Here is a 90677-nt window from a genome sequence, read left to right as displayed (position 1 = left end):
CCTTAGCTTCCGACTCCCTAACACTGCGTTTCGCTAGGCGCTGCGCCGTGTCAGTGGATGCGCATTATAGGGGGATTCGTTTTCGGCGCAAGGCTTTTTTGCAAAAAGATCGTTCTTTTTGTCTTTTTGATTCGAAACGCTCAAAAAGCAAACTAAAGTTCAGGAAAAAGCGCCTTTTTCACCTAGATCTTTTCTAACCGAGCATAAGATGTAACCAACCATTTACTGCCTTGGTTATCAAAGTGTACTTGGATCCGGCTATGATCACCGCTTCCTTCGTAGTTAAGCACGGTGCCTTCACCAAATTTGGCATGTTGCACACGCTGGCCTAAAGCGAAACCCGTGCTTTCAAACGATTCATTAACCGAACTGTTCGAAAAGCGACTAAATTGCGTCGGTCGACTAACTTGGGTTTTCAGCCTAACTTCGTTGATACAGTCATCTGGCAACTCTTTTAAAAAGCGCGAAGGACGGTGGAACTTCTCTTGACCATACAGACGTCGACTTTCGGCGTAGCATAAATAAAGCTTTTGCATCGCGCGGGTCATGCCTACATAACAAAGACGGCGCTCTTCTTCCAAACGCATCGGGTCTTCCGCCGATTGCTGGCTTGGAAACATGCCTTCCTCTACCCCAACAATAAACACTAAGGGGAATTCCAGACCTTTCGCTGAGTGCATGGTCATCATTTGCACCGCATCGTCAAATTCATCCGCTTGCTGCTCACCCGCCTCTAATGCGGCATGGGTTAAAAATGCCGTCAGATCCGACATCTCTTCGGCTTCTTCCGGCTTTTCAAATTGCTTGGTTGCCGTTACAAGTTCTTCTAAGTTTTCAATCCGTGCCTTACCCTTTTCACCCTTTTCAGCTAGATACATGGCTTGAAGACCAGAATGAAGAATGGTGAAATCCACTTGCTCATGTAGAGGAAGCGTGGTGGTGTCTTGCTCTAGCTGGTCGATTAACTGCACAAAATTAGTTAGAGCCGAAGCCGCTCTTCCCGCAAACACCTTTTCACTGAGTAACTGGGTTAAGGTTTGCCACAAGGTTTGGCCACGATCTCGCGCGGCTGTGCGTAAGATGCCTAATGTTTTATCACCTATGCCTCTTGCTGGCGTGTTGATAATCCGCTCTAACGCGGCATCGTCTAGGCGAGAATTCATGATGCGTAGATAGGCTAACGCATCTTTAATCTCTTGACGGTCGAAGAAACGATGGCCGCCATAAATGCGGTAAGGCAAGCTAGCTTGCATCAAAGCTTCTTCTAATACGCGTGATTGGGCGTTGTTACGATATAAAATGGCACAATCTTTTAAATCACCTTTTTCATCGCGCCACTCTTTAATTTGCCCGACCACAAAGCGCGCTTCATCCACTTCATTAAAACCTGCATATAGCGAGATCGGCTCACCAGCGTCACCTTCGGTCCACAGCTCCTTACCCATGCGTTCACTGTTATTGGCAATGAGCTTGTTTGAGGCTTTTAGAATAGTGGCGGTAGAACGGTAGTTTTGTTCTAGGCGAATGGTTTCTGCGCCCTTGTTATCGTCAAGAAAGCGCTGAATATTTTCAATACGCGCCCCACGCCAACCATAGATAGATTGGTCATCATCGCCGACTATCATTAGGTGGTTATTACTACTGGTCAGCAACCTTAACCAAGCGTATTGGATGTTGTTGGTATCTTGGAACTCATCCACCAAGACATTGCGGAATCGATTTTGGTAATGCTCAAGGATAAATGGGTTATTGAGGAATAACTCGTGAGCGCGCAGCAGGATTTCAGCAAAATCAATCAAACCCGCGCGATCACACGCTTCCTGGTAGGCTTGGTAAATTTTGATAAAGGTGCCTTCTATCACATCACCAAATGCGTCCAGATGCTTAGGGCGTAAGCCTTCGTCTTTATTGCCATTGATATACCATTGGGCTTGCTTGGGCGGGAAGGTTTTCTCATCTAGGTTCATGCCCTTGCAAATGCGCTTTAATAGTCGCAATTGATCATCTGAATCAAGCACCTGAAAATCTTGCGGCAATCCCACATCATTGTAATGCGCTCTTAATAAACGGTGGGCGATACCATGAAAGGTACCAATCCACATACCGCCAGCGCCATTGCCTAATAAACCCTCAACCCGAGCGCGCATTTCTTTAGCCGCTTTATTGGTAAAGGTCACCGCCATAATTGAAAACGGCGAGCTATGTTCAACTTGCAGTAGCCAAGCAATGCGATGCACTAACACCCGTGTTTTACCACTGCCCGCACCAGCGAGGACCAATTTACTGGATTGCGGCGCGGCAACCACCGCACGCTGTTTGTCGTTAAGACCATCAAGCAAGAGTTCAGGATTCATATAAGCACTGTTTATTTATTCAGTAATGAGAGGATTATACCCAAACTGGTGCGAGATGCTAATAATTAGCCCTCGACCCAGCTTGTTAGTCGCGATGATTAACTCGGGTTATAGCAGATGCAGTAGTTGGCTCAACTCAGAAATTTCTAGATCCGGTAGTAAGCGGCTGTGTTGATGGCGACGTAGTAAATGCCCTTGGTCATTAAACCAGACCGCCCCCGCGCCGTGTTGTTTGGCACCAAAAACATCCGTGGTTAAGTGATCACCAACATGTAATAGTTCGGTTACGTCAACACCTAAATGCGTTGCGGCCACATCAAACATATCCAGATGCGGTTTTGCCTTAAGCCCATCTCCTGCTTTGAGCACTAAACTAAACGCCGACGCTAAACCAATTTTGTCTAAATCAACATTACCATTAGTAATGGCGACAACTGGGTAATGCTCCGCCAGCTGTGCTAATACCTGTAAACTTGACTCCGGCACCGTAAAGTCACTGCGAACCGCGAGAAAATAATCAAACACTTGCTGTGCCTGTTGCTCGGGTGACGGATGGGCAAGCTCGGTAAAGATCAAATCAAGCGCGGCTAAACGCCAAGCGGTCACATCATCTTGTAGCTTAGGCTCAAGCGCCAAGGCTTGAAGCTTGTAGTCATGCCATTGCTCTTCAGTCAGCTCGGCCAGCTTAGGATCTTGTTGGCGTAAATAGGCTAGGCTTTGTTGCTCGGCATTTATGATGATCGGGCGGTTGTCATACAAGGTATCATCAAGATCAAAACTGATGGCCTTGAAGGGTTTTAAGCGACGGTAGAATTTCATTCTTTGCTCTCTTTACTGCGTTTTGATCTTGGATGAGCACTGTCATAAACCTTAGCAAGATGCTGAAAATCTAAGTGCGTATATACCTGAGTGGTGGAAATATTGGCATGGCCCAATAATTCTTGAACCGCGCGTAAATCTCCGCTGGATTCTAACATATGGGTAGCAAAAGAGTGGCGCAGCTTATGGGGATGAACTTGCGCTTGTAAGCTTTGCTTAAGCCCCCACTGCTCCATCCGTGTTTGCACACTGCGCACCGAGATACGCCGTTTTTGTTTCGAGAGAAACAGGGCGGGCTCATCTAGTAAGGCAAACTCACCGCGCACCTTTAGCCAAGCATTAATACTCTCAATGGCTTGGCGGCCAACCGGAAGCAGACGCTCTTTATTACCCTTACCTATCACGCGCACTTGGCGCTCATCTAACTTAACCGAGTTCAAATCTAGACTGACCAATTCTTGTAACCGCAGACCCGACGAATACATTAACTCCATCATGGCCTTATCACGTATCACTAGGGGATCGCTGGCGTCTAAATCCAACAGCTTTAAGATATCGTCAACATCGAGATTTTTCGGTAATGGTCGCCCTTGTTTAGGCGGGCTGACGCCGGTGCAAGGATTCAACTTAAGCCATTCTTGACGCAAGGCAAAAGCATAAAAACTGCGTAAAGCGGAAAGCTTAGTAGCAATGCTGGCGGCACTAATGCCTTTTTTGTGCAACTGAGCAATCAGCTGACGCACATGCTGCGAGTCAACATCGCGCCAGTGATCAATATGGCGCTTAGCCAACAAGGCCATAAATTGCTGCAAATGTTGCTGATAGTTGGCCAAGGTATGACCACTGAGTTGACGTTCGGATTTGAGGTGCTGTAAAAATGCATCAAGCCACTCTTGCATACCTTCATGCATACATCACCTCAATCACTGTATTACGCTTGTGGGTCTTTCACTTTCACCAATTTTGGTAACAAAATAGCGATGACGCGACAAAGTTGATCGAGCAACAAGGTATCCATTTCGGGTACAAAATGCTCGGCATTGGCGCTACCAACCGCGAGCAACCCTTGATTACCGTTTTCGCCCAGCTCAATTAAGGCTACCGAATTCACCAAGGCCTGCTCACCAAAAATAGCGTTTTTGTCCGCCTGATTAATCCGACCAAAGTAATGTTCATGGTTGCGTAAGCGCTGCGTGCGCAAGCCATCTAGGGTTGTTTTGTCTAACCCATAAGCGGCGTATTGCACAGGCAAATCAAAGAAATCATTGTCTAGCTTTAAGGCCAGAGCATTCAAGCGCAGCTGCTGCTTAAACACTTTAGTTAAGGTACGCACCAATTGATTTAAGGTTTGCGCCTGTAATAACTCAGGGTACAAATCGCCATAAGTGCGCGCTATACCTTCGTTTTCTGCCGCAATACTCATCAATTGAGTAATTTCTTCTTCGAGCTGAGCCACCTTTTGGCGCTGGCGCTGCATTTGCAATTGCACTAACGAAACCGTGCCATGCTCTTCATGGGGCAGCTTAAGTGAACGCAGCAGCTCAGGATGACGCAAGAAAAAATCAGGCGAGTTAGCCAAAAATTGAGCTACCTGCTCTTCATCAACCGCAATTTGATGGGGCTCTATTTGACGCTCACTCATAACTGAATTTGCCCATCAAAAACATGCTCTGCCGCGCCTGTCATCATCACCGAACCACCCGGTTGCCATTCAAAGCTGAGTTTGCCGCCGCGTAATTCAAGGGTACATTTAGGCCCAAGCTTGCCTTGTAATTGCCCCACCACGGCAGCGGCACAAGCACCAGAGCCACAGGCTAAGGTTTCACCCGCACCGCGCTCCCAAACCCGTAGTTTGCCATAGCCTTGATCAACTACCTGCAGAAAGCCGACGTTGACACGCTGTGGAAAACGCTCGTGGTTTTCAAGTAGCGGACCTAAAATTTCAACTGGAGCGGTATCAATATCATCGACCAAGACCACACAATGAGGATTCCCCATGGAAACCACGCCACACATAGTGGCACCTTCATCGGTGAGTACCAGATACGTTTTTTCTTCTTTTTGCGCTTTAAACGGGATCTTAGCCGGCTCAAAAATAGGCGGCCCCATGTCTACGGTGACATTACCGTCTTGCTGCACAATAAGTTCAATCTTGCCCTTAGCGGTACTGACGCCAATACGGTTTTTATTGGTTAGGCCTTTCATTCGCACAAAGCGAGCGAAGCAGCGCGCACCGTTACCACATTGCTCAACTTCACTGCCGTCAGCATTGAAGATGCGGTAATGAAAGTCGAGATCGGGGTTATAAGGCGGCTCAACCACTAACAGCTGGTCAAAGCCAATACCAAAGTTGCGATCCGCTAAACGGCGGATCACATCATTGGAAAAGAACACATTTTGGGTAACATTATCGACGACCATAAAGTCGTTACCCAAGCCGTGCATTTTCGAAAAGTTTACTAACATCTAGTCCAATTCCTCAGGAAGGTAATACGTTTTCACCTTTCCACAGGTCTTCATGGGTTTCACGGGCGCGAACCAAATAAGCTTGATCGCCGTCAACCATGATTTCAGCAGGACGACAACGGCTATTGTAGTTAGATGCCATGGTTGAGCCATAAGCACCCGCACTGCGAACGACCACATAATCCCCTTGCTCAATGGCAAGTTCACGATCTTTACCTAGGAAATCACCGGTTTCACAAATCGGTCCCACCACGTCATAAACGCGAGCTTGACGATCAGCTGACTTGTTAACCGGCTCAATACGTTGCCATGCACTGTAAAGTGAAGGGCGGATTAAATCGTTCATCGCGGCATCGACAATGGCGAAATTTTTATGCTCGGTTAGCTTCAAGAACTCAACTTTAGAAACCAGAATACCGGCATTTGCCATGATGGCGCGACCCGGCTCAAATAGTAGCTTCAATTTACGATCGCCAAGACGCTCTTTTAGCGCCTTAGTATATTCAGCTGGTTGCGGCGGTGTTTCACCGTTATACGGCACACCTAAACCACCACCCACATCGAGGTGGCTAATTTCAATGCCCTTCGCTGCTAAATCGTCGATCAACACAAGCAGTTTGTCGATGGCTTCAATGAAAGGTGAAATTTCCGTTAGCTGAGAGCCGATATGGCAATCCACACCTTTGATTTCTAAGTTATCTAGACCACTGGCAATTTGGTAAATGGCAGGCGCTTTTTCAATATCGATACCAAACTTGTTTTCTTTCAAGCCAGTAGAGATGTAAGGGTGAGTGCCCGCATCTATGTTTGGATTCACGCGAATCGAGATTGGCGCTTTTTTATTCATCAGGGCAGCGACTTCATTGATGCGCAGCAACTCGGCTTCCGATTCAACATTAAAGCAGTAGATGCCCGCTTCAAGGGCGGTGCGGATTTCAAGCTCGGTCTTACCGACACCCGAAAACACCACTTTTTGTGGATCGCCACCGGCTTTTAATACGCGCAATAGCTCGCCCACAGACACGATATCAAAGCCAGAGCCTAATCTTGCCATTAGGTTAAGCACACCTAAATTGGAATTGGCTTTCACCGCATAACAAATGAGATGAGGGTGGTCACCTGCGGCTTGATCAAACGCATGCCAATGACGCTCTATGGTCGCACGCGAATAAATATAAGCTGGCGTGCCGCTTTGCTTAATCACATCTTCGACTGCTAAATCTTCTGCAAAAAGACGTCCATCTTCCTGATAATTAAAATAATCCAAAGCTCCACCCCTAATTAGATTGTTCGATTTCGTTATTATTGGTTAATTCTGCTGTCGGCATCGGCGTCGGCTCCGATACCGCTTCTGGTTGCGGTTCAGGCGTAGGTAAATACAGCGGTCCCTTGACACCACACCCCGCAAGCAGTAAAACCAAGCCTAAACTGAAGGCAATTTGGTTTGCTCTGCTCATAATCACTCTGTATCAAAAACGGTTATGGGCACTATAATCGCATTCACCATGATAAAAGCAATAGGAATGACACAATGAATGACACTGAATTTCACCGTTTGGCCGATGAATTTTACCAACTGCTGACGGAAAAGGTCGAACCTTTTGAAGATGATATTGATTGGGAAATCAATGGTAGCGTGCTTGAACTCGAATTTGCCGATCGTTCGAAAATCGTGATTAACCGCCAAGAGCCGCTACATCAAATTTGGGTAGCGACCAAATTTAACGGTCATCATTTTGAATATAAAGACGGCCCTTGGATTGATAATCGCGAAGGCGGCGAGCTACTCAGCTTCTTAAGCGCGGCGATTGAAAAGCAATCAGGCATTAAGGTTGATCTAACCCATGCTTGAAGCCATTACCCTTGAACCGAGTCAAAGCGCGACCGCTTGTGTGATTTGGTTACATGGCTTGGGCGACTCAGGCGCGGGGTTTGCGCCTATCGTGCCTGAGCTTAAGTTACCCACAAGGCATAGTATTCGCTTTATTTTTCCTCACGCCCCAATCCGCGCTGTTACCCTAAATCAGGGACAGAGAATGCGCGCTTGGTATGATATCAAGACCATGGATTTAGCGAATCGCGCCGATGAAGCTGGCGTATTGGAATCGGTTGCGCAGGTTAACGAACTGATCGAGCAACAAATTCGCCAAGGCATCGCCCCTGAAAACATGGTTATTGCTGGATTTTCTCAAGGGGGAGTGATCGCGTTGCACTTAGCGTGTCGCAGTCAATATCGCTTTGCTGGCATCATGGCGTTGTCTACTTATCTATGCCAACCGAATAAGCTAGCTCAAGAGAAGACCAATGCGAATCAAGATACCCCTATTTTGATGCAACACGGTCAATATGACGAAGTGGTTCCGCTGCAAGCGGCCAAACAAGCTAAACAAGTTTTGGATCAACAGGGATTTACCACTCAATGGCAAACGTATGCCATGCCACACAGTGTGTGCGGCCAGCAAATTGCGGATATTCGCCAGTGGCTTAAACAAAGATTAGCTAAGGCTTGTTAGCGTTAGGCCTTAGACAGTTACTCCTGTTTGAGGCAACTTTAGATTAGGATACGTTACTCATCGGCTCATCAAGGGTATCGGCTAAGGTTGGTGAGCGATAGGGTTGCAGCTCTAATTCACCATTAGCATCGCTGATGATTTCGTAAAACTGAGGTAAGTTAAAGTTGATCACCCCTTGCCCTTCCTGACGCGAATGAGCCGAAGTGTAAAAACGATTCACCCCTTGTACTAACTCTTCTTTGTTACCACTAAAATGTTGGTAAGTTTCAACGCGGTTAACTTCATCAACAATATAGATATTGAAGCCAGTATCATGGTTTTCAAAAAAGAACTGAACCAAGCCTTCACTGGAATGAGAAGCTACAATTTCAGGGGTTTTTGTATGATGGGTTTTGTCCAAACGCAGTGGCATGCGCTGCAACTTGGTATCGGCAATTTGCGAGTAAAAATCGATGGCGTTTTCTAGCTTCTTCACCGACACACCACGACGCTCATAAAACACACCAAATTTTTGGCTACCCACTACTAAGGTTTTCACTGCTTGATCGCGCTCTGAATTTAAGCGAGTACCGATACTTTCCACCACTAACTGTTGGAATCGATTACGAATCAAACCTCTAAAATGCTGGGCATAACAGAACACATCGATGCGATCCGGCGAAGCCGCGTCGTTATGCATCTTACCTAAAATGGTACTCAGTGCTTCAATCACACTTTCTTCACCATCAAAATGCAAGGTACGAATTTCATTCCATGAGTTGCGATACACCAGATCAACGCTTCCCACTAGGCACTCTTTATTAGTACCAAACGAAAAGACATCACTGGCGTTAACGTCAAATTCAATCACCTTATTAGCCCAGTGACAGGTGGGGTCAGACTCTAAGTTAAGGAAAATACCTAAATGACGGATTTCACAAGGACGGCTTAAGGCTAAATTGGTCGCATTAGGCACTTTAACATTAAAGGTTTTTGCCAAATCTTGGCTAAACTGCAAGAAGTTTTCTTGCACCAGATCCGAGCCTTGATTGAATAAATGCAACTTTGTCGATTTAACCAATAGGCCATTGAAGTAGCTCCAAGCAATCAACTTAGAAAGATAGCTGCTGTGCTCTAATGGAGCACGGCCAATGATTTCTTTGCTCTCAAGACTGGAATTATAAAGATACCAACCTTCTGGGTTAGAACGTCCCTGCGGTACTTGCACCACACTTAAATGACGCTCAGATAAATCCGGTGAAATACTCGGGTTGATCAGCGCAACCTTACCCGGCAAGCTCTCAAACGCAGCGTAAAGTTTGCGCGATAAAATGCCGATGTCTTCCGGGTTAATGCATTCACCAATATTATTGCGTCTGGCAAAGCGAATCAGGTTGCGATAACTCACCATTAAGGCTTCGAGTAATTCACCGTGCGCACTGCGAACCTCTTGCACCTTCCAGTTTTCACGATTATCTAAATGGGCTAAGACTTGATCGCTCCATTGCCACTGCGACACAATTTCATGGAGGGCATTACGACGCCAAGCGGGTTCGTCGGGTTTTGCTATTTGCGACAAACGGTCACAGGTTTTTAAATAGAAACAACGACGTGCAAGATCCAAACGTTTATGGTCATTGGTTGCTTCTAGGTACTCGGTAACCTGATTGAGCATTAACCAGTAAGCATCGAGTTTTTTGTCATAAAAGCTTTGCTGTTGAAAGGTTTTCTTGGAACGCACCGAAATTAATTCGGTGTTGGGGTAAGCCCAAGAGTAGGCTTCCATTAATAAGGTTTTAATAACCGCTTTGTAAGGACTATCGATACCTTTGTAAAGCTGCCATAAACTCGAGCCAAAGTACTCCTCAGCAGGAATGCGGCCAAAACCACCTAAGTCTAGCCAATCATCTGGGTTTATTTGTCCGGTAGCGGCTAACTCGGCAACATACTGATCGTAATTCGCTTCATGTTCGGCAGGGATCATATACCAAAGCAAAGGCTTACCCGCGATACAAAGTGCACTGCGGTAAAACTCATCTAAAAGCAATAAATGGGAAGCGCTGCCGCAGCCTTCTTTACTCAGATGAGCGCAATTTTGGGTGCGGAATTTATTATCAGGAACAAGAAAGAAATTAACTTCGATACCGCGCGTTTCAGCCCATTGGGTAATAAGTAAGCACTTATTTTCAAGTAGTAAACGGCGTTCGCGGCTGAGCTCGTGGCAATGGCATATCCAAATGTCTAAATCACTATCACAGCACTGACCAATTGAAGACGTGCTGCCCATGGTGTATAAACCGAGAATAGTGGTTTCATTGACTTCGATATTAGCGTCACAATTAGCGGTTAATGACAGGTCGCGAACAAAATTACGTTGCTCTTCGGAAGGCTCAAACGCGGCAATCCCGTGGGGCACTTCACCATTAACATAACCAGGTAACAAAGGATTGTTATAGTGAAACAAAACTGGGATAAAATTAAAAACATAGCGACCTTGAGACGGCAAAGCATCCCTTGCGTACTGAATACGTAAGAGATTGAACTCATCAACCCTCTGCTGTAATGTTTCTAATTGCTGCAAAAAAACACCCTTCAAAAAATGTATGACCAGCTCACCAGCATTACGCCTTTTCTTATCGAGCATGCCTAAACCACACAGAAAGTGTGATCATGTTAACAGTATTGTGGCACTAGGTAAACACAACTGTTCATAAAACCATCGTCAGTGATGGTAAATTAAGCCAAGGACTCAATAACAAAACATTATTCGCGCTGCAACATAGCAAAACTCCTTAGGGATGAAAATATAATTTAACTACTTTTCCTGTGCCTAATTATTTTCCCTATGATATGAAACAATTTGTGTTTCAACCTTGGCTACCTTTTAAAGGTCAACAGACGCTAAGATTTTTGATAATATTTCACCAAACTCAATCGATTGGAAAGAAGATGGCGACAAAGACATTACGTATCGCGACGCGCAAAAGCCCTCTTGCAATGTGGCAAGCAGAGTTTGTTAAAGCCGCACTTGAAGCGGTTCACCCAGACCTCGATGTCAAACTGATTCCTTTTGTCACCAAGGGCGATATCATTTTAGATACACCTTTGGCAAAAGTAGGTGGTAAAGGCCTGTTTGTTAAGGAATTAGAAAACGCCATGCTGGCAGGTGAAGCAGACATCGCGGTACATTCAATGAAAGATGTACCGATGGAGTTTCCCGAGGGGCTTGGTTTAAGCACCATCTGTGAACGTGAAGATCCCCGTGACGCATTTGTCTCAAATCACTACCAACGCATTGAAGACCTACCCGCAGGTGCCGTGGTCGGTACCTCTAGCTTACGCCGTCAATGCCAATTACGCGCCAGCCGCCCTGACCTTATCGTCAAAGACCTGCGTGGTAATGTGAACACCCGACTCGCCAAGATGGATGCCGGCGAGTACGACGCCATTATCCTAGCCGCAGCAGGTCTATTGCGCCTAGAAATGCCAGAGCGGATCGCCAGCTATATCAGCCCAGAGCAAAGTTTACCCGCTGTTGGCCAAGGCGCTGTGGGTATCGAATGTCGCCTCGATGACAGCGAAACCATCGCTTTGCTAGCGCCTCTAGATCACGCCGCAACCCGTATTCGCGTGCTTGCCGAGCGTGCGGTTAACAATACCTTAGAAGGCGGTTGTCAGGTGCCCATTGGCAGCTACGCTGAACTTGATGGCGATAAAATTTACTTACGCGCTCTCGTTGGTAGCCCAGATGGCAGCACTATGCTGCATCGTGAAATTCGTGGCGCGAGCCAAGACGCTGAAAAACTAGGTGTTGAACTGGCACAAGCATTACTCGACGCTGGAGCGAAATCTATTCTAGAAGCGGTTTATCAAAACGCATGACAGCTCAACCTCGCATCTTAGTGACGCGACCTGAAAAACATCAACAATCGCTACTGGATGCGTTGCACCAACAGGGCTGGTTTGCTATTGGCCAGCCCTTGTTAACTATCACCACCAACCCAGACATCACTCGCCTCATTCAATATCAAACTCAGCTCGATGAGTTTGACATCATCATTGCCATTAGTGATAACGCCGTGGCCTATACTCATCAATGGCTGCAGCAACAACTACGACCTTGGCCAGCCCATAGCCACTATTACGCCATAGGAGCAAACACGGCGACTCAATGGCAACAACTCGCCAACATTGTAGCCCGCTATCCACTTCAAGCGGATTCCGAGGGGCTACTACAAATGCCTGAACTAAGTGCAGTGGCAGGGCATAAGGTATTATTACTCAAAGGCAACGGGGGGCGAGACCTGATCGCGTCCGAATTAAGCCAACGTGGTGCCAAGGTAATTGAAATAGGCACGTACCAGCGTCAACCTATCACCTTAAATGCAGCTGAAACGGTGGCAAAATGGCAACACGACGAGATAAATAGTGTTATCATCACCAGCGGAGAGATACTCTCTGCGCTGTTAAATATTGTGCCAAAAAGCGAGCGCAACTGGCTGTTTCAACTAAACTTGATAGTTATAAGCCAGCGCATTGCCAAGCTAGCCCAAGCAGCGGGTTTTACTCAAATACGGATCGCACAAGGTGCAAGCCCAACCGCCTTGATCCAATGCCTTCAAGAAATCAAATAACACAGGACAGGTGTCAATGACTGCTAAAAAGAGTAATTCAAAAAACGCCAACAGCACCCCGTCAACGCCGGCGCCAACAAATCAGTCTGAAACGCCGCCACAGACCCTAGCCAATACCGAGGCGAAAACGAAATCAGACGAGGTATCAGCGGCCAATACTGAGGCAAAAGGCAAGCCAATGCCAACTCCGCCAAAGGCGAAACCGGACACTAAAACCCCTCCTGCCACCCCAGCCAACAAGAGCGGAAACGGCAGTAAATTAGGCATTATCGCTATCGTAGTGAGTGTTGGCCTATCGGCTTTCATCTACTGGCATCACCAACAAAGCAACGCGGCTCAACAACTTGAAATTGACCAGTTAGAAAGCCAAATCAGCACGCGACTAGAAGCACAAATCAGCAGCGCGATTCAAAGCCAAACAAGTGAAATCAGCGCCCTTAAAGAGCTTCAGCGCGTTGCCACCGAGCGAGTTAAAACACTTGAAGCCAATTTGGTTGCCAGTGGCAAACAAACCCAGTTAGTTGAGCAAGATATTGCCAATCTACAACGCAATATTGCCGAGATGGATGTCAGACGACCTAACGACTGGATGCTAGCCGAAGCCGAATACCTGATGCGCATGGCCGCACGCAAGCTCTGGCTTGAGCACGATGTAGCATCTAGCATCGCGCTATTACTGGCCACCGACCAGCGCATAATGGAATTGTCAGACCCAAGCCTTAGCCCATTGAGACAGGCCATTATCAACGACATCACCACACTAGAAGCGCTACCGAAATTAGATAAAGACGGCCTAGTTTTGAAACTAACTAGTCTTGAGCAGCAGGTCGACAACCTCAATATCGCGGGTATTAAGCTACCAGAATCCTTAACCGAAACCGATACCACCTTGTCTTCCGATGTTAGTGATTGGCGCGAGAATCTAAAAAAATCTTGGCAGTCGTTCGCCGATAGTTTTATTACCATAGAGCGCCGAGATGGCCGTGTTGAAGCCTTATTAGCGCCGGATCAAGCTTGGTACCTAAAAGAAAATATCAAGAACCAAATCACTAAGGCGCAGTTAGCGGTTTATCGTGAACATCAAGCTATCTATAGCGACTCTCTGACGAAAGCAGCGAAGTGGATTAGCCAATATTATGATCAAAATAATCCAGCCACTCAGCACTTAGTCGACAACCTCACCGAGCTAAGTAAAAAAGCCGTGACGGTTCAATATCCTGACCAATTAAAATCCAAGCCCGTACTTGAAGAAGTGATCGAGCGCCGAGTGAAGAAGTCACTCTCAGCACCATTGCAACAGGAGTCTAGCCATGATTAAAGCAGCCATCCTCGTTGCCATCATAATTGCAGGCTTGATTTTTGGCCCTGAGGTCTCGGGTAGTAAAGGTTATGTATTGATTGCTATGGGTAATTACACCATAGAAACCAGTGTCACCAAGGCTATTATTCTCGGCATCTTGTTTTACCTACTGTTGTTAGGCATTGAATGGTTATTTCTTAAAACCATGGGCATTAGCCGCCGCTCTTTTGACTGGCTTCGCGGCCGTAACAGCCGCAAAGCGCGTAAAAATACCTACGCGGGCATGCTAGCCCTAGCCGAAGGGGATTACAAAAATGCCGAGCGCCTAACCGCAATCTCGGCAAGCCACAGTGATACACCTTTACTCAACTACCTTGCCGCCGCGGAAGCCGCGCAGGAGCAAGGTAATGAAGCCAAACGTGACAACTACCTTAAACAAGCCCAAGAAAACAGCAATAATGCCTTTGCCGTGGGGCTCACCCAAGCCAAGTTACAGATTAAACAGGGCCAATTAGAGCAAGCTCACGCTACCCTCACCCAGTTACACAATAAACAGCCTAAGCACAAGAAGGTGTTAGAGCTGTTATGCGAGGTTTACCAAACACTTGGCGAATGGCAAAAACTGATTGATATCTTACCTGTACTACGCAAAGCGCAATTGTTCAGTGTCGAGCAAGGTGATCAATTAGAGCTACGCGCTTATGCCGGTGTGTTTGGCCAAATTGCCAAGCAAGAAGGCAGTCATGGCTTGCAAGTTTACTGGAATAAATTGGCCAGAAAGTTAAAAGCAGAGCCTAGCTTGATTGATGCAATTGCCGCTCAGCTAATGAGCCTTAACGATCACCCTGCCGCCACTATCATCTTGCTAAACGCCATCAAAAAAGCCGCCCCTGAACGTTTACTAAACCGGATCAAGCTGCTTGAGCTGGATAACTATCAAGATGTTCTAAATAGCCTAGAGACAGCTCATAAAAAGCAGCCTAGCAGCGCGGCCATTGAATCAGCGTTAGCGCAGTGCTATCAAAAAATGCAACAGCCGCAACCAGCCATTGAAGCTTATCAGCGCGCTATTGCCATTCAGCCAAATGCTAATGATTACTACCAGCTAGGGTTATTACTTGAGCAGCAGGATAAAGCGAAGGCGCAAGATTGCTTTAAGCAAGGCTTGCAGCTTAGCCAAGCCTAAACAGCTAAGCTAAGACATCTAATCAAGCCGCGCTACTCAATCACAGTAAGCAAAAAGCCCAGTCATCAACTGGGCTTTTTTGGTTTCACTGCAAGCATGTCATTGCAAATAGATAAGCTAGGCCCTGCTTTCAAGCCAATCCATCAACACCTCACCCGCTTGCTCCATTTCATATTCATCAAGCAATGCATTGATTTGATTTGCCAGCGCCTCATCTTCGGCGCTAAGGCTCGGTTTAAGCTGCTGCCACAAGGCCATGGCTTCACCACTGGATTGGGCAAATAACTGCTGTAATGTAGCGAAATCTTGAGCCCCGTTACCTTCAGCGCTGCTTGGTTGGTTCATGGCATCTTCATGCTCTGCCAACCAGAGTTCCAACTCCGTTAAGGTTGTAACGAGTTGCTGACAAAAATCCTCATTGAGTTCAATTTCTGCTTTATCATCAACTATGGCTAGCTCTTGTTGTTGCACCGCTTGATGTAGCTGGGCTAAGCCAATATTGCCCGCCGCTCCTTTTAATCCATGCAGAATGCGTTTAACTTGCTGGTTATCGTTTAACAATAACGCCTGCTTCATCAGATCTAAATCGTTTTGATGCCCTTTTACAAACTCATCTAACAAGCTCATTAGCAACACCTTATTACCTGCAAGGCGCTTTAAGGCTTCTGCTAAATCGACGTTTGGCGGCGGCTTGCGCCATGGGCTATCCAGGTTAACTTCAACGTTAACGAACGGCTCATCGGTTAGGGGCTCATGTTGTTGGCTTGGCAACCACTTGACCAACAAACGCCTTAACTCATCGGGATCAATAGGCTTACTGATATAGTCATCCATGCCTTGTTGCAGGCATTTTTCTTTATCACCCGCAAGGGCATGAGCCGTCATAGCAATAATGGGCAGATCATGGTGCTGGCGAATTTGCTGGGTGGCTTGATAGCCATCCATTTCAGGCATTTGAATATCCATAAAAATCAGATCAAATGACTGGCGATTTACTAGCTCCACCGCCTCTAGGCCATTTGCCGCGATGGTAATATCTATGCCTAAGGCCTTAATCAATTCTCTTGCTACTTGCTGGTTGATAATATTATCTTCAGCGAGCAACACCTTACCTTGCAACAGCCCAGTTTTGACTGGCAGGGCCTTATCATCAGAGCGAGAAGAGCCATTTAACAAATCATGTAAGGTATTAAACAGTAATGACTGATTCACAGGTTTGGTGATCAGGTTCATGATACCTACCTGCTGAGCATGTGCAGAAGCTTCCTCTCGGCCATAAGCCGTCACCATGATGATGGTTGGCAAATTGGCAATTTCGCTAGCTTGTTGTAAGCGGCGGCAGGTTTCAATGCCATCAATACCGGGCATTTTCCAGTCCATCAGAATTAAATCATATGACTCCGCCGAATTATGAGGTGCAACCAGATGCTGAACAGCGGCCTCACCCGATGCCAAGGTTTTCACCCGCATACCAAATTGCGACAGCATGTCAGTTAGGATCAATCGTGCACTTTCATTATCATCGACCACCAGAACATGTTTGCCCGCTAATACACCATCAAGCCTTGCTTTTGAGCGTGTCTGACCCAGCGCAAGATCAACGTAAAAATAGAAATTACTGCCTTCATTTTGTTGGCTTGTAACCCAAATATCCCCACCCATTTTCAACACCAATTGCTTACTAATGGCCAAGCCTAACCCCGTTCCTCCGTATTTGCGCGTGGTTGACGTGTCCGCTTGGGTGAAAGATTCAAATAGCTGAGATATTTGAGATTCGCTTAGGCCTATGCCCGTATCCTTAACACTAAACAGGAGCCGAACAGCGCCTGATGCCAGTGACTTCGCACTGACCTTGATCACCACTTCACCGACTTCGGTAAATTTGACCGCATTACTGGTTAAGTTGGTAAGCACTTGCGCTAACCGTAAAGGATCGCCAATGAAGTTAAATGGCACATCGGGCTCTAAATGCACCAGCAACTCGATGCCTTTTTCCTCTGCTTTGGTGCTACATAGAGCGGTGACTTCTTCCAATACAGCACTAAGCTCAAATGGCACCGACTCTAACTCAAGTTTGCCCGCTTCAATCTTAGAAAAATCCAAAATATCATTAATAATGCCAAGCAAATTCCGCGATGAAGCTTGTATTTTATTGACATAATCGGCTTGCACCTCATCTAAATTGGTTCTCAGGGCAAGATGACTAAGGCCGATAATGGCATTCATAGGGGTGCGTATTTCATGGCTCATATTAGCCAAGAAATCACTCTTATACTGGTTAGCTTGCTCGGCTTCTAATTTCGCCACATTGAGCTCAACCATAGTTGCTTCGGCATGGCGTCTTGCTTGTTCTAATTCTTGCACCCGCTTTTCCAACTGCTGCTCGGCGGCTTTGCGGTCGCTAATGTCGTACAACCATAACAACACCCCTTGCTGATTGGATTGCACCAGACGCTCTAGCGACAAGATAGCCCAGAAGATTTTTCCTGAACGCCCTCGTAACTGTACCTCACGCGGGCGAACGCGTCCCGTTGCTTGGAATTCTGCTTGGCAAGCCACCCGCTGACCTTCATCGGCCCAGCCATATTGATATTGCCCCGGGGTGAGTAAGAAAGATAAATCCGATCCCAATAGCTCATAAAGTTGCGAGTTGGAATAAATTAAGCCGCCCCCTTCTTGCTGAACAATTCCTGCACCGATAGGGCTTAAATCTAATACGCTGCGTAATCTGGCTTCGTTATCCCTTAATGCCAGTTCCATACTTTTACGTTCAGTAATATCCGAAGCCGTACCACACACCCCGCTAACCGTATTAACTTCATCGAATAAGGCAAATCGGCTGCGTAAAAACGTCATTCGTTGGCCATTGTTGTCCAACTCAACTTCTAATTCATCACCTTGGGTTTGCGATAAGATGGCTTTATCACCAATAAAAAACAATCGCTTAGCAGCATCAGAAAAAACTTCTTCGGCCGTTTTGCCTATGACATCTTGGCTTTTTACGCCAAACAAGCGTTCAAAACTGCGGTTAACAAAAACAAACTTATTGTTGGTATCTTTAAGATAAAACAAGGCACTCGCATTGTTGAGGATGGCTTTGGTCCGAACTTCACCTTCACGGATACGTCGTTCATCAATTTCTCGCTGCACAATCATTTTATTATATGCAGCAATCACTTGCCCCAATTCATCCCGCGACGGCCAGCTCACCGTTTTCACGCCCGCGCCATCCGACATTTCATTGATCGACTCAAGCAAGCGGCGCAATGGAATACCTAGCATACGGTGGGTACTGAGTAGAGAAACTCCCGCAATGAGAAGAATAAACACCACTAGCATGACTACATCGGATTTGATCCTTTGATAGCTTTTCTCGCGAATATTGTCGTCGCGAAACACCACGCGTAACGCGCCCATCACCAAGGAATCATTACCATACTCATAACGAATGTGCTTCATAATGCTGATCTGACTCGACAACTCGGGAGCCGAATCACCGATTTCTAACAACACATTGTTTAACTCATCGGTCAACACAGCAGATACGAAAGCATCATCGGAGGCGATATAGCTCAACGCTAATTCAAGGGCTTGATTATCTAGATTCCACATGTGAGAACCTAAGGCTTCAGACTGTACCGAAACAAGCTGGTCGAGGTGATGATGCAGTGATTCACGCTCATTAACGTAATGACGGTATTCCAAGATGGCAAACAGCAAGGTTAAACCAACAGCAGCCGTGGCAATGAAAATGGCTAACATTTTTAATGCTAACGAACGCGTGAGTCTCATCATATGTGCTTGTTTTCATCCTGAAAGTCAGCCATTACAAATCTGTTCCTACCCTGTTCCTTGGCTTGATATAAGGCAACATCGGCATAATTAAACAACTGCTCAATACTTGTCTCTTGGCTAGGAAATAGTCCTGCACCACCAATACTGACGGTCACATAAGGTGCTATTAACGAATACCTGTGTTCGATGGGTTTTGTTTGCAACAACTGACAAATTTGAGTGGCCACTTTTTCAAGTGCCGTAAGCTCAGTTAAAGGCATTACAATAACAAACTCCTCGCCGCCAAAACGAGCGACCAGATCAACACTCCTAAGCGGCATAGATTTCAACATGGAAGCGACTAGGGATAAGCATTCATCGCCCTGTTGATGACCATAATGATCGTTATAAGCCTTAAAAAAATCAATATCTAACACCAACAGGCCCAGCATGCCGCCGGAGCGCAATAGTTGCTGCCATTGGGCGGCTAAATACTCATCTAAACGACGTCGATTAGCCAGCCCAGTAAGCGGGTCTAACGTACTCAAGGCTTTTAATAAATCGCCTCGGCGCTTTAACTCGAGGTGATTGTGAACGCGCGCCCGCACAATAGCACTACTAAAAGGCTTGGTCACATAGTCAATGGCCCCCACGCGCAAACCTTCCTCTTCATCTGTCTCAGAGTCTTTAGCAGTAATAAAAATAACCGGAATATCCGCAGTATCAGGATTAGCCTTAATCTTCTTACAGACCTCGTATCCATCCATCCCAGGCATCACTATGTCCAGTAAAATGAGGTCAGGTTTATGTTCAATAACGCGACGTAAGGCCTGTTCGCCATTCTTTGCTACTATGGTGTCATACTGATGTTTCAATAACTCAACCAAAATACCTATGTTAATGGTCTCATCATCGACAATAAGAATTCGATACCGCGTTTCAACTTGCAACCTTAGATTCCTTTTTGTTATTAGTTGCACCTAGGCACATCAGCCTAGTTTTAATGCTAACTCGCACTGCTAAATAGTCCACTATATAACCTCAATATCGGCTAAGGCTCACATTTAACGCAACTGAGCGGAACTAAATATAGACATGAATATCAAACAGCTAAAAAATACGTCACCCAATATATAAACGACGAATATAACGAGCACTCGCGCAAGCCAGTTACCCCTTTTTCATCTAATACACAAGGACTCAGTGTTGCTGAAAAAACCCCTGTCATTTCAAGCTAAAATTTGTTTTACATTACTGGGGCTATCTAGTGTTTTAGCGTGCTTATTTATTTATGTATTTTTAAATATTAGCCAAAGTATTGGCGATGAATTTAGTCGTAATGCCCAAAATCAGTTAGCCGACACCTTGATCAATAATGTGCGAGAACAAGGGCTTGTCACAAGCCAGTTATTGGTCTCACAACTGAGCCAAGCAAATGAAATAAATCAGCTTAATAGCCTTCAAAACTTAGCTGAACTTGTCGAAAAAAACCACCTTAGTTATGCCTTCATTTATGATCATCTCGGGCAACTAATTGGCCCCTATCAACAGCAACAAAGCGCTTGGCCAGCCAATTTGCCCAAATTGCAGTATCAAGCCGAGCTAGTAAGCAATGGCATAGTCAATATTTTTAGCCCAATTACTAATGCCAACAGCGATCCTCACACTATGTTATTGATTGGTTTTCCAATCAGTGCCGCTGAAGAAACCAGCGTATTACGCAGCAGCTTGAAACAAAGCCTAGCGGACAGCTCTTTACAATTCTTAATTCAAACCGGAGTAGGGTTGATCCTAGTGACCTTGCTAGCTCTGGCCGCCAACTATTTTTTCTCTAGTAACATCATCCACTCTATTCGATTACTCACCAATCGTGCCCAACGTCTCGATGAAGGGGATTTGGAAGTCAGTTTGGTACTCGATCGTCAAGATGAACTGGGTCAGCTCTCACTGTCCTTGCAGCAAATGCGCAACAACCTGATCGATAACTACAATGAAATGTCTCAACTCGCTTGGTATGACCCGCTTACCGGGCTGTTTAATCGCGAAGGCGGCTTTCATCATGCTCGCATCTTGCTCAATCAAGAAGGACATCAAACCGCGAGCTTAGCCGTCATCAACCTGGATGGATTTCAACGCATCAACGATAACATGGGATATAAAGAAGGCGATGAAACCCTACAAGCCTTTGCCCGACGCTTGTCGCAACTAGTCACCCAGCTCGCCCCCAAGCACTTACTGGCGCGAGTGGGGGGCGATGAGTTTATGTTAGTCGTTGCTCATCAACAAAGTGAGTTACTTTGCGGCCAAATCGCCACCGAGCTGTTGGCATTGACCAAGCAAGCGATTCAAACTGCAAAAAATGCACATGCCCTTACCTTAAGCATTGGCATCGCATCCACCCCTAAAGACGCCAATGACTTTGAAAGCTTGATAAAGGCGGCCTCTATTGCCCTGCATACGGCAAAAAGTGAAGGGAAAAACCGCTTTACCCATTATCAAGCCGATGCCAATCAGCACGAATGGCAACCCGAAATACTTAAAAAAGCCCTCAAGCAAGCCATCGAAAGCCAACAATTGTTCGTGCTTTATCAAGGCATTTTTACCGCAGACAATAGCTTAGCTGGAGTAGAAGCGTTAGTGCGTTGGAATCACCCTAAATTGGGCCCTATCGCGCCTTCGCAGTTTATTCCGATTGCCGAACAATCCGCACCGTTAATTGAAGATTTAACCTTATACGTACTCGAGCAAAGCTGCGCCGCCTTCGAGGATCTATTAACCAACGACAAAGAGCAATTTCGTATCTCGCTCAACATTGCCGCTTGTCTATTGAATAACCCTGAATTAGCCGAATTACTGCTTTATAGTTTGAGTGAATATCAAGTTAAGGCAGAGCGCATTATTTTAGAAATAACCGAAACGCAGCTATTGTCAGATATGGATTTCTGCTGTCAGCAATTGGACAAGTTGAAAGCCGCAGGGTTTACCCTTTGGATAGATGACTTTGGTACCGGCTACTCATCCCTAAGCTATTTGCATAAACTCCCTGTCGACGGGATCAAAATTGATCATAGCTTTATCGATCAACTAGAGCACTCTAATGCTAGCCAAGCATTTATTCATGCCATCGTCGAATTATCAAGGGCACTACAAGTAGAAACCCTAGCAGAAGGCATAGAGAATGCCGCTCAGCATGAAATACTGAAAAGCTATGGCTGCCATTGGTTCCAAGGTTTCTATCTACATAAGCCTGCAAATCAGCTTAATGTTCACGCTTTTCGCCAACATTGCAAACCACGCATCAAAAGCAACCAAAACGAAAGACGAGTCAAAGCGTATTCGGTCACCTAAGCAGAATATCGACGAATCAACGCACTAGCTTAATGACAATCGTGGGCGACGCTGTTTACGCAGATTACACCAAGCGAAAAATTGCAATATGGCAATCAACAATAAACCCAGTAGCAACCCAGCAATAGCAAACGCATAAAAATTGCTACCTGCATACACAAATGCGCGTGGTGTTTGTTCTCCCTGATAAGCCACCATCAAGGCTTGATCAGTCAGCTGGGCAAACCTGGTTGTCACCCTAAGGGAAACACTACTCGGTTGCTGCGCCTGTAATGCTTGACCAGCCACACGATAGTTAAACTGAAGTTGATCCGGCCCCATCTGCCAACTATCAATCGTGACCCTGGGCCAAGTTTTAATCTCATCTTCGACATCATTAACGGCATTAAAGTGCATTAAGCTGTATAGGGATAATGCCACCACAGCTAAAGCGACTAATTGGCCCAAACGAATCACTAAACGGTAAACCCGGCTGCGTCGAGATGATTGCTCTTGCACCTGCATAGCACGTACGCGCAGCGAGGCATCAACCACCCCTAAATCATAAGTTTCCATTAGGTACTTTTGGGCTTGTAGTGGCTGCCCCTGCCCAAGAAGCGCCAAAAACGTGGCATCTTTTCTTATTTTATCGTCCATGTGCTTTATCTAGCCAAACTGGCTAACTACCTTGTCGTTATTATTCTAGAAGCAAACCATCCCCTTAGCGGACACAGCTACAACTTATGAGAGGCGAATATTGAGCTACAGACTCAATTATTATTAAGTGCATTAGGATAGGACAAAAGGTTATTTCAAACAGGGAAGTGGTTAACAAAACAGCAAGTTAATGCTGGTTATTGCTCATTTGAAAAAATGTAATAAGCGGCGAACCACTTATTACATTGTATTAAATTGCTTGAAGCGATTATCTCATCTATCAGATAATGACTCGCTCAATGAATAGACTCATTTAAAAAGTAACGTTCGCCATTAAAATGAGCAAAGACATAATCCAGCATCGGATGACGAATATGTTCATGGTCATCACTAACAATCAGATTCGACTCGGCAATATAAGCTAACTTGTTTGAGTCATCGACCATCACTAAATACCAAGGTTGCATCATATCCGTTTCAGAGCTCAGTAAGTGTTGATACTGCTGCTCAGCGATATTAAAAGTGGCATCAACACCATAAATCACACCTCTATAGCCGTGGATCTGGTGTTTAACTAATTGGCCCATATTAAATTTGCAATGTGTCATCAGCTTCTCCTTGCGATCAGCACTCGTACTACCTTGCTATTACGTTGCTTATTATCTAATAGGTGCAATATATTAAATAATTAGGCTATTGCTTATTTGAGTCTCGCTGCTACCGCATTTAAACTAGCGAGCCAAAATAACCCAAGTTGGATGCACCATGCTTTTTTCCGTTCTCTTTAGTTTTAGTTTGCTTAGCCTGTCTTTGCTCGCTCCTCTTTTTGGTTTCACTTGGTTTGACTTTGCACCAGCCAGTGATGATATAGGTAACATACTGATTGGAATTAGCTTTACCGGTTCAATTCAAGGCATCTTGTTGCCAATCATATTTTTATCAATTCATTATTCGAAGACGGCAAAAGAGTGCTGGCGCACTTTCTATTGCCTTTTTCCGCTATTTATCTTGGCTCTATTGATTGGCTGGGGACTACAAGCCATCACTCAACAGCCCATGCCTAATGTTGTTAACTTAGTTCATGGTGGCCTACTTGAATCCAACTACTATCAGCTAACCAGCGCGGAACAACACCAAGCCATGATGGCCGCACTGGAGCAAAGCAATGGTCTGGCCAACTACATCAAATCTGAGTGGTTACAATGGACAGGCTATGCCATGCCTGCATTTCATGCCATCGCCAGCTTTACGGTTGCTTTGTACTTCGCAGGCCTTTTCTTCAACCGCCAACAACACATTACTGCTTTGTTAATCTTAGGCTGGGCCCACACCGCCGTATTTATTCGTTTGTTGTTAGATATGCAAAGACCACTGGATCTGTTCATTGGGTTGGTCATTGCTGCCTTGTGCGCCCAATTAGCGACGCTCTATCTCCGCAGCAATATCAAAAAAGACGATGCGATAAAAGCATTACGCGAGAAGAAACTCGCCGAGTCAAACCCAACTGACTAATGCTTTGATATCATTAAGTCGCTCCCATAAGCTAGCCATTAACTCATGCTTTAAGCTGAAAAAATGATCGCCGTAGCAAAACGAATGGCTAGTTAACAAATCTTGCAATCTGCTTCACTATTTCCGTAATAAATAATCAAAATGTTATAAACTTGATATATCTTAGCTCTATAAATTAACGATTTAGATATAAAGCCATGACATTCAAACGCAACTTCAGTTTACTGCAGTGCACTCATTATCTGACTATTTGGTTGTTATTTTGCTTCTCTCCCACACTGCTAGCTTCATCGTTAACTTACACCTCCCTTAATACTTATCTCAGTCAACACCCAAACCAGCAAGCCGTGAGTGAACGCTTCGCACTTCGAGTTAGAGGGTCAAGCCAAGCAATAGGTATCAAACAACAACGCCCTGTGCGCATTTTTGTCATTTATCCCGGCAAACAAATTTCCGATTATTGGCGACGCAGCATCGCTTCTTTCACCGCACGGTTAGATGAACTTAACATCCAATACGAAATTAAAACCCACTACACCCGCCCCGCGATGGCCCAAGAACAGCAAGAAAGGTTGCTAAATCGCGCAACCCGATATCGCGCTGACTACGTTATCTTCACCCTAGATACCCACAAACACAGTGAACTGATTGAACGCTTGCTTAAGGTCGGTATCAGTAAAATAATTCTGCAAAACATCACCACCCCAGTGGCACAATGGCAGGCTAACCCGCCCTTTTTATATGTCGGGTTTGACCACGAAGCAGGCAGCCGTCAACTTAGCCAATTTTTTAAGCAAGCCACACAAAATTCAGGTGATTACGGCGTGGTGTACTGGTCTCCAGGGCTAATCAGTGAAGCCCGAGGACAAAGTTTTATCGAGGAGTTAAAGCAAACTTCCGACCTCAATCTAACCCAAAGCTACTACACTCAAGCATCGCGCCAATCGGCCTATCGCAGCGCCTTATCCATACTCAAGCACAATCCTCAGGTTAAATTTATCTATGCGTGTGCGACCGATGTAGCTCTGGGCGTATTGGATGCCCTAAAAGAAACCGGTTTGAAAAACAAAATCATGGTCAATGGTTGGGGTGGCGGTGAACAAGAGCTTGCGGCCATTGAGCAAGGAGAGTTGGATGTCACCGTGATGCGAATGAATGATGATAACGGTGTAGCCATGGCGGAAGCGATCAGCTTAGATATTCAAGGCCTAGCCTCGCAAGTGCCGCAAGTTTACTCGGGTGACTTTGCTATTGTTAGCAAGCAAACACCATCAAGCAAACTTGAGCAATTAAAAGCCATCGCTTTTCGCTACTCCGGCATACCTCAAAACATCGCAACAAAGAAGCTTAGCCAAGGCAATACCGCAGCAATAAAAAGCGAAACTAGCCAAGTTAGCCAATAAGATAATTAGGCTGGACGGGCATTTTCACGCAGCCAAGCTACGGTTTCTGCCGCAATATTGAACGCATTTTCGCCCAAAGGAATAATCAGTTCTGTTTTTGGCGGTAAGGTTTGAATTAAATCGCCGCCTTGCACCTGGCTAATCTGATTACTCAGCTCGGCCACATCCACACCAAACTGTGATATCACCAAAGATTGCACGCCCGGGTTAACCTGAGAAGGCGCATAGGCAGGGGTGTATTGCTCACCTTGTGGGGTTTTAATGGCATTTAAAGGCACATAGAACACGGTATTTAAAAATACTGGCCACAAATCATTCTGATCTGTACTGCCGTGCTCCAATCCTTCAATCAACTTGATAAATTCGGTTTTTTCTCGTGCTGTCATCATGACGTCCTTGTTTACTATGACTAGCGCCATATTGCACCATCTGCCGACAACAAAGAAGGGTTAAAACCTTAACTGCCTCACACCTTAATAATAAAGGCAGCATAATTGATAGGAATTTGGCAAAATTGACCTACCGCGACTTTGAACCCGTCATCGCAGCAGGCAAGCATGAACATCACCTTAAAACAGCTCCGCATTTTTACTACGCTCGCCAAAAGTGCCAACATAGGCATCGCCGCACAAAGCCTATGTTTAACCAAACCCGCTGTCAGCATGGCTCTGAAAGAGCTCGAAAGTCAGCTCAATCAAACCTTGTTCGAACGCTTACCCAATCGACTACGCCTCAACAGCCAAGGCGAACTGCTATTACCACTGGCACACGAGCTACTGTCGCGCAGTGAAGAGATCAGTCATTTATTTGAGGACCAAGCGCTCACCGGAGAGTTGCACCTAGGTTGCAGTAAAACCATAGGTAATCAGTTAATGCCCGCTATATTAGCGCAATTTCGACAGCAAACTGGCCACCAAAGGCAAAGCCTGCAAATTATGAACAGCCGCGATGTGTGCCAGCAAATCGCCAATTACGAGCTGGATTTAGGCCTGATCGAAGCCAATGTCTGTTTACCCGGCCAAGTATTAGCGCCTTGGCATCAAGACACCATGTGCATTATCGCCCCACCCAATCACCCACTGGCGCAGCAAAAACAGCTGCCATTGGCCGCGTTAGAGCAACAAAATTGGGTGCTACGTGAAGACGGCTCAGGCAGTCGGGCTTGGTTTAATCGCGAAGTGGCGGCGCATTTGCAACATTGGCAGTTAACCCTTGAGCTTAACGAAGCCATGGGCATTATTAACTGTGTGGCCAATAACTTAGGCTTATCTTGTATCTCTGAGCTAACGGCCAGTGATGCCTTGCAGAGCGGTAAGGTGGTGGCGCTCGATCTGGCTCAACCCCTGACGCGACCGCTGTTTTTGGTGTACCAACAAAACAAGCGCCATAGCCCAGTATGTCAGCGCTTTATTGAACATTTGCAGTGCTGTGTTGACAGGCTTTAGTTACATAATGAAACACCTCAAGCCAAGACAAGTCTTAGACAAGTCACGCTTTGTTATACGAAACGCCGTGAAATCATCCATCAATAATCGGTGATGACCTAACTGCCGCATCCATGCGGCAGATATTCGTCTAACAAAGTATGACTTATTGGCCAGGATTACCCCGCCTATTTCACCTGAAACTGACGCTGGCTGCGCACTTGGTCACGAACATAGTGCAGCGCAACATAAGCCACCACCAATGTCGCCACCACTAACTCTAGCTTAGCTAACTGAATTAACAGCTGTGCCCAGCTTGGGTTGTAGCCTTGCTCCAACACAAAACCAGCCAGTTTAAATAGCGCCGTGGCACCAATGACCGTAGGAAAGGTAAAGGCCGCAAAACCGGGGCTAAATGGCAATTGCAATAAGCGAAAGAACGCCAAGTACAAGAAGCCGGTCATCAAAATAGCCAACACCAACAAGCCCACCAACAAGGTCTCATTAGGCTCGGCAATCAGGTTTAAATAACCCGCTAAGCTTAGGCTGGCTGGCGCAGCTAATATGGCTAAGGTTGGCTTCGCCGCATCGGGCAAGGCACCGCAGCAACAAAGACGAAACAACATAATGGGCAACAAGATAGCGTAACAAGTTAAGCCAAAATACAACAAGGCCGTAGCTAAGCCATTAAACTGACTAGCTGGACAAGTTAACGCCGCCACGATAATACCCACTGGCGGTACAAACCAGCTGGGCACCATGTCTGCCAACTTAAACTGACGCAAACGATGGTAGCTAAACATAACTAAAAAGGTGATATGCAAAGCCACCGCGGCCAACCAAACCAGTTTTACCCCCAACATTTGATGGCTAGCAAAGGTGCTTGCCACTACCATGCTCGCCATGGCAAAAGTAGGCACCACACTGCCGACCACAGGATGCGCTAAATCAGCTAACAGACGATCAGGGTGCAACACAAACTTAATCAGCAACACCAGCAATAATACGGCCGCGATTTGAGCACTCAATAACTGAAAATGCGCCGCACCCGACACCATTTGATCCCAACCCCAACCTAAACTAGCAATGGCTAAAGCCAAGCCTGCCATCGGCGTGTGGATCATGGTGGTACGTTGCTTAATGTGCTTCATGGTGTTGCCCTCTGTATTCACTGCTTGCTAGTGTAGGGCAATCTAAAAGGTAAGAATATTTGAATATATTTAATACAGCGTTAATTTTGATTTAACACAAGATTTATTCTGTTACAGCTCATTGGCTTTGCGATAAGCCCCTTGATAATCAAAAATCTTATCGCTGATTTGCCAAAAGTGCTTTTGCTTACGAGCAATCACAAAGTCCGGCGCCACCAACTGCTCACTGTGGGCGAGCACTTGGCTTAACTCAGTAAAGGTTTGCGCCGCACTGCCTTGGCCATTGCGGCGGCCAAATTGCTGATTAAAGATAAACCGCTGACCTTGATTGGCGAGGTTAAAATACTCCACCAGCTCTAAGCCTTGCTCATCATAATAGGTCAACTTGAGCTTGCCTTGATGCTCACTGAGCACCATACCCGCGCAGCGGATCACCAGTGCGTCTTTAAGCTTTAACGCCGCTTTAAGCTTATCGTCGGGGTCGACTAAAGGCTGCTGACACTCATGGCAAACTCGAGCCGCAATATCATTTTCGGCATTGCAGTTGGGGCAGTTTTTAAAGCGAAATCGAAAGTCACACAGCTCAACCTCGCCTTGCTCAGATTCGAAAAAGCCCTGACAGCGCCGGCCAAAATGCTCGGTGACCTTGCCTTGACCATCGGTTCGCCCCCAAAATACATTGGCAAAACCACAGGCCGGACAAAGCACTTGCACCGGCTCGGTATCCCCTGCGGGTTTCTTTTCGCCCACTTCCGGCGCGTACAAATCATATTGATTTCCCGCATAATCAATCACCAAGCAATCTTGCTTACCCGACGCTAAACGCAAGCCACGACCGACAATTTGCTGATATAAGCTGACCGACTCGGTGGGGCGCAAAATGGCAATAAAATCCACATGAGGGGCATCAAAGCCCGTGGTCAGTACCGACACATTAACCAAATAGCGGATGGTTTTGGCCTTAAAGGCTTGGATCAGGGCATCGCGCTCGGGGGTGGGGGTATCGCCGGTGATCAAGGCGCAGGATTGCTCGGCTAGATAACCCGCGATTTCCTTAGCATGCATCACGGTGGCGGCAAAGATCATCACTCCTTGGCGATCTTGCTCATCGGTCAGCTGCTGAATATGTTCGATGATACTTAAAGTGGCACGCTGCTGGCTACGCAGCAAGGTATTCACCTCGTCAGCCTTATATTCACCGTTGGCGGTGGCCGATAAACTAGAAAAGTCATACATGGCCACGCTGGCGTCAATTTGCGTTGGCGGCGTCAGGTAGTTATGTTTGATCATATAGCGCAGCGGCAGCTCATAAATACAGCGGCTAAACACCTTGGCCTCAGTGCTGCGCACCATACCGTGATAATGGTATTGGTAGATCCAACCCGTGCCCATGCGATAAGGCGTCGCGGTCAGCCCTAGCACTTTAAGCTGTGGGTTAAATTCCTTTAACTGTTTGATCACTTGCTGATATTGACTGGTATCCTGCGCAGCCACGCGGTGGCACTCGTCGATGATCAACAGCGAATATTGCTCGGCAAAGGCTGCCAGATTACGCGACACCGATTGCACACTGGCGAAAGTCACCTGATGCTGGGTATTTTTTTGCTTTAAGCCCGCCGAAAATATCCCCGCCGACAGGCCATAGCTTTGATACTTGGCGTGGTTTTGCTCCACCAGCTCCTTAACATGGGCTAACACCAACACCCGACGCCGCGCCAATCTGGCTAATTCAGCGATGACTAAGCTTTTACCCGCCCCCGTTGGCAACACGATCACCGCCGTCTCATCACTGCGACGAAAATGGTGCAAGGTGGCATCAACAGCCTCTTGTTGGTAACTGCGTAGGGTGAAGGTTGGCATCAATTAGCTCTATTAAACAGTAGGTTACGGCCAAACATCAAGCCGCTGGAGGCGTGACTGCTCCCCCATGCGGCAAGGTTGGTTTAAGCACTCAGGTCTGATCCGTCCTGCGGTAATGCAGGCTCAAAATCCAATAAATTTCGCTTGTCAAAATAATGGGCCAGCATCAGAGCAAGTACGCATATTCCCAGCCCCAACACTTTAGGGACAGGTAATAGTATTAAGGTAGCAAACAAGGCCGCCAACACAGGCAAGTACACCCACCTCGCTTTTAGGGATTCTTTGGTCGACATTTTACGCGCACGTAGCGCGGTGGCATAAAGCATACGTATTTGTCGGTTTTTATGAATCGAAATACCCGCATTGAATGATTTTGAATTGATCATGGCGATAGTGACGTGATACTCGTTGCCATTAGCCACAAAGTGGTCACCCACACTGCTTTTTAATGAAAACCCTTTGACCTGACGCTCTCCGTTTAACCAAATTTCGCGATAACCAAGCACATTATATTTCAGCAGTATCTCATCTTCATCACAGCAAAAAGTGAGACTATTCGTCATCACAAAATGCCGGGGGCGATAGTTTTTCAACGGCACCTGGTTGATGATATCCACCATGCTATTGGTCTCATTCACCAAGGAACTGTCTGCCTGATTACGCTCTGCGTCGTCACTATCAGCACTTGTCGCTTGGGTCTGCTCGGGTTGCGCCGCAGCAACGATGGGCTTAACGTCAATGCTGATGCTCACTTCATCGGGCAAATCAGCCAGTAGCTGTTCAATGATGGCGGTTATCTTAGTTGGCCAACTTTCAATGTCGGGCAACATCACAGGATCAAATGGGTAAATGCCGATATAAAAGGGCTCGTTGTTCCCTCCCATGCAATCCATAAAGACTTCACCAGCAATGACTTTATCGCCTGCTTCCAGATCATATTCCCGTGCCAATATCGGGCATAAAGGAGGCAATATCGCTTCACGGATCACCCATTTTTTCAGGGTATCGAGCACCTTGGTTTCATCTGGCGAATTGGCTATGATCCCGTCAATGCGAATAAAGAAGTCGGCCTTGGTATAAGTGCTAGCAAGAGGCGCCTCACCTTTTATCTGCGCAGCAAAGCTAGCAAGGGGTGGTAGCTCAGACTCGGCGATAAATTCACCCTTGATCATCCACAGAGGAATATAGTCACTTTCAACCTCAGGCAAGATGCCAAACTGGTGATAGCAATAAGAAGCAATGGCAGTGATCAGCAAGAATATCCAGCCTGCGGAGTCAAAATGATCCATTTCGCTGCGGGTGTACCAAGCCTTATGGGCATCTAATGCCTTAATCAGTGCGCCTTGATAACCCGTTTCACGCTCTGTACTGAGTACGACCCCTAATAACTCGGCGACAGGTAAGTAAAGTTGATAAACAGCATTGGCACAATATTCATCGTCAAAATACTCAGGCGCGGAATAGGTAATGATATCGCCAAGCAGCTGAGCCAGATCGGCTCCCGGCGTAAAAATCCCCTTCAGCAAACGCATAAATACTTTATTAAATGCTGTTGCACCACTCACACCCGCATTCTTAGCAAAAACGCCTTCATCTAAACGGTGTAAAACCGCAAGCTGCTCACTGTCGCGCAGTATCATGGCGATGGCATAGGCATTTAACCAAGTGTGAAACATCAGGTTATCGTCACTTTGTGCTTCGCCTGTGTAGGTTTTGTGCTCCAACGTGAGTGTCACTGGCTGGCCGACATGAACAGCCATGCAAATGGGGTTGTAATACATTTGCCCTAGGTTAATCAAGGCGCGCTGGCGCATGGCCTGTGGCGCGTCCAATAATTGGCTGTAACCAAGCAGTCTTTGTGTATCAGATACGCTACCCAGCATATTATGTTTTGTCGAGTAACATTCATAAGACTCATTCCACTCCTCTAAAGATTCAATAAAGTTGGAAGAAATTGAATCGATTCGATTTTGTTCATGAATCAACTGTTTAAAATGATGCGGATAGACTGCCATTTGCTCGCCTTTAACGTTTTAATCAACGCCATTGTTAGTGATGAATATCGGCAATGATAAAGACCTAGCATGTTTGGGTAAAGTGGGGGGGTCAAGCAGGATGCAAGGTGTCACAAAAGCCATCACTCATGCCAGCATTCATTGCATTACAGAGCGATGACTTCGTGATAGGGTGAAGGTTAACCCTCTTTATTAATCTGATGAGCTTCGTCCATCACACGCTGGCCATTGTCATCGACTAACCAGAGGCGGTTTTCACCGACAAACAACTCGGTGCCGTCGGCTAAGGTGATGGTATTACCGGCTTGATTCCAGCTAAATGGCGCTTCTTCAATCACAGCCGCGCCCATTTTGCCTAGATAATTACGGCTAAGGGCATAGCTATTGTCGGCTTTAAGCTCTAATAAGATTTCGATGCCATCGCAATCTTTACAAGGCAAGGTGCCACGATAGGTGCCAGGCCAATCCAGTGACACTTTCGCGCTATCACCAACGGGCAGCTGCGGTGCTATCGTCACTTCTTCCACCACAACAACCTCTTCTATTACTTCTTCAATAATAACAGGCTCTGATGTGGGCTTAGTCTCCGTCGTCTCTGACTGACAACCAACCAATGCTAAGCTGCCTAATAACGGAATAAGTAATGCGTGTTTCATTGCAGTGCTCCTAGAATAATTTCAAGTCACAGCATCGAATGCTGTCAATGACTCAACCATAATAGCTAGCACTGTGTCTGTATAGTAGGAAAAACCCCTATTGCTCAGGATAATAGCCTAAGTTTATCGGGGTTACTGCAAGCATCAACCCGCTTTAGCAATGAGCTCCTGCTGAGCATTGTAGATATTCAATGCCGTAACGACCGCATTAAATGATGCCGTCATAATATCTTGATGCACCGCAATACCTAGCACTCGGCTGTCTTGAATTTTCACTAATAGATAAGTGATGGCTTCGGCTTCAGCTCCCGAGGTCATGGCGTGCTCGGCGAAATCGATCACATCGATACGTAAACCGGTTTGTTGCTGTAAACCATTAACAAAGGCGTCTAACGCACCGCGACCAATTCCTTCTATGGTTAATTGACGCGCCGCTTCACCTTGGTAGCTCAACTGCGCCTTAACGTGATCGCTTTGCTTACGTTCGATTTGGTAATCCCCTAATACATAAGGGCCCGAGGTCGATAGGTAAGTCTGCTTGAATAAGGTGCTGATTTGATTAGGTGAGACTTCCGCGCCCGTTTGCTCGGCGGTTTTTTGCACCACACCACTGAATTCAATTTGCGCCCAGCGCGGTAATTGCACCCCTAACTCGCGCTCTAAGATCCAAGCGATACCGCCCTTACCCGATTGACTGTTAATACGGATCACCTCTTGGTAATCACGGCCTAAGTCGGTTGGGTCGATTGGCAAGTAAGCCACATTCCAAATGTCGCCCTCTTGGCGCTGCGCCAAGCATTTCTTGATCGCATCCTGATGGCTACCTGAAAATGCCGTGAACACTAATTCACCGGCATAAGGATGGCGTGGGTGCACGGGTAATTGAGTACACGCCTTAACGGTCTGCACCACCTCATCTATGTTAGAAAAGTCTAACTCAGGGTCAATCCCTTGGCTGTATAGGTTCATCGCCATGGTCACCACGTCCATATTACCGGTACGCTCACCATTACCTAATAAAGTGCCTTCAATGCGATCGGCACCCGCCATGACGCCTAGCTCTGCGGCGGCCACACCACAGCCACGGTCGTTGTGGGTATGCAAACTAATAATGATTTGGTCGCGTTTCGCAACATGGTTAATAAACCATTCAATTTGGTCGGCGTAGACATTCGGGGTCGCCATTTCAACCGTGGCAGGCAAGTTAATAATTACCTTGTCGTCACCTTCAGGTTGCCAAGTGGCGACCACGGCATCACAAATTTCCACCGCAAAGTCTAATTCTGTGCCGGTAAAGCTCTCAGGTGAATATTGCAAAGTCCATTGTGTTTCTGGGTTGGCTTGGGCAAGGGCTTTAACACACTCGGTGCCTTTAACCGCAATATCAATAATGCCAGCGCGATCTAATTTAAATACTTGCTCACGTTGTACCGTTGAAGTGGAATTATATAGATGCACCACGGCACGTTTCGCACCCTTTAACGCTTCAAAACTGCGCTCGATTAAGGCCGGACGGGCTTGAGTTAGCACTTGGATGGTTACGTCATCAGGGATCTGGTCTTCTTCTATCAACCAACGTACAAAATCAAAGTCGGGTTGAGAGGCGGCAGGAAAACCCACTTCGATTTCTTTAAAGCCAACTTTAACCAACAAGGCCCACAGCACTTTTTTCTGCTCTACCGACATCGGCTCGATAAGCGCTTGGTTGCCATCGCGTAAATCCACGCTACACCATAGCGGCGCTTGTTCAATCACCTTATCTGGCCATGTTCTATTGACCATTTTAATTGGTTGAAACGCTTGATATTTCTTATGGTTAAACGATGACATACAAACCCTTAGCAACAAACAATGATTTTTTTAATTGCTGCTAGTATAAAGAGAAGGATTGGCAATATCTTAGCTAAATACATTACATTAAGTAAAAATAGCGCAACACATACCCAAGTTTTATATACATTGCGCAATATATCACTCAATATCATCCAGATTGACATGACATGACGGTTTTTGAACGATATGCTTTACTTAGCATTATTATTATATTTTTCTAGACACCAAGCAGGCTGGCGTCTAAAACCTAGTAATCCTTCTTAAAATAACATCGACAAAAAGGCGACCTTATGGTGGATGATGATGAAATCCTGATCTTTGAGGATGACGAACCAAGCGCAGCTAAGCCGACAAGCCAAGCCAAAGAAGATCGTTTTTGGAAGGTGATGATTGTCGATGATGAACAAGACATTCACTCGGTCACTCGCATGGTCACCCACCAAATGCAGTTCATGGGTTTACCGGTCAAAACCATCAGTGCTTATTCTGGCGCTGAAGCCAAGCGTTTAATTCAAGAACACCCTGACACCGCCCTGATGTTTTTAGATGTTGTGATGGAAACCGATCACGCCGGTCTTGATGTGGTGAAATTTGTGCGAAATGAGCTGCAAAACACCCAAACACGCATCATTTTACGCACCGGTCAGCCCGGCCAAGCACCCGAGCTAAATGTGATCGTGGAATACGATATTAATGACTACAAAGAAAAATCAGAGTTAACGTCACAAAAATTACGCACAACTATCTTTGCTTCGTTAAGAAACTACCGTGATATTCAAGCTATCGAGATCACCAAACACAATCTTGAAGCCATGATTAAATATTCTCATGAGCTATTACACGAGCAAGCCATTCATGACTTCGCCAGTCATGTGCTGCGTCAAATCACAACCTTACTGCACCTAGGCGATGACGCCTTATATTATCGCACGGCTCATAATGGAGATGACAAAGAAGTATTAGTCGGCATAGGTGAATTTGCCGCCTACTCCGACAAGGTCCTTCGTGAATTACCCCCCGAGATCCAAGCCGAACTAAATGAAGTGCACCGCACCCAAAACAACTTATATTACGGCGATCGCTACATTGCCTATTTCAAAACGGCGGAAGGCTCTGAGCATATTCTCTATTCAAGGGGGAAACCTCGCCATGAATTCTCAGAGTATGATCAACACCTTATTGAGGTTTATTGCCATCATGTTGCAACCGCTTTCAGTGCATTTCATAAAAAATAAGCCTAGCTCACACTATGCTCTGAGTTATATGGGTAATCCCTAATAGTCGTTTGACCGCATCCTTCTTATAGTCCTAGTTATCACTAAAGGAGGATGAATAGATGGCTCACATTATTTTCTACGCTGATTACGATAAAACCACTAAACAAAAGCAAAGACAAAGAAAAGAGGTTGTGCTCACTCACCAAAATGATAAGGGCAACAGCTTTCAGGTAAGCCGTGATATGTTAGATGAGGAAATCACCTTTACGCCATTGTGGGAAACATCGACTCCACCTCGAATAAATCTATAAAAATTCGATAATATCGGCATAAAACCATCCTGCGACTGGTCAAAGCATAGATAAAAAAGCTATATTTATTTTATCTTTGACCAGAAAGAAATAATCAATCCTATGTTCAAGCGTTTATCGCTACACTTGCTGTTACTTAGCTTACTTTGCCTCTCTCCTTATGGCTTAACCAAAACCTTAGTAAAAGTTGGCGGTTACCCCTTTGCGCCTTATGTTACCAAATCGGCTAGTGGCGAGTATTCAGGTTTAACCCTAGATTTGATTGAACAGCTCAATCTGATCCAAGATAAGTATCAATTCACCTTTGTTTCAACATCAAGCCCATATCGCTATCAAGCGTTTAGCCGCAATCGCTTCGAATTGATGTTTTTTGAAAATAAGATGTGGGGCTGGCAACACGCAGACTTCTATACCTTACCCTTGCCCATCGATGACGGTGAGGTCTACATAGCGAAAAAAGATCCGGCAAGCTCAGCAAATTACTTTACCGATCTTGCCACTAAAAAATTGGTGCTCGTTGAAGGCTATCATTACAACATCACCAATGATTTGACGGATAAAGCGATATTAAGAAAGCAATTTGACGTCACCTTTGTCACCAATAACAATGCCAGCATAGAGGCCATATTGCGCGGCCGTGGCGAGGTAGCCCCAGTGACATGGTCTTATTTGCAGCACTATTTTAGGCAGCACCCTGAGTCAAAAGAGCAAATCATTAGCTCAGAGCGTTGGGATCAGCGTTATCAGCATCAGGTACTCTTAAGCCACTCAGCGGCAATCAGTTACGATGAACTCCTAATGTTAATTCAAGATCTTGATAAAAAAGGAGTTATCGACCAGCTTGTCACAACCTATCAACTGAGCCGTAAAGTGAATTATCGCTAACATCGCTAGCGCTAACCTAGATTCTTGATTAAACTGACGCCTTCTGCCGTTGTCTAAAGAGAGCTCTATGCGCCTAGATAAATTCCTCTGTGAAGCCACCCCTTGGTCTCGAGCTGAAGCCAAAAAAGCCATTGCCAGAGGCCGCGTTAGGCTCGCGGGTGAATTAATTACCGATCCAGGTTACAAGGTAAAGGATGATGCAGCCATCGAGCTAGATGGGGTATTGCTGCAGCGACAAGGACCCGTCTATATTGCCCTATACAAACCTGAAGGCTACATTTGTGCGACCCAAGACGAAGTTTATCCCTGTGTTTTAAACTTAATAGACCAACCTCATCAACACCCATTGCATCCTGCCGGACGCCTAGATGTAGATACCACCGGATTAGTATTGTTGACCAGTGATGGGCAGTGGTCACACCGTGTCACCTCGCCGAAAAAGCACTGCCACAAGGTGTATCATGTTGAACTCGCTGAGCCCATCTGTGCCGATGCGCAAGCGCAATGTGAAGCGGGCATTTTATTGCATAACGAAACCAAGCCTACCCGTCCAGCCAAACTGGAAATCGTCACCCCGACACACGTGGTGATCACCTTACAAGAAGGCAAGTATCACCAAGTAAAACGCATGTTTGCGGCATTGAACAACAAGGTCATTAAACTGCATCGAGCCAGCGTAGGTCCGGTGGATTTAACCGATCTTAACGAGGGGCAATGGCGCTATTTAACGCCAGCAGAAATAGCCGCCTTTTAAGCGGCAACACGCATTACGAGTCGCTAACAATATAGCCAGTGGCAGGATTAGGCCCGTAGCTAAACTTCACCTTAACTTGCTCGTACAGCATGGTTTCGACCTTTGCCAAAAATGCCTCACCCGCTTGGTGGGGCTTGTATTTAAACATGGCTTCGATAGCCATGCGCATCCCCTTGGCTTCAGGTTCGGCCTGATAGACCTCACCGGTACGAATAAATTCCAAATAGGTATTTATCTTGGTTTGCAAGGTGTACAGATGCACATCTTCCTCATCCCATTCCAATGCATCCAAAATAGTTAATACTAAGGTTTCGTTTTCTTTGTCGATACTAATAAGGTCTACCGTATCTAGCTGTTCTACGCTCATTGTTAACCTTCTACTGCTTGTAAACTCTGCTCCACCAAGGCGGGGATGTTGTCGATTGCGCTGCCTTGACGAAAATGAGAAACCACTTGTTCAGCCATCGCAACCAAGCTGGCTTGCTCATAGCCATTGTTTTTAACTTGTTGATATAGGTGTTCTAAAAAAGCATTAGCGCCAAGATAACGCCACTGTGCCAAATGCACTAACTCCCGACAATGCAAGCTCCAATCATCACCATGTTGGCGCAAAATATAATAGCCATGCTGATAAGCAATGGAATTAAGCTGCGAAGGCAGCCAATGTTTAGCCAACATGCCCTTGATACCGCCTAACTCAGGCATAGGCAAGGTATCAACCACCATAAACCGACATTGACGTAAAAAGTCATCGGGAAAGTAGCCTTGAAGGTAAGGTGCAAGCACCTCACAAGAATGCATCTCTTGCTGATGCTGTTGACCCAATTGCTGCATCCAGTGAATGATTTGCTCTGTCATCGTACGCCTGCTTTAATCTGCCATATCGGAACTGTCCTCGTCCCAGTCATCTTCTTCAATTAACCCAGATGCCAGCGCTGCTTGCTCAACCAAAGCAGCAAAGCCAAGACAGAAATCGGGCATTAAGTCATACATCTCTTGGCTAAAACGCCCTAGATCCGCATCATCTTGCAACTCAACAATTCCTTGCGCATTGTCTTTACTGGCAAAAAAGCTCAAGGTCATGTACGCCATCGAAAATGCTTCGGTGAGCTCTTCATCTTCCGGCAGCGCATCGAGGAGGGCTTCGGCATAATCGGCACTGCCGGCCGCAAAGCCAAGACACCATTCATGCAGAGGATGACCAGCCAGAAAGTTAGCATCACATCCAGCCGAAAACTCCAATTGCTCCGGTAATTGCATGCCTTGCTCATAAACTTGCTGGCTGATTTGATTGTGTAAGGTGATCAAAGCGAACAATTTGTCTTCGGCAATATCGCTCGGCAACTGCCCGCCCAAAATTTGTGCTAACCAAACATCGGTCGGCACCGGCTTAGGCGCACATACCAAGGCAAATAAAAAGCCCTTCGTCGCCATCAATGAAAAGGTATTGTTAGGGGTGTCGGCACTGTTTAACCAGGCCGATAGCAGCACTTCGTCTTGCTGACTTAAACTTGAAGCTAATTCCACGTCGGTTGTTCCAATATTGGCACTAAAGAGTATAGCGTAATGGTTGCTTGCTATTGCTTAGGGCTAGCACTGATATAATTCAGTGGGCCAGCCCATTAGTTATTAATCGTAAATCGTTGGGATAGGTCGACGTTTATGTTGAGTGCGTTGATAGATAGCGATCAATTTAGCTTCTACCTCGGCAGGCACGGTTTTACCTTCAAGAAAATCATCTATTTGGTCATAACTCATGCCAAGGGCAACCTCATCTTCCAGTTGCGGTTTAAGCGACTCTAAATCCGCCGTGGGCGCTTTATGTACCAATACCGCTGGCGCGCCTAAATGCGCAGCCAATGCCCTTACCTGACGTTTATTTAAACCAAATAACGGCGCTAAATCGCATGCACCATCACCAAACTTAGTGTAGAAGCCGGTAATATTTTCCGCGCTATGATCGGTGCCAACCACTAAACCTTGGGTCAGGCCGGCAATTTCATATTGTGCCACCATACGCTGTCGGGCTTTGACATTACCTTTAACAAAATCAACCGCACCGGCATCGGGTAAAGCCAATCCAGCGTCCGCCAAACCGGCTAAACTGGCGTCATGTAAGCCTTCAACCGCAGCTTCAATATTAACGGTAACGCGATGACTCGGCTGAATAAATTCAAGCGCGAGCTGGGCTTCATCTTCATCTTGTTGAATTCCGTATGGCAAGCGCATCGCAATAAAACGATAATCCTCACAGCCTTGCGCTTGGTTCAAGCCTTCGATGGCTAATTGACAAAGCCGCCCGGCCGTACTTGAGTCAACGCCACCACTGATGCCTAAGACCAAGCTTTTACAGCCAGATTGGGTCAGGCACGACTGGATAAACTCGATGCGTCGTTTGATCTCAAACTCAACATCTATCTCGGCTTGTACCCTCATCTCAGCCAAAATCTGCGCTTTCATTGCTTTGTCACCCTTATTATTCGCATTGGTAAATGGACAAATTTAGCACTATCAAGGCGCTGGGCAAAGTAGCCTGATGACAACCAGCACAAATAATCTTGCTCGCTAGCGGTATAAGCCTATTCACTCAACGCCAAAATAGTTTCGGGAAAGCCTTTACCAATAGTCAAAAAATATCTAAATTTCATATAAGTATTTAATTAGAACTTAATATTTAGCGGGGATATATCATGATCGGCACCATAGAGGTTTGTTGTTTTAGACTACAACAAGGGCAACTGCAGGTGCTGTTGCATAAGCGTAAAATTGAACCGTTTATCAATCAATTCGGGCTGATTGGCGGCGGCATCTTAGCGGAGCAAGACACGGATATAAAAGATACCGCCTCCCGAGTATTGCAACAAAGGGCAAACCTAGCGTGGCGATATCTAGAACAAGTAAACACCCTGGCCAATAACCACCGAGATCCGCGCGATTGGTCTATATGCTGCCTATTCCTCGCCATTATTGACCCCGAACAAAAGGTCAACCCACACTGTAAATGGATCAATGTGTTTGATTTAATTAATTCTAAAGTTAATCTGGCCTTTGATCATTTGTCGCTCATTCAGCAAGCCTTGCTACGTTTGATCAATAAAACGCAATACTCCAGCTTGCCAGTCTATTTTTTTGCGGATCAGTTTACCCTACCAGAGCTGCAAGACGCCTATGAGACCATTTTACGCAGTAAACTCCCCAAGGCGGCTTTTCGTCGCCGTCTTAATCGACCAGATATCTTGGTTGCAACTGGCGAGCAAGATAGAAGCCAGAATCGCCCAGCGGCGCTCTATCGCTGCGCCGAACAGCACCTATTAGTGCATTTTGACCAATTAATGAAAGGCCATAGCAACACAGCGCCAGAGACGACTCATAGCAACGAACCATAGGGTCATGGCTGCAAAGTATACAAAATGAGTAACTCAACACTATATTTATCGTTATGATATAGCGATACCGAAGTATTTGGAGAGATGGGGTTTGGATTTACTCTCGCAACGAATTTACGATATTCAACGTCAGCTTGATCGCTGTAATCAACAAACTGATGTTTTGGCGCTGTTACTTGAAGCTTTTTGCATGGCCACCAAGGCTACTCAAGCTTGCGTCATCGATTTGCATCCTAAACCACACTTATTAGCAACCCAATGTGGCGAGCAACCCTGTCAATTTACAGCTGAAAATGATGCCGACTTAATCAAGCACCTTGGTTTTCCCATTACCCATCGTCAAGCGACTTGGCACCACCAGCACTGTGACCAAGATTGGCAAATGTTGGTTTGGCCAGCGCGAGTGAACACACGCCTCTGCATTGCCTTTCAGGCATCGCAATTTGATTTGGATGGGTTTCGAGAAACGCCACTATTTGAAAGCCTATTGCGACAATTTGGCTATCGCCTTCAACTAGACGGCTATCAACAAGTTCATGTTCAATTCAGCGCCGCCAGCGAAAACATGGAGCAAGCAGCAAAGGGCGATTCGAGTAAATTTACGGAGTCGCTCATATTACTGCAAAACATCAACTTACAATTAAGTAATGCCGACTCGCTCAATCAGCTACACCGCGAGGCAGTGGAAAGCTTGCGCTCCCCTCTCAATTTCGATCGCGCAGCACTGTTTTTACTCAATCCCCAGTCGTCAACCATTAACCCCACTTACGGCACCGATGAACAAGGTAATACCACCGACGAACATAGTCATGTTTATGATATGCACAAGATGTCTCCCTTGTTCATGCATACTTGTTTGCATACCCAAGAGTATTTTATCGTTTTAGAGGAGGTACCTCTATTTAGTAACCAGAACATCGTGGGGCATGGCTGGAATGCCATGTTGGTGCTACGCGATGGCAACAACCTGCTCGGTTGGATAGCGTTAGACAATCTAATCAACAAACGCCCCATTAGCCCCTACGAAAAAGAGCTACTGCGCTCTTTTGCTTACATGTTTAGCCAAATCTTAGTGCGTAAACGGGCCGAAGAAAGCCTCAAAATGCTCTATAACAGTAGCGAAACGCTCTCGGCGGCCAAAACAGAATTAGATGTTTGCTATCAAGCGGTTTCTTTAGCAAGACAACAATTAATGTTAGATCGGGTGGCTATTTTCTTGAGCGATGACAATGGCACCACCCTTCGCGGTACTTACGGCACCGACATCCACGGTAATATTGTTGATGAAACTTGGTACAACACCCCCACGCCCAAGAGCGATTTGATCAAACAGGCCATTCAAAACGAAGATTTCTTAGCCATCGAAGACCCAGCTACCCTTTATCATGACAATCGCCCAGTGGGGACAGGATGGAATGCGATTTTACAACTGCGTAGCAATAATCAGATTATTGGCTTTTTATTTGCTGACAACCTGATCAATGGTTACGCCCTGAGCCTTTATTCCCAGCAATTGATACGCATTTTTGGCACCACAGTATCAGAAATGATTGCGCGTAAGCAGGCTGAACAAAACCTTATTCAGCTCAATATAGAACTTGAGCAAAAGGTAACCGAGCGAACCCAACAGCTAGAAGCGAGCAATCAAGCCTTAGCCCAGACCAACGCGCAGCTTAACCATCTGATTAAAACCGATCCGTTAACAGGCGTAGCCAACCGCCGCTCATTGGATACCAGTTTGCAGCAAGCTCTGCAGCGGGCCTGTCGCCAGCAGCTAAGCTTGCATATTGTGATGCTAGATATCGACTTCTTTAAATCTTACAACGACCATTATGGCCATATTGAAGGAGATAATGCACTTAAGCAGGTAGCAGCCTTGTTGGCTCAGCATTTTCGTCGCGCCGATGATACCTTGGCGCGCTTTGGTGGTGAGGAGTTTGCTCTGGTGATACTTGGTCAGACCCAACAAGAGGCCGTAACACGGATCAACCAAGCCATCGCCAGCATAGTGGATTTAGCCATTCCACATCAGCATGCAATATTAGGCAAGGTGACGATTTCTGCCGGCATGACCTCGCTTAATTTAGCGGCACCATCTGAAGTAAAAACCTTACTCAATCAGGCCGATATCGCACTGTATCAAGCTAAACGTCAAGGCAAGAATCGCCTCGCCATATTTCAATCCGGCTAATCGCCCAGTTCGGGCGATTTTGGCTTAATAAGGGACAAGTCAGTTTATAAAAAGGCGACCGAGTCAAAGAAAGCGGCAGCCGTGTTTTTATCACTGAGTTTGCCTTGGTGCTTACTCATTAATAACAACATATGCCCTTGGTAAACGAACATGCGCTGCTCCATTTGTAATGGCTTACCATTTAAATCCAAATCAAACACCACTCGATAGCCACGCTGTCCTGCCTGTTCGATAAAACCACGCTCTTTTAATACCACAGCATTTTCGGGCAGCTGCTGACCCACTTTATTAATTAATTCTTGAAAGCTCTGTTGATCTAGCTCTTCGATTGAGTCCTGATCTAACGTATCAACCACCGAACTAAATACCAATCCGGTCAAGGCTACCTTATCTTGGGGAATAGAATTAACAATTTCAAAGCTAACTTGGTCGGTAGCTTGCTGCTCAACTTTGAGATCTGCACGTGTATCGACCGCCACAGGGATGCTTTTAAAATAATAGGTTTGCAGTGACTCGGGGGCAGCAAGAAAGTAGTATCCCGCAACGGCAATCCCTAGCGCCACAACCAACGACGTCAATCCCTTCATTTTTTCCTCCAAAATAATATCTTAGCCACGATCCAGCGATTACTTTATCAGCTATTACTAACTAAATTAATCCATATGCAACAAATTGACGTAATTATATTTTAACCTTGAAATACTTTTTTGACGTTTAACAAGCCTGTAATACAGAAGCATTAAAACTAGCGACAAAAGGCAGGAAGTACCATGGAAATGTCATTATCTCAAGCAATAGCACGCATGAACGAAATACAAGGCTTTAAACAAGTCATGCTTTATTACCAGCACCAAGTGCGCAGCTTTGCCATTACCGATCAAGTTAGTTTGGATGCGCTGCAGCAAGAGTTACAAACCTTACGCAGCTTTGAGCTATTTATATCTCACCGCGAAGGCGACGAGGTGATAGTGAGTGGCTTAAAATTTGCCCAAAACCAATTTGCCGATGTAGCTCCCATTGAGCTCGCCAACAAACTGAATATGGCAGGCCTAATGACCAGAGATATGAGTTATCGCCGGATCATCGCCAGCCAATAGCTGATGCATATTCACCACTTAAGCATATGGCTCAACACCAATGTTTAAGCTCTTCCTTTCCCTGCGCCGATAACTGGTATACGCCCGTGCTAACGCGTTGAAACCAGCTATATAAATCTGCTGATAACATGCTTCCTGCTTTGGGCTCATCAATGGCTTTGGCCAATATTGCCGCTTTAGTGGCGCCATGCTGCTCTAGATACTGGGCAATCCGGATCATCCGCTGCCGATAGACCGTCATTTTTTTACTGTGACTGCTGGCTCCACCTAGCTCAGGATCGCCTTGGCGTTGATGAAACTCATTGAGAACTAACTTCTTCTTGCTGTTATTTTTGCGAGGTTGGTAATCGCCAATGGAAACCAAGGTTTCAACATAGGTTTGCTCACCGACAAAGGCCACCACAATCAAACCTATTCCCAAACGACGTAGCAACTTAATGATGCTTTTTTGCTGCTTTTTTAACGGGGCGCAATCGGCCGGCACGGCTATGTAAACGTAATCGGTTAAGGCAAGGCGCTCTACTGCTTGCAAAATTAAGGTGAGATTGAGGGTGTTTTTAAGCTCCACCACCAGCACGTCATCTTGGCGCACCGCCATAACATCGCACTGTTTTATTTCCCCTTTAACGTTGAATCCTTGGGCTTCCAGCATGGCTTTAATCGGGGGGTAGAGATCCGTTTCTAATCGTTTTATTGTCATGCTTCGTAAGCTACTGTATTAATGTAAACCCTGATATGTCGATATATCTTAACGCGAAAGGACGAAAACTGTTATGGACTCAGTCACGCAAATTGCCCTCGGCGCTTCGGTTGCCGCCGCGATTGGTTACAAACCTTTTGGCAAAAAGGTGCTGCTTGCGGGTGCCCTATTAGGCACCTTACCGGACATGGATGTAGTCATAAATTATGGCGATGATATAGCCAACTACACCAGCCATCGTGGTTTTAGTCATTCGTTATTTGTGCTGTCGGCCTTAGCTGGGGTATTGTTTTTATTGGCCAGACAATACTGGCAAAGTGTACGCGCCCACCCCATCGCCGGATTTTTGGTTATCTGGCTGGCGCTGATCACCCACCCTTTACTGGATTCGTTCACCACCTATGGCACCCAAATTTGGTGGCCGCTCACGACACCGCCGGTGTCTTGGTCAAGTGTGTTTATTATCGACCCCCTTTACACCTTACCCTTGCTAATAGCGGGTATAGGTTTAGCCATTTCTAAACAACCAACGCGTTGGCAGCGAATTAACACTTGGGCGCTCGCCATAAGTTGTGGTTATTTAGGCGCCAGCCAATTGGCCAAATGGCAAGTGCAGGAGCAGGTCTACGCTCAACACCCTAACGCCCAAACAATATTTGTTGCGCCAACCCCGTTTAACATCTTGGCGTGGCGCGTGTTGCGTTATCAGGGTGACAGTTACAGCGAGGGCTTTACCTATGTATTTAATAACCAGCCCATTCAATGGCAGCAGCACAGCACAGGCCGCGATCAGCTGACAGATTTCGAATCGCCATATTTAAGTCGTTTAGAATGGTTTAGCAGTGGTTTACTGCAATTTAGCCAAGTTGACGATCAACTGCATGCCACGGATTTGCGTTTAGGTATGGGTGGTTATTATCCATTTAGCTTTGCCATTGCCGAAACCAGCACAGTAGAAGCAACCTCTACCACCGCTTGGCAAGCCATGACACCCATTCAACTACCGCAACCTAAGGCTGATTTTTCGCAGCTAGTTGAACGCTATCGCAACATAGCGAAAAACTAATGAGGATGTAACGCTATGGCTTGCTGGCGATAGCGTTCTATCACACCTTGTTGCTTCATTTCCCGCAGGGTAACTGCGATTTCATCGGCCAGTTTTTGATGTTTACGGTGCAGAAATAAATAACTGGGTTTGTTTGCTAACGTCGCCACCGCCTTTATGGACTGGGTATCATATAACTGAGGATCTAACTTAGCTAAAACGTCTTCAACCGATAAATCTAACTCTAAGAAAACATCGGTTCGCTTAAGGATCAAGCGCTTCACGCCTTGATCTGTGGTGGTGACCTTACTGACTAAATCACTTGGCATGCGCGGGGGGATTTCCATTTCAAACAACTTAGAGCCGTTACGGTATTCAACTCGGTACGCTAGCTCATTAAAACTCTGCCAATTTTCAATCTTTAATCCAGCAATATGGCTATAAGCGACACTGTTCATGGCAAAGTGAGATTCGCTCACTCGAATCAAGTCGGGTCTTCCTTGGCCATAGCTGGCAATGCGATTGACTTCTCCATCCAGCTTGCCTTCCATAAAGACTCTTGCCACTCTAGCCGCTGGAAAGCCCAAATATTCGAATTCATAGCCAAGGCGTTGAAACGCATCCCGATAGATCAACTCAGCCCAAATCCCATAAACAGACTGTTTTAAATTATCTGAACCGCCGACCACGATACGCGGCGCAGCGATTGCAGAAGCACTCAATAAATAACAGTACAAGCAGAACAATAACGTGATGAAGCTAGTTTGCATTTAACCTCCCTACGCTATGCACCTATAAACCAATGAGCTGACCCATCTTGTTTTGCCAACGGACATAACTAACTATAGTCACTCCAACCATATTTCTACCTTAGTTTAACGCCACAACGATGGCATTTTTTTATCGCGCACAAATCGCTCATTCATCGGCCTTTGGCACAGGCTGAAAGTGGTAATTCGGTGGTGTACTTAAGTTGCTCCATAGCAAAGCTGGACGTCACTTCCGTCAGGCCCGAGACGCGGCTCACTAGCTTTTTATAGAAGGCATCAAAGCTACGCATATCTTGCACCACCACTTTCAACATATAATCGTATTCCCCCGCCATCCGATAGCATTCCATCACCTCTTCTAAATCCTTTATTTGCAATAGAAATTCATTAAACCACTGGCTACTGTGTTGCTGGGTTTTCAATTGCACCATGGCGATCAAATCTAAGTTTAATTGTGCTGCATCAAGCAAGGCGACCTGTCGTCTGATCAGCCCCATGTCTTGCATACGTTTTATTCGTTTCCAGCAAGGCGTGGTGGTTAAATTTACCTGCTCGGCAATATCTGCCAAAGCAATGCTGGCATCATGTTGTAGCAAACTCAGAATCTTAATATCAAGCTTATCTAGCATACATATTCCCTAAAAACACATCAGGTAGAAAATTTTTCTAATTATTACTGAAAATAGATAAATATGAGCAACTTTTTCTCCACTGCGCTTCTTATACTGGGTTTTCACAGATTGGTTTTGAGGCACAAATGGCATCATCTACTTGGCGTAATCAGGCGATTCAAATCATTGCCGCAGACTTACAACGTTCGGCCGAAACGCATTTAATCAAACTTAGCCTACCCGCACTGGCTGGCATCGATATTTATTTAAAAGACGAGAGCACTCACCCAACCGGCAGCTTAAAACATCGCCTTGCTCGCTCTCTGTTTTTATATGCTCTATGTAATGGCTGGATCCAGCAAGACACCCCCATCATCGAAGCTTCTTCGGGAAGTACCGCGGTGTCAGAAGCTTATTTTGCTCAGCTACTTGGCCTCCCCTTTATCGCTGTGATGGCAAAAACCACCGCAGCAAAGAAAATTGAACAAATAGAGTTTTACGGCGGCAAAGCGCACTTAGTTGACTCGACCGATCAGATTTATGCGACCGCTCAACACCTGGCTAAACAGCTTAATGGCCATTACATGGATCAATTCACCTATGCCGAGCGCGCCACCGATTGGCGTGGCAATAACAACATTGCCGACGCAATTTTTAGACAGATGCGAGCCGAGCCTCACCCCGTCCCGCGCCATATCGTCATGTCTGCGGGCACAGGGGGCACCAGCGCCACCATAGGTCGCTATATTCGCTATCGCCAATTAGAGACCCAACTAACCGTAGTAGATCCAGAAAACTCGGTTTTCCATCGCCATTATCAAACTGGAGAAACGCATTTCAGTGACTGCAAAGCCAGCAAAATTGAAGGTATAGGTAGACCAAGAGTTGAACCGTCGTTTATTCCAAGCGTTATCGATCGCATGATTTCGGTGCCAGATGGCGCCAGCATTGCCACCATGCTTTGGCTAGCCAAACTGTTAAACCGCAAGGTCGGCCCTAGCACGGGAACCAATGTTTATGGGGTACTCAAACTTGCACGTAAAATGCAAAAGAAACAACAAAGCGGGGCCATAGTGAGCTTGATCTGCGACTCAGGAGAAAGATATCTGGATACCTATTACCAGCCCAAGTGGGTAGAACAACATATTGGCAGCATCACTCAGTATCAAAACTGGCTAACTCGGTTTGGTTAAGTTGCAATCGCCCGCAGAGGTTAACTGCGGGCTAACGCTGCTATTGCTTATAAATCGCTTGGTAGCTCTCGGTGAGCAAACCTAGGTACAAGTTTTCTAACACCTGACGTTTCGCATCTTTCGATAACGATTCTGACAAAGGAGACAAACGGTTTGCTTGAATATGAGCTAAACCTTGGATCATCGACCATGCCGACAAAGATAAGATGGGTTCATACTTGGCAACGAAGATCCCTTTTGCAATGCCTTCTTTGATTGTTTCTTGCAGTAAAGCAAAGTTGGCGTGAGCGATATCAGAGAAGTTTTGGTCTAGCCATTTTTCCTTGTCTTCATAGCTAAACATGTAGTTAAACAAGCCAGGGTGTGATTGAGCAAAGTCTAAGTACATCATGCCCATATCAATCAGGCGCTCGGCTGGCTCAAGCTTATGATCGGCGCTAGAAATAAACCTAGCTAACAACCGATTCGCTTGTTTGGCTAACTCAAAGTTAAGCCCAGCATCATCAACAAACAAAGCAACTAAATTATCGATGTCATAATCCGTGTACTCAGCCACGGCAGCAATATCAGTTAATTTTAATTTACCAGAGTCCAAAGCAGCGATGACGTCTGCAATGACTTTTCCTTTTTCTATTTCACTCACGGGTTATCCTCCTTGATAACAAATTACCAATCGCAAGTTTATAATTAATAGTAGAAAATGTATCCAATTTAATGCTCAGCATACACCCAAGTTACCCCAAGATGCTTGTTTAACCTCAGCTTTGGTTAAAGCTCACTCTGTCCGAGAGGAATAACGAAATGCGCGCTGTTTATACTGTTCTAATGTCGCGGGATGAATACGCTTATCGACCAGTTTGAAGTCACCGGAATAAACCTGAGGAATAAGCGCATCTTGTCCCTGTAACGATAACTTCATCGCCTCGGCCATCGCCACGCCGTTATCATCATTCATGCGCATCACCGTGACATCAAGCTCACCAGTTAAAATGGCTTCAAGCTCTTTGTCACCGCCACCCCAACCGTTTACCGCAATGGGACGTTTCAACTCTGGAGTTCTGGCGATGGCCGCAGTAATGCCAAAAGCCACATCCGTTGAACAGGCATAGATAAAATCCAAGGGCTGGGTTTGAGCTTGTCGTAACACACTTTGTACCGCGAGAGCCGCACCGTGCTTAGAGCCATCGGAATATACCGAGCCAACCAAAGATGCCCCCGCCGCTTGTTGCATGTGAATAAAGCTATCGCCTCGCATTTCACTCACATAGCCGGGACTTCGAAAAACCAGACCATAATGAGCCCGAGGAAATTGCTCACTATAGTACTGATGCAGCATCTTAGTACCTGTAACATGGTCAAACCCGACATACATAAAAGGGGGATTGTCATGCCAAGCGCGATACGGGGTCGTAATATTTTGCAGAATCAACTTCATTTTTTTCTGCTCAAGAATATGCCCAATCAAGCCAGCGTGCTCATTAACGTCTAAGGTGAATATTAAATAATCCGGCTGATAGCGCTCTGCTTTTTCGATCAATCGCTGCTGCTGTTCAAGAGCGACAGAGGGTCTGGTGTGATGGTTGTAGATTTGATATTGAATATTAAGCTCATCCAATCGAGCAGTCAGCGAGGCGATGCTGCGACGCCAGTAATCGGAAACCTGATGACTCGGGTAGACCACAAAAATCCGTAACGGCTCTTTTTGCTCGACGTTCAAGGGTGCGCTTGGCCCTTGCACTAATTTGTCAAAATCGGCAGCCAGCTGAGCTTTTTTGGGAAACGTTTGAAAAAATTCGTCGAGAGACCAATATTGGGAAGATGAGTTTTGCGCAGCCCAGCATGGATTTAACATCATGAGCCCAACTAACATGATAACCACAGGTTTCATGGGATGAATTTCCTTATCTTTTTGATCTTACTCCAAACTATAGATTATAAATCATATGCAGTGGGATTGCTCATACCGCCCACTGCTTTAATGACGAAACAGGCCATAGGGCAGACCAGCTGACCAGCTAGCCGCCCAAGGGTAAATTTTATTCTACCGTGATTCGCACCTGCCCCTGACGCGGCATCAGATTAATCACAAATTGTTGGTCATTAATGCGTTGAACCTGAGGTTGCTGCTCAACATCAGCCTGCTGATAATGCGCGAAGAGCTGATTTACCCCTTGATCTGCATTCACCACAACACTTAACTGAGTGTCATTGGCCAGATACTTTTGACACACAGAGTCAGTTAAATCAAAGCCCAAAACTAAACTGCCATCATATTGCGTTTCTGATTGCAGCTCGCAGTGGCGACGAGACATGCCATAGCGGATCACATCACTTGCCCCAGCAACCCATAGTGCACCCTGATCAACCAAGGATTTCACATAATCTAAATGGCCTTGGTAACGTAACAGCGGAATTTGCTCCCAAGACGTATCTTCCACCCCATGGAAAGTGCGCAGTGCCCAGCCGCCTTTGCTCACCGCATCATCGACATAGGCTTGCAGGATATCGTCACTCCCTTCATACACAGACCAGATACCCGAATTGGTAAATAGGTCGTTCTTAATAAAGTAGGGATCAAACGTGTCAGCATCATTCACCCCGCGAGCAAGGTAATAGTTTACCGAACGCATACCGATGATACCTGGTTCAGCTTTTAATGCCGCGATGGATTCAGCACTGGCTTGATCTTGTGGAAAGGCATAAAACTCAACCGCAGTAGGTGTTTTGTCTACTAAGGTTTGTTGTGCTTGGCGGATCTCAACCTCATCAGACCAAGCAGGATCGACCGGATTTGAATGCATCCATGAATGGTTCACTATCTCATGACCTGCAGCAGCAAATTGCTCCACAGCCTGCCAATGGTAATTAGCACAATTACCCGCAATTACCCCCACAGAGCCTTGTAAACCACGAGCCGATAGCTCAGGGATCGCATAATGAATGATACCGTCGGTAATATAGGCACAAAAATCGTCATGTTGAATGGTGTAGGCCGCTGCCGCATTATTTTTCCAGCTAGCCACCTTAGCCGTTAGGCTTGCACCTTGCTCAGCAATAAACTGCCACACCTTAGCCGGCGGTTGTTCATTCTGGGTCCACCATTGGGCTTGGTAGATTTTTTTGCCTTGCGCAATAAAACTGCCCGCAGCATAGGCCGTATCAGGCTGCCACTGCTGTAACTCAGGGATCTCCGCCACGAGATGACGCGCAACGCTATCACTACAACCCGAAGCATTACATAGCTCGACAACCAATTCATGCTCACCCGGTGTAAATGTAACTTGGCATGTTCCTGTTTGCTTACTATTTCCCTGCTCAGCTAACTCACCGGTGCATAAGGCTTGCCCATTACTGCGCAAGGTCCACTGCTGAGCGTTTTCACCCCACCACATATTCCAGCTAACAGTATGGCTGGTATACACATTGGTTTTTGTCGGTAACACATCAAGTTGAGCGGGGCTAGGCGCGGCATTAGCCGCGGTGATTAAAGTTGCCCCGCAAAGGGTTGAGATGATGCTTGCAAGATAAGTTAATTTGGCCATGTTTCCTCCTTGTGAATGGCGTTCGCTCATTCATCATGCAGCAAACCAAAAAAGAAACTAGCGAGCTTAGGTTAGGCTTTCACCAATACCGAAGTGAAATATATTTTACCTTTAAAATTCAACATATTAAACAATCTCAAACCAACATCTTATTGCATCAAATACACCTATCTACCCGGTAACCAATTAACAGGGCTAGGGTTTCAATGAGTACGCCACTATTAACAATTAAAATATGCCAATCCGATTTCACCACCATTCAAAGCGGAAAACAAAAAACAATTAAAAACAGCAACTTAATTATCATTCATGACGGTTCCATTTTCACCAAATCATGCCCGCTGTTGCCACCAATGTGGAAAATGCTGTTGGATCCATTGCACATAACTCTTAGAAACCGGCACTACCTCGCCCGTATCCAGTCGCAATTGCCATTTTGCTTTGACCATTTTTTCCAAGCCAACCACACGGCTAGGGTTCACCAACCAAGAGCGGTGAACCTGCAAAAGCGTTTGATTATCAAAATATAATTTGATGCCCGTTAAACGCATTAAGATATAGCTGGGCTCGGCTTGACCGTCTAAGTACAAGCCACTGTAGCCTCGCTCGGCTTTAATATAACGAAGCTTTTCTTTAGCTTGAGCTATGGTGTGCAGCTCACTCAGTAATTGTGGCTGTCGACAAAGCTGCATTAAGTACTGACGACATTGGCCTAACTGGTCGGTTAAGTGACGAAAATGAGCTTCATTTGAGTGCTCAGGGCTCACCTCTAACTGCAGCACACAAGCATCTAAATCATTTAACAGTAATTGAATAGACTGATCATTTTCGCTCTGCTCTTGCGTTTCGCTTGCCGCTATTTGGCGCTCACCTTGATAGACAGCAGCCGACTTCACCCCTGGATGGCGCGAAAACCAACTCACTAACTCTTGGTGTAAGCCTTCCACACTGCGACTTTGTTGCCATACCGGCAGAATATCCCGCTTAGACTCGATATTAGCGACATTGAACGTCGACTCTTGCTGATTCGACTCCACGGCTAACGCTTGTTGCTGCCAAACTTGTAGCTTAGCGACCAGTTGTTGAATCGGCTCAGGAATGTCTTGATTGCCAGCCCCAGCTTGCTCAAGCATAGAAACCAGATCAGGTAGGCTAATGGGAGCCAAGGCGTGACGGCGCCGCTTGAATTGATTAGCTATCAAGGCCAATAATCCCAGTCCACCGATAGCGACAATGATCCACAGCAACCAAGGTTTAACATCGAGCCATAAACTATATCCATAGTTATCAAACTGATGGATTTGGCGCAAAACGCTAGCATTACCGATAGCATCACCCGACAAGGTCCATAATGCCGTGCCGGCTAATTGTTGGCTGTTGGCGTAATCCAGCTTAGCGCCAATCCCCTCGCTGCTATCATAAGAAAGCCATATTTGCTGCTGCGGATGAAACAACCAAGCCGCCTTAGCATCCTTGTCCCAGCCTTGCTGCCAACTGGGATCGTCTTTAAACCCTTGAATATCCTGCTGAGAAAATACGCCCGTCGGCCCAGTTTGATCGTTATCCCAAGTGCCTAAGGGCACCCCAACCGTTGCTTGGCCTACCCCAGCTTGCTTTACCCCTTGCCAAGCGGTGCCTTGACTGGCGAGGATCAATACTAACTTATCGTTTTGCCCACCAAGAGCAAAATAACGCGTTACCGCCGAGCTGACACTTAATTCCCCAGCCGGCGCATATAGTGGCACGTAATGCCCGGTGGTTTGATTCCAACGGCCATGAAAATCAATGCTCAGCAAACTAATGAAATCAACGTAATGCTGCATTTCGGGCAGGGGCCAATTTGGCATCATTTGGGCATCAGCCGAAAGGGTGACACTCAGACTGTAGGTTTGGCCACTAACTTGGCTTAATTGCGTTAGGGCTGTGCGGGTTGCCTTGATTAATTCAAAGTATTGCTCACGCTGTTGCGGCTGGGCCGGTTGGCCGCGATATTTCATTACCGGTGCGCGCCAATCCAACTCAACACCATTAAAGCCATATTGCTTAACAAAATCGGCCACACTTTGGGCAAATTTCTCCGGTTGCTCCGCCGCAATCGCAAAGTTCTCTGAGTAACTCCAGCCACCAATCGCAATAACACTTTGTAAATGAGGATGGCGTAGCTGTAACTTGCGCAATTGATTGAAGTTACCTCTACGCCCGCCAATAGCACTGTCATCAGGATAGATGCGGTCTACATCGGCATATTTATCGCCCAAGATCACCTCACCAGCAGGACTAATATTGGCGTAGGCATAAATTAAATGCGTTAGGCGCTCCGCCGGCACATCATTAATATGATAAGAATGGCTATAGGTAGCCCAAAACGGGAAATAACCCGCACGAATAGGCTCTGCGGTGGCGGCGGCTGATAAAAATAGCCACCAGCCCCATAGAAAAGGCAATAAAAACTTCATAGCTGCAATCCTTTGCTGCGTTTTTAATCATATTCCAGCTTAACTAGCATTAAAGCATGGGTATGGCTTGCATCTTACCAGAACTCAATAAATCTACTCGAACAACACTAAAAAGAACAACCAAGCTCACAAACAAGAAGCACTAACTCAGTTAAAGCTTCTATCTCCCCCTTGAACTCAACTCGAAAGCAGAGAGCGTTGATTTTGAACAATTATCTCAAAATTTTATTTAGCCAGCTAAAAAAACCCAAAATACTGACAAAAATCCCCTGTTTTAACGTAAATACTTATTGCTAATCGGAAGATAAATGTACTAATTTTGCTTACAGGTATTGAGGCGCAAAATGGCACAAAAAACGCCCGACGTTCTCAATAATGGCAACGCCAAAGCGGCCATATTTTGATACTGATTTTCATTGTGTTAAGTACGATGTATTCATTTTTTTGAGTGGAAAAAAATATGATTGAACAGTTTTTAGGTGATTGGCAATTAATCCCTGACCGTGCCGATATCGAGTTTGGCAGCCACCCTGTCAGCGGTCATTGTTTAATTAGCCAAGAAGAAGATCTCTTAGTTATTTCTTTCTTTAGCAAGAACGAGCGAGATATCGAAAAAAAGCATCATTACGAACAAATTCCTGACGGTCAATTCCGCCCTTACACAGGAAAAGGCTCTGGTGATGAAGACTGCTTAGAGTTGAAAAACCCAAATCTATTAGAAGCCGTTATCTTAAAAGATTCTGATGTCTTCTTTAGCAAGACCCTTGAGATCAAGCCGGATGGTTGCCTAAAGCTAGTCATGACCAGTGCGCTACCAAGTCATGAGTTAGTATCTAACACTTACTATTTTGAAAAATAGATAAAAAGTAAGCGCTGTTTAATCAAGCCCTTTGATTTAGTTAGGTCGGTGACCTTGGCCTAACTAACCACTTGTAACCACCTGATACCATCATGTTTCGACTTCCAGAAACCCCCATCCATTGCTAGAATTGCCACTTTTCTTGCTTGGGCATAGCATCATGAACAAAAGCTTATTGACTAACCTTCTCGCCTTAACAGCATTGATTATTGGCTACCGATTAGATCAAGAAATACTACTATTTGCTGGCCTGTTCGCCTTCTCTGGCGCCATTACTAACTGGCTAGCAATTCACATGTTATTTGAAAAAGTACCGGGATTGTATGGCTCTGGGGTGATACCTGCACGCTTTGAAGATTTTAAGCTCGGTATTAAAAGCCTGATGATGGAGCAGTTTTTTACCACGGAAAATATTGATCGTTTTTTAAGTAAAGAGCTCGATAGTAAAACCCAGATTGATCTCCAGCCCGTGATCGAAAAGATAGACTTAGCGCCAAGCTTTGACGGCCTAGTTGATGTCATCCTAGCATCTGACTTTGGTGCCATGCTCAACATGCTCGGGGGTAAAACCGCACTTGAGCCACTCAAACAACCCTTTATTAGCAAAATGCAGCAAGCCATGCTCGACATTAGCCAGCAGGACGATTTTCGCCAAAATCTAAAGGCTCAGTTAGAGCAGCCCAATATGATCAATGACATCCGCGACAATGTCGACAGCATCATAGTACAACGCTTAAATGAACTCACCCCAGAGTTGGTCAAACAAATTGTGCAACAAATGATCAAGCAGCATCTAGGATGGTTAGTCGTTTGGGGCGGCGTATTTGGTGGTATTATCGGGGTGATTTCGGCGCTTATTAGCCAAGCTTAATCAGCCAAATCTAAACGCGGCAATAGAGCCCAAACTATTGCCCTTGAATATCTATCTCGCGCTCATGAATGGTGGCAATAATCTTGCTGCCCAATTAAACGAAGGAACCGTGACAGTGGTAATGCGTCCACTGCTAAAACTCGCCCGTAACTTAACCATGGTAGATTCATCTAAGCTAAAGCTCACTTGCTGCTCGGGCGCAAGCTCACCAAATTGCTGCTGGCTTTGCTGCCAGCTCGCACTCACCACCACGGTTTCACTCGAGCGATTAAGCACAATAAATTCTGTTTTGGCTAATTGTAAATTAACGGCATAAACCACCACAGTCACAAACAACACAAAAAATGCCAGAGCACGCCGTGATAATCGCTTACTAACCGCCATAAACCTTCCTGAATCTTGCTACGCTAAGTTAGTCACTATAAAACCAGCCCCGCCATGGGAGCAAGTTTAAAGTTACCAACTTTTTAGCGACTTAACTTAAGCTTTACTGAAAATTGCACAAACACAGGCAACAGCAACGCCCATAACACAGCAAGAACAAGCCCTGAAATCACACTGCCGTATGGCAGCTCCACCGCTCCGAGACGATAACCCGCCAAATAACTTGCTGGCCCAGCGATGGCACCAATCACAGCGACCAACGCCAAAGGAATACGACGCAACCAAGCCAAACTATGGTTTAAGCATAAAGCAAAGTGAAACCAGATAAATACCAGCCAAATAGGGATTAAGGCTTGGTCGGCAAACACAAACAACTGCAAAGCAGAAAGAGCTGAATCTAAGATAATACCGACTAAACTCACCCCCAACATCAAGGTTAAATCGTAGCGACGGTTAGGGATCAAATAAAAGTGGCCGATTAACAACAGCAGAGCAATAGGCCAACTATCTAGTTGCAATAAGATAGAGGTAAACCACACTAGCTGGAACACCAAGGCGTTAACCCAAATGAAATGCTTCACCAGCCAACGAGACACTGATTCAACAGCCCCTACACTCTGTTTAGTCGTTATCATTACTCAAACCAAATTCAATCAACTCAAAGGGCCGCGATAATACGCCAAACACAGGCCATTGCAAAACATTGCCGCCCTAATAGCTTTGGTATCGTTCGCAGCGATATTCAGGTTTGGCCGCCACTAGATGTACCGTACTAATACTGCGCTCTAAAAAGCCGCCTTCGCAATAACACAAGTAGAATTTCCACAAACGAATAAAGTCGTCGCCATAACCCATTTTGCGGATGTCGGACAGTGAGTGTTCAAACCTTTGTAGCCAGTCGCGTAAGGTACGCGCATAATCTAACCCAATATCGTGCAGCTGCATCATCACCATGTCGGTTTTGTTGGCAATATGCTCACTCATCACGCTCACCGAAGGTAAACAACCGCCGGGGAAAATATAACGCTGAATAAAATCCACCCCAGTGCGATAGCTGTCATAACGCTGATCGGCGATAGTAATGGCCTGAATCAACATCTTGCCGTTAGGTTTGAGGCGCTCACTGCAAGTGGTGAAGAAGGTTGCCAAATATTCATGGCCCACGGCTTCAATCATTTCGATAGATACCAGCTTATCGTATTGGCCTTCTAACTTACGGTAATCTTGCTTAAGTAAGGTGATCTGGTCTTGCAGACCTAATTGAGCAACACGCGCACTGGCATATTCATATTGCGCATCGGAAATCGTGGTGGTGGTCACTTGCACACCATAATGCTGCGCCGCATAAATCGCTAAACCACCCCAACCTGTGCCGATCTCCAATAAGGTTTCGCCGGGTTTTAACGCTAAGCGCTGGCAAATCAAATCGAGTTTATGTAACTGTGCCGTCTCTAAATCCGCATCGGCACTGGGGTAAACCGCGCTACTGTAAAGCATTTCTCGATCGAGAAAGGTGCGATACATGTCATTGCCTAAATCATAATGGGCCAAAATATTCTTACGCGAGCCGCGCTCAGAATTGCGATTACTTTTGTGCACCCGCAAGTGACGCAAGCCAGATAACCATGCAAACCGTTTTTCTAGCTTATCCAATACGCCAAGGTTACGCCCTAGCACTTGCACAACCTTAGTCAAATCTGGGCTACTCCAGTCACCTTGAATATAACCCTCGCCAGCGCCGATGCTGCCACCCAGTAAGAATTGACGCCATACTCGGCCATGATGAATAACAATTTTGGCTTGCAGCGCTGCATGTTGATCACCGTAGAAAACACGCCCGTCATGATCTTCGATAGTCAGACCCGCATCTTGTAATTGCATGAGTATTTTACAGATGACTTTTTTGGCTATTTTGTCTAGCCACTGGCTAGGCTGAGCTTGCAGCGTTACCGCGTTTGAATTATCCATTTTTATGCTCCGTCGCTGACCCCGGGTGAGGGATATATGGCACTTTTTTTAAGTAGAGTTTGAGTGCCTGCCAATAAATACCCGCCAAGGTCTTTATGGTCATAGAAGGCAGTTTTATCACTTGATTACGTAAATTCTGATTAGTTAGATCTAAGCGCTGTAACATTAAACTGGCATCAAACAGTTTAGCGCTATTGTGGTTTTCCATATGCAGGCGTAATTGTTTGGCAGGCGGTTTAATGCGCCAGTGGTATTTCATGTCTAAGTCCATAAAGGGTGACACGTGAAACACCTTATCGGTCGGCTCATTAGCACTGACATCAACCAAATAGTAATGGCGTTCATTCCATGGGGTATTGCTGACCTCGGCCAGCAAATACATCAGTTGATCGTCTTGGCCGTAGCAGTAATAGAAATTGACTGGACTGAAATAAAGCCCAAAGCAACGCAATTGGCCCAACATTAACACGCGGCCACCATACTCTGTGCCACCTAATGCCTTGACTTGTTGCCACACCGCTGTGCGCGTCACCCGCTGCTCAGGGTGTAAGTAATCACTGTGGCGAAACGTCAGTGGCGCCCATTTATCTTGCTTGAACCAAGCGCCCAACTCAGCCACGGCATCCAATTCATCTAAATCGAGCGCCAAGAAGAAGACACGATATTTAAAGTCATGAGCGACAGGCGCAAAACGGCGATGGCGCACCATGCCTTGATAAATAGCACTGTGTGCTAGTTTGTTTGCTGCCTGCTGTTGCTTGCTCGCTTGACTCATAAGCTGATCCCAAAGCGCTGGCACACATCAAGGGCACTGCGTACCCCGTCTTCATGAAAACCGTTATACCAATAGGCTCCCGCAAAGTGAGTATGACGCTGACCACAAATCTGCTGCCTATTTTGCTGCGCCGCTAGGCTAGCTTGGTTAAACACCGGATGCATGTATTTAAATTCACGCAATATTTTGTCACGGTCAATGGCATGACTTTGATTTAAGGTGACACAGAACGTCGGCGCATCCGCAGGTAATCCCTGCAAAATATTCATATCGTAGGTCACACTGGCCGGATTATCGCGCTGCCCATTAAGCTGATAATTCCACGCCGCCCACGCTTTTTTCCGTTTCGGTAATAACTTGGTATCTGTGTGTAATACCACATCGTTAACGCTGTAAGCTAAATCAGCCAAAATCTTTTGCTCTTGCTCACTGGCATCGGCCAGCATGGCGAGGCTTTGATCGCTGTGACAGGCCAGCACTACATCATCAAAGTACATCTGCTGACCGTTATTTAAGGTTAGCACCACACCTTCTTCGCCACGCTCCACCCGAGTCACCGCAGTGTTTAACTGGATTTTGTCTTTAAAATCGGCAATTAAAGGCTCAATATAACTGCGCGAGCCACCTTCAATCACGTACCATTGCGGACGATCATTAATGTTGAGCAACCCGTGGTTATGAAAGAAGCGAATGAAAAATAGCAATGAAAACGCTTCCATATCGGCCAAGCTGGATGACCAGATCGCCGCGCCCATCGGCAAAATATAATGTTCGCTGAAGAAATCTGAAAAGTTCTGCTGGCGTAAAAACTCGCCCAAGGTTAACTCAGGATCGATGGCTTGCTCGGCCCATAGCGCCTTACACTTGGCATTAAAGCGCAAAATTTCGCTAATAAAAGACCAAAACTTAGGATTGATAATATTGCGACGCTGGGCAAACATTGTATCTAGATTGTGGCCATTGTATTCCAGCCCAGTTTGTACATTGTTGACGCTAAAGCTCATTTCCGTCGGCTTGGCTTTAACGCCAAGTTGTGCCAATAAACGCTCAAAATTTGGATAGGTACGGTCGTTAAAAACAATAAAGCCGGTATCAATGGCCCAACGCTTGCCATCCACGTCAACATCCACCGTTGCGGTATGGCCACCTATATAATCATTCGCTTCAAACACCTGAATATCGTGCTCTCGATTGAGCAAATAGGCCGAAACCAGCCCTGAAATACCTGTACCAACAATCGCTATTTTTTTCATTATTTGCGGATCCTTGCTGCCAAACCTTGCCACATAAATTCAGGTAGCATGGCGAGCGTTTTTAAGATTAAAGTAAATTTTTTAGGAAAATGAACATCAAAACGGTCTTTAGCCAAGCCCGAGATGATCGCGTGACTGGCTTGTGTCACATCGACGCTCATTGGCATGGGGAAATCGTTTTTGGCTGTCAACGGCGTATTCACAAAACCGGGGTTGATCAAACTGACGGCAATGCCGCTTGGTTTTAAATCTATCGCTAAGGTACGCGCCAAATAACTTACCGCCGCCTTACTTGCCCCATAAGCTTCCGCCCGAGGTAAGGCGACATAGCTGGCGCTGGAGCCCATTAGCGCTAGCTTACCGCCGCGCTTTAACAAGGGCAGCAAGTGCTGTAAGCAATAACCTAGGCTAATGACGTTGGTTTGCATTACTCGCTCAAACAAGGCGCCATCAAAATGCTTAGCATCGTCTATGTATTCGCAAGTACCCGCATTGAGAATAAGCAAGTCCAACGCGGTAATTTTTCGTGCCGCATGCTCTATTTCAGCAGCGAGATTAATATCAAAGCAAAGGGGGTGAAGATGCTCGCCCGCTTGCTGCTTAAGCTCGCTCAATGCAGCCTGATTGCGACCACAGGCCCAAACAATCCAGCCTTGTTTGCAGTAATCAAGGGCCAACTGACGGCCTATGCCTGATGTCGCGCCGGTAATGAATACTTGTTGCATTAATACTCCTTGACTCATACTTAACGCGTGGCCCGTCGCTTGATTTGACGAATGCAACTACCCAACAGCGGAATATGCTCGTATAGCATTTCTCCGAGATCGACATAGTCCCGATGATAGTAAATTTTTTCTTTGAATTTCAGATGGCTGGCACCCTTTACCTGAACAGGCTTGCCCCCATTAAGCTTGGGGTGAGAATAGGTCATCAACCAAAACAAACTAGCTTGGCCATCTTGTTCAATCACCTGCTCAATCAAGAAATCACATTGATTAAGCGATTGGTATAAGCCAGCAAAATACTGCGTTAATTGCGCCAAGCCATGAACATGATGCAAGGCATCGATAAACTCAATGTCAGCATCATAAACCTCAGCTAAGCGGATTAGATTATCTTTGTTTAGCTGCTGATAGAGTGCAACAAATTCATCGATAATGGCTGTTTTCACTGGGATAACCTCTCGCACGTTAGCATTAACTTTTGCCTAACACAGCAAACGCATCTAATGCTCTTTGCCTTGCAAAACTGTGTTCCACCATGGGCTTATGATACCGAATAGGGCGTAACTCGGGTTTCGGCAAGTGGATGTTTTTTGCTGATAAATTAATAAGTTCTGGACAATATTTACGGATAAAAGAACCGTCGGGATCAAACCTTTCGCTTTGCCTCACCGGATTAAAAATTCGAAAATAAGGCTGGGCATCACAGCCCGTACTCGCCGCCCATTGCCAGCCGCCATTATTGGCAGCCAAGTCCGCATCAATTAATTGCTGACTGAAATATCGCTCGCCCTTGCGCCAATCGATTAACAAATGCTTAGTCAGAAAACTCGCGACCACCATGCGTAACCGATTATGCATCCAACCGGTTTGGTTGAGTTGACGCATGGCAGCATCGACCAATGGATAACCTGTTTCCCCCGCGCACCATGCCTGAAAGTCTTGGTCACTATTGCGCCAAACAATATGGTCTGCCTTAGCAACAAAGTTATGACCCATCGAGAGTTTGGGGTGGGCAATCAGTAAATGACGGTAGAAATCTCGCCACGCTAATTCACTGATCCAACAAAATGCCCCGCTGTCAGGTTGATGCAGCGCATCAGGGAAATGCTGCAGTACTTGATGTAAACATTGCCTTGGACTTAGCACCCCCAAAGCAAGATAGGGCGATAAGCAACTGGTTTGTTCCAAAGCAGGCATATCACGATAGTTTTTGTAGTCCGCCAAACGATGCTGCACAAAATCCGATAACGCTTGCTGAGCATGATCTTCACCAATGGGCCACTGCTGGCTGTCACGCAACGGATAGGCGAACTCAATCGGGCTGCTCTCAACGGCAGGAGCAATGGGCGCTGGAGCAGGCAAAGGCGCAGCAAAGCTACTCGCTAGCTTAGCTAACCATTGCTTGCGAAACGGCGTAAAAACCTTAAACATTTCGCCAGCTTGGGTATACACAGTGCCCGGCGCCATAATGCAATGCCCTTCAAACAACCGCAAAGGTAGACCTGCGCTCAATACCGCTTTATCACGACGCACCTCATTAAGCTCAGGCTCGGTATTAGCGTAAATATTGCTGATTTGATGGCGCTGACAATACTCGGTTAAAAAGCTTGGAATATCAGTAAAGTGTTCAACTTGGCAACACTCGGTAACCACACCTAAAGCGGCCAATTGTTGTGCCATTAGATTGAGGCTACGTTGCATAAAGTCAGCCTGAATCGGGGCTAAGTTATGGGCTTGCCATTGCGATGGACTACTAATAAACAAGGCCCGCGTCGGACCTGACGCCATGGCCGCAGCCAAGGCAGGGTTATCACAAATACGAAAATCTTTACGGATCCACAACAGGTTCATTGCCAGCTCTCTTTATGTTTACGACTATCGGCGAGGGGAAGCCCAAGGTTCATTTGATGTAATGCAGCAAACTCTCCAATCAAGTAACTTTGCTTAGAGAATTTCATAAACAGTTGTTTTTGTTGCGTTGTTACTTGCGCAGGTAAATCAAAAAGCAGGCTTACCGGGGCAATCCTGCTGAGCGCTAAGTTGAGCTGAGAAAGCTCATTAAGTATCAATAAGGTCACCTTATAACCCGCCAGTGCCCATTCATTTACCTGTAGCAACGGCTGCCACCAAACACGCTGGCCAACACTAATAATCCAAACTGATTCACTTGGGTTGGCCTGATTGGCTAACTGCCACCGAGTGTAAAATCGCAGCTTGATTTGCTGCTCTAGCCAAGCTTGGATTAACTCGCCATCCGCTCTTTGCTGACAAATCAGTAGGCAATGCTTTAACCATGGCTGTAACACCTGCTCCGACGCCAAGCTAAATGGATACAAAGAAGTTAAATGATCTAACCTTTGATGTAGTTTGGTGCTGTTAAGCGCTACACAATCCCCTATCAGATCATCCACTTGTTGCTGCCAATTGTTTGGCTCAGCTTTAATTACCCGCTGGCCAAGCAAAGGCTTCACTTGGCTAATAGGCACGCCCTTTTCCAGCCAACTAACAATCTCATGTACCAGCGCGATATCTTGTTCACTGTATAACCTGTGGCCCTTGGCTGTGCGCTGTGGATTTAGCAAACCAAAGCGGCGTTGCCATGCTCGCAAGGTTACCGCATTAACCCCAGTTCGCTGTGATACCTCGCGAATGGGATAGAGAAGTTGCTCAGTGCTCATAGCGTAACTTCAACTCTTCAGGGTGCGGGTTTAAGTATATTTGCTGTTCAATGTAAGCATCTGGATAGAGGGTTAAGTAGTGCTTGATTAACGTCATTGCGGCCAACAGCGGAATTAACCCCTGACGGTATTTATCTATGGTTTTAGCCAATTGCTGACGCTCTTCGCTGCGTAGGCTGCGCTTTAAATAACCTTGAATATGAGACAAGGTGTTGGCATGACTTTTCCGCGTCGGATGGCCTTTAAGTACCTGCATAAACAGTTCAATATATTGATCGGCAATATCCTCTACATCCCCAGTCGCCTGAGCTAACAAGGGACCTAGCTTGTAATACAGGTTTACATCATGGGCCATAAGCAAATATTTATAGCGGGCATGAAACTTGTACAAAGCATCACGCGTCGCCCCACCCGCGCGTAACTGTTGCCAATCATGGTAAGCAAAAACGCGGGTGATAAAGTTTTCCCGCAGCACAGGATCGTTGAGGCGGCCTTCTTCTTCTACTGGCAATAAAGGATGATCGGCCATCACCCGAGCCGCAAACACGCCAACGCCCTCACGAACCGCGTCTTTGGTGCCATCCTTGTACAAGTTAACCCGCTCCATGCCGCAGGTGGGCGATTTAGCACAGAAAATATAGCCCGTAATGCCGGTCAGTTGAGCCGATTTTTTGGCTGAAAAATCGCGCAATTTGTCGGTCACATCAAAGCTATCATCGGAAGCCTTAACCCTAATATCACCAAGCTGATTAACCAAGCGGATGGTTTTTCGAGGAGCGCCCATGCCGATGGCCATTTCTGGACATATCGGTTGAAAATCAAAATACTGGCTAAGGTCGTAACGACAATATTTACTTTGTTTATGGCCGCCATCAAAGCGAACTTCTTGGCCTAATAGGCAAGAACTAATGCCTATTTTAATTTTATTGGGTTCAAAGCTATACATTGGTGTCGCCCTTGTACAAGTGAGATAAGATAACTTTAGTCTAAAGTTGTACTAATTTGTTTTATTTGTACAACTTATTGCGCATTTCGGATCACTTTGACGAGATGTTTTTAGATTAACTTTTTAATTCCGTGTTAAATTCATAATATTTTCAAAGTTAATCAAGGGAATGATCTGAGTGAAAACGACCAATAAAGCGGCAACCTTACATGTCCATATCACCAGCTTATTTGTCACGCTTATTCTTGTTTTTGGTTTAGTTCTTGCTGTCTTCAATTATCAGCAAAGCAGCCAGCTGATCCTTGATGCCTCTCATCAAGTCGTTAGACAAACCGATAAGCAAGTCGAAGAGCATTTTGAAAGTGGTTACGGCCGCGCAAACGCCATTGTCGAGATTTTCGCTGAGACTGAATTGACTCAGTCAGCCTATCTGACCACACAAACGATTAACTCGCCGCAACTTTGGCAAGCTCTGCGCGCAAGCCGTGGCGTGGAAGCCATTTATGTTGCTTACAATAATGGTGATTTTTTATATCTTGGTAGACTTCATCAGGAAAGTCGTAAGAAATACAGTAACAACCCAGATGTGCAGTTTGTTGTCACTGTGATCAAGCAACAAAACCAAGACCGCCCCTACCAAGCTTGGACGGCTTTGCTAGATGCCAGTGGGCAACAGATTGGCCCAGTTAACACCCAAGTCGAGCCCTTTGATCCCAAGACGCGACCTTGGTTTATCCAAGCCGAGCAAGCTAGCGAAACCATTCTCACCGAGCCTTACCCATTTAAGGCAACCGGCCAGATGGGTGTCACCATAGCGAAACAAAATAAACAAACAGGTGCGGTTGTTGCCTTGGATTACTCCATGTACCGCCTGTCACAAACCTTAGGCCAACGTAAACATACCCCCAACTCATTACTACTATTGGTTAACCCACAGCAAGTATTGCTTGCCTCTAGCTTGTTATTTGATGCCAACAAAAGCAATCAACAAGCCAGCACAGGGACTCAGCCAGATGATCATCCTGTTGTTGAATTTATCAAGGCAAACTATGAACTTAAGCCGCAAAACTTAAGTTTCGAACTGAACCAAGAACAATGGTTAGGTGAAATCAGTGAAGTGAACCTCTCGGCGCAGCAAAGCTATTACTTGATATCCGTTTCGCCCAGCTCTGAATTGTTAGCCGAAGCTTACTCAATGCGCAACCAAACCTTAATGGTAACCTTAGGCATTATTATTTTAGTGATCCCAATTGCTTGGTTGGTTGCACGCTATATTGCCGCCCCAATTAAACGCTTAACCCAAGAATTAGAAGCCATCAACAACCTAGACTTTAGCCAGCCCATCAGCGCGGTTAGCCGAATTAAAGAAGTGGTCGATTTAGCGACGACCGCTGCAACCATGAAAACCACCATTAGCCAGTTTCAAACCCTGTCTTCCGCCATGCTCGCAAGTCATGATCTTAACAACTTGGCACAACAAATAACGGAAAAAACAACCGAAATGAGCCATGCTCAGGGAGGTGTTTTATATCTCACGTCACCCGATCAAGAAGACCATTTTCATAGCGTGGCGGCCTATTTCAGTGGATCCAATGCGGAGTTATCACAACAAATTAGTCATGCCATCACACAGCAAGACCACATTACACTGTCTCATATCTTTCCCACCGAGGATGAGATTAGCGTTGCTCAACGACACCAAAATGAACACCAATCCTCTTTGGATTTATTAGCTTACAGCGTGTTGGAATGCACCCAATACACCATCACTTGGATCAAATTGCGCAATCACAGTAATAAAGTGATCGGTTTTTGTGGTTACCTCGATCCACCGCAGCACTCGACCAAACGTCGTCCCAATCACTTTATTCAAGCCCTAGCGGGTTATTCGGCACTGGCTTTGGAGGGGCAACAATTACTGCAACAACAAAAAGCCTTATTAGAAAGCTTTATCGAGCTCATCGCGGGAGCCATTGACAGTAAATCGCCTTATACAGGAGGGCATTGCTCACGAGTGCCAGAGCTAACCAAAATGCTAACTCAAGCCGCCTGTGCACAAGACCAAGGGGCTTACCAAGACTTCCAACTGAGTGATGAACAATGGCAAGAGTTACACATCGCCGCTTGGCTGCATGACTGTGGCAAAATTGTGACGCCTGAGTACGTGGTCGATAAAGCGACCAAGTTAGAAACTATTTACGATCGCATTCATGAAGTACGGATGCGATTTGAATTATTGAAACAACAAGCCCATAGCCAATATTGGCAAGGCTTAGCTGAAGGAGGTGAGCCCACCAAGCTCGCTCAGCTTCGCGATGACTTGTTGCAAACCTTAGACCGAGAGTTTGAGTTTGTAGCTCAGTGTAATATCGGCGGTGAATTTATGTCTGATGAAAAAATCACCCAACTTCAAGCCATTGCGCAGCGCACTTGGACCCGAACACTCGATGACACCTTAGGCATAGGTGAGGAAGAATTAAGACGCAAACAAGCTAACCAAGTTAGCTTACCGGCTCAAGAGCCATTGCTAATGGATAAGCCTGAGCACTTATTCACTCGCCAAGATGACGAACTGACTGCGCCGGGTAACCCTTGGGGCTTTAATATGGATACACCGAAATATCGCTTCAACCGCGGTGAGCTGTACAACCTGTCGGTGAGAAAAGGCACCTTAACCGAAGAAGATCGCTTTATCATCAATTCACATATGGTTCACACCCACATTATGTTGACCAAACTGCCATTTCCAGACCATCTCAAACAGGTACCTTTGATTGCTTCTAGTCACCATGAAAAAATGGACGGGCAAGGCTATCCGAAAAAAGTACCTGCTGGAGACTTACCTTTAACCGCCCGTATTATGGTGATCGCAGATATCTTTGAAGCCCTCACTGCCGCTGATCGGCCTTACAAAAAAGCCAAAACCCTCAGTGAAAGTATTAACATTATGAGCTTTATGGTGAAGGATCAGCATATCGACCCTGAACTGTTCAAATTGTTTCTCACTTCAGGGGTCTATTTACAGTATGCTCAGGCATACTTACAACCGGATCAAATCGATTCCGTTGATATAGCGAAATACCTTTAATCAAGACAACTTGGCTCTAGCTGGTTAATATTTCACTAGAGCCAAAAATAACAGTTGACCTAGCAAACAGTTACATTACATTTGCCAGCATTTATTATTTGTCACTAAACCAAGTAACGACAAAGCTAGGAGCGCCTATGGAAGTCATTTCTGTCATAATCGCACAATATAAATTACTCATCACCATTGCGGTGATTGCCAGTTTTCCACTGCTAGTTAAGGCACAAAATAAAGTGCTCGAAAACATGGTGAGAGGGCGCATCGATCCCCACCGTCGTTACCGTGCAGGCTTATTACTCAAAATCATCTCAGCAATAGTCATGCTTTGTTTATTGCTTATTGTTTGGGGTATTGAATTGCGTGGGTTATTAGTGGTTGGCTCTTCGCTGTTTGCCATGCTAGGTGTCGGTTTATTCGCAGGCTGGTCTCTGTTAAGTAACCTGACCTCATTTTTACTGTTATTTATTCAAAATGACTGTCGAGTAGGCCAGTGGGTGCGCATTGTTGATGGCGGTAACTTTATCGAAGGCTGTATCATGGAAATGGGCTTGATGAACGTTGTTTTGCAGCACATTGATGGTCATAAAGTGCTCTATCCAAATAATCTGTTTATTGTCCGACCAGTCATGGTACTCAATAAGCCGCCGGAAAAAGTTAAAAAAGTACAGCCCAAGCGCTTGATTGGTCGAGCTCAAGCTGATGCTTGATTCTCGAGTCCAAGCTGATGCTTGATTAGGAGCCATTATGGAGCAAGATATTAGCCAAATTATTTCGCAAATTTCTGCCGCATCACCCGACAACCAAGATGCGCTGTTTAATATTGCGGAAAAAGAGCTAGACGATGGTGCACTGTCGCTAATTCTTGAATCTCAACCCATCGAAAAGCGGATTCATTTGTGGCGTACCTTGTCACTCAATCACAGTGTCGCGGTTTTAACCGAGATGCGCTCCGATGCACGTAACTCGATCATTCAAAATTTATCACCTATCGAGTTAGATCTGGTTCTTTCTCGCTTAGATAATGCCGACCTGATTGAATGGGCCGATTACCTCCCCCCCGAAATAGTTGAACAAGCCCTTGGCTTGATTGATGAAGAAGAAATCGAATTATTCGATCAGGCCAACGAGTACAGCGATGAAGAAATCGGTCGTTATGCAGAACGTAAAGTTTTGATTTTGGCCAAAGGTCTGCGCGTTCGCCACGCCTTACGATTAATCAGCCGTGATCCCAGCAATGTACAACCCACCATCTATTTAGTAGACAAACACGGTATCTACTTTGCAACCTTGGCGGTACAACAACTGTTTAATGCACCATTGGATCAACCCGTACGTGAGTTGGCCGATGAGGAGCAGCAAGCTATCTCGGCAGAAATGGGCTTACTAGAAGCCTCGGAATTAATCGAACATGCCGAATACGATTGCTTGCCAGTAGTCAATGAGCATAACCGCTTGATTGGCCAAATCAGTGTCCGTTTAGGCATGTCGATTATCCGCGAAGAATACGAAAACACCTTAATGGCACGCGCCGGTTTAAGTGAAAGCCAAGACTTATTTGCTCCTGTTGTTGATAGCGCCAAAAAACGAGCCGTATGGTTGGGGATTAACCTAGTAACCGCAATTTTTGCCTCGATTACCATAGGCTTGTTTGAAGATGTGATTGCCGAAGTGGTGGCGTTAGCGGTATTGATGCCGATTGTCGCTTCGATGGGAGGGATCGCCGGTAGCCAGACCTTAACCTTGATGATCCGCGCGATGGCGCTCAATCAAGTTTCTGCTGGTAACTTATTATCTTTGATTAAAAATGAATGCGGCATTGGCGCCCTAAATGGCTTGCTTTGGGCCTTGGTGATAGGCTTGATTGCTGGGCTCTGGTTCCAATCGCCTCTTATTGGCGCCATTATCGCCTTGGCGATCTGTATTAACATTATCACCGCTGCGTTATTTGGCGTATTAATTCCCATGGTGCTAGAAAAGTTAAAATTAGACCCGGCATTGGCTGGCTCAGTGGTACTGACAACCGTCACCGATGTAGTTGGTTTTTTTGCCTTTTTAGGTACTGCGACGCTTTTGATTTTATAATTTCAAATGCCGGGGAAAAGACCAATGTGATGCAAGTAAAAAGTGGCGTTTCGTATAACGAAATGCCACTCTTTTCGATAGGTTAGCTATGATACGCTCGCCCTGATAGGGTTTCGGCTTAACTATTTTCGCCAAGATAGCCAGCGCGGATGTGCTCATCTTCAATATCAAGCATCTCACCAATAAAGGTTTCCACTTGTTGCTCAACGTGCTTATCGGGCTCAGAGAAGAATGCGATATGAAACACCGCATCACCTTCGTTAACCAAAGGCAAAGTCTGTTGCCCTATCACGATACCACTGCGCGGGGCTTTCAAGGTGGACTCGTCAACCCCCAATGGCGCACTGATATACGCCAGCACTTGCCCTCGGCTGACTCGCTCACCCAGCGACACTTGGCTGCGCACTATGCCGTCAGACTCAGCTCGCACCCAACTGCTCGAGCGTGCAATCACCGGTTCACTGGCTCGCTGTTTACGCGACATCCGAAGCATGCCTAAACTTCGCATGACACTGACAACCCCCCTTAAACCACCCGTAATAGCGATAGGGTCAAAACGTAATGCTTCACCCGCTTCATAGGTAATAACGGGGATATCTAAATTTTCTGCTTCACTGCGCAGTGAGCCATCACGCAATGAGGCATCGATGATCACAGGCGTACCAAAAGCAAACGCCATAGCATTGGTGGCCTCATTGGATAAATTTGCGCGGATTTGTGGCAAATTAGTTCGATGAATGGCACCGGTATGCAAATCGATAATATGAGTACAATGTTTTACCAGATTATCAAAAAATACATGAGCCATGCGTGACCCCAAGGAGCCGCGCGATGAGCCAGGAAAACAGCGATTCAAATCGCGGCGATCCGGCAAATATCGCGACTTATGAATAAAGCCAAACACATTCACCACAGGCACGGCCACCAGCGTACCTTTCAATTGCTGTGGGTTTATTTTCGCCAATAATTGACGAACCACTTCCACACCATTGAGTTCATCGCCATGGATAGCCGCACACACCATCAATACAGGGCCTTGATAAACCCCATTAATCACTTCAACAGGAAAATCTAATGTTGAGTGGGTATATAGTTTAGCCGCCTCAAGATCGAGCTGTTTCCTTTGACCCGGTAATATTTGTTCGCCGAGTAAATTAAAGACCTTATTCTTTTTAGCCCTTGCCACGTGTCGATGTCCTTTTCGAGGCTGCATTTTGCTCTATAAAACTCACTATCAGGTCGGCAATGTCTTTGCCTGTGGCTTTTTCGATCCCTTCTAAGCCGGGGGAAGAATTCACCTCCATCACCAGAGGACCGCGCTCGGAACGTAGCAAATCAACCCCAGCGACATTTAACCCCATGGCGCGAGCCGCTGCTATGGCCGTGCGACGCTCGGCAGGGGTGATCTTAACTAGGCTTGCACTGCCACCTCGGTGCAAGTTGGAGCGAAATTCACCTTCACCAGCTTGGCGTTTCATCGCCGCAATCACTTTATCGCCGATAACGAAGCAGCGAATATCAGCACCACCTGCTTCTTTGATGTACTCTTGCACCATGATGTTTGCCTTTAATCCCATAAAGGCTTCGATAACGCTTTCTGCCGCTTTACGAGTTTCGGCTAACACCACGCCTATGCCTTGGGTACCTTCCAATAATTTGATCACCACAGGTGCACCGCCAACCATCTCCAATAAGTCTTTAACATCGTCAGGCTTACTGGCAAACCCCGTGATCGGCATACCTATACCTTTACGCGATAACAACTGCATTGAACGTAATTTGTCACGAGAGCGGGTGATCGCCACCGATTCATTCACCGGGTAAACGCCCATCATTTCAAACTGACGCAGCACCGCACAACCATAGAAAGAAACCGACGCACCAATTCGCGGTACGATGGCATCAAAGCCACTTAATTCCTCGCCTTTAAAATGGATTTCTGGTTTCTCTGAATTGATATTCATGTAACAACGTAATGCGTCAATGACTTTGACTTCATGGCCGCGTTTCTCACAAGCCTCGATTAAACGGCGCGTTGAGTAGAGATTTTTATTTCTGGATAAGATTCCAATTTTCATAACATTTATTTCCTCTCGCTGGGGACTTTTCCAGCTAGGTATGACCCTTGTGGATCGACGGTAATGCGCCCATTCATAGCTGTGCGGCCAAGTAGCATTCTAAACATCATACTATCACGATTAGTCAGGGTTATTTCGATAGGCCACTGCTGCTCAGCAATACTTAAATGCGTGGTAATGACATAACGCGTTTCGGTGTGACCGCCAGAATCAGTCACATTACGCTGATCGGTCACTTTCGCTTCACAGATCATTTCTAGCTGATCGTTTTGCTGCTGTGGGTGTAACCAGAATCTGACCCACAGCTCATCGTTGCGACTAAATTCTTCGACCTTAAACGCATGCAAGCACGATGTACGCGCACCTGTGTCTACCTTGGCCTTTATCTCAGCAATACCTAAATCCGGTAGTGACACCCATTCGCGCCATCCAACTTGAATCTTGTTAGTCATGAGCTATAAATTCCTTTGCACCTGCCAAATGATGTGGGCTTTTATTAAGCCTTGCTTTGTATACTTAAACAACTGATGAAACAAGTAAAAAAATTATTCAAAAGCCGCTCCATCCCTTTACTATAGCTAGGCTTAAGCCGTTTTTCGCAATCATTAAAATTAAATAGTGACGGAGTTTGTACTATGCCATTTTCTGGAATGATCCATGGTTTACTACTTGATGCAAAAGGTGGAGCTAAACACCTTGAAAATATTGAAGAAATTAATAATTGGCGCGCTGATGATGGGCAGCTATGGTTGCACTTAGACTACACAGATCAAACCGCTATTGATTGGCTCACAACGCAATCCGGCTTATCTGAGCATGTTATTGATTCTCTGTTGGCTGGTGAAACGCGTCCTCGTGTTACCGGAACTCATCACGGCCAAGCAACCTTGATCTTTTTACGTGGCGTAAATCTTGCCCCCGAGCAGGATCCTGAAGACATGGTTTCCATTCGCCTCTACGTTGACCAGAACAAAATAATCAGCACCCGTAAACGCAGATTACTCTCGGTAGACGACATTCGAAATCAGCTAATGGCCGGTCAGGGTCCACGCAATATTACCGAGGTCATCGCCATGCTGACCGACCGCTTAACCATGCGAATGCAGCATGTGATAGATAATCTTGAATTGCGCTTGGACAACATCGAAAACGAAATTTTTGTCGCCGGCGAATTAACCATAGGCCAAGAAATTTCAGCAATTCGCCGCCAAACAATCGTGCTTAAACGCTATATCACACCACAACAAGCCGCACTCAGTAAACTCTATGAAAGCAGTTACCCTTGGATTGATGAAGCATTTCGACATGAGTTTAAAGAAGCTGCAAACCATTCGATGCGCTATGTAGAAGAGCTGGAAGTGATGGTCGAGCGAGCACAAATCGCCTATGAAGAGCGCTCAGATTTATTATCAGAGCAGCTTAACCAACGCATGTATGTAATGTCGATAGTGGCCGCCATATTCTTACCGCTCGGCTTTTTAACCGGCTTACTAGGTATTAACGTGGGTGGGATCCCAGGCGCTGATAATCCGGCATCATTCTATATCTTTATTGCTGTGTTGGCTGCACTGACAGCCTCTATGGTGGGGTTATTTTGGTGGAAAAAGTGGCTCTAGGGGCACAAGCCCCTATTAGCTTGGCGGATTATAATTAAGATTAATAATCCGTTTAAAACCGCAGATGTCGACTATTCTTCGTCTTCTTCGGTTTCTAGCTCGCGGTTAATTTGACTGCGATTAGGATTTCCCGTCACCCCAAAAAAGGTCTTTCCTTTTGCTAACGTGCGGTACTTAATCCATACTTTTTCAACCACAGACTCGGCAGGTAATTCACCTTGAGCCACTTTAACAAATCGCTTTTCTTCGTCTGTGATGGGTGCTTGTTCGCCTTTTGCTAAGGCCATCAAGGTGCGCCCTAAGCTTTCTAATAGTTCAGCTTCTTTGATGGTAAAATCACCGCTACGCTTAAAACCGTAAGGAAAAGACTGATCGTCATAAAAAGCTGCGCCGCATGCAAAACTGGTCGCCATAATTATTTTCCTTCTTTTGCTGATTTTAGTTGCATCCAGCTGAATCTTAGTCATTATTCGCAATTACTAAATCAAAATTTTTTTTTCTATACAGTGAAGGTTTTTGATGGATACCGAGCTACTTAAGACCTTTTTAGAGGTTGGCCATACCCGCCACTTTGGTAAAGCAGCTGAAAACTTATACTTAACGCCATCTGCGGTAAGTTTTCGCATCAAGCAATTGGAAAGCTTGTTGGGCGTTGCGCTATTTAGCCGCCATCGCAATAATATCCAAATCACCCCCGCAGGTGAACGGATGCGACCTTATGCCGAAGCCATGCTAAACGCTTGGGAGCGAGCCCAACAAGATATCGCCCTCAGTGAAAATAACGCTATGCAGCTTTCCATTGGCGCGGCACCAAATCTATGGGATTCATTTTTACAACCTTATATCAATCAGGTACATAGCTCACTACCTAGCCTTTCCCTGCGAGCAGATGTAATTTCGCCACAACTCATGTCACGCCAACTACTCGAGCGCAGTTTAGATATCGCGGTATTATTTGATCCTCCCAAGGTCGATGATATTAAACGAGAGTTACTGCAACAAGTCGAGCTGGTCATGGTCACCAGTGACCACCAGCAATCTCCATTAGTCGCCAATATCGACAAATACATCAAGGTGGATTGGGGCACCGCATTTAACGTGCAGCATGCGCGTGAATTCTCTGGTTTACCTCAGCCTGTACTTCACACCAGCTCGGTACGCATTGGTTTGGACTTTGTGCTGCAAAATGGCGGGGCGGCCTTTTTACCTAAGGCGCTGATTCAGCCTTATATCGATGCAGGTGATTTAGTCGCGATTACCGACGCCATCAGCGTAGAAAGAAGTGTTTATGCCGCTTATTTACCCGACAGCGATCGCATCGAGCAGATACAACAAGTATTAGGTTTCTTCCAAGAGCAATAAGCAAAACCCAAGCAAGGTTTCAGGGATATGAGCATGAAAAAGGTGATAATTAGCTGGAGCTCGGGTAAGGATTCGGCCTTAACACTGCTAAAGATGTTGCAATCAGATCATTATCAAGTCGTGGGGCTGTTTACGACTTATTCGGCTGAAAAATCCTTAGTCCCTATTCAAGCAACCCCGATTCAATTTGTGCGTTTACAGGCCGAGGCTATCGGCTTGCCCCTGCTAGAAATTCCCATGGATAAAGGGGTGAGCAACAATCAATACCAACAAACACTGATTGCAGCCTTAGAGGCATGGCCCCTTGATTTTGACGCCATCGCCTTTGGCGACATATACAATAATGGCATTGCCGATTTTCGTAAAAAAGTCTTTCAAGACACAAGCATTGAATGTGTATTTCCACTACTTAAAGATAGGGTGGGCAAACAATCGCGGGATATTGCCGACCAAATTATTCAGTCTGGCATTAAAGCCATGTTGCAAAGCATTAACTTACGTCATTTAGACAATCAATACTGCGGTGCTATCTATTCCCCTGAATTATTGGATCGCCTGCCAAAGCAGGTCGACCCATGTGGCGAAGGTGGTGAATTTCACACCTTTGTATTTGATGCCCCATTTTTCAAACACAAAATAATGCTGGAGCCGTTAGACCAAGAGCATCAGCACTATCACCACGGCTCAGATATGAATATGTTAGTACAACGCTTTAATGCTCAGCTGGCCTGATCAAGACTCGCTAAAAAACTATTCACAACGCTCAAACACCGTAGCGATGCCTTGACCTAAGCCGATACACATAGTTGCAAGGCCAAATTTGGCTTGTTGCTGCGCCATCACATTAAGCAATGAGCCACATATTCGCGCCCCTGAACACCCCAACGGATGACCCAAAGCAATTGCACCACCGTGTAAATTAACCCGCTCAGACCAATCGTCTAACTGCAGTGCTTGTAATACCGCCAAAGACTGTGCCGCAAAGGCTTCATTCAGCTCGATGACATCAATATCTTGCAAGGTTAAATGAGCTCTTTCCAGCGCCTTGCGCGAAGCTTCAACTGGGCCTAGACCCATTACCGAAGGTTCACAACCCGATATGGCTATGCCTCGCACTTTAGCCTTGATGGGAAGCCCCAAGGTTTTAGCTCGCGCCTCACTCATTAACAATAAGGCAGCCGCGCCATCAGACAAGGCTGAAGATGTGGCCGCAGTAATAGAGCCATGCACAGGATCAAACACGGGACGCAACTGGGATAACTGTTCAAGACTGGTCTCTTCGCGAATGACCTCATCCGCCGCAACCGAGATCAAAGCGCCATCAGCACGATGACCTAAGGTGGCGACCCTTTCATGATCAAACTTGCCTTGCTGGTGAGCTTGATGGGCAAGTTGATGGGATCGCACTGCAAATTCATCTTGCTGACGGCGCGAGATGGAGAATTTTCTGGCCAACAATTCCGCCGTTAATCCCATCATGCCGGCTGCTTTGGCGGAGTATTTGGCGATGCCCGGATGAAAATCCACGCCATGGTTCATGGGTAAATGCCCCATATGCTCAACCCCGCCAACAATAAAACAGTCACCATCACCACACATAATGGCTCGAGTGGCATCATGCAAGGCTTGCATCGATGAGCCACACAAGCGATTCACCGTTACCGCGCCTATGGTTTTTGGCAACCCAGCTAATAAAGCCGCATTACGTGCTACATTAAACCCTTGCTCTAAGGTTTGCTGCACACAACCCCAATAGATATCTTCTATGGTGTTAGCATCTAAAGCTTCATTGCGCGCGAGCAGCTGTTGCATCAGATGAGCGCTTAAATCTTCGGCTCGAACATGACGATACACGCCGCCTTTGCTGCGCCCCATCGGTGTACGAATTGCATCCACCACTACTACTGAATTAAGCTCTGCCATGGTTCACCCCTTAGTAATAGATTTCGCCAGCGGCGGCTTTTTGTCTTAATGAGTCTGGCACTTGATATAGGCTACCAAGATGGCTTAACGCATCGGCTTTGGCGATAAACTCGTTCAGCCCCACCTGTTGCAACCACGCAATGGCGCCACCACGAAACGGTGGAAAACCTAAACCATACACTAAGGCAATATCAGCTTGAGCGGGGCAAGCAATAATGCCTTCATCAAGACAATGTAGAACCTCGTTGACCATAGGGATCATCAAATAGTCGATAACTTCTTCAGAGCTCATTTCCACTTGGCTAGGAAAATGCTGTGCTAGTAGTTCATAAGCAAAGGAAGCGATTTCTTTATTAATATGTCCTTTGGCGTCTCGACTGTAATGATAAAAACCCTCGCCGCTTTTTTGGCCATAGCGCTGCGCATGATAAAACACATCAATGCAATCGGTTTGCTGATTGGCCATGCGTGTTGGGTAACCTACCGCCATCACTTCTTTGGCATGATGAGCCGTATCTATCCCCACAACATCCAGTAAATAAGCCGGCCCCATCGGCCAACCAAATTGGCTTTCCATGATGTTATCGATCATCGAAAAGTCGACGCCCTTAGCAATTAAGTGAGTGAAACCAAAAAAGTAGGGGAACAACACTCGATTGACAAAAAAGCCGGGACAATCGTTGACCACGACAGCTGATTTGCCCATGGCATGAGCCAGCGCAACCACGGTATCTATCGTGGTCGCTGAGGTTTTTTCACCGCGTATCACCTCCACCAGCGGCATACGATGTACCGGATTAAAAAAGTGCATGCCGCAAAACCGCTCGGGGTTGGCCAAGTTTTGTGCCAGTAAACTAATAGGGATCGTTGATGTGTTGCTGGCTAAAATACAATCTGAACTCACATGTTGCTCGGTTTCGGCTAACACTTGAGCCTTAATCTTGGGATGTTCAACCACGGCTTCAATCACCACATCAGCATGCTCTACAGCATCATAACTAAGTGTAGGTGTGATATTAATTAGCGTTTCACCTAAGGTTTGGCCATCAATACGCCCTCTTTCAAGTTGCTTATTGAGCAACTTGTTTGCCTCATCCATTCCCAACCTCAAGGCGGCTTGATTGATGTCCTTCATGGCTGTGGATAAATCATGACTCGCCGCTTGATAAGCAATGCCGCCCCCCATGATCCCAGCACCCAATACCGCGACGTTATTCACCGGTTTGCCCTGCTTCGCCAATTGTTTAGCCGTTTGCTTGAGCTGCTGATCATTGAGGAAAATACCAACAAGATTGCGGGCAACATGAGATTTCGCCAGTTTAACAAAATGTTTATTCTCTACCGACAAAGCGGCATCACGAGATAAGCTGGCTGCTTTTTCAATGGCTTTTACGGCGGTGATAGGGGCTGGATAATGATGACCGGCTTGCGCTGCCACCATGGCATTGGCCGTGGCAAAACACATGCTTGCTTCGATGGCAGAAAGCATCAACGGGGCTAATTTTTGTTGCCTTCTTGCTTGCCAATCAAGTTTACCTGCTCGAGCATCTGCCAGCATGGTTAATGCCGCAGCTTGTAACTGTTCGGTTTCAACAATGGCATCTAATACGCCCACCGCTAATGCGGCAGCCGCTTTATGTTGCTTACCTGTGGTGATCCACAGCAATGCGTTATCAGCACCAATTAACCGAGGTAACCTTACCGAGCCACCAAAGCCCGGCATAATGCCCAACCTGACTTCGGGCAAGCCTATGGTAAGCGAGTTATCTGCGATGCGAAAATCACTGGCCAGAGCACACTCACAGCCACCGCCTAAGGCAAAGCCCCGCATCACGGTAATGGTAGGCACGTTGAGATCTTCAAGTCGACTAAAGATGGCATTGGCTTTGCTCAGCCATTCACTTAACTCGGCTTCTGGAAGGGCAAATTTGGGTAAGAACTCGGTAATATCGGCCCCTACCATAAAGTCAGCCTTGTTATGACCTATGATAACGCCAGATAAATCATCGAGCTGCTCTAAGCACTGTAAGGCTTGTGAAAAGGAGACTAACGTACACTGATCAAACTTATTGACCGAGCCTGCACTGTCAAATCGAATTTCAGCCACCCCTTGCGGATGTTGGATCACGCACAAGGCATCACTTTGATATAGCATAGGACCTCCTTGCTCCTTGTGGCCTATTATCAAGGAGAAAATAAGTGAGACATCCTAAGTTTAGACACGGATTATAAAGCCAGTGTGACATTTAAGAGCTTAAACAAGAATAATCATGGGCTGGGACGTAATAAAATGTACCGGTATCACAAAATTAACTTAGTTATAAAATTCACTAGCACTTTTGACTTATTACACTATTATCTAATTCATCATTAACTGTATTGATCGGAAAAGAGATGAGAGAGCTTGTCGCACTAAGCCTGTTAGTTCCACTAATGCTTCTTACCTTATGGTTGCTACAGCAACCCCTATTATTCGTTTTTCAATTAGGGATTCTATTGCCGCTCATCCTCATTCAATGTGCCCGCAAAGCAGTGAGTTATTATCAAAGCAAAGGGATGCACACCCTATTTCTAAAGCATTAACTTACTTGCTCAATCTACCTTACTGATTAAATTTATTATGTAGTCTATAGCTTGGCTGGCTTGCGGTGTAATGGGCCCTTGTTGCTGTAAGTCAGCCAACGCTAGCTTTAAGGTTGCCAATTGTGCTTTGGTTGGCTCTTGCTCATTTATCAATAACAACCCCCCCTCTTCCACCGAAATAGTAATGTAATTCTCATTTGCATCACGCAAATACAGATACAAATCTTCGGAATAAGGATCAACGCCCTCCTCTGATAACGGTGGAACAAACGGCGCCATCTCATCATCAGCAAACACGAAACCAGGCAGCAACCACAACAGACTGGTAAAAACACAAATTTTAAACACCGGACTTCCTCACTTAGCTCATCAAGCTCACAAATTGGCAATACCTACTCACATCCCTTAAACTGTGCTAAATCATTGGGCAATCAACCACTCATGGTGTTGCCATCACATTATTATTTAAGCACAACAGCACCAGTAAAGAGTATAAACACAAGGACCAGCATGAACATTAGCGATCTTCTGACTCAAGTAAACAACCAACCAGACACCATAGAATTTAACGATGTAATGGCGGTCATTGCAGCTAACTTTGACTACACCCCCACGGAGTTTAGTAATGGTTTAGGCGAAGACTTATTCGTTAACGCTGCAGGCACCAACGAAGGCTCTTGCCGCTTGTTCGCTTTTGCTCAACTGCAACAATTAGATCAAACGCAAACCTTAGCCTTGTTTGGCCGTTTTTACCGCGAAGATGTATTGCAAAATCCAGCAGGTAAAGACCACGGCAATATCCGCAATTTTATTAAGTATGGTTGGGATGGCATTCAATTTCAGCAATGCCCATTAGCTGCTAAGTAAGCAGGAACAGTAACTGGGGGGAGCATACAACTCCCCTAAGATGCCTATGTTTTCCTGCCTGTTGCGTCACGACTTACCTCTGCGTTTGCCTTCATCCTGAGGGTAAAATTAATTCGTTTTACAGCCAAATAGCCCTGCTGTAGATAGTCCTTTCACTTTTTGGGATTATTTAGATGTCAGCCTTACTTGATCAACTTCCACCGTCGGATGGCACACCGCCTCAATTTGAGACCATAGCGCAAGCATTAACGGCACAGGGATATTGCATCATTGCGGATGCCTTGCTGCACTATCCTCACTTAACACAAGATTTACTGTTACAAGCTTCACAAATGCCAGCCAGCGCATTCAACAGTGCAGGTATAGGTCGCCAACAAGATCACATCCAGAATGAGTTCGTCCGCCGCGACGAAATTCACTGGATCGATGGCAACACTGCCGCCGAGCAGGCTTGGTTAGACTGGAATAAAGCCCTGCAAAACTATCTTAATAAGCGACTATTTTTAGGTCTGTTCTCCTACGAAAGCCACTTTGCTCATTATCGTCCGGGGGCTTTTTACAAAAAGCATGTTGATGCATTTCGTGGTGAAGCTAATCGGGTGTTAACCACAGTGTTCTACCTAAACCCCAATTGGACTACGGAAGATGGAGGGGAATTGGTTATTTACCCTGAACACAGCAACGAAGGCGCAACTGACATCATTGCCAAGGTTATGCCTACTTTTGGAACTATGGTGCTTTTTTTGAGTGAAGAATTTCCACATGAAGTGCTACCGGCGAAGCGCGACCGCTATAGCATAGCGGGTTGGTTTAGGGTTAATAACACTACCAAATTAGATCCGCCGCGCTAAAAATATGTTGCTTTAGGCACTTAAACGATAATTCGCTAAGTGCCTAAAGGCTTATACTATTTCACGACTTACTGTTTAAATACCCAAAACTTATTCAAGGCAAAAATAATCACTGGCGTGACAAAAGTAAGCAACGCTAAATACACATAATGGTGCAGACCGAGCCAGTCGATGGTAATAAAAGCCCACAGCAAGTTTAACAACAATCCAAATATGGCTGTTTTAAAAAACCGTACGAAGGCTCTTTTTTGACAACTCACCGCTGCAGCTTCGGTTTTAAAGGTCCACTTAAACTGGCCAAGGTAGGACACCGCAAATGCCACTAAGAAGCCACCAATATTAGCGGGCAATTGGGTCCAACCAAACCAAGCAAACAAAATGTGAAACACCAAAGCGTGGGTTAAGGTTGCCCCAACTCCCACCACCGCAAATGAGATCAGCTGACCTAACTTGATATTATGATTTATCTGATTTTTCAGCTTGCTGATCATGGCTGTCATAAATTCCCTCAATGACATAAAGCGGACGGCTTTTTACTTCTTCGAAGATACGGCCTATGTACTCACCCAAAATACCGATACCAATCAGGTTGATCGCGCTGAAAAATAGGATCAGTGTAATCATAGATGCATAACCTGGTACATCCACCCCAAGCACTAAGGTTTTGAAAATGGTAAATGCCATGTAAATAAAGGCAATAATGGCCACCACGCCCCCTAGGTAGCTCCAAATACGTAATGGCGCGGTCGAAAAGCCCAGAATGCCATCTAAAGCAAAATTCCATAGCTTCCAATAGTTCCATTTAGTTTCACCCGCAGCTCGCTGTGGACGATGGAAATAAACGTATTCGGTTTTAAAACCAGGGAATGCAAATAAGCCTTTCATAAAGCGGGCTTTTTCTGGCATACGGCGGACGACTTCCAGTACCTTTTGATCAATCAAGCGGAAATCACCGGCATTTTGGGGAATATCCACCTTACTAATTCGGCCAATTAAACGGTAAAACGCCATCGCGGTTTTACGCTTAATAAAGTTATCATCGCGACGATCACTGCGCACCGCCACCACAGAGTTCGCGCCTTGACGCCACTTAGCCACCATTTCAGTAATTAACTCAGGCGGATCTTGTAAGTCTACGTCCATCGGAATCACCGCTTGGCCCTTTACATTATCTAAGCCTGCGGTCAGTGCCACATCCTTACCAAAGTTACGCGATAAATTAATCAAGCGAATATGGCTATCTGGTTGCATGGCTTTCGCATGCAAGATATCGAAGGTTTTGTCTGTACTGCCATCATTAACAAACACGATTTCATAGGATGAAACGCATTGCTTTAAGATGGGGGTTAATGTGTCGAGAAAGAGATCGATACTTTCTTCTTCATTTAGCACACAAACCACAACGCTAAGTTCTGGATTTATAACCATGGTGTCCCCTTTTTTATTGGCTCTCTTCCTTGAGATAACCCTGTTAACAATTTAGCTATTTGCGACTTAGCTATTAGCGACGACGCTGCCAGATGCCTTTAGGCGGTTCGCCATTACGATTAAAACCAAACCAGTCATAGTGACTTTTAATTTGTGCATTGATTGCTTGCCACTGTTGATCTTGGCCGGCATCAAACACGATATATTCAACCCGATGAGCCTGTAGCCAGTCTCGACTACTGCCTAAGTTGCCAGCATAGAAACTGCGGATTTGCTCGGTCATTTTCCAAACCTGTGGAACTTCACCATGCCAAGTACGTAAATGCGATGGCCAGCCCATTAATACCGGCTTATCATTGAAAATAGCAAATACACTAGAATGCATATAAGCATTATTTGGCACATTTTCTAATACAATACCGCGAGGGGCCTGTTTGAGAAAAGCGAACATATCACGATTTGCTGGGTTGCCCGTAAACCACTCATGGCCTTGTAGTTTACCCATATGGGCTTTGTTGGCATGGGTTAAGTAATTAACCACATCAATACCCGCGGTCGACGTAATCAGCAGCACCACAATGGCCGACGCCTTGATCCAGACTTTCTGAGCCCCCAAACAAATGGCACCAAATAACACTAATGCGCCAACATAGATCCAGCCCCACCATTTCATGACGGTATTAGTTCGAATAAACTTGCCGCCAGTTGGATCATCGATATAAATCATTTCACTGATCAGCAACAATAAGCCAAAGGTAATCACAAAAGCGGCCGCCAATTGTCGCCATTTGCGATCAAACAGGGCCAGTAGCATCAAGGCCAAGATAGGCCATTGCATACCGATAAAGCGCGCCCAAGGCGTGTGATCATCCCCCGTGACTAGCTTCACCGGCGTTGATACCCCACCGCTGGTAAAACCAATTAAGAAAGGGTAAACCAATAATCCCGCTAACAAACCACCACCAATTAATGCTAACCAATCTGGCTTTTGCTTCTGCCAGTAAGTCAGCGCTAACCAGCCACAAAGCAAAAAGCCTTGCAAAGGAAACACCCAAGTATTGGTAATCAGCATCAGGGGTACGGTAGCACCTAGCATTGCGGTACATAATCGCACCGCTTGCTGAGATTGAATCGACATGATGAGCACTAAGGTGATCAGTAAGATTAAAAAGCCACCGATTGGCGGATGGTAATCACCCACAAAGAATTGATAGCCATAGTTTTCTAATGGCAATACACGTAGCTCAAATTGCGGATTCGGTTTATCGATAGGGAACAACATCGCCGCCATATCAGCATTGGTTTGGTCACCACCTTGATGGGCTTTCTCATCATGCGAGCCCGTAAAACGCGCACCGCGCACTAAATTCATAAAGGCATGGTTAGACACCTGATGGCGATAGCTATTTTCAGCATTTCGAATATCTTGCTCAGACGCTTTATCGATGAATTCTGCTTGCAAGATTTGCGGTTCAGTGGGCTGCTTATAGACCAGATGCAACAAAGGCGATAAGCCGGTACCGCCAAAGGCTAATGTTGCGACCAGCAATAGTTTTAACCAAGCCGATTTTAGGAAATGCCCAGCTAAATACCATGCCAAGGTGATCGGCAATGCCATTAAGATACAAAATGATAAATTGTAAGTGGTGCCGACATCTAAGCTAAAAATACGGCCAATCAAGGCGCCGAGGTAATGCTGAAATGCATAGTAAAAATCGAACTTATGCGGTGCATACCAGTTATCATCCGGCGGTAATGTCACGCCATTCATATAGTTACTGATAAAGTAAAGGTCGGTAATGCGCTCAGAGCTAACATTGATAGCCGGAAGAGAGAAGCGCCAAACAAAGGCATACAAAAAGGCTAACCCAAATACCAGCTCTGCCCCCCAAAAGCCACTGGCCTTAAGATCATCTTGGCGTTGGTAAAGTAAGTAAGCACTCGCTAAGGAGGTAAATGGCCACAACCAATTTAAACTGCCGAGCCCAACAAAGTGTTCGATAAAAAAGAACACCAGTGCAAATAGCAAAATACCCAACGAGCGAGCGAGAGCAAAATTAGGCAGCCAGCGACGACAAAATAAGGTTAGGCCAGCTAAATTGAGCCAGATAATGGCCAAGGTGAGTGCCAAATAAATTAAATGCATGATTAGTGACTTCCCTGTTCTTTACGCTGCCAAATGCCTAATCTTAAATCGCCGTGTTCTTTAAACGGTAACCAAATGTAATCCTGAGCTATTTTTTGCTGTACTTGAAGCCAGCCTTGGCGATCCGCGTTGTAATCATCTTGCCGCCAAACAATATAGCGAATTTGATGCTTAGCGAGCCAAGCCAAAGGATCTTCCAGCTGTCCTTTAAATAACTGCTGCGCCTCAAGGCCGCGTTGATAAATAAATTCGGCATTACTGCGCCATTGTTTTTGATGAGATGGCCAACCTGTGAATGAAGGCTTGTCAGCAAACAATGCCATAGCGGATGTTGAGGTGTAAGCCATGCGGTCAAGGCGTTCAAGCACCACACCCGCAGGCGCGTCTTGCAAGTAATTAAGCATCTGCCGCGTTTCGGGGTTTTTGGTTAACCACTGATGGCCATGTAACTTACCAAAAGAAGATTTATCCGCCACATAGAAATATTCGGCTAAGGTGATGCTGTAACTAGACAAGGCGACCAATGGTATAAGGGTTACCCAACGTAACCACCCAGCCTGTTTAGCGAACAATACGCCACACAAACCAACCAGCATCAACACTTGGATCCAAGACCACCATTTCAAAATGGTGTTAAAGCGATCAAATACCCCGCCCATAGGATCGTCTATGATGATGAGTTCAGATAGGCCTAAACACACACCGCTTATCACCATAATAAATGCGGCTAACGGGAGTTTTTTCACTAAGCCAGCAGCCAATAGCCAAAGCAGTAACACCGGCCATAAAATCAATAACCACTGACTAAAGCTCACATGTTGATCGCTACCCACCCATTTTATCGGCGTACTGAGGGCATTACTGGTAAATTCGAATAGGAAGGGATATGCCAAAATCAATGGCACCATGCCGCCAACAATAACGGATTTAAGGCAAAGTGAACGCCCACTGATCACTCGGTATCCCAACCAAGCAAAAACCAGCAAGGCTTGCAGCGGTACCACCCAAGTATTGGTGATCAACATTAATGGGCCGGTTGCAACTAAAATACCGGTCAACCAGCGCTGCTGCGCCAAGGTGGTACGGATTTTTTCTAACTGGAATATACAAGCAAGCGCCAGTAATAACAGGGTAAAACTGCCAAGAGGCGGATGATAATCACCTTGGAAGGTAAGATAGCCTATGGTCTCAAGCGGCATCTCTAAATTTGAGCTTGGCGCAACGCCAAAATACTCTTTGCCAAACTCCGTATTCACCCGCTCATCATACATACCTATGTAGCGAACACTGGCCCAAAGTTTACTTTGAGCGGCGAAACGTGCCTGATTTTCTGGGTAGTCATACATGAAAGGAACAAAAGGAGAAACGCCCGTGCCGCCAGCAACCACAGCCAGCAATAAGGTAATCTTTAAATACTTATTCTTACACCAAGTGCTGGCGATAGCCCACACTAAGCTAAAGATGTATGCCATCACTAAAGCCGAGGCTAAGTTGTAACTATGGCCTACACCTAAGTTAAGAATACGACCTAACAAGGCCGCGCTGTAGTGTTGAAAGCCATAGTAAAAATTAAAGGTATAACCGGGTAACCAATTATCAACCGGAGGAAGCTGGGTTCCTGCCATATAATTGCTAACGAAAGATAAATCCGTTAGCGCTTCCGATGCTCCATCAATATCAGGAAAGGCCATTTTCCATAATAAGCCATACCCCAAGCCGATAGCGAAGACTAACTCGCTCTTCCATAGGCCTTGTCGAAAGGCTCCTTGAGCTTGATAAAGCACCCAAACGGAGGCGATGGTCGTGAGCGGCCAAAGCCAACTTAAATTACCTAAGCCAATATAGTGTTCAATAAAAAACAGAATAAGACAGAATAATAAGGAACCGGCAAGCTTACTGATGGCATAGTTACCAATCACTCGCTGTCCTACCACCGCCACAGCAGACAAATTAACGCAGAGAATTAGCAAGGTCATTGCTAAAAATATCAGACTCATAGTCCCGTTCTTCCATGATCATGCAAATGTTAAATTAGCCTCGGTCTACCTCAGCCAATGAAGCAACCCCCTGCTACTATCCTTGTCTCAGGAGAGCGATGAGTTTAACAAACAAAACCGCTTTGTTCTTCGACCCATTTAGCAAAATAACCTTATACCATCAGCAATAATGACATGATCAGGCCATCATTTGGGATAAAGACTGAATGGGGCGCTAGGATATTCAAATAAAAAGGCCACCCAAAGGCAGCCTTATATAAATACCTTAATCCGGTTGACGCTCAATCTAGCACAAGATTATCCATAACATTTTGCAGCTGTAACCCCTTAGATTGGCGGATCTCAGCTTTCTTCAGTTTGTTATGAACCAACTCTAAGGTAACGCACAAAGGTTTTTGCTCGTCTTTCTCAAAGCAATAAATAGTGAAATGAGTTTCCAAGCCCACCTTGTATTGTGGTGTGCTACGAATAACAGAAACCAAAGATAGGTTAGCACCATTAATCGGGGCATTATTTAAATAGAAAGTTTGGCTAGTTATAAGCGATTTAACAAGTCGTACATCTGCTCGGCGCTGCTTGTAAAGTAAAGCAAAAGTAACCCCCAGCAAACTAAAGATTGCGAAGTAGAATATCATTTTCAAGATCCCTTTAATAAATGATTGAATTTTAATAATTTTAGTTGTCTATCTTTTTTCTCTACGTCCTTGCAGAGAATATCTGCTCAAACATTAAACAGATATACGGTGAATTGTGCCTGATGGTTTGTAAAAAAAATGTTGGCTAGATCTAATTTAACTGGGGATTTAGATTTAAATGACTAAACTATTTATTTTTATGACTATCAACAGCTAGTTTTAGGGCATAAATGGGCGGAATTGTTCCGCCCGCGCTGGTTACTTCAATGCTTGCTGTAAAATTTCACGGCTACGATCTAACGTAATCGTCTGATTTTCTCCCAAAGCAACCATGTTATGTAGCTCAAGCTGTTGCAAAATTGCCGCAATGACCGCTGACTTATCATCACCATAATTGTCTAATTGTGTTGCAACACCTAAACCATGATAGAAAGCTTCAATGGCTGCGATCGTCTGCTCCGCCAGTTGCTCACTCTGTTGCAATTTAAAGACATTGCGTCCCATTTGCTCTAACTTGGCTCGTTTATAGTCTATTTGATTCCGCAATAACCAAGGCTGAACTATGGCTAGCGAACGAGCATGATCAACCCCGTATAAAGCAGTAAGCTCATGGCCGATCATGTGAGTCGCCCAGTCTTGCGGCACACCCGAGCCAATCAAACCATTGAGAGCTTGATTGGCAGTCCACATTAAATTAGCACGCCAACTATCATTGTCTCGCTCAGCAAATTGCTCGCCTAAGGTTTTTAAGCTAGTTAACAAGGCTTCAGCATAACCGTCTTGCACTAAGGCGCCGGTGGGCTTAGTTAGGTATTGCTCACAGGTATGAACCCATGCATCCACTAAGCCATTGACGAGCTGACGCTCAGGTAAGCTTTTCATCACATCGGGATCCATCACTGCAAATGCTGGTTGTACCGCTGGAGACAAAAAAGCTAACTTATCTTGGGTTTCGGCTTTAGTGATCACTGAGCCCATATTTGATTCTGAGCCCGTGGCTGGCAAGGTGAGTACCGCCCCTATAGGTAGTGCTTTACTAACTTGATGCTGGCCCGTCAATATATCCCAGCCATTACCTTGATACAGCGCCGCCGCCGCGACATATTTTGCGCCATCAATGACCGAGCCCCCGCCGACGGCGAGAATGAACTCAACCTTCTCAGCTTTAACTAGGGCCACCGCGCGATCTAAGGTCTCTACGGTTGGGTTTGGCTCAACGCCTGAAAACTCGACGATTTCGTGTCCGGCTAAAGCATCCAACACTTGTTGATAAACACCATTGGCTTTGATTGAACCGCCACCATAAAGAAAAAGTACTTTAGTACTTTTGGGGACAGCTTGTGTAACCGCACTGATTTGGCCTTGACCAAAGAAGATCTGGGTAGGATTGACATAAGTAAATTTCATTAGCTTCCTCTCATGTTTATGGTTAATCTAAAGCAACTAACTACAGATGCATATTAGTATCCAGATAAGCAATTAAACAGGCCAATTAGTGCTATTTAATTGCCTATTCCTGCCAAACCATTCAACCAAGATGTGAATTAATATGATGATGCACCCATTTACAACCTTGATGGAAAGTTACTGCCAGCAGCAAGGCCTAGATCACTTAAATGGTATTCATCAAACCAATATAGACGGCGTTTGGTTTTATCGCGCTGATTCGCCGAGCGCACGCCAGCCCTTAGTTTACCAATCGGGTATCATTATTATGGGACAAGGCCAGAAACGCGTACACCTATCAGAACAAGCATTTGACTATGGTCCGGGAGATTACTTGGTGTTAGGCGTACCACTTCCACTAGAATGTGAAGCTTGGGGCCAACGAGATGAGCCGCTGCTTGGTATTGCCATCGATATCGATCCACAATTACTCGCTCAAATTGCAGGAAAATTGAGTCATTTCAATCACAATACGAGTGATAAGACCGTAGTAGAATGTGGCTTAGTCGCCAGAAAAATGGCCCCAACTTTAGAGCAAGCCGTCATTCGCTTACTCGATGCCATGTTGGATGATGCTGAAGCTAATATATTGGGTAGCAGCATCATTAAAGAAATCATTTATCGGATCCTAATTGATAAGCAAGGACGAGTGCTATTCGATCTAGTCAATCGAGATAGCCACTATTCGCGAATTGCTCAGACCCTACACTGGCTACATCAAAACTATCCAACTCAAATCTCCGTTGAGCAGCTAGCGAAAACTGCCAACATGAGCCTTTCTTCTTTTCACCGCGCCTTTCGCCAAGTCACCTTAGAATCACCATTACAGTACCTGAAAAAAGTGAGGCTAGATAAAGCCAAAGAGCTGATCATTAAAGACGGTAAACGAATCAATGATGTTGCAGAGCTAGTTGGCTATACCAGCCCGTCACAATTCAGTAGAGAGTTCAAACGCCATTTTAAAACAACCCCCAAGCAGGCCATCAATATATAGCCCCTTGTAAGGTAAGACCTTGCTCTGGGAATATGTTTAGTTTTCTGCAAACGTAAAAAGCCCTTACATTTCTGTAAGGGCCTCTTCGAATAGGAGCATGA

83 protein-coding genes are annotated in these 90677 nt (G+C 45.8%); 30 read left to right on the top strand and 53 right to left on the bottom strand.

Features of this window, described 5'->3' with window-relative positions; translation table 11 throughout:
* Nucleotides 1-182: 182 nt before the first annotated feature.
* The 7 genes from uvrD to lptM all read right to left on the bottom strand — a co-directional run bounded on the left by uvrD (nucleotide 183) and on the right by lptM (nucleotide 7096).
* Nucleotides 183-2354: a DNA helicase II gene (gene uvrD / locus ACK8OT_RS13825; protein WP_410197111.1), complete on the bottom strand. Its 2172-nt coding sequence runs from the start codon at nucleotides 2352-2354 to the stop codon at nucleotides 183-185.
* A 108-nt stretch (nucleotides 2355-2462) separates the two neighbouring features.
* Complete coding sequence (locus ACK8OT_RS13820) at nucleotides 2463-3173, bottom strand: HAD-IA family hydrolase (RefSeq protein ID WP_410197110.1); 711 nt, start codon at nucleotides 3171-3173, stop codon at nucleotides 2463-2465.
* Nucleotides 3170-4084 (bottom strand): tyrosine recombinase XerC, encoded by a 915-nt coding sequence (gene xerC, locus ACK8OT_RS13815; RefSeq protein WP_410197109.1) that lies wholly within the window; start codon nucleotides 4082-4084, stop codon nucleotides 3170-3172. The genes ACK8OT_RS13820 and xerC overlap by 4 nt, the downstream gene beginning before the upstream one ends.
* Before the next feature lie 20 nt (nucleotides 4085-4104).
* Nucleotides 4105-4815: a DUF484 family protein gene (locus tag ACK8OT_RS13810; RefSeq protein ID WP_410197108.1), complete on the bottom strand. Its 711-nt coding sequence runs from the start codon at nucleotides 4813-4815 to the stop codon at nucleotides 4105-4107.
* Nucleotides 4812-5639, bottom strand: coding sequence for a diaminopimelate epimerase (gene dapF / locus ACK8OT_RS13805; RefSeq protein ID WP_410197107.1), 828 nt, complete (start codon nucleotides 5637-5639; stop codon nucleotides 4812-4814). The genes ACK8OT_RS13810 and dapF overlap by 4 nt, the downstream gene beginning before the upstream one ends.
* A 13-nt stretch (nucleotides 5640-5652) precedes the next feature.
* Entirely contained in the window at nucleotides 5653-6906 is a 1254-nt protein-coding gene (lysA, locus tag ACK8OT_RS13800; RefSeq protein ID WP_410197106.1) for a diaminopimelate decarboxylase, read from the bottom strand.
* Nucleotides 6907-6916: 10 nt separating this feature from the next.
* The gene (gene lptM, locus ACK8OT_RS13795) at nucleotides 6917-7096 is read right to left on the bottom strand and encodes an LPS translocon maturation chaperone LptM (protein ID WP_410197105.1); all 180 of its coding nucleotides are present in this window, start codon (nucleotides 7094-7096) and stop codon (nucleotides 6917-6919) included.
* Nucleotides 7097-7170: 74 nt separating this feature from the next.
* Between lptM and cyaY the strand changes: the two genes are divergently transcribed.
* Both cyaY and ACK8OT_RS13785 read left to right on the top strand, forming a co-directional pair.
* Nucleotides 7171-7491: an iron donor protein CyaY gene (gene cyaY / locus ACK8OT_RS13790; protein ID WP_410197104.1), complete on the top strand. Its 321-nt coding sequence runs from the start codon at nucleotides 7171-7173 to the stop codon at nucleotides 7489-7491.
* The gene (locus ACK8OT_RS13785; protein WP_410197103.1) at nucleotides 7484-8152 is read left to right on the top strand and encodes an alpha/beta hydrolase; all 669 of its coding nucleotides are present in this window, start codon (nucleotides 7484-7486) and stop codon (nucleotides 8150-8152) included. The genes cyaY and ACK8OT_RS13785 overlap by 8 nt, the downstream gene beginning before the upstream one ends.
* Before the next feature lie 43 nt (nucleotides 8153-8195).
* Here ACK8OT_RS13785 and ACK8OT_RS13780 read toward each other — a convergent pair whose 3' ends face one another.
* Nucleotides 8196-10712: a class I adenylate cyclase gene (locus ACK8OT_RS13780; protein ID WP_410197102.1), complete on the bottom strand. Its 2517-nt coding sequence runs from the start codon at nucleotides 10710-10712 to the stop codon at nucleotides 8196-8198.
* A 368-nt stretch (nucleotides 10713-11080) separates the two neighbouring features.
* Between ACK8OT_RS13780 and hemC the strand changes: the two genes are divergently transcribed.
* From hemC to ACK8OT_RS13760, 4 genes are read left to right on the top strand one after another with little or no spacing between them, the layout of a single operon-like run.
* Nucleotides 11081-12013 carry a hydroxymethylbilane synthase gene (hemC, locus tag ACK8OT_RS13775; protein ID WP_410197101.1) on the top strand — a complete coding sequence of 311 codons (933 nt, stop codon included), beginning with the start codon at nucleotides 11081-11083 and terminating at the stop codon, nucleotides 12011-12013.
* Nucleotides 12010-12765 carry a uroporphyrinogen-III synthase gene (locus ACK8OT_RS13770; RefSeq protein WP_410197100.1) on the top strand — a complete coding sequence of 252 codons (756 nt, stop codon included), beginning with the start codon at nucleotides 12010-12012 and terminating at the stop codon, nucleotides 12763-12765. The genes hemC and ACK8OT_RS13770 overlap by 4 nt, the downstream gene beginning before the upstream one ends.
* A gap of 16 nt (nucleotides 12766-12781) precedes the next feature.
* Complete coding sequence (locus ACK8OT_RS13765; protein WP_410197099.1) at nucleotides 12782-14083, top strand: uroporphyrinogen-III C-methyltransferase; 1302 nt, start codon at nucleotides 12782-12784, stop codon at nucleotides 14081-14083.
* Complete coding sequence (locus ACK8OT_RS13760; RefSeq protein WP_410197098.1) at nucleotides 14076-15251, top strand: heme biosynthesis HemY N-terminal domain-containing protein; 1176 nt, start codon at nucleotides 14076-14078, stop codon at nucleotides 15249-15251. The genes ACK8OT_RS13765 and ACK8OT_RS13760 overlap by 8 nt, the downstream gene beginning before the upstream one ends.
* A 117-nt stretch (nucleotides 15252-15368) precedes the next feature.
* On the opposite strand, the gene ACK8OT_RS13755 is transcribed toward ACK8OT_RS13760, so the two are convergent.
* Together ACK8OT_RS13755 and ACK8OT_RS13750 are read right to left on the bottom strand one after the other, a co-directional pair.
* Nucleotides 15369-19046: a response regulator gene (locus ACK8OT_RS13755; RefSeq protein WP_410197097.1), complete on the bottom strand. Its 3678-nt coding sequence runs from the start codon at nucleotides 19044-19046 to the stop codon at nucleotides 15369-15371.
* A complete protein-coding gene (locus ACK8OT_RS13750) occupies nucleotides 19043-19975 on the bottom strand; it encodes a diguanylate cyclase (RefSeq protein ID WP_410197096.1) in 933 nt (310 codons plus the stop codon). The genes ACK8OT_RS13755 and ACK8OT_RS13750 overlap by 4 nt, the downstream gene beginning before the upstream one ends.
* A 256-nt stretch (nucleotides 19976-20231) precedes the next feature.
* Between ACK8OT_RS13750 and ACK8OT_RS13745 the strand changes: the two genes are divergently transcribed.
* On the top strand, nucleotides 20232-22373 hold the full coding sequence (locus ACK8OT_RS13745; protein WP_410197095.1) for a bifunctional diguanylate cyclase/phosphodiesterase: 2142 nt from the start codon (nucleotides 20232-20234) through the stop codon (nucleotides 22371-22373).
* A 24-nt stretch (nucleotides 22374-22397) separates the two neighbouring features.
* Here the strand turns inward: ACK8OT_RS13745 and ACK8OT_RS13740 are convergent, their stop codons facing one another.
* Together ACK8OT_RS13740 and hspQ are read right to left on the bottom strand one after the other, a co-directional pair.
* Nucleotides 22398-23009, bottom strand: a complete 612-nt coding sequence (locus tag ACK8OT_RS13740) for a hypothetical protein (RefSeq protein ID WP_410197094.1) — start codon at nucleotides 23007-23009, stop codon at nucleotides 22398-22400.
* Between the two features lie 296 nt (nucleotides 23010-23305).
* Nucleotides 23306-23617: a heat shock protein HspQ gene (gene hspQ, locus ACK8OT_RS13735; RefSeq protein ID WP_410197093.1), complete on the bottom strand. Its 312-nt coding sequence runs from the start codon at nucleotides 23615-23617 to the stop codon at nucleotides 23306-23308.
* A 157-nt stretch (nucleotides 23618-23774) separates the two neighbouring features.
* Between hspQ and ACK8OT_RS13730 the strand changes: the two genes are divergently transcribed.
* Nucleotides 23775-24521 carry a phosphatase PAP2 family protein gene (locus ACK8OT_RS13730; RefSeq protein ID WP_410197092.1) on the top strand — a complete coding sequence of 249 codons (747 nt, stop codon included), beginning with the start codon at nucleotides 23775-23777 and terminating at the stop codon, nucleotides 24519-24521.
* 197 nt (nucleotides 24522-24718) lie between these two features.
* Nucleotides 24719-25924, top strand: a complete 1206-nt coding sequence (locus ACK8OT_RS13725) for a substrate-binding domain-containing protein (RefSeq protein ID WP_410197091.1) — start codon at nucleotides 24719-24721, stop codon at nucleotides 25922-25924.
* A gap of 5 nt (nucleotides 25925-25929) precedes the next feature.
* Here ACK8OT_RS13725 and ACK8OT_RS13720 read toward each other — a convergent pair whose 3' ends face one another.
* Nucleotides 25930-26343: a hypothetical protein gene (locus ACK8OT_RS13720; protein WP_410197090.1), complete on the bottom strand. Its 414-nt coding sequence runs from the start codon at nucleotides 26341-26343 to the stop codon at nucleotides 25930-25932.
* A gap of 138 nt (nucleotides 26344-26481) precedes the next feature.
* On the opposite strand from ACK8OT_RS13720, the gene ACK8OT_RS13715 reads away from it, so the two are divergent.
* Nucleotides 26482-27369, top strand: coding sequence for a LysR family transcriptional regulator (locus ACK8OT_RS13715; RefSeq protein ID WP_410197089.1), 888 nt, complete (start codon nucleotides 26482-26484; stop codon nucleotides 27367-27369).
* A gap of 167 nt (nucleotides 27370-27536) precedes the next feature.
* On the opposite strand, the gene ACK8OT_RS13710 is transcribed toward ACK8OT_RS13715, so the two are convergent.
* The 5 genes from ACK8OT_RS13710 to leuA form a co-directional block, all read right to left on the bottom strand.
* Nucleotides 27537-28499, bottom strand: a complete 963-nt coding sequence (locus ACK8OT_RS13710; protein ID WP_410197088.1) for a TDT family transporter — start codon at nucleotides 28497-28499, stop codon at nucleotides 27537-27539.
* 111 nt (nucleotides 28500-28610) lie between these two features.
* Nucleotides 28611-30359 carry a DNA repair helicase RadD gene (gene radD, locus ACK8OT_RS13705; RefSeq protein ID WP_410197087.1) on the bottom strand — a complete coding sequence of 583 codons (1749 nt, stop codon included), beginning with the start codon at nucleotides 30357-30359 and terminating at the stop codon, nucleotides 28611-28613.
* 83 nt (nucleotides 30360-30442) lie between these two features.
* Nucleotides 30443-32374 (bottom strand): immunity 49 family protein, encoded by a 1932-nt coding sequence (locus ACK8OT_RS13700; protein ID WP_410197086.1) that lies wholly within the window; start codon nucleotides 32372-32374, stop codon nucleotides 30443-30445.
* A 179-nt stretch (nucleotides 32375-32553) separates the two neighbouring features.
* Entirely contained in the window at nucleotides 32554-33030 is a 477-nt protein-coding gene (locus ACK8OT_RS13695) for a copper resistance protein NlpE (RefSeq protein WP_410197085.1), read from the bottom strand.
* Nucleotides 33031-33174: 144 nt separating this feature from the next.
* Nucleotides 33175-34860: a 2-isopropylmalate synthase gene (leuA, locus tag ACK8OT_RS13690; protein WP_410197084.1), complete on the bottom strand. Its 1686-nt coding sequence runs from the start codon at nucleotides 34858-34860 to the stop codon at nucleotides 33175-33177.
* A gap of 293 nt (nucleotides 34861-35153) precedes the next feature.
* On the opposite strand from leuA, the gene ACK8OT_RS13685 reads away from it, so the two are divergent.
* The 4 genes from ACK8OT_RS13685 (at nucleotide 35154) to ACK8OT_RS13670 (ending at nucleotide 38030) form a co-directional block, all read left to right on the top strand.
* Nucleotides 35154-36098, top strand: a complete 945-nt coding sequence (locus tag ACK8OT_RS13685; protein WP_410197083.1) for a DUF3369 domain-containing protein — start codon at nucleotides 35154-35156, stop codon at nucleotides 36096-36098.
* Nucleotides 36099-36199: 101 nt separating this feature from the next.
* Nucleotides 36200-36391 (top strand): hypothetical protein, encoded by a 192-nt coding sequence (locus ACK8OT_RS13680; RefSeq protein ID WP_410197082.1) that lies wholly within the window; start codon nucleotides 36200-36202, stop codon nucleotides 36389-36391.
* 102 nt (nucleotides 36392-36493) lie between these two features.
* Nucleotides 36494-37276, top strand: a complete 783-nt coding sequence (locus tag ACK8OT_RS13675; protein WP_410197081.1) for an ABC transporter substrate-binding protein — start codon at nucleotides 36494-36496, stop codon at nucleotides 37274-37276.
* A 67-nt stretch (nucleotides 37277-37343) separates the two neighbouring features.
* Nucleotides 37344-38030, top strand: coding sequence for a pseudouridine synthase (locus tag ACK8OT_RS13670; RefSeq protein ID WP_410197080.1), 687 nt, complete (start codon nucleotides 37344-37346; stop codon nucleotides 38028-38030).
* Nucleotides 38031-38043: 13 nt separating this feature from the next.
* Here the strand turns inward: ACK8OT_RS13670 and ACK8OT_RS13665 are convergent, their stop codons facing one another.
* From ACK8OT_RS13665 to nadE, 4 genes are all read right to left on the bottom strand, one after another.
* Nucleotides 38044-38397, bottom strand: a complete 354-nt coding sequence (locus tag ACK8OT_RS13665; protein ID WP_410197079.1) for a DUF6572 domain-containing protein — start codon at nucleotides 38395-38397, stop codon at nucleotides 38044-38046.
* A gap of 2 nt (nucleotides 38398-38399) precedes the next feature.
* On the bottom strand, nucleotides 38400-38888 hold the full coding sequence (locus ACK8OT_RS13660) for a hypothetical protein (RefSeq protein ID WP_410197078.1): 489 nt from the start codon (nucleotides 38886-38888) through the stop codon (nucleotides 38400-38402).
* Between the two features lie 12 nt (nucleotides 38889-38900).
* Nucleotides 38901-39557 carry a UPF0149 family protein gene (locus ACK8OT_RS13655; protein ID WP_410197077.1) on the bottom strand — a complete coding sequence of 219 codons (657 nt, stop codon included), beginning with the start codon at nucleotides 39555-39557 and terminating at the stop codon, nucleotides 38901-38903.
* Between the two features lie 102 nt (nucleotides 39558-39659).
* Complete coding sequence (gene nadE, locus ACK8OT_RS13650; protein ID WP_410197076.1) at nucleotides 39660-40490, bottom strand: ammonia-dependent NAD(+) synthetase; 831 nt, start codon at nucleotides 40488-40490, stop codon at nucleotides 39660-39662.
* Nucleotides 40491-40720: 230 nt separating this feature from the next.
* Here nadE and ACK8OT_RS13645 point away from each other — a divergent pair, with 230 nt between their 5' ends.
* Both ACK8OT_RS13645 and ACK8OT_RS13640 read left to right on the top strand, forming a co-directional pair.
* Nucleotides 40721-41416 (top strand): NUDIX hydrolase, encoded by a 696-nt coding sequence (locus ACK8OT_RS13645; protein ID WP_410197075.1) that lies wholly within the window; start codon nucleotides 40721-40723, stop codon nucleotides 41414-41416.
* 91 nt (nucleotides 41417-41507) lie between these two features.
* Nucleotides 41508-43607, top strand: coding sequence for a sensor domain-containing diguanylate cyclase (locus tag ACK8OT_RS13640; protein ID WP_410197074.1), 2100 nt, complete (start codon nucleotides 41508-41510; stop codon nucleotides 43605-43607).
* Between the two features lie 44 nt (nucleotides 43608-43651).
* Here the strand turns inward: ACK8OT_RS13640 and ACK8OT_RS13635 are convergent, their stop codons facing one another.
* Complete coding sequence (locus ACK8OT_RS13635) at nucleotides 43652-44194, bottom strand: hypothetical protein (protein WP_410197073.1); 543 nt, start codon at nucleotides 44192-44194, stop codon at nucleotides 43652-43654.
* Between the two features lie 183 nt (nucleotides 44195-44377).
* Here ACK8OT_RS13635 and ACK8OT_RS13630 point away from each other — a divergent pair, with 183 nt between their 5' ends.
* Complete coding sequence (locus tag ACK8OT_RS13630) at nucleotides 44378-44704, top strand: hypothetical protein (protein WP_410197072.1); 327 nt, start codon at nucleotides 44378-44380, stop codon at nucleotides 44702-44704.
* Between the two features lie 31 nt (nucleotides 44705-44735).
* Here ACK8OT_RS13630 and ACK8OT_RS13625 read toward each other — a convergent pair whose 3' ends face one another.
* Nucleotides 44736-45404: a DUF2161 family putative PD-(D/E)XK-type phosphodiesterase gene (locus ACK8OT_RS13625; RefSeq protein ID WP_410197071.1), complete on the bottom strand. Its 669-nt coding sequence runs from the start codon at nucleotides 45402-45404 to the stop codon at nucleotides 44736-44738.
* A gap of 73 nt (nucleotides 45405-45477) precedes the next feature.
* Here ACK8OT_RS13625 and ACK8OT_RS13620 point away from each other — a divergent pair, with 73 nt between their 5' ends.
* The gene (locus ACK8OT_RS13620) at nucleotides 45478-46470 is read left to right on the top strand and encodes a metal-dependent hydrolase (protein WP_410197070.1); all 993 of its coding nucleotides are present in this window, start codon (nucleotides 45478-45480) and stop codon (nucleotides 46468-46470) included.
* Here ACK8OT_RS13620 and ACK8OT_RS13615 read toward each other — a convergent pair.
* The gene (locus ACK8OT_RS13615; protein WP_410197069.1) at nucleotides 46467-47219 is read right to left on the bottom strand and encodes a hypothetical protein; all 753 of its coding nucleotides are present in this window, start codon (nucleotides 47217-47219) and stop codon (nucleotides 46467-46469) included. The two genes, ACK8OT_RS13620 and ACK8OT_RS13615, sit on opposite strands and share 4 nt — an antisense overlap.
* Before the next feature lie 152 nt (nucleotides 47220-47371).
* Nucleotides 47372-47848, bottom strand: a complete 477-nt coding sequence (locus tag ACK8OT_RS13610; RefSeq protein ID WP_410197068.1) for an Lrp/AsnC family transcriptional regulator — start codon at nucleotides 47846-47848, stop codon at nucleotides 47372-47374.
* 128 nt (nucleotides 47849-47976) lie between these two features.
* Here ACK8OT_RS13610 and ACK8OT_RS13605 point away from each other — a divergent pair, with 128 nt between their 5' ends.
* Nucleotides 47977-49023, top strand: a complete 1047-nt coding sequence (locus ACK8OT_RS13605; protein WP_410197067.1) for a PLP-dependent cysteine synthase family protein — start codon at nucleotides 47977-47979, stop codon at nucleotides 49021-49023.
* Nucleotides 49024-49063: 40 nt separating this feature from the next.
* Here the strand turns inward: ACK8OT_RS13605 and ACK8OT_RS13600 are convergent, their stop codons facing one another.
* The 4 genes from ACK8OT_RS13600 to ACK8OT_RS13585 all read right to left on the bottom strand — a co-directional run bounded on the left by ACK8OT_RS13600 (nucleotide 49064) and on the right by ACK8OT_RS13585 (nucleotide 55021).
* A complete protein-coding gene (locus ACK8OT_RS13600; RefSeq protein ID WP_410197066.1) occupies nucleotides 49064-49666 on the bottom strand; it encodes a TetR-like C-terminal domain-containing protein in 603 nt (200 codons plus the stop codon).
* A 132-nt stretch (nucleotides 49667-49798) separates the two neighbouring features.
* On the bottom strand, nucleotides 49799-50911 hold the full coding sequence (locus ACK8OT_RS13595; protein WP_410197065.1) for a substrate-binding domain-containing protein: 1113 nt from the start codon (nucleotides 50909-50911) through the stop codon (nucleotides 49799-49801).
* 148 nt (nucleotides 50912-51059) lie between these two features.
* Nucleotides 51060-52565, bottom strand: coding sequence for a chitinase N-terminal domain-containing protein (locus tag ACK8OT_RS13590; RefSeq protein WP_410197064.1), 1506 nt, complete (start codon nucleotides 52563-52565; stop codon nucleotides 51060-51062).
* 332 nt (nucleotides 52566-52897) lie between these two features.
* Nucleotides 52898-55021, bottom strand: coding sequence for a glycosyl hydrolase family 18 protein (locus ACK8OT_RS13585; RefSeq protein ID WP_410197063.1), 2124 nt, complete (start codon nucleotides 55019-55021; stop codon nucleotides 52898-52900).
* A 460-nt stretch (nucleotides 55022-55481) separates the two neighbouring features.
* On the opposite strand from ACK8OT_RS13585, the gene ACK8OT_RS13580 reads away from it, so the two are divergent.
* Nucleotides 55482-55880 (top strand): hypothetical protein, encoded by a 399-nt coding sequence (locus ACK8OT_RS13580; protein ID WP_410197062.1) that lies wholly within the window; start codon nucleotides 55482-55484, stop codon nucleotides 55878-55880.
* A 160-nt stretch (nucleotides 55881-56040) separates the two neighbouring features.
* On the top strand, nucleotides 56041-56751 hold the full coding sequence (locus tag ACK8OT_RS13575) for a DUF445 domain-containing protein (RefSeq protein ID WP_410197061.1): 711 nt from the start codon (nucleotides 56041-56043) through the stop codon (nucleotides 56749-56751).
* A 51-nt stretch (nucleotides 56752-56802) separates the two neighbouring features.
* Here ACK8OT_RS13575 and ACK8OT_RS13570 read toward each other — a convergent pair whose 3' ends face one another.
* The 10 genes from ACK8OT_RS13570 to ACK8OT_RS13525 all read right to left on the bottom strand — a co-directional run bounded on the left by ACK8OT_RS13570 (nucleotide 56803) and on the right by ACK8OT_RS13525 (nucleotide 65480).
* Nucleotides 56803-57135, bottom strand: coding sequence for a hypothetical protein (locus ACK8OT_RS13570; RefSeq protein WP_410197060.1), 333 nt, complete (start codon nucleotides 57133-57135; stop codon nucleotides 56803-56805).
* An 83-nt stretch (nucleotides 57136-57218) separates the two neighbouring features.
* Nucleotides 57219-57770 carry a DUF2878 domain-containing protein gene (locus ACK8OT_RS13565; RefSeq protein WP_410197059.1) on the bottom strand — a complete coding sequence of 184 codons (552 nt, stop codon included), beginning with the start codon at nucleotides 57768-57770 and terminating at the stop codon, nucleotides 57219-57221.
* A 76-nt stretch (nucleotides 57771-57846) separates the two neighbouring features.
* Nucleotides 57847-59103 (bottom strand): class I SAM-dependent methyltransferase, encoded by a 1257-nt coding sequence (locus tag ACK8OT_RS13560; RefSeq protein ID WP_410197058.1) that lies wholly within the window; start codon nucleotides 59101-59103, stop codon nucleotides 57847-57849.
* Nucleotides 59096-59878, bottom strand: coding sequence for a DUF1365 domain-containing protein (locus ACK8OT_RS13555; RefSeq protein ID WP_410197057.1), 783 nt, complete (start codon nucleotides 59876-59878; stop codon nucleotides 59096-59098). The genes ACK8OT_RS13560 and ACK8OT_RS13555 overlap by 8 nt, the downstream gene beginning before the upstream one ends.
* The gene (locus ACK8OT_RS13550) at nucleotides 59875-61131 is read right to left on the bottom strand and encodes an NAD(P)/FAD-dependent oxidoreductase (RefSeq protein WP_410197056.1); all 1257 of its coding nucleotides are present in this window, start codon (nucleotides 61129-61131) and stop codon (nucleotides 59875-59877) included. The genes ACK8OT_RS13555 and ACK8OT_RS13550 overlap by 4 nt, the downstream gene beginning before the upstream one ends.
* Nucleotides 61131-61856, bottom strand: coding sequence for an SDR family NAD(P)-dependent oxidoreductase (locus ACK8OT_RS13545; protein WP_410197055.1), 726 nt, complete (start codon nucleotides 61854-61856; stop codon nucleotides 61131-61133). The genes ACK8OT_RS13550 and ACK8OT_RS13545 overlap by 1 nt, the downstream gene beginning before the upstream one ends.
* A gap of 20 nt (nucleotides 61857-61876) precedes the next feature.
* Entirely contained in the window at nucleotides 61877-62302 is a 426-nt protein-coding gene (locus tag ACK8OT_RS13540) for a nuclear transport factor 2 family protein (RefSeq protein WP_410197054.1), read from the bottom strand.
* A gap of 25 nt (nucleotides 62303-62327) precedes the next feature.
* Nucleotides 62328-63707, bottom strand: a complete 1380-nt coding sequence (phrB, locus tag ACK8OT_RS13535) for a deoxyribodipyrimidine photo-lyase (protein ID WP_410197053.1) — start codon at nucleotides 63705-63707, stop codon at nucleotides 62328-62330.
* A complete protein-coding gene (locus tag ACK8OT_RS13530; RefSeq protein ID WP_410197052.1) occupies nucleotides 63704-64534 on the bottom strand; it encodes a MerR family transcriptional regulator in 831 nt (276 codons plus the stop codon). The genes phrB and ACK8OT_RS13530 overlap by 4 nt, the downstream gene beginning before the upstream one ends.
* Nucleotides 64524-65480 carry a YbgA family protein gene (locus ACK8OT_RS13525; RefSeq protein WP_410197051.1) on the bottom strand — a complete coding sequence of 319 codons (957 nt, stop codon included), beginning with the start codon at nucleotides 65478-65480 and terminating at the stop codon, nucleotides 64524-64526. The genes ACK8OT_RS13530 and ACK8OT_RS13525 overlap by 11 nt, the downstream gene beginning before the upstream one ends.
* Before the next feature lie 178 nt (nucleotides 65481-65658).
* On the opposite strand from ACK8OT_RS13525, the gene ACK8OT_RS13520 reads away from it, so the two are divergent.
* From ACK8OT_RS13520 to ACK8OT_RS13510, 3 genes are all read left to right on the top strand, one after another.
* Entirely contained in the window at nucleotides 65659-68568 is a 2910-nt protein-coding gene (locus ACK8OT_RS13520) for an HD domain-containing phosphohydrolase (protein WP_410197050.1), read from the top strand.
* 137 nt (nucleotides 68569-68705) lie between these two features.
* Nucleotides 68706-69275: a mechanosensitive ion channel domain-containing protein gene (locus tag ACK8OT_RS13515; protein ID WP_410197049.1), complete on the top strand. Its 570-nt coding sequence runs from the start codon at nucleotides 68706-68708 to the stop codon at nucleotides 69273-69275.
* Nucleotides 69276-69312: 37 nt separating this feature from the next.
* On the top strand, nucleotides 69313-70650 hold the full coding sequence (locus tag ACK8OT_RS13510) for a magnesium transporter (RefSeq protein ID WP_410197048.1): 1338 nt from the start codon (nucleotides 69313-69315) through the stop codon (nucleotides 70648-70650).
* Between the two features lie 118 nt (nucleotides 70651-70768).
* On the opposite strand, the gene ACK8OT_RS13505 is transcribed toward ACK8OT_RS13510, so the two are convergent.
* From ACK8OT_RS13505 to ACK8OT_RS13495, 3 genes are read right to left on the bottom strand one after another with little or no spacing between them, the layout of a single operon-like run.
* Nucleotides 70769-71836: a succinylglutamate desuccinylase/aspartoacylase family protein gene (locus ACK8OT_RS13505; protein ID WP_410197047.1), complete on the bottom strand. Its 1068-nt coding sequence runs from the start codon at nucleotides 71834-71836 to the stop codon at nucleotides 70769-70771.
* Nucleotides 71823-72728, bottom strand: a complete 906-nt coding sequence (rimK, locus tag ACK8OT_RS13500) for a 30S ribosomal protein S6--L-glutamate ligase (RefSeq protein ID WP_410197046.1) — start codon at nucleotides 72726-72728, stop codon at nucleotides 71823-71825. Before rimK ends, ACK8OT_RS13505 begins: the two co-directional genes overlap by 14 nt.
* A gap of 5 nt (nucleotides 72729-72733) precedes the next feature.
* The gene (locus ACK8OT_RS13495) at nucleotides 72734-73180 is read right to left on the bottom strand and encodes an ATP-dependent zinc protease family protein (RefSeq protein WP_410197045.1); all 447 of its coding nucleotides are present in this window, start codon (nucleotides 73178-73180) and stop codon (nucleotides 72734-72736) included.
* 183 nt (nucleotides 73181-73363) lie between these two features.
* Between ACK8OT_RS13495 and ACK8OT_RS13490 the strand changes: the two genes are divergently transcribed.
* Complete coding sequence (locus ACK8OT_RS13490; protein WP_410197044.1) at nucleotides 73364-74344, top strand: zinc transporter ZntB; 981 nt, start codon at nucleotides 73364-73366, stop codon at nucleotides 74342-74344.
* Between the two features lie 71 nt (nucleotides 74345-74415).
* Here ACK8OT_RS13490 and ACK8OT_RS13485 read toward each other — a convergent pair whose 3' ends face one another.
* A complete protein-coding gene (locus ACK8OT_RS13485; protein ID WP_410197043.1) occupies nucleotides 74416-74757 on the bottom strand; it encodes a MaoP family protein in 342 nt (113 codons plus the stop codon).
* Nucleotides 74758-74863: 106 nt separating this feature from the next.
* Between ACK8OT_RS13485 and hdfR the strand changes: the two genes are divergently transcribed.
* On the top strand, nucleotides 74864-75706 hold the full coding sequence (gene hdfR / locus ACK8OT_RS13480; RefSeq protein ID WP_410197042.1) for an HTH-type transcriptional regulator HdfR: 843 nt from the start codon (nucleotides 74864-74866) through the stop codon (nucleotides 75704-75706).
* Between the two features lie 33 nt (nucleotides 75707-75739).
* On the top strand, nucleotides 75740-76438 hold the full coding sequence (locus ACK8OT_RS13475) for a Dph6-related ATP pyrophosphatase (RefSeq protein WP_410197041.1): 699 nt from the start codon (nucleotides 75740-75742) through the stop codon (nucleotides 76436-76438).
* Nucleotides 76439-76456: 18 nt separating this feature from the next.
* Here the strand turns inward: ACK8OT_RS13475 and fadA are convergent, their stop codons facing one another.
* The 3 genes from fadA to ACK8OT_RS13460 form a co-directional block, all read right to left on the bottom strand.
* A complete protein-coding gene (gene fadA / locus ACK8OT_RS13470; RefSeq protein ID WP_410197040.1) occupies nucleotides 76457-77629 on the bottom strand; it encodes an acetyl-CoA C-acyltransferase FadA in 1173 nt (390 codons plus the stop codon).
* 10 nt (nucleotides 77630-77639) lie between these two features.
* Complete coding sequence (fadB, locus tag ACK8OT_RS13465) at nucleotides 77640-79784, bottom strand: fatty acid oxidation complex subunit alpha FadB (RefSeq protein ID WP_410197039.1); 2145 nt, start codon at nucleotides 79782-79784, stop codon at nucleotides 77640-77642.
* Nucleotides 79785-80221: 437 nt separating this feature from the next.
* The gene (locus ACK8OT_RS13460) at nucleotides 80222-80560 is read right to left on the bottom strand and encodes a hypothetical protein (RefSeq protein ID WP_410197038.1); all 339 of its coding nucleotides are present in this window, start codon (nucleotides 80558-80560) and stop codon (nucleotides 80222-80224) included.
* 162 nt (nucleotides 80561-80722) lie between these two features.
* Here ACK8OT_RS13460 and ACK8OT_RS13455 point away from each other — a divergent pair, with 162 nt between their 5' ends.
* Entirely contained in the window at nucleotides 80723-81079 is a 357-nt protein-coding gene (locus ACK8OT_RS13455; RefSeq protein WP_410197037.1) for a HopJ type III effector protein, read from the top strand.
* Between the two features lie 173 nt (nucleotides 81080-81252).
* Nucleotides 81253-81930 carry a 2OG-Fe(II) oxygenase gene (locus ACK8OT_RS13450; protein WP_410197036.1) on the top strand — a complete coding sequence of 226 codons (678 nt, stop codon included), beginning with the start codon at nucleotides 81253-81255 and terminating at the stop codon, nucleotides 81928-81930.
* Nucleotides 81931-81998: 68 nt separating this feature from the next.
* Here the strand turns inward: ACK8OT_RS13450 and ACK8OT_RS13445 are convergent, their stop codons facing one another.
* From ACK8OT_RS13445 to ACK8OT_RS13420, 6 genes are all read right to left on the bottom strand, one after another.
* Nucleotides 81999-82430 carry a GtrA family protein gene (locus ACK8OT_RS13445; RefSeq protein WP_410197035.1) on the bottom strand — a complete coding sequence of 144 codons (432 nt, stop codon included), beginning with the start codon at nucleotides 82428-82430 and terminating at the stop codon, nucleotides 81999-82001.
* Complete coding sequence (locus ACK8OT_RS13440) at nucleotides 82387-83358, bottom strand: glycosyltransferase family 2 protein (RefSeq protein WP_410197034.1); 972 nt, start codon at nucleotides 83356-83358, stop codon at nucleotides 82387-82389. The genes ACK8OT_RS13445 and ACK8OT_RS13440 overlap by 44 nt, the downstream gene beginning before the upstream one ends.
* 73 nt (nucleotides 83359-83431) lie before the next feature.
* The gene (locus ACK8OT_RS13435) at nucleotides 83432-85504 is read right to left on the bottom strand and encodes a DUF2298 domain-containing protein (RefSeq protein WP_410197033.1); all 2073 of its coding nucleotides are present in this window, start codon (nucleotides 85502-85504) and stop codon (nucleotides 83432-83434) included.
* 2 nt (nucleotides 85505-85506) lie between these two features.
* Complete coding sequence (locus ACK8OT_RS13430) at nucleotides 85507-87501, bottom strand: DUF2298 domain-containing protein (protein ID WP_410197032.1); 1995 nt, start codon at nucleotides 87499-87501, stop codon at nucleotides 85507-85509.
* 281 nt (nucleotides 87502-87782) lie between these two features.
* Nucleotides 87783-88136 (bottom strand): hypothetical protein, encoded by a 354-nt coding sequence (locus tag ACK8OT_RS13425; protein ID WP_410197031.1) that lies wholly within the window; start codon nucleotides 88134-88136, stop codon nucleotides 87783-87785.
* Nucleotides 88137-88394: 258 nt separating this feature from the next.
* Nucleotides 88395-89543 carry an iron-containing alcohol dehydrogenase gene (locus ACK8OT_RS13420; protein ID WP_410197030.1) on the bottom strand — a complete coding sequence of 383 codons (1149 nt, stop codon included), beginning with the start codon at nucleotides 89541-89543 and terminating at the stop codon, nucleotides 88395-88397.
* Between the two features lie 142 nt (nucleotides 89544-89685).
* Here ACK8OT_RS13420 and ACK8OT_RS13415 point away from each other — a divergent pair, with 142 nt between their 5' ends.
* Complete coding sequence (locus ACK8OT_RS13415; protein WP_410197029.1) at nucleotides 89686-90576, top strand: AraC family transcriptional regulator; 891 nt, start codon at nucleotides 89686-89688, stop codon at nucleotides 90574-90576.
* The last annotated feature ends 101 nt before the right edge of the window (nucleotides 90577-90677 follow it).

This window comes from Motilimonas thetidivivens (assembly GCF_046452435.1).
In the GTDB taxonomy this organism is placed as follows: Bacteria; Pseudomonadota; Gammaproteobacteria; order Enterobacterales; family CBDFNC01; genus Motilimonas.
The sequence above is the reverse complement of the archived record's forward strand: the minus strand, read 5'-3'. Positions and strand labels throughout refer to the sequence as shown.

Excerpts from the sequence above, each read along its gene's own strand:
- ACK8OT_RS13810 (WP_410197108.1), bottom strand. The coding sequence starts at position 4,815 with ATGAGTGAGCGTCAAATAGAGCCCCATCAAATTGCGGTTGATGAAGAG.
- ACK8OT_RS13630 (WP_410197072.1), top strand. The coding sequence starts at position 44,378 with ATGGAAATGTCATTATCTCAAGCAATAGCACGCATGAACGAAATACAA.
- ACK8OT_RS13590 (WP_410197064.1), bottom strand. The coding sequence starts at position 52,565 with ATGGCCAAATTAACTTATCTTGCAAGCATCATCTCAACCCTTTGCGGG.
- ACK8OT_RS13510 (WP_410197048.1), top strand. The coding sequence starts at position 69,313 with ATGGAGCAAGATATTAGCCAAATTATTTCGCAAATTTCTGCCGCATCA.
- hspQ (WP_410197093.1), bottom strand. The coding sequence starts at position 23,617 with ATGACACATTGCAAATTTAATATGGGCCAATTAGTTAAACACCAGATC.
- ACK8OT_RS13715 (WP_410197089.1), top strand. The coding sequence starts at position 26,482 with ATGAACATCACCTTAAAACAGCTCCGCATTTTTACTACGCTCGCCAAA.
- ACK8OT_RS13660 (WP_410197078.1), bottom strand. The coding sequence starts at position 38,888 with ATGACAGAGCAAATCATTCACTGGATGCAGCAATTGGGTCAACAGCAT.
- ACK8OT_RS13435 (WP_410197033.1), bottom strand. The coding sequence starts at position 85,504 with ATGCATTTAATTTATTTGGCACTCACCTTGGCCATTATCTGGCTCAAT.
- fadA (WP_410197040.1), bottom strand. The coding sequence starts at position 77,629 with ATGGCAGAGCTTAATTCAGTAGTAGTGGTGGATGCAATTCGTACACCG.
- ACK8OT_RS13730 (WP_410197092.1), top strand. The coding sequence starts at position 23,775 with ATGCTTTTTTCCGTTCTCTTTAGTTTTAGTTTGCTTAGCCTGTCTTTG.
- ACK8OT_RS13565 (WP_410197059.1), bottom strand. The coding sequence starts at position 57,770 with ATGATAACGACTAAACAGAGTGTAGGGGCTGTTGAATCAGTGTCTCGT.
- ACK8OT_RS13575 (WP_410197061.1), top strand. The coding sequence starts at position 56,041 with ATGAACAAAAGCTTATTGACTAACCTTCTCGCCTTAACAGCATTGATT.
- fadB (WP_410197039.1), bottom strand. The coding sequence starts at position 79,784 with ATGCTATATCAAAGTGATGCCTTGTGCGTGATCCAACATCCGCAAGGG.
- hemC (WP_410197101.1), top strand. The coding sequence starts at position 11,081 with ATGGCGACAAAGACATTACGTATCGCGACGCGCAAAAGCCCTCTTGCA.
- uvrD (WP_410197111.1), bottom strand. The coding sequence starts at position 2,354 with ATGAATCCTGAACTCTTGCTTGATGGTCTTAACGACAAACAGCGTGCG.
- ACK8OT_RS13765 (WP_410197099.1), top strand. The coding sequence starts at position 12,782 with ATGACTGCTAAAAAGAGTAATTCAAAAAACGCCAACAGCACCCCGTCA.
- ACK8OT_RS13475 (WP_410197041.1), top strand. The coding sequence starts at position 75,740 with ATGAAAAAGGTGATAATTAGCTGGAGCTCGGGTAAGGATTCGGCCTTA.
- lptM (WP_410197105.1), bottom strand. The coding sequence starts at position 7,096 with ATGAGCAGAGCAAACCAAATTGCCTTCAGTTTAGGCTTGGTTTTACTG.
- ACK8OT_RS13680 (WP_410197082.1), top strand. The coding sequence starts at position 36,200 with ATGGCTCACATTATTTTCTACGCTGATTACGATAAAACCACTAAACAA.
- ACK8OT_RS13440 (WP_410197034.1), bottom strand. The coding sequence starts at position 83,358 with ATGGTTATAAATCCAGAACTTAGCGTTGTGGTTTGTGTGCTAAATGAA.
- xerC (WP_410197109.1), bottom strand. The coding sequence starts at position 4,084 with ATGCATGAAGGTATGCAAGAGTGGCTTGATGCATTTTTACAGCACCTC.
- nadE (WP_410197076.1), bottom strand. The coding sequence starts at position 40,490 with ATGAAAGCGCAGATTTTGGCTGAGATGAGGGTACAAGCCGAGATAGAT.
- ACK8OT_RS13820 (WP_410197110.1), bottom strand. The coding sequence starts at position 3,173 with ATGAAATTCTACCGTCGCTTAAAACCCTTCAAGGCCATCAGTTTTGAT.
- ACK8OT_RS13740 (WP_410197094.1), bottom strand. The coding sequence starts at position 23,009 with ATGGACGATAAAATAAGAAAAGATGCCACGTTTTTGGCGCTTCTTGGG.
- ACK8OT_RS13675 (WP_410197081.1), top strand. The coding sequence starts at position 36,494 with ATGTTCAAGCGTTTATCGCTACACTTGCTGTTACTTAGCTTACTTTGC.
- ACK8OT_RS13760 (WP_410197098.1), top strand. The coding sequence starts at position 14,076 with ATGATTAAAGCAGCCATCCTCGTTGCCATCATAATTGCAGGCTTGATT.
- ACK8OT_RS13420 (WP_410197030.1), bottom strand. The coding sequence starts at position 89,543 with ATGAAATTTACTTATGTCAATCCTACCCAGATCTTCTTTGGTCAAGGC.
- ACK8OT_RS13605 (WP_410197067.1), top strand. The coding sequence starts at position 47,977 with ATGGCATCATCTACTTGGCGTAATCAGGCGATTCAAATCATTGCCGCA.
- ACK8OT_RS13620 (WP_410197070.1), top strand. The coding sequence starts at position 45,478 with ATGGACTCAGTCACGCAAATTGCCCTCGGCGCTTCGGTTGCCGCCGCG.
- ACK8OT_RS13625 (WP_410197071.1), bottom strand. The coding sequence starts at position 45,404 with ATGACAATAAAACGATTAGAAACGGATCTCTACCCCCCGATTAAAGCC.
- ACK8OT_RS13755 (WP_410197097.1), bottom strand. The coding sequence starts at position 19,046 with ATGATGAGACTCACGCGTTCGTTAGCATTAAAAATGTTAGCCATTTTC.
- dapF (WP_410197107.1), bottom strand. The coding sequence starts at position 5,639 with ATGTTAGTAAACTTTTCGAAAATGCACGGCTTGGGTAACGACTTTATG.
- radD (WP_410197087.1), bottom strand. The coding sequence starts at position 30,359 with ATGCCAACCTTCACCCTACGCAGTTACCAACAAGAGGCTGTTGATGCC.
- ACK8OT_RS13685 (WP_410197083.1), top strand. The coding sequence starts at position 35,154 with ATGGTGGATGATGATGAAATCCTGATCTTTGAGGATGACGAACCAAGC.
- ACK8OT_RS13595 (WP_410197065.1), bottom strand. The coding sequence starts at position 50,911 with ATGAAACCTGTGGTTATCATGTTAGTTGGGCTCATGATGTTAAATCCA.
- ACK8OT_RS13485 (WP_410197043.1), bottom strand. The coding sequence starts at position 74,757 with ATGGCGACCAGTTTTGCATGCGGCGCAGCTTTTTATGACGATCAGTCT.
- ACK8OT_RS13450 (WP_410197036.1), top strand. The coding sequence starts at position 81,253 with ATGTCAGCCTTACTTGATCAACTTCCACCGTCGGATGGCACACCGCCT.
- ACK8OT_RS13725 (WP_410197091.1), top strand. The coding sequence starts at position 24,719 with ATGACATTCAAACGCAACTTCAGTTTACTGCAGTGCACTCATTATCTG.
- ACK8OT_RS13560 (WP_410197058.1), bottom strand. The coding sequence starts at position 59,103 with ATGGATAATTCAAACGCGGTAACGCTGCAAGCTCAGCCTAGCCAGTGG.
- ACK8OT_RS13555 (WP_410197057.1), bottom strand. The coding sequence starts at position 59,878 with ATGAGTCAAGCGAGCAAGCAACAGCAGGCAGCAAACAAACTAGCACAC.
- phrB (WP_410197053.1), bottom strand. The coding sequence starts at position 63,707 with ATGAACCTGTTGTGGATCCGTAAAGATTTTCGTATTTGTGATAACCCT.
- ACK8OT_RS13635 (WP_410197073.1), bottom strand. The coding sequence starts at position 44,194 with ATGAAGGGATTGACGTCGTTGGTTGTGGCGCTAGGGATTGCCGTTGCG.
- ACK8OT_RS13425 (WP_410197031.1), bottom strand. The coding sequence starts at position 88,136 with ATGATATTCTACTTCGCAATCTTTAGTTTGCTGGGGGTTACTTTTGCT.
- ACK8OT_RS13695 (WP_410197085.1), bottom strand. The coding sequence starts at position 33,030 with ATGAAACACGCATTACTTATTCCGTTATTAGGCAGCTTAGCATTGGTT.
- ACK8OT_RS13665 (WP_410197079.1), bottom strand. The coding sequence starts at position 38,397 with ATGAGCGTAGAACAGCTAGATACGGTAGACCTTATTAGTATCGACAAA.
- ACK8OT_RS13495 (WP_410197045.1), bottom strand. The coding sequence starts at position 73,180 with ATGACTAACAAGATTCAAGTTGGATGGCGCGAATGGGTGTCACTACCG.
- hdfR (WP_410197042.1), top strand. The coding sequence starts at position 74,864 with ATGGATACCGAGCTACTTAAGACCTTTTTAGAGGTTGGCCATACCCGC.
- ACK8OT_RS13530 (WP_410197052.1), bottom strand. The coding sequence starts at position 64,534 with ATGAGCACTGAGCAACTTCTCTATCCCATTCGCGAGGTATCACAGCGA.
- ACK8OT_RS13525 (WP_410197051.1), bottom strand. The coding sequence starts at position 65,480 with ATGTATAGCTTTGAACCCAATAAAATTAAAATAGGCATTAGTTCTTGC.
- ACK8OT_RS13785 (WP_410197103.1), top strand. The coding sequence starts at position 7,484 with ATGCTTGAAGCCATTACCCTTGAACCGAGTCAAAGCGCGACCGCTTGT.
- ACK8OT_RS13770 (WP_410197100.1), top strand. The coding sequence starts at position 12,010 with ATGACAGCTCAACCTCGCATCTTAGTGACGCGACCTGAAAAACATCAA.
- ACK8OT_RS13645 (WP_410197075.1), top strand. The coding sequence starts at position 40,721 with ATGATCGGCACCATAGAGGTTTGTTGTTTTAGACTACAACAAGGGCAA.
- rimK (WP_410197046.1), bottom strand. The coding sequence starts at position 72,728 with ATGAAAATTGGAATCTTATCCAGAAATAAAAATCTCTACTCAACGCGC.
- ACK8OT_RS13570 (WP_410197060.1), bottom strand. The coding sequence starts at position 57,135 with ATGGCGGTTAGTAAGCGATTATCACGGCGTGCTCTGGCATTTTTTGTG.
- cyaY (WP_410197104.1), top strand. The coding sequence starts at position 7,171 with ATGAATGACACTGAATTTCACCGTTTGGCCGATGAATTTTACCAACTG.
- leuA (WP_410197084.1), bottom strand. The coding sequence starts at position 34,860 with ATGTCATCGTTTAACCATAAGAAATATCAAGCGTTTCAACCAATTAAA.
- ACK8OT_RS13515 (WP_410197049.1), top strand. The coding sequence starts at position 68,706 with ATGGAAGTCATTTCTGTCATAATCGCACAATATAAATTACTCATCACC.
- ACK8OT_RS13430 (WP_410197032.1), bottom strand. The coding sequence starts at position 87,501 with ATGAGTCTGATATTTTTAGCAATGACCTTGCTAATTCTCTGCGTTAAT.
- ACK8OT_RS13490 (WP_410197044.1), top strand. The coding sequence starts at position 73,364 with ATGCCATTTTCTGGAATGATCCATGGTTTACTACTTGATGCAAAAGGT.
- ACK8OT_RS13615 (WP_410197069.1), bottom strand. The coding sequence starts at position 47,219 with ATGCAAACTAGCTTCATCACGTTATTGTTCTGCTTGTACTGTTATTTA.
- ACK8OT_RS13700 (WP_410197086.1), bottom strand. The coding sequence starts at position 32,374 with ATGGCAGTCTATCCGCATCATTTTAAACAGTTGATTCATGAACAAAAT.
- ACK8OT_RS13670 (WP_410197080.1), top strand. The coding sequence starts at position 37,344 with ATGCGCCTAGATAAATTCCTCTGTGAAGCCACCCCTTGGTCTCGAGCT.
- ACK8OT_RS13545 (WP_410197055.1), bottom strand. The coding sequence starts at position 61,856 with ATGCAACAAGTATTCATTACCGGCGCGACATCAGGCATAGGCCGTCAG.
- ACK8OT_RS13710 (WP_410197088.1), bottom strand. The coding sequence starts at position 28,499 with ATGAAGCACATTAAGCAACGTACCACCATGATCCACACGCCGATGGCA.
- ACK8OT_RS13585 (WP_410197063.1), bottom strand. The coding sequence starts at position 55,021 with ATGAAGTTTTTATTGCCTTTTCTATGGGGCTGGTGGCTATTTTTATCA.
- ACK8OT_RS13580 (WP_410197062.1), top strand. The coding sequence starts at position 55,482 with ATGATTGAACAGTTTTTAGGTGATTGGCAATTAATCCCTGACCGTGCC.
- ACK8OT_RS13610 (WP_410197068.1), bottom strand. The coding sequence starts at position 47,848 with ATGCTAGATAAGCTTGATATTAAGATTCTGAGTTTGCTACAACATGAT.
- ACK8OT_RS13720 (WP_410197090.1), bottom strand. The coding sequence starts at position 26,343 with ATGGCGCTAGTCATAGTAAACAAGGACGTCATGATGACAGCACGAGAA.
- ACK8OT_RS13550 (WP_410197056.1), bottom strand. The coding sequence starts at position 61,131 with ATGAAAAAAATAGCGATTGTTGGTACAGGTATTTCAGGGCTGGTTTCG.
- ACK8OT_RS13415 (WP_410197029.1), top strand. The coding sequence starts at position 89,686 with ATGATGATGCACCCATTTACAACCTTGATGGAAAGTTACTGCCAGCAG.
- ACK8OT_RS13445 (WP_410197035.1), bottom strand. The coding sequence starts at position 82,430 with ATGACAGCCATGATCAGCAAGCTGAAAAATCAGATAAATCATAATATC.
- ACK8OT_RS13455 (WP_410197037.1), top strand. The coding sequence starts at position 80,723 with ATGAACATTAGCGATCTTCTGACTCAAGTAAACAACCAACCAGACACC.